This window comes from Kineococcus mangrovi, assembly GCF_041320705.1.
In the GTDB taxonomy this organism is placed as follows: domain Bacteria; phylum Actinomycetota; class Actinomycetes; order Actinomycetales; family Kineococcaceae; genus Kineococcus; species Kineococcus mangrovi.
Genome location: NZ_JBGGTQ010000007.1, coordinates 114,594 through 229,936, shown reverse-complemented (window position 1 = coordinate 229,936; position 115,343 = coordinate 114,594). Strand labels below are relative to the sequence as shown.

Sequence of the window (115,343 nt, the reverse complement as noted above, 5' to 3'; positions counted from 1 at the left end):
CCTCCTGGACCTCGAAGGAGCGGGGGGTCTACCGGGCCCCATCGGCCGGTGCGGTGCCGGTCCTGAGGGGTGCGGGTGTGCCGGACCCGATCGGCTCGAGGCGCCCCGGTCGGGGCGAGGCGCCGGCCCTCGGCCCGGACGCCGTCGCGGGGGCGGGGGTCGCGCCGGTGAGCAGCGGCAACCGCACGGTAGCGGTGGTGCCCCGGCCCTCGACGGAGTCCAGGTCGACGCCGCCGCCGTGCAGGCGCAGCAGGTCGCGGGCGATGGTGAGCCCCAGGCCGGTCCCGGGGACCTGCGCGACGGCGGCGTTGGACCCGCGGGTGAAGCGGGTGAAGACGCCGGCCAGGTCCGCCGCGGGGATGCCCATCCCCTCGTCCTGCACGACGACGCGCACCTCCCGGGGGTCGTGCTCGACGTGGACGCGGACGAGGGAGCCGGCCGGTGAGAACTTCACGGCGTTGTCGAGGACGGCCAGCAGCGCGCGGCGCAGGTGCTCACCCTCGCCCGGCACGCGCAGCCCGGCGAGCTCGTCGGGGTCGGTGGTGCAGCGGACGGTGGCCCGGCCCGGGCCGGGCTGGAGCGCGGCCAGGGCGCCGGTGAGCAGGTCGGCGACGGCGCTGGCCCCGCGGACCTCGGTGGCGGGCGCGGACTCCACCCGGGACAGCAGCAGGAGGTCCTCGATGAGCGAGCGCAGGCGTTCGGTGTTGCGGTCGAGGATGCCCAGGACCGCGGCGACGTCCTCCCCGACCTCGCCGAGGGCCCCGTCGCGCAGGAGTTCCAGGTAGCCGGAGATGCTCGTCAGCGGGGTGCGCAGCTCGTGCGAGACGGTGGCCAGCAGGTCGGACTTGACCGCCTCCACGTCGCGCAGCTCCCCCAGCAGCCGTTCCTGGGCCCGGTAGAGGTCGGCCAGGACGAGGGCGCGGGACAGGTCGCCGGCGACGGAGCGGGCCAGCTCGACCTCCTCCACGGTCCACTCGCGCGGGCCGTCCCCGCACGCCACGGACAGCAGGCCCCGGGGGGCGTCGCCGACGCCGATGGGCACGAGCAGCAGGGCCCGGGCGCCGGTCTCGCGCGCGAACCCCTCCGGCGGGGCCGGGCGCCCGCGCGGGGTGCGGGTGTCGGGGACGGCGTGGACCTCCCCGGAGGCGTGCAGCTCGCGCAGCCAGCCGTCGGCGCCGTCGACGGCACGCAGCACGCCGCCGTCGGGGGCCAGGGGCTGCAGGCCGGGGGCGGCCCACTGCCCGGCGACGGCCCCGAGGCCGGGGCGCTGGCCCGCACCCTCGGGGGCGCGTGCGGGGGTGGACGCGTCGTGCAGCATCCGCACCCACACCCGGCCCACCCGCAGCTCCTGCCCCAGCCGCGTCGCGGCGACCCGCACGGCGTCCTCGGCGCGGAGCTGGTCGCGGACCTGGCGGCCGATGTCGCCGGCGAGGCGGTGCAACCGGGCCGAGCGCTCGGCGGCCGCCAGGAGGCGGGCGTTCTCGCGGGCCAGGTCGTTGACGGCCAGGGCGACGCTGCGCACCTCGGCCGGTCCGGCCGCGGGGTCGGCGTGGGCGCTGCGGTCCCCGCGGCCGTGGGCGTCCAGGACCTCGACGAGGGCGCGCAGGGGGTCCACGAGCGCGCGGCGGGTGCGCGCACCGGTGCCGGCGAGGACGGCGAGCGCCGCGGCCAGGGTGAGGGCGGTGAGGGCCAGGGCGCCGTGGCGGACCCGGGTCTGGGTGCGGGCGGCTGCGTGGCGCTGGTGGCGCACGAGGGTGTCCAGGCGGTCGCTGGCCCCGCGCAGGTCGGTGAAGGCGCGCGCCTGGGTGGTGGCGCCGGTGAGGTCGGCGGCGCCGCGGTCGGGGTCGGTGGCTCGCAGCCAGGTGTCGGTGAGCCGGGACTGCTCGGCGAACAGGCTGCGCTGCAGGGGGTCGGTGAGGGACTGTTCCACGCGGGCGCGTTGGGCGGGCAGGGTCTGCACGGCGCGCCGGTAGGTCTGCAGGGTCTGGGGTTGGTGGGTGTCCTGGTGGTCGCGGACGGCGGTGTCGGCGTCGGTGAGGGTGAGCAGGAGGGCGGCGTTGGCGGCTTCGAGCGTGCGCAGCCGGGTCTCGCGGGCGCCGGAGGAGCCGGTGACGAGCAGGCCGGCGGCGCCGGAGGCGGCGACGAGCAGGAGCAGGGCGACGACGAGGCCGAGGGCGCGGGTGAGGCGGGCCCCGACCGAGGTGCCGGCGGTGGGCGGGTGCTGGCGGGGGCGGCCCGGTCCGGTGCCCGCTGCCTGCCCGTCTCGGCCCACGTCCTGGGCATCGGCCGTCCCGGCGGCGACCTTGACCCCGGGGACCCCGGGGACCGCGGTGGACCCCGGTGGACCCGGGGTCGAGGTCGCCGCGTCAGGCCGGGACGGTGTGGGCTTCGCCGAAGGTCGTCAGGGAGCCGCGGGTGCGCAGGCTCATGACGAAGGCGAGGACCTTGGCGACGGTGGCGAAGAACTCCGGGGGGATCTCCTGGCCGACCTTGACGCTCTTGTACATGGCGCGGGCCAGCTCGATGTCCTTGACGAGGGGGACGTCGTTCTCCTTGGCCTTCTCGCGGATCTTCGTGGCGATGGCGCCGGCGCCCTTGGCGACGACCTTGGGGGCGCCGCTGCCGGGTTCGTAGCGCAGGGCCACGGCGATGTGGGTGGGGTTGACCAGGACGACGTCGGCGTTGGCGACGTCGGCCATCATGCGGTTGCGGGACATGGCCATCTGCTTGGAGCGGATGGCGCCCTTGAGCAGGGGGTCGCCCTCGGCGTTCTTGTGCTCCATCTTGATGTCCTGCTTGCTCATGCGCAGCTTCTTCATGATGCGGCGCCGGCTCATGGCGTAGTCGGCGACGGCGATGAGGAGGCCGACGACGATCGTGACGAGCAGCATGCGGACGACGGCGGAACCGGTGAGGGAGAGCACGGAGGAGGTGGGCATGGCGCCCTGGGCGACGAGGCGGGGGGCCAGGTCCTTGGCCACGAACCAGACGGCGGCGCCGATGACGACGGTCTTCAGCAGGGACTTCGTCCCCTCCCACAGCGCCTGCGGGCCCCAGTGCTGCTTGAGCCCGTTGACGGGGTTGAGGTTGGTGAACTTCGGTTTGAGCTTCTTGGGCGCGAAGTAGAGGGTGCCCTGGACGGCGCCGGCCACGACGACGGACAGGACGGTGGCGATGGCGAGGGGGCCCAGGACGGCGGGGACGCCGGAGAAGGTGTCGGTGAGGACGGACAGGGCGCGGGCGGGTTCGGGGTCGGCGGCGACGTCGGCGACGCGGCCCAGGGTGCGTTCGAGCAGGGTGCGGCCGGCGTCGATGGTGTGCGGGACGGTCGCGGCGCCGGCGCCGGTGGACAGCCAGGCGGCCACGTCGCGGGAGAAGGGGACGTTGCCCTCGTCGCGGGCTTCCTTGAGCTTCTTCGGGGTCGGCTTCTCGGTCTTCTCCCCGCTCACCCGTCCCCACCCCCGTCCGGCGCGGGCGTGACCATGCGCACGACGGTCTCGCGGGCGGTGTCGGCGAGGTCGCCGACGACGCCGGGCAGCAGGGAGAAGGTGAACCCGGCCAGGGTGAGGGTGATGAGGATCTTCACGGGGAAGCTCATGGCGAAGACGTTCAGCGCCGGGGCCACCCGGGACAGCAGGCCCAGGCCGATGTCGGTGAGGAACAGCACGGCGATGAGGGGCGCGGCGATCTGCAGGGCCGACAGCATGAGTTCGGTGATGCCGGAGGTGAAGACGCGCGCGATGGTCCCGGTGTCGATCCCGGCGTTCAGGGGCAGGACGTCGTAGGAGCGCAGGAACCCCTGCAGGATCAGCAGGTGCCCGCCGGAGACGACGAGCAGCGCGGTGGTGGTCCAGGTGTAGAGCTTGCCGAAGATCGCCGTCTGGGACTGCATGAGGGGGTCGTAGGCGGCGGCGAGCTGGAAACCGCCGAACAGGTCGAGCATGTCGCCGGCGGCCTGGACGGCGGCGAACAGCAGCGCGACGAAGGCGCCCATCACGGCGCCGACGAGGGCCTGCTGCAGCGCGGCGGTGATGATCGCGGCCGGTTCGACGGGCGGGACGGACTCGCGCAGGCGGGTCGCCACGGGCAGGGCGATGGCGACCGACAGCATGGCCTTGGTGCGGCCGTTGACGGCCCGGTTGGCGAACGGCGGGGCCAGCAGCAGGAACGTCGCGGCGCGGATGCCGGCCAGCAGCAGCGCCACGAGCAGGTCCAGGCCGACCGCGGGGACCCCCTGCACCCTCAGCCGCCGTGGGTCAGCAGGGTGGGGATCTGCTCGTACAGGGCCGTGGTGAAGCTCGTCATCTCGTGCAGCATCCACTTGCCGCAGAAGACGATGGCGACGCCGACGGCGACGGCCTTGGGGACGAAGGAGATCGTCTGCTCCTGCAGCTGGGTGACGCTCTGGAACAGGGAGATGCCGAAGCCGACCGTCAGGGCCGTCAGGAGCATGGGGGCGCAGAGCTTGGCGGCGAGGACGAGAGCGGTCATCCCGAGGTGGATGACGGTCACGTCGGTCATCTGGTCGCCTTCCTGTTCGCGGAGGTGTTCGGGGGTGTTCCGGTGACTGCATCGGCTGTTCGGGTGAATCCCTTGAGCCGGAGGGGGTCCACGCGCTCAGGGGTGCCCGGGTGCGCGCGTGCCCGGGCACCCGCGAGGGGTGCCCGGGCAGGGGGCTGGAAGGGGCCGGGGGCTGGAGGGGGCCGGGGTCAGCCGGCGTAGGAGGAGACGAGGGACTTGATGATGAGTCCCCAGCCGTCGACCATCACGAACAGCAGCAGCTTGAAGGGCAGCGACACCGTCACCGGCGGCAGCATCATCATCCCCAGGCTCATCAGGGCCCCGGAGACGACGATGTCGATCACCAGGAACGGGATGAAGATGACGAACCCGATGATGAAGGCGCTGCGCAGCTCCGAGAGGGCGAACGCGGGCACCAGCGTCGTCAGCGGGGTCTCCTCGCGGGTGGCGGGCAGGTCGCGCTTGGCGGCCTTGGTCATGAGGGCCAGTTCCTCGGGCCGCGTCTGCTTGAGCATGAACTCCTTCAGCGGCGCGGACCCCGCGTCGAAGGCCTGCGTCGCCGTCATGCCCTGGTTCAGGTAGGGCTGGACGGCGACGTCGTTGATCTGGCTGAAGGTGGGGGCCATGACGAACATCGTCAGGAACAGCGCCAGACCGGCCAGGACCTGGTTGGGCGGGGTGCCCTGCAGGCCCAGGGCGTTGCGGGTCAGGCCCAGCACGATGAGGATCTTGGTGAAGCTGGTGGTGAGCAGCAGCAGCGCGGGCGCCACCGACAGGATCGTCAGGGCGATGATGATGGTGATCGACTGGCTGGGTTTGCCGTCGACGCCGTTGATGTCGACCGAGACCGACCCGGTGCCGGCGGGCGCGTCCGGGGCCTGGGGGGCCTGGGGGGCCTGCACACCGGTCGTGAACGCGGCGGGAGCGGCCGCGACGTAGGTGCTCGCGACGTGGGTGCTCGCGATCGCCGCGGGGGCGGTGGCGGGAGCGAGGGCGGGGGTGGCCGCCTGGGCGCCGAGGGCGCCGCCCACGACCAGGCCGCCGGTGAGCGCCAGGGCCGCGGCCAGGCGGCGGGCCGCCCTGCCGGCGGTGCGGGGGCGGACTCGGGAGTTCCTCACCTGCGGGTCGTCCTCTCACGCAGCACGTCGACTGCCTTGGACCAGGTGGCCGGGGAGAGCGCCGAACCCTGCACACCGGTGGCGGTGTGGCGGGCGGGGGCCTTCACGACGATCGTCTCGCCGGCCTTGCGGAGGTAGCGCTCCCCCGTCACCGGTTCGGTGCGGGTCGGCGCCGCGACGGCGTCCGTGCCGGTGAGCGCGTCCGCCGAGTCCGTGGCGGAGGTGGTGTTGGTGGTGGTGGTGGTGCTGCCCACCTCCTCGACACGTCCGGCCGAGTCCTTGAGGGCGCCCTGGGGGTGCTGGCCCTCACCGTCGGTGACGGGCAGGACGGCGGCGACGTCGGTCTCGCCGAGGAGGTTGACCCCGCCGTCGGAGATCCCGACGACCAGGGCCTTGTCGCCGACCTTGACCAGCGCGACGGCGGCCTTCGCACCCAGGCTCTGCTTGGCCAGGACGGTGAAGTCCGCCCCGGCGGCCACGCCGCCCTGACGGCGGCGCAGCCAGCGGGAGATCAGGTAGAGCAGTCCGAGGACCGCCACGAGCGAGACGCTCGTGCGCGCGATCGCGGCGACGGCGTCCATCAGGCGCCGGCCTCCGGGGTGACGATCTCGGTGATGCGGATGGCGTAGTCCTCGTCGACGACGACGACCTCGCCGCGGGCGATGAGCTGGCCGTTGACGAGGATGTCGGCGGGCGAGCCGGCCGCGCGGTCCAGCTCCACGACCGAACCCGGCGTCAGGGCCAGCAGGTCCTGCACCGTCATGTGGGTGCGGCCGAGCTCGACGGTGACGTCCATCTGCACGTCGCGCAGCAGGTCCATCGTGCGGCGGGGGCCGCCGGCGGAGGCGGCCGGGGCGGTGGCGGTCGCGGTGGGCACGGGCGCGTCCTGCTGGGCGGTGAGCGTCAGGCCGACGAGGGCCAGGGTCTGCCCGCCGGCGCCGACGATCGCGACGGCCCCGCCGTCGAGCTGGGCCAGCGCCTGGGCGGGGTCGCCCTCGACGCCGGCCTCCAGGACGCACTGGCCCAGGGCGTGCACGACGGTCTCCAGCGCCGGGCGCAGCGCGTCGACCGGGTCCAGGGCCCCCTCGGGGCTCATGAGGAGCGTGGTGAGGGTCTCCTCCCCCACCACGACGGTGACGCGGCCGTTGGCGGCGCCGGCGAAGTTCGCCGAGACGGCGGTGCCCTCGTCGCCGAGGTCGGGGGCCGCGGCCACGGGCACGACGTCGGTGATGGTGCCGGGCGCGGACAGCGGGAGGACGGCGAGCGCAGCCTGGGCGGCCTCACGCAGGGTCGCGGTCAGGTCGGTGGTGGTCATGGCGCTCATCGGGCGTTCTCCTCGGGGGTCGGGACGATCAGGCAGGCGAGTCTGGTGCCGCGGCTACCGGCCACGGCGGAGGCGACGCGGGCCCCGGAGGCCACCACCTCCAGGGGCTCCTCGGCGCGGTGCGGCAGGCGCAGCACGTCGCCGGGGATGAGGGAGAGGATCTCGTCGGGGCGCATCTGCGCCGCCTGCATCCGCACCGAGACCTCCACCGGGATGTTCTCCAGGTGGTCGTCGAGGCGGTCGCGCATGAGGCGCCGCAGCCGCAGCTCCTCGGGGCTGGCCACGCGCAGCTCGGCCGCGGTCAGCGCCGCCGAGAGCGGGTCCAGCGGCATGGCCAGGGTCGCGGTGCCCGCGGCGCCCTCGACCTGCAGGTGGAAGGAGGAGACGATCATGACGTCGGTGGCGGCGGCGGCCTGGGCGAAGGCGGGGTTCTGGTCGATGGCCGTCAGCTTCGGCCTCAGGTCGGTGACCGTGACCAGCGAGGAGGCCAGCTCCACCAGGGTCCGCTCGACCATCCCGCGGGCCAGGACGGCCTCGATGTCGGTGAGCTGGCGCGCCGGCTGCTCGTTGGCGCCGGTCCCGCCGAGCATCCGCTCGATGCAGGAGAGCACGAAGGCGATGTCCAGGTGCAGCACCGCCGCCCCGACCATCGGCTCGGGGTCGAAGACGGCCATCACGGTCGGCATCGGCAGCGAGGCGGCGTACTCGTCGTAGCTGTACTGCTGGATGCCGTCGAGCTCGACCTGCACGGTGGTGCGCAGGGTGGAGGACAGCAGGGTGGCCCACTGACGGCAGAAGCCCTCGTAGGTGATCTCGAGCACGCGGGCGTGCTGACGCGACAGCTTGGTGGGCCGTCGGAAGTCGTACGGGACGGGGACACCGCGTCGCCGGGAGCGACGGGCGCCGGTCCGCTCTGCGGTGCTGGGGGTCTCGGCTGCCACGCGCTACCTATCGGCACGAACGGCTCTCACCCTTTAGCGCGAGCCCGAACGGGTGGTCCCGGGCCCGTGCGCTCAAGTCCGCGCGGGGTCGGCCGGGGGGCGCGCGAGGGCTCCCCCGCCGACGAGCGGCGCGGGAGCCGGGGCGCGGGAGCCGGGACGCGCCGGGCGTGGCGGTGCTCAGCCCTTGAGGACCCCGCGCACCCCGCCGCCGACGAGGGTGACGACGTCGACCACGGCGCCGGTCAGCGCCGGCCCGCCCGGGGAGGCGACGTAGCAGGGCTCCCAGCGGGGCGCGAAGCCCTGCTTGAAGGTGCGCAGGCCCTGGAAGTTGTAGAAGCGCTCCCCGTGGGTCCACACGAGGTGCCCGAAGGCGTCCCACACCGAGGCCGGGCCCTCCTGGCCCTGCAACCCCGCCAGCGGGGCCATCCCGAGGTTGAAGGTCGCGCACCCCTGCTCCTTGGCCCACAGGATGCACTCGACGAACAGGTACGTCATGACGGTGCGGGGCCCCTCGGGCAGGCGGCGCATGAGGTCGACCTGCACGTCGCGGCCGTCGGCGCTGGTCCACAGGGTGGCGAAGGCGGTGATGCGCCCGTCCTGGCGGACGAGGGCCAGGGGGAAGCGGCGCACGTAGTCCTCGTCGAAGGCGCCGAGGGAGAAGCGCTTCTCCCGGCCGTTGCGGTGGCTCAGCCACGCCTGGGAGACCTCCCGCAGCTGCGGCAGCAGGGGGTCGACGTCGGCGGCGGGCACGAACTCCACGCTCATGCCCAGGCGCTGGGACTTGTTGCGGCAGTTGCGCAGTCCCACGCGCGCCTTGCCGGCCAGGGTGAAGTCGGGCAGGTCGAGGACGGCCTCCTCCCCCAGCTTGGCCAGCGTCAGTCCGCACGCGCGGTACAGCTGCGCGTGCTCGGGGGTGACGTTGTAGAACACGGGGCGGCCGTCGTGGCGGTCGACGAGGGCGACGAAGTCGGCGACGAGGTCGCGCACCTGCTCGTCCTGCCCGACGGGGTCGCCCATGACGACCCAGCTGCGCCCGCGCACCTGGTACATGAGGAACGCGGCGCCGGTGGGGCTGAAGTGGAAGCGCTTGTCCCCGGTGAAGGCCAGGTGCGACAGGCAGCGCCCGAAGCGGGCGACGAGGTCGTCGACGCGGGCCAGCTCCACGGGGCACTGCCCGCCCGCGGGGTCGTGGTGCGGGCCGGCGGTGGTGGTGCGGGCCAGCCAGCGCCCGCCCAGCAGCATCCCGACCGCGCCGGCGACCAGCAGCAGCCGGCCCCACAGCGGGTCCGGGGCCGCGTCCGCGGCGGGGGTGCCGGCGAGGGCCTCGTGCCAGCCCACCGCGCCGGCGACCAGGGCGGTCGCGGCCAGCGGGGCCCAGAGGGTGCCGCGGCGCCCGGTGGGCAGGAGCCGGCCGCGGTGGAAGGCGGCCCGGGTCCGGGTCAGCAGCACGGTCAGGGCGGCCGCCGCGAGGGCGCAGCCCGCGTCGGCGTGGGCCAGGGCGGAGGCCGCCGCGGCCGCGGACAGGACGAGGGCGGCCGCCCAGGCGCTGCGCAGGCGACGGTGCAGGCCCACGCCCAGCAGGACCGCGGCCAGCCCGCCCAGGGCGGTCGTGGCCCGGGACAGGTCCTGCGGCAGTCCGGCGGGCAGGTCACCGGCTGCGAGGGTGCCCACGCCGACGGCCGCCACGGCCAGCGCCAGCAGGGGCGGGGCCAGGGGGCGGGGCCGGGTGCGCTCGCCGCGGCGCGGGCGCAGCAGGTGCAGCCAACGTCCCCGGCGCGCCTCGTGCACCGCGAGCAGGACCGCCGCCGGCAGCACCGGCAGCAGGAAGTAGCAGACCCGGTAGACGACGAGCGCCGCCGCGACCTGCGCCGGGGAGCCCATCGGGCCGGTCAGCAGCAGCAGGCAGGACTCGAACACCCCCACCCCGCCCGGGGCGCTGCTCAGCAGCCCCGCGACGGTGGCGGTGGCGAAGGCGACCGCGAACGGCCAGAACGCCGGGCGGGCCTCGGCGGGCAGCAGGACGTGCAGGACCGAGGCCATGGCCAACCACTCCAGCGTGGACAGGACGACCTGGCCGGCGGCCACCGGCAGCCTCGGGCGGTGCAGGACGAGGCGGCCCAGGCGGACCTCGCGGGGCCCGGCGAGCGCGAACGCCAGGTGGGCCACGACGAGGCCGGCGAGCACCCCGGCCACGGTCAGGACGGCGGGCACCGGGGCGCCCACGGCGGCGGCCACCGCGTGCGGGGCGACGAGCGCGCCCCCGCCGGCGAGCACCGCGGCACCCAGCACCAGGGTCACGAGGTTGACGCCGACGACGCGCGCGACGTCGGCGGCCGGCACGCCCCAGCGGGTGTAGAGCCGGACCCGCACGGCCGCGCCCACGAGGGCCGAGGCGCCCAGGCCGTTGCCCAGGGCGGTGGCGGTGAAGGCGGCCAGGCCGTACCGCCGGTAGGGCAGGGAGCGGCCCACGTGCCGCAGCGCCAGGGCGTCGTAGCCGGTCATGAGCAGCAGCGACAGGGCCGTCAGCGCCAGGGCCGGCAGCAGCGCCCCGGGCCCCAGGTCGCCCAGCGCGGCACCGAACTCCGCGGCCGAGAGCCGCCCGAAGGTGCGGTGCAGCAGGACGGCGGCCAAGGCGAGCAGGGCCGGCACGGCCACCGCCCCCAGCAGGCGCCGGTGGCGGCGCCGGGCCCGTGCGGGGGCCGGCCCGTCCCCGGGCGCGGGCGGCGCGGGACGGGGGGCGGGCACGGTGGCGGGGGCTGCGTGGGTCGTGGGGGAACTCACCTGCACAAGGTCGGCACCGGGGCGCCCTCGCTTGACCCGGGGCCGGTGGGGCCGGGAACGCGGCAGGACCCCGGACGGGGCGTCCGGGGTCCTGCCGGGCCGTGCTGCGTGCGGGGTCGCGTCACTGCATGACGAAGGAGGTCAGGTAGATGCCCATGACCTGCTTGGTCTTCACCTTCTTCTCGTCCTCGGTCTCGTAGGCCGTGATGATCTTCTCCTGCAGCTCGTCCTTGAGGTGGTTGCGCTGCTCGGCGTTCTCCAGGTCCGTCATCGACAGGTTGGAGTACTCGTCGATGATGAGGTCGTACGCCTTGGAGCCGTCCAGGCCCTCCGCGCCCCCGTGACCGCTGGACTCGGCGGCCACCTGCTGCAGCGCGACGCCGATCTTGAGGTAGTGCCCGTCGGCGAGGTTGACGCTGATCGGGTCCAGGGCCGTGACCTCACCGGGTTCGAGGTGCTCCTCCTGGGTCGTCCCCGCGGCCGCCGCGGAGTCGCCCTTGGTGAGGAAGAACACGCCCGCGCCGGTGCCGCCGGCGAGCAGGACGGCCGCGGCCGCCCCGATGACGATGAGCTTCTTCGCGCCGCCGGGCTTGGCCTCGCCGTCGCCCTTGTCCTTCTTGGCCACGTCGGCCTCCTTCGGGTCTGCAGGTCTGGGTGTGCTGGGGTGGTGGGTCGGTCAGCCCGCGACGGGAGCGGACAGGTTCGGCGCGATGCCGGCGGACAGGTCCCCCACCGCCTGACCGGTGGTGGCCGGGGTGGTGGTGGCGGTGTCGGCGGTGTCGGTCAACTCGGCCGGGCCGTCACCGGTGGGGGTCTGCTGCGCGACCGTCGGCAGCAGGGCCTTCACGGCGTCGCTGCTGGGTGAGGCCACGACCAGGTCGACCCGGCGGTTGCCGGTCACGGCCCGCGGGTCGGCCTCGGGGTACAGCGGGCGGGAGTCGGCGTACCCGGTGCCGGACAGGCGGACCGGGGCCATCCCGCCGGCGGCGAAGCGCTGCACGACGGTCATGGCGCGGGCCGCGGACAGGTCCCAGTTGTCCCGGTAGCGGCTGCTGCCGGTCAGGGGCAGGGAGTTGGTGTGGCCCTGCACCGCGACGGCGTTGGGCAGCTGCCCCAGGATCGGGGCGATGACGTCCAGGACCTCCCGGCCCTTGGCCTCGACGTCCGCGCTGGCGTTGGCGAAGAACACGTTGTCGGCCACCAGGCCCACGACGAGCCCGTCGGAGGTGATCCGGTAGGTGACCTGGTCCTGGTCGTCCTTGGCCGTCAGGGCGTCGTTGAGCTGCTTGGCGATCGCGCGGTAGTCCTGGACCTCCTCGCGGGCGGCGTTGAGGTCCTGCTGCTGCTGGGCCGTCTGCGCCCGCTGCAGGACCTCGCGGTCCTGGCTGGAGATGCTCTGCTGCAGCGGCTGCCCGGTGGAGTTGGGACTGATGTCGATGGGCATGTCGCCGTTGGTGGCCTCCAGGATGCCGGCGCTGCCGGACACGGCCTGGTTGGAGTTCGCGGTGCCCTTGGTGAGGCCGTCCTTGAACTGGGCGAACTTCAGCTGGTCGATCTGGCTGAGGGCGAACAGGACGATGAACAGCGCCATGAGCACCGTCAGCATGTCGGCGTAGGAGACCAGCCACCGTTCGTGGTTGACGTGCTCCTCGTGCTCCTCGTGCTTGTGACGTCGCTTGTGCGCCGCGGACATCAGGCCGCCTTCTTGTCCGGGACCGCGGTGCCCGGGGGCAGCAGGCTCTCCAGCTTCTTCGCGACCGAGCGCGGGTTGGAACCGGCCTGGATGGCGAGGATGCCCTCGACGACGAGCTCCATCTGCGCGGTCTCCATGCCGGACAGGCGCATGAGGCGGCTCTGGACGGGCAGGAAGAAGAAGTTCGCGCTGGCCACGCCCCACAGGGTCGCGACGAACGCACCGGCGATCATCGGGCCCAGGGCGGCGGCGTTGGACAGGTTCGCCAGGACGACGGTGAGGGAGACGACCGTCCCGCAGATGCCGACCGTGGGCGCGTACCCACCCATGTCGCCCCAGATCTTGGCGGACTGCTTGTCCGCGGCTTTCTTGGCCTGGATCTGGGCGGTGAGGATCTCGTACAGCTCGTCGGGGTCGGTCCCGTCGATGGCGGTCTGCAGGCCGTCGCGCAGGAACTCGTCGTCGACCTCCTTGATGGCGTCCTCCAGGGCCAGCAGGCCCTCGCGGCGGGCGCGCTCGGCCATCTTGACGATGACGCCGACGGTCTCACCGGAGTTCTTCGGCTTGCCCAGGAACGCCTTCTTCGCCGTCTGGATCAGCCCCAGGCCGTCCTTGAGCGTCCCGCCCATGAACCCGACGCCGAGGGTCCCGAGGAACACCAGGACGAGCGGACCGGGCAGCAGGATGTCGGTGATGGCACCGCCCTCGTGGTTCTGCATCCACAGAACGGCGGCAACGGCGACGATGAGGCCGCCGAGGGTTGCGAAGTCCATGGCTCACGGCCTCCTGCGGTGCAGCGGGACCGGGGCCGGCAGCTCGCCGTCCGCACCGCTGGGGTGGTCTGTGGTCTGGTCGGCCTGACCCGGGTGGGCCGGCAGCTCGAGGACGGAAGCCGTCCCCGTCTCCTCCAGGGAGTGCGCCGTCGCGACGACCCGCGCGCGGAAGGCCATGACGCGCTCGACGATCTCGGCCAGGGGCTCGGTGACGACGAACTTGGCGCCGTCGACGAGGGTGATGACCGTGTCGGGGGTCGAGTCGACGCGCTGGATCAGATCGGGGTTCACGGCGAACACCGACCCGTTGAGGCGAGTCACGAGGATCACGTGGGGTCCGTCCTTGGCGGTGGAGGCGGGGTGCGCCCGTCCGTGGGCTGGGTGGTTCCACCCTGTCCATCGGCGTGCGCTGTTCGGACCTGAGAGGGGCTTGCACGGTGCACCCGTTCGTGCTAATGCCACTACCGCAGTCACTCTCGGTGGTGACCGGCGGTGGGCGCCGGATAGCCGAACACCCTCCCGGAACGGGTTCCGGGAGGGTGTTCGGGCGGTCAGGGTCAGCGCTTGAGGTTGACCAGGTCTTGCAGCAGCTCGTCGGAGGCCGTGATGACCTTCGAGTTCGCCTGGAACCCGCGCTGGGCGAGGATCAGGTTGGTGAACTCCGCCGAGAGGTCCACGTTGGACATCTCCAGCGAACCGGCGAGCAGCCCGCCGCGGCCGGCCTGGCCGGCGATGCCGTAGACGGGGTTGCCGGAGTTCGTCGACACGCTGTAGAGGGAGTTGCCCTCCTTGCGCAGACCGGCGGAGTTGTTGAAGGAGGCGATCGCCACCTGGCCGAGGGTCTGCTTGTAGCCGTTGGAGTACGAACCGGTGATGACACCGTCGGTGCCGAAGGAGTAGCTGGTGAGGGTACCGATGGGTGCGCCGTCACCGGTCGTCTTCACGCTGCTGCTCTTGGTGGTTCCGACGAAACCGCTGAGACCCTTCAGGTCGATGGTGACGTCGTCACCGGTGGGGCTGCTGGCACCGGGCAGCGTGAGCGTGGCGACGGAGGCCTTCTCACCCTTGGCGGTCGGCGGAGTAGCCGCGTTGTCGGCGTCGAAGTTGAACGTCCCGACGGGCCGCCAGGAGGCTGTCGCGGCAGCGGCGTCGTCGGACGCGGTGACCGTCCAGTTGTCCGTGCCGGTCGCGTTGACGAAGCGCAGGTACATGGTGGTGGCCGTGCCCTGCTCGTCGTACGCGGTGAACGACGTCACGATGCCGACGTCCGGGTCCTGGGCGGTGGGCGTGGTCTTGTCCAGGTTCCCCGACACCTTGGCGCCCTTGGTCTCCACCGCCCCCATGACGGTGTCGGAGGGGATGACGAGCTTCTCGATCGCGCCGTTCGTGTTGACGCTGCCGTCCGGCGCGGGCTTCCACCCCATGACGTAGGCACCGTCGTTGGTGACGATCGAACCGTTGGCGTCCAGGGTGAAGGACCCGTTGCGGGTGTAGAAGACCCCGTCGCCCTGCTGGACGGCGAACATGCCGTCGCCCTGCAGCATGAGGTCGGTGGACTTGCCCGTGGCCTGCGCCGAACCCTGCGTCATGTTCTGCGTGATCGCCTGGACGCGGACGCCGAGGCCGACCTGGGAGGGGTTCGTCCCGCCGTTGGCGTCGGTGGGGGCGCCGGCGGCCTTGGTGAGCTGGGACAGCGTGTCGGCGAACACGACGCCGGAGCTCTTGAAGCCGGCGGTGTTGACGTTGGCGATGTTGTTGCCGACGACGTCCATCATCGTCTGGTGCGAACGGAGACCGCTGACGCCGGAGAACATGGAGCGGAGCATGCTGCAGACCTTTCGAGGGGGCTGACGGGGGACGAGGGGATCAGGCGGACGGGGAGGGACCCGACGACGGCTCCGTGGAGTTCGAGGCCGCGGGCTTGGGGGCCGGAGCGGTGCCGGCGCCGGCGACGCCGACCCCGGCGATCTTGGACAGGACGACGCTGACGCCGTCGACGTTCAGGACGGGCTCGCCGCCGGTGCCGCCGGCCGACCCCTGGACGAAGGAGACCGAGCGGACCTCGCCGGTCTTGGCCGTCCCGTCCTCACCGGTGTAGGACACCGTCTGCCCGACCAGCGTGCTGGCCTGCAGCTTGTTCTGCGCCGCGACCATGGACGTCGACTGCTTGGCGACGTCCTGCATGGCCTCCAGGGCGGAGAACTGCGCGGTCTGGGCCATGAACTGCGTCGTGTCGGCCGGCTTGGACGGGTCCTGGTAGCGCAGCTGGGCGACCAGGAGCTTGAGGAACATGTCCTTGTCGTCCTTGGTCTTCTGCTGCGCGATCGCGGAGGTGTCGGTCTTGCCCGCGTTCTTCGCCGCGTTCGTCTGCGTGAGCAGGTCCGAGTTCGCGATCAGGCCGGCGTACGGGTTGGACCCGCTGGCCGCGTCGATGGTCATGCCTACTCCTTCGGACGAACGGGTGAAGGTCTGTAGCCCGGGCGGGGCGTTGCGCGCACCCGTTCGGGGTGCTCGGCGCCTGGAACGGTTCAGACGCTCAGGTCGACGCGGCCGGCGGCCACCGCGGCGGCCTCGCGCAGGGTGCGGCGTTCCGCGGCGGCGGCCGAGAAGGCCGACCGGGCGCTCGCACCGGCCTCGGCGGCGGCCGAGCGCTGCCCCGCGCCCTGTCCCGAGCCCTGCTGCCCGGAGGAGGACCCGTCCCGGCCGCCGAACTGGGCGTCGGCGGACCGGCCCTGCTGGGAGGAGCCGGAGTCGGCGCGGACGTCGACGGTCGTCTGGGTCCAGGCGCCGCCGGACAGCTCGCGCTGCAGGTCGCCCACGGCGGCCTTGAGCGCGTGCCGGGCGGCCTCGGAGGCCCCGGCCAGGGAGACGTGCAGCGCTCCCCCGCTGACCTCCGCGGTCACCTTCACCGGGCCCAGGCCCTGCGGGTTCACCTCCACCGACATCCGGTGCACGGCGTCGGCCGCGGGCAGGTCCTCCAGGCGGCCGGCGACCCCGTGGGCGAACGCGGCCGGGTTGGCCAGCGGCAGCGGGGCCGGCGGCGTGGAGGCCACCGCGGCGGCGGGCGCGGTGACCGTGCCGGTCCCGGTGACCGATGGTACGGCCGTCGGCAGCAGCCCGGCGGGCACGTCCGTGTCGGCGGTCACCGCACCCGGGACCGGCGGCGCCGCACCGGTCACGGGCGCGGCGATGGGCTGGGTGACGGCGGGGCTGCCGGCCAGGACGACGGGCGGGGCCTGCACGGGCACCTCCCCGGCGGCGGCGCGCGGCGCGGTCGGCACCGCCGTCGCCGCAGCCGGCTGTGCGCCGGGCTGCTGACCGCCCTGGCCCTGCTGCTGCCCGGCACCGTCACCGGCACCGGCACCAGGGCCCTGACCGGCCTGGCCCGCGACCGGTGCGACCGGGACGGTCGCGGTGGGGACGCCCTCGGCGGTCGGGGCCGCGACCTGGGGGGGAGCTGCGGGTGTGCCGACGGCGGCCTGGGCCACCACGGGCGCCGCGGGGGTGGTCGTGGCGGCGGCGGGAAGGCTCGTGGGAGCGGTCCCCGCGGCGGTCTGCACCTGCTCGGCGTCGGCGGGACGGACGTGCTGCGGCAGGCCCGTGGTCACCGTCTGCACCGGTGCGGCGGCACCCGCGCCGGGAGCCGGCACGGAGGTGGAGGTGACGGTGGCCCCCGCGAGCGCCGTGGCGACGGCATCGGCACCTTCGGCCGCGGGGGTCGGGGTGGGCCGACCGGTGGGGGCCGTCGCGGTGCTGGTGCCGGTGCTGGTGCCGGTCACGGCTGCCCCGGCCGCCTCGGTCGTCCCAGCGGTCCCGGTGGCGGTGGTGGTGGGAGCGGCGAGGGGGGCAGCGGTGGTGACCGCGGCGGGGACGGTGGTCCCCCCGGTCGCGGTGGGGGCGGCGTCCACGAGCGGCTGCGTCGTCGGCACCCCCGTCGCACCGGCCGCACCCGTCCCGGGCGTCCCGGGGGTCTGACCGCTCTGGTCGGACAGGCCCGGGGCGGTCTTGGGGGTGAGCACGGCGCGCAGGGCGGCGGGCAGGCCGAGCAGGGCGGGGTCGACGGGGACGGTCGGCACCGCGGCGGCGTCCACGGCGGTCTCGCCCTCGGCATCGGCGTGGTCCTCGACCGCGGTCTCCTCCCGGGAGGCGCGGGTCGTGCCGGGGCGGGCCGGTTCCTGGGCCTTCTCGGTGCGCTCGGCGCTCTTGGTCTGTCGCCCCTGGGGACGGTCGGGGCGCTCGGCGGGACGGTCCTCGCGCCGGTCCACGTTCTTGGCGGCGGCGCGCTCGGTCGCCGCGGCGGCCTCGGGACGGTCCTCGCGGACCGCTCGCCCGTCCCGGCCCGTGTCGCGGGCGGGGGTGCGCAGGTCCTGCACGGCCTGCCCGAGGGAGTCGGCGAAACCGGACCCGTCGGAGCCGGCGGCCGGCCGCGAGCCCTCGCGGGGGGTCGCGGTGAACGGCAGCGTCGTGACGGACAGGTTGGCGCTCACGCGGGGCTCCCGAGGTCGGCGGTGATCTTCTTGACGTAGTTCTGGGTCTCGGCGAAGGGCGGGATGCCGCCGTACTTCTTCACGTTCCCGGCGCCGGCGTTGTAGGCGGCCAGGGCCAGGGAGACCGACCCGAAGGTCTTCAGGTGCCCGGCCAGGTAGCGGCCGGCGGCGTCGATGGAGGCGAACGGGTCGGTGGGGTCGATGCCGAGGCCGCGGGCCGTGGCGGGCATGAACTGCATGAGCCCGGTGGCGCCGGCGCGGCTGCGGGCGGTGGGGTCGAAGCCGGACTCCTGCTTGGCGACGGCGCGCAGCAGACCCGCGGGCAGGCCGTACGTGGTCTCGGCGGCGGTGAAGGCGCTCTCGTAGGGGGCGGACTTCGCGCTGACCCCGGCCGAGAGGGACGCGGGGCGCACGTAGGAGGAGGCGTCGGTGGCCGGGGCGCCACCCAGGCCGGACAGCAGGGTGGCGGCGACGCCGACGCCGGCCGCGGTGGCCGCGGCGCCCGCGCCGAGGCGGCGGATGGTCATCGGGGTCTCCCAGACCTTGGAGATCTTCACGACGTCGCCCGTCTTCGGCGCGTGCAGCATCTGCCCGTCGCCGACGTAGATGCCGATGTGGTGGCCGTTCTCCAGGACGACGAGGTCGCCGGGGCGGGCCTTGTCCAGGGAGGGCACGGCGGTGCCGACGGTGGCCTGCTGGGCCGCGGTGCGGGGCAGGGACAGCCCGAGCTGCTTGCCGGCGTACTGGATGAGCCCGGAGCAGTCGAAGCCGTCGGGGGTGGTGCCGCCCCACCGGTAGGGCACGCCCTTGAACTGCTCGGCGACGGCCAGGAGCCGCCGGCCGGTGCCGGTCTCGCCCAGGACGGACTCGCTGAGGGCCCGCACCCCGCGGCTGAGGACGCCCGAGGCCGCCGGACCGGTGCCGGCCAGGACGTCGGCGAACCCCCCCGACGCCTGCGAGGGGGTGGCGGCGACCCTCGCCGCGGTCGTGGTCAGCGGCCGGGCGGTGGTGCCGGCGAACTGGGCGATGCGGGCCTCGATGTCGGCGATGCGGGCCTGGACCTCGGCGATGCCGCTCACGCGTCGCCTCCTTCGAGCTGGGCCCGGCGGCGGGCGCGGGCGGCGAACTCGGCGACGGTGCGGTCGTCGAGGGCCTTCTGGTCGGCGCGCAGGGCGGCCTCCTCCTGGGCGCGTTCGTGGCGTTCGACGACGCGTTCGAGGGAGCGTTCGGCGCGGCGGGCGCGGGCCCAGGCGGCCTGCTTCTCCCCCAGGTCGACCTCGGCGCGCGCGACGAGGGCGCGGGCGCTGTCGAGGTCGGCGACGAGGGCGGAGCGGCGGGCGACGGCCGCGGTCCAGGCGGCCATCGTCTCGTCGCTCAGGTGGGCCTCGCCGAGTTCGCGGCGCACGCGGGCGGCGCGCTTCTGCTCGTTGCGCAGGACCGCGTTCGCGGCGGCGACGTCGACCTTGATCTGGTCGGCCTGGACCTTGCGCAGCTTCAGCAGCGCCATGATGGCCTTGGTGGCGCTCACCGGTGACCTCCGAAGCTCGTGACCAGCTGCTGCAGCTGGGCCCACGCCTGGGCGGGCGGGGTGATGTCGTGGATGTCCTGGCGCAGGAAGGCGTTGATGGCCGGCAGGTGGGCCACGGCCGCGTCGACCTCGGGGTTGGCGCCGGGCTGGTAGGCGCCGACGTCGATGAGCTCCTTGGCGTCGCGGTGGGCGGCCAGGACGCGGCGCAGGGCGGTGGCGGCGGCCTTCTGGTCCGGGCCGGTGACGCGGCCGGCGACGCGGGAGACGGAGTCGAGGACGTCGATGGTCGGGAAGTGCCCGGCCGTGGCCAGGCGCCGGTCCAGGACGACGTGGCCGTCGAGGATGGAGCGGGCGGCGTCGGCGATGGGCTCGTTGTGGTCGTCGCCGTCGACCAGCACCGTGTAGATGCCGGTGATGGAGCCGGTCACCCCGGGTCCGGCGCGTTCGAGCAGGCGGGGCATGAGGGCGAAGACGCTCGGCGGGTAGCCGCGGGTGGCGGGGGGTTCACCGACGGACAGGCCGATCTCGCGCTGGGCCATGGACACGCGGGTCAGGGAGTCCATCATGAGGACCGCGTCGGCGCCCAGGTCGCGGAAGGACTCGGCGATGGCGGTGGCGGTCAGGGCGGCGCGCAGGCGCAGCACGGGGGCCTCGTCGGAGGTGGCGACGACGACGACGGAACGGGCCAGGCCCTCCGGGCCCAGGTCGTCCTCGAGGAACTCGCGGACCTCGCGGCCACGTTCGCCGATGAGGGCGAGCACGGACACGTCGGCGGCGGTGCCGCGGGCGATCATCGACAGCAGCGAGGACTTCCCGACGCCGGAGCCGGCGAAGATGCCGAAGCGCTGGCCGCGCCCGGCCGGGACGAGGGTGTCCAGGGCGCGCACGCCCAGGCCGAGGGGGGCCTCGACCCGGCCGCGGGACAACGCCGGCGGCGGGGTGGCGTGCAGGGGGGCGCGGGGGGCCGCCGCGAGGGGGGCGCCGCCGTCGAGGGGGTTGCCCATCGCGTCCACGACGCGCCCGAGCAGGGCCGGTCCGACGGGGACGTCGGAGGGGCGGCCGGTGGCCACGGCGGGGGCGCCGGCGGCCAGGCCGGTGAGGTGGCCCAGCGGCAGGCAGCGCAGCCGGGACCCCTCAGCGGCGACGACCTCGGCGGGCAGGGAGGCGGGCGAGCCGGGCTCGCCCAGCAGGACGGTCTCCCCCACCGCGGCCGGCAGGCCGGTGACCTCGACGGACAACCCGACGATGGCGCTGACCCGCCCGCTCAGGCGCGGGCGGGCCGCGACGGTGGCGCGGGCGACCTGGGGGGCCAGGACCTCCCGCACCTGCGCTGCGAGGCGGGTCGAGACCAGCGCGCTCACGCGAGCGCTCCGGTCTCGCCCTCTCCGACGAGGGCAGCCAGGGCCCGGGAGACGCTGGCGCGCAGGCCGGCGTCCACCTCGGTGTCCCCCTGGCGGGCGACGGCGTCACCCGGTTGCACGGCCGGGTCGGGGAGGAAGCTCACGAGTTCTGCATCGGACGACGCGTGCCGACCCTTGAGGGCGTCACCCGTCAGGGCGCTCAAGTCGGCCGGGTTCACGCGCACGGTGACGGGTTTCTCGGCGTCCAGGGGCGCCAGGGCCCGGCGCACGGCCTCCCCCACGGGGGAGTCCATGAGCTGCACCTCGCGGTCCAGGACGGCGCCGGCCAGCTCCAGGGCCAGTTCCAGGACGGTGTCGGCCAGCGCGCCGATGGCCGGTTCGCGTTCGGCGCGCAGCGCGTCGCCGGCGGCCAGCAGCGCCTCCTCGGCCCGTGCGCGGGCGGCGCGGCGCTCGTCGCGGTCGGTGCGGGCCGCGACGAGCGCGGCCTCGCGCTGGGCCTCGGCCTCGGCCTCGGCCCTGACCGCGGCCTGGCGCATGCCGGCGGCCCAGCCGGCGGCGTAGCCCTCGGTGCGGGCCCGCTCGCGCAGCTGCACCAGGTCGGCGGTGTCCTCGCGCCGGGTCAGGTCGAGGCCGACGAACCCCCGCGGCGACGTGCTCGCCGCCGCCGGGACGGCGAGGAACACGCGCGGTTCGCGGGTGGTGCCGGGTCGGGTGTCGGCGGGCTGGAACCGGTCACGAGACGAAGTCATCGTCACCACCGCGGGTCAGCACGATCTGGCCGGACTCCTCCAGCTGGCGGATGATCGCGACGACCTTCTGCTGGGACTCCTCGACCGCGGACGTGCGGACCGGGCCCATGAGCTCGATCTCGTCGAGCAGGTTCTCGCGGGCACGTTCGGAGACGTTCTTGAGGATCTTGTCCCGGACCGTCTCGGTGACGCCCTTGAGGGCCGTGGCCAGGTCGGCCGTCTCGACCCCGCGCAGGACGAGCTGGATCGCGCGGTCGTCGAGGGTGGTGATGTCCTCGAAGACGAACATGAGCCCGCGGATCTCCTCGGCCAGCGCGGCGTTCTTGGCCGCCAGGCCCTCCAGGATGGAGCGTTCGGTGCCGCGGTCGGCGCGGTTGATGATGTCGACCAGGGGCTGGACGCCACCGACGGCGGTGTTCGTCTTGGCCTGCAGCACCGTGGAGGTGCGGCGCTGGACGACGTCCTCGACGAGGCGGACGTACTCGGAGCTGGTGGCCTCCATCGTGGCGATGCGCAGCGCGATGTCGGCCTGCACGTCGGCGCTGAGCCCGCCGAGGATCATCGAGGCCTGGTCCGGGCGCAGGTGCGCCACGACCAGGGCGATGGTCTGGGGGTGCTCACCGGTGAGGAACGTGAGGATCTGCTGCGGGTCGGCCTGGTGCAGGAACTGGAAGGGCTGCACGATCGCGGCCTCGGCCACCCGGCCCAGGACCTCCGCGGCGCCGTCGGCGCCCAGGGCGCCCTCCAGGAGGGACTGGGCGTAGTCCAGGCCACCGAGCCCGCCGCGCAGCGGCGAGGCGATCATCCCGTGGAACTCCTCCAGGACGACGCCGGCCACCTCGGGGCTGACCGCGCGCAGCCGCAGGATCTCCGCGGTCAGCTCCTCGATCTCCGCAGGCCGCAGGTGCCCCAGCACCTTCGCGGCGTTCTCCTGACCGACCTGCAGCAGCAGGACGGCGGCCTTCTGCGCCCCTGTCAGGGGCGCGACCTCGAGCTCGGTGGACGGCACGGCTCAGGACCTCCGATCGGCGAGCCAGCCGCGGAGCAGTTCCGCGACTTCCTCGGGCTGGCGGGAGACGAGTTCGACGACCTCGGTGCGCCGGGCGGCCGCGGCCTCCAGGGCCGGGTCGACCGGTGCTGCTTCGATCGCCACGTGCTTCTCGACCGCCGGGGCGATCTCCTTGAGCCCCTCGGCCGGCGCGGTGATGTCACCGAGCTGGAGGGGGTCGACGTCCAGGACGTCGACGGTCTCCACCTTGCGGCGGCGGAAGGCCACGAGGATCACGATGAGCATGATCAGCACGAGCAGGGCCAGGGCGGCGGTCTTGGCGTAGCCGATGAGGGTGTCCTGCTGCTGGGCCTTGTCGGCCTCGGCGAGCTGGGCGGCCGCGTCGGCTGCGGCGGTGTCGTCGAAGGCGGTCTTGATGACCGAGACGGTGTCGTTGCGGGTGGGGTCGATCCCGGCGGCCTGGTTGACGATCTGGGTGACCTGGTTGACGTCGGCGGCGGACGCGGCCCCCTTGGCGCCGGCGTTCAGCACGACCGAGACGGCCTGCCGGGTGATCTTGCCGGGGGCCTGCTTGGTGACGACGTCGGTCTGGTTGGTCGGGATGTTGTTCTGGACGGTGTCCTTGTCGTACCCGCCCTGACCCGCGGCGCCGTTGGCCGGCACCGCGATGTTGTCCGGGCCGAGCACGCCGGCCGCGGCCCCGCCGCCGGTCCCGTTGTACTTCTCGGTCGTCGTGGCCTGCGCCGAGGGGTTGATGCCCTCGGTCTGGGTGTACGTCCGCGAGGTCTCGGTGCGGTCGTCGAAGTCCAGCGTCGCCTTGACCGTGGCCTTGACGTTGCCCTTGCCGTAGATGCTCTCCAGGTAGTCCTGCAGCTCCGAGGAGGCGGCGGCGTTGTAGTCGCTCGTCTTCTCGTTCTGCGCGCTGGAACCGGACCCGTCGGTGGACAGGGTGTTGCCCTTGTCGTCGACGACGGAGACGTTCTTGGGGTCCATGCCCGGCACGCCGCCGGCGACGAGGTTGACGATCGCGGTGACGTTGTCGTTGGACAGCTTCGCGCCCGGCTTGAGCTTGACCAGCACCGAGGCGGTGACCGGGTCCTGCTCGTCGAGGAAGACGTCCTTCTCGGGGATGGCGAGGTTCACCACCGCCGACTCGACACCGGCCAGGGCCTCGATCGTGGTGGCCAGCTCCTTCTTCAGGTCCTGCTGGTAGGCCTGCTGCTGCACGAACTCCGAGGCGGTGACACCCACGGTGCTCATGAGCGTGCCCGAGCCGCTGCCGGTCTCGGCCGGCAGCCCCGCACCGGCCATCGCCAGGCGCTCGGCGTCGACCTTGTCGGCGGGCACCGAGATGGTGGCGCCGCCGTCGGAGAGCTCGTAGGGCGTCCCGTCGGCCTTCAGCTTCTCGGAGATCGCACTCGCGTCGGTCCCGGAGAGGTTGGAGAACAGCGGCGCGTACGACGGCGTGGACGCCCACTGCGAGAACAGGACCGCCCCGCCCAGCAGCGCCGCGACGACGGCGATGACGACGGCCTTCTGGCCGGTCGAAAACGTCCGGAAACCGGAGACGAAGTTCTTGGCGTTCTCGACGATCGCCGCGCTTCCCTTGGCCTTGGCCATCAGACCTGCATCCTCATGATCTCGTTGAAGGCTTCGACGGCCTTGTTGCGGATGGCGACGGTGAGCTGGGTGGCCAGCTGGGCCTCGTTGCTGGCGATCATGTAGTCGTGGACGTTGGTCAGGTCACCGGTGGCGGCCTTGACCGCCAGGTCGTCGGAGGTGGACTGCAGACCCTGCAGCTTGTCCACCCCCCCGCCCAGGCCCTGGGCCAGCAGGGAGGCGAACTCGGTCCCGGAGGTTCCGTCCACCGAGGTGGAGGGCCCGGTGCCGGCGATCCCGGCCACCGCCGCGGGGTTCACGATCCCGGCGTAGGTGGTGCCGCTGCCCCCGCCGACCCCGCTGGTCATCTGCAGGTTGTCGGTGTCGGCGATGCCCTGCCCGTACCCGGTGGCCAGCGTGCCGAGCGTTCCGGCGACGTCCCCGACGCGGCCGAGGGAACCGATCGATTCGATGCTCACGCCGCTCACGCCTTCCCGAGCTGCAGGGCGGCCTGGTAGGCCTCCTTGGACCGGTCGATGACCGACAGGTTCGCCTGGTAGGCGCGCTGGGCCATGATCAGGCTGGTCATCTGCGTGCTCATGTCGATGTCGGGGTACTTCACGTACCCCTGGGCGTCGGCCAGCGGGTGCGCGGGGTCGTAGACCAGCCGGCCCTCGGGGCCGCCGGTGACGATGCCGGCGACCTGGGTGCCCTTGCCGTCGGCGGCCTCGGCGGCCACGACGTACTTGGCCTCGTAGGCCGGGTCCGCCGTCCGGACGGCCGTGTTGATGTTCGCCAGGTTGTCGCTGACGGCATCCATCCACTTGCGGTTCACGGTGACGCCGGTACCGGCGATGCCGATCGCGTCGAAGATGCTCATGGGTTCGCTCCGGATGTCAGGTCAGGGGACGGGGACCGGTGGACGGGACCAGGTGATCCGTCGTCATTGGCTGCTCATCGCGGTGCGCAGCAACGAGTACTTCGAGTTCAGCGCGCTCAGGACCGTCTGGTAGCTGAGGTTCGTCGAGATGTTCGAGATCGACTCCTCGTCGAGGTTCACGTTGTTGCCGTCCTCGCGGGTCGGCTCCAGCGACTTGCGCGTCGTGATGTCCGCGCTCAGGGCCGCGGCGGGGTCCCCGGCGGCGACCGCGCCGGCCAGCGCGTCCTCGAACCGCACCTTGTTGGCCAGGTAGCCCTTGGTGTTGATGTTGGAGATGTTGTCGGCGATGGCCCGCTGCCGCGCCTGCAGACCGTTCAACGCGGTGTGCAGTGCGACGCTGGTCAGATCGGACACGGGGGCCACCCTCCGGGTTTCGCGGACTGGGGATCGAGCTGGGGATCGAGCTGGGGATCGAGCTGAGCGCTGGGTTCGGGGTTCTGGAGGCTCAGACACTCCTTCGGCCCTGCGGCCGTGCGTCTTGAGCCCGGACGGGGCACCGATCGGTGCCGTCCTCCACACCTGCGCGGCGGGTCCACCCGGCTGCGCCGAGCGGTCCGGCGAAGACCACCCGGACGGCGGTACCACCGCTGCGGGCAGCACCGTCGGTGACGCCCACGGACCTGCAGGGAGCATCGCGACGCCTGCGCACCTGCACCCCACCGGCGCGGCACGTCCGCGCCCGGCCCGGCCCCGGGACGCCACCTCCCCCGCCCGGTGACCACGGTGGGTGCGCGGGCTGAGCCGGACGGGTGACGCACGTCCAGGCGATCCAGCCGCTCAAGTTCCCCGCGGCCCGCGCCGAGGAAGAGGCCAGCCGATCCCCCGACCCCACCCCCTCACCACCCCGGCACCACCTTCGAGGACAGGAACCCCCACGCCATGGACAGCGCAGAACGTCCCACCGACGCGCCCGCCGCGGGTCCGGCGGAACTGGCCCTCCTGGCCGAGGAGGCCGAGCAGCTCACCGCCGCCGAGCCCTCCGAGCACCGCGCGCAGGTGCTGGAGCAGCTCGCGCGCGCCGTGCGCACCGAGGCCGACGGCGGTGACGGCCGGCTGGGCCGCTGGGCCGACGCGGACCTGTTCGACGTCCTGGACGTCGACGCCGCGGTCGCGCCCCTGGAGCTGCGCCGCAGCGTGCTGCGCTCGGGGTCGCTGCGCACGATCCTCGTCTTCGCCCCTGTCATGGTGACGTGGGTCGGTCTGCTGTTCGCGGGGCGCGCCTACGGGCAGATGTCCGCGGCCGGCCAGGCCGGCGACGGGGAGTCGTTCCTGCAGCTGTGGCTCGACGGGTTCGGCGGGCGCACCTTCTTCTCCCTGGACCGCGTGGCGGAGTTCGCCGTCGTCCTCATCGCCGCCGCGATCGCGGTGGCCGTGGCCACCGACCGCCGCCAACGCGCCGACGAGCTGAGCGCCGCGCGCGCCGACGAGTCCCACCGCCGGCTCCTGCGCGGTTTCGCCGCACGCGCCACCCTGGTGCTGGCCCCGCACCGCAGCAACGCCGCCGAGCAGCTCGGTGCGCACTTCGAGCGCGGCCTGACCGAGCTGGGCCGGCTGGTGGCCGAGACCATCCGCCTGCACGCCGACACCAGCGAGCTCGTCGCGACCGTGCGCTCCTCGGCCCAGCACGCGATCACCGCGGCCGAGGCCGCCAACGCCGGTGGCGCCGACGTCGCCCGGGCCGCCACCGAGCTGGGCTCGACGGTCACGCGGGCCGTGGCCACCCACGGTGAGCTCATCGCCGCCGACCGCGACCAGCACACCGCCACCCTGGCCGAGTCGACCCGCACCCTGGCCGAGCACCTCGAGCAGGTCCGCGCCGGCACGGCCGAGGCGCTGCGGGAGGGGCTGCAGGGCCGGGACCGGGTGCTGTCGGCCGTCGAGGGCGTCTCGGCCGCCGTGGCGGCCCTCAGCACCCAGACCCGGGAGTCCATCACCGAGCTGTCGACGTCGGCGCAGGCGATGAGCAGGCACAGCGCCAACTTCGGCGAGGCCGTCACCGGTCACGTCGCGGCGCTGTCGGGCACGGCCCGGGAGTCGGTCGAGACGATGCACGCCACGGTCGTCGAGAGCGTCCAGCAGGTCACCCGCATGACCGGGGAGGCGTTCAGCGAGCACGTCGCCGCCTCCGCCGAGCACGCCGCCACCACGATGGAGACGCTGCGCCGCGACGTCGAGCGCACCTCGGAGGCCGCCGAGGCCGCCCTGGGCACCGCGACGCGGGTCCTGGCCACCGCCGCCGAGGCCGCCGACCGCCGCACCCGCCACGAGGAGCGCCTGGCCGACCTGCTGACCACGCAGAACGAGGTCCTGGACTCCTGGCGGGGCATCGAGAACCGCCTCGTGGAGGCCGCGCACGACATGCGCTCGGTGCCGCGCTGGCTGGAGAAGGTCCAGCACGAGCACGCCGACGCCACCGGCCGCGCGCTGCGCAGCATCGGCTCGACCCTGCGCGAGGACGTCTCGGCGGCCGTGACGCAGACCCTGGCCATGGCCGGGGAGGACCACGTCCGGCAGGTCAACCGCGCCTACCGCGACGCCAGCCGCACCCTGACCCAGGACCTCACCCAGACCCTGAGCCAGTCGCTGAACTCCGACCTGGGCTCGGTCGTGGACTCGGTGATGGACCAGCTGACCCACCAGGTCGAGGCCCTGCCCGAGCGGATCGCCCTCGCCTCGGCCCGCCAGCAGCACCACCAGCAGCAGCAGCACCAGCAGCGGCCGGTCGTGCCGGCCCGCCGGCCGGAGCCACGGCCCGAGCTGCGACCGGAGCTGCGGCCCGAACCCCGGCCCGAACCCCGGCCCGAACCCCGTGCGCCCCAGCCCGAACCGGTCGTGCGCCGCGCGGCGCGCCCCGAACCGGAGGTCGAGGAGCAGTTCGTCGCCGTCGCCCCGCGCACGCTGCAGGACCTCGCCGCCCGGCGCTACGCGCGGGTGGGTCAGTGAGGCGCCCGGGCCCGCGGGTCCCGCTGCGTCCCGCGCTGCGCTCGCAGCGCGGTGAGAACGGCACCGTCGGCCTGGCCGGCTGGGTCTTCGCCGACGCCCTCCTGGCGCTGACGATCATCGGCCTGGCTGCCGGCGGGGCCGTGCACGCCGGTGTCGAGGCCCCCGCGGCCGCCGCCGCGGTCGCCACCGCGGCCCCCACGGCCACGCCCGCCCCGACGGTGACGGTGACCGCCCCGGCCCCCGAGCCCGTGCCGTCGATGCCGGCCGGGGTGGCGCAGGCCCCGGTCGTCCTGGAGGTGCTCGTCGACGGCTCGAACGACGACGAGGTCCGCGCCTCGGTCGCGGCCGCCGTGGGGGACCTGGCCGCCCAGGGCCGGCGCGCCGCCTTCGTCCTGACCTTCGGGACGGCCGGTGACCCCGCCGCCGGCACGGCGCTGGCCCGGCGGGTCAACGCCCAGCTCGACGCCGCCGCGCCCGAGGTGTTCGCCGGGTCCGCCAAGCGCGACTTCTGGCGGGCCGTCAACGCCCAGTCCCCCCGCGCCGGGGTCGTCCAGCTGGAGCTGTACCTGATCCAGTCGTGAGACCCGCACCGGCGCCGACCCGTCACCGACGCGGAGGTGAGCGACGCGGGAGGTGAGTGACGCGGGGGGTGAGTCCCGCCACAGCGGGGCGCGGACGCTCAAGGGGGCGTGCGCGGTGGTCGAGGAGACCCCGTGCGCGCCCCCTGCCCGTCCCCCCGCCCGGCCCCTCACCCGGTCCCCCGTCCCTCCCGCCCGCAGCCGTGAGCGCCGGTCTGGCCCTGCTGGCCAGCGTCCTGTGGGGCAGCTCGGACTTCCTGGGCGGCAGCGTCAGCCGCCGGCTGCGCGCCGTGCAGGTCCTGGCCGTGTCCCAGGTCCTGTCCGCGCTCGTGCTGCTGGCCTTCCTGCTGGCCACCGGCCGGCTCGCGCACGTGGGTGCCGGGGCGTGGCTGGGCTGGTCGGTGCTGGCCGGCCTCACGTGGGCGGGGGCGATGGGTGCCCTCTACACGGCCCTGGCCCGCGGCACGATGGGCGTCGTCGCCCCCGTCGCCTCCTGCGGGATGCTCGTGCCGGTCGCGGCGGCCGTCCTGACCGGTGAGCGCCCCGGGGCCGTGGCCCTGGCCGGGGCCGCGCTGGCCCTCGTCGGCGTCGTGGGCGCCGCGGGCCCGGAGCTGTCCGGCAGCGGGCGCACCCCGGTGGCGGCTGTGGGGCTCGCGGCGCTGGCCGCGCTGCTGTTCGGCGTGGAGGTGTACGCGCTGGCCCGGGCCAGCGAGACCTCCGTGGCCGGTGCGCTGCTGGGGATGCGGCTGTCCTCCCTCGTCGTGGTCGTCGTGGCCGCGGCCGCGACCGCGCGCAGCGCGCCCGCGGTCGCCGGCCGCGACCTGCCGGTGCTGCTGGCCCTGGGCGTCCTGGACCTGGGCGCGACCGCGGCGTTCGCGCTGGCCTCGACCTCCGGGCTGGTCAGCGTCGTGGCGGTGCTGGCCTCCCTGTACCCGGCGGTGACGATCCTGCTGGCCCGGCAGGTCCACGGCGAACGGCTCAGCGGGGTCCAGAAGGGCGCGGTCGTCCTCGTGCTGCTCGGCGCCGTGCTCTGCGCCCTGGGCTGAGCGGGCGACCGGCCGAGACCGGGATCGGGCCCGGGATCGAGCCCGGGGCCGGGTGCCGGATCGGGCACCGACACCCGTTCGGCGGGTCGAGTCGTGCACGGGGGCAACCGAGAACTCCTGTGACCCCAGGAGGATGTCGTGAGCTCTACCGACGGGCACCACCCGGTGCTGCCGCTGCGCTGGCAGCGGGCGCTGCACGTGCTGCTGCTGCTCGTGCCGGCCGCCTTCGTCGTCTCCACGGTCCCCGGGGTGCGCCCCGCGCCGGGCTACTCGCTGCTGCTGGACGGCGTCCTGAACAACCTGGCCTACGAGTCAGCGGCCGCGCTGTGCCTGGTGCGCACGCTGTCGACCCAGGGCCCCCGCCGCGGCGGCTACCTGCTGAGCGCGGCCCTGGCGGCCTACGGCTCGGGCAACGTGTTCTGGACGATCCTCGTGCGGCCCCTGACCGACCCGCCGTACCCCTCCGGTGCCGACGCGGGCTTCCTGCTGTTCTACCCGCTGGTCTTCGTCGCCCTCATCCTGCTGGCCAGGTACCGCGACAGCCGCCACGTCCGCAGCCTGTGGCTGGACGGCGTGGTCGGCGCCCTGGCCGTCGGGTCCGTGGCCGCCGCCGCCGTCATCGGTCCCATCGTCTCGGCCGAGGGCAGCTGGGCCGCCGTGGCCACCACGTCGGCCTACCCCGCCCTGGACCTGGTCCTGCTCGCGGTCCTGGCGGCGGTCCTGTCCCTGTTCGGCTGGCGCCCGCCGCGGGGCCTGTGGCTGCTGGCCGCCGGGCTGGTCGTCTTCGTCGTCGCCGACGTCGTCTACCTGTTCGCCACCGCGCAGGGCACCTACGTCCCCGGCGGCCCCACCGACGGGGTCTGGGTCCTCGGCGTCGTGCTCATGGGCTTCACCCCCGGCTGGACGCCCGCGCCCACCGGGCCCCGGCTGCCGGCGTGGGCGCTGCTGTCCATCCCGGTGCTGGCCACCACCGTCGCCCTCGCCGTCCTCGTCGTGGACCACCGCGTCCCGCTGCACCCCGCCGCCGTCGCCGTGGCCGCGGCCACCGTGGTCACCGCGCTGGCCCGGCTGGTCATCACGCTGCGCGACGTGACCCGGCTCGCCGAGCACCGCGAGCTCGCCCTGACCGACGAGCTGACGGGCCTGGCCAACCGGCGCGCCCTGTACCGGCGCACCCCCGACCTGCTCGCCGGCTGCGCACCGGAGGAGACCGTCGCGCTGCTCCTGCTGGACCTCGACGGGTTCAAGGAGGTCAACGACAGCCTGGGGCACCAGGCCGGGGACTCGCTGCTGGCCGACGTCGCCCGGCGCGTGCAGGGGGTCTGCGCCACCCCCCGCACGGTCGTGGTGCGCCTGGGCGGGGACGAGTTCGCCGTCCTGCGCGCCGGCGCCTCGCGGGCGCAGGCCCTGGCGCTGGCCGACGACGTGCACGAGGCGCTGCACGGGGCCTACGGCCTGGAGGGCGTGCAGGTGCGGGCGCGCGCCAGCATCGGCGTCTCGGTGCTGCCCGCGAGCGCCGCGGAGCTGTCGACGCTGCTGCGGCAGGCGGACGTGGCGATGTACCACGCCAAGACCCGGCACCTGGGCACCTTCGCCTACGTCGCCGACGTCGACGAGTTCGCCTCCGGGGAGCGGCTGGAGACCGCCGAGCTGTTGCGCGCCGACATCGCCGCCCGCCGGATGGTCCTGCACTACCAGCCGAAGGTCGACGTGGCCTCGGGGGCGGTGGACGGTGTCGAGGCGCTCGTGCGCTGGCGGCACCCGCGCCGGGGGCTGTTGTTCCCCGACGCGTTCCTGTCCGTCGTCGAGACGGCCGGGCTCATGGAGGCCATGACGCAGGCGGTGCTGGAGCAGGCGCTGGACCAGGCCGTCGCGTGGGCGGCGGCGGGGCGTCCGCTGGCCGTCGCGGTGAACCTGTCGGCCTCCTCCCTGGGGGACGCGACGCTGCCGGACCGCGTGTGCGCGATGCTCGCCGAGCGCGGGCTGCCGGCGCGGCTGCTGGAGATCGAGATCACCGAGGACTTCCTCATGGCCGACCGCGTGCGCGTGCAGGGGATCTTGGACGGCTTGCGGCGCAGGGGGATCCGTGTCGCCGTCGACGACTACGGCACGGGGTACTCCTCCCTGGCGTACCTGCGGGAACTGCCCATCGACGACCTCAAGCTCGACAAGTCGTTCCTGACCGACCTCACCGGTGACCCGCGGGCGCTGGCCATCGTCCGCTCCACGATCGGGCTGGCCCACTCCCTGGGCCTGCGGCTGGTCGCCGAGGGCGTGGAGGACGAGGAGACCCGCCGCGAGCTCGCCGCCGCCGGGTGCGACGTCGTCCAGGGCTGGCTGTACGCCAAGGCGCTGCCCGCGGCGGACCTGCAGGAGTGGCTGGCCCGGCACGACGCCGCTCTCCCCGAGGTCCCCGACGTCCCCGACGCCCTCGTCCCCGACGCCCTCGTCCCCGACCGCACCCCCGTCACCGTTCCCGCCCAGGCCCCGGCCGGAGAGTTCTCGTGAGCATCCCCCAGCAGTTCCGCCCCGCCCACCTCCCCCTGGTCCCGGCTGAGCCCCCGGCCCGGGGTGAGCTCGTCGAGGGCCGCGACGCGGTCCTGACCCTGCTCGAGTCCCTCCTGGGCGCGCACTCCCCCGTTCCCGCGCAGGCCGCGGCGGGTGACCCCGTCACCGCCTCACCCGCGTGGGTGCGGCGCGCCGCGGCGGCCGCCGCACCGGCCGCCGTGTGGGCCGTGCTGGTCCGCGACGGCGCGGCGTGGGGGCTGGCCGTCCTGGCCGACCGGGTCGACGACGCGGGCGCGCGCAGCGGTCTGCTCAGCGGGGGCGGGGGGTACCGCAGCGGCATGCTGACCACGCCGGGCCTGCGCGCGTCCGGCGACGTCGCCCGCACGGCCCTGTCCCTGGCCGGCCCGCTGGGGACCGCCCTGGCGGCCGGTGCCGACGCGCGCGGGAGCGCCCTGGAGCTGGCCGGCCTGCCGGACACCCCGGCCGTGCGGGCCCTGGCGGCCGCGGCCGGGGCGGACCTCGCCGCCGGGCTGCCCGTCCCGGTGGTCGAGCGTCCCGCCGAGGGGACGCACCTGGTCAGCGCCGGGATGCGCAAGAACCTGCGCAAGACGGCGAACCGGCTCGCCACGGACGGGGTCGGGGTGCAGGTCCGCCTCAGCCGGGACCCGGACGCCTTCGCCGCGGCGCTGCCGGAGATCGAGGCCGCCTACCGCGACCGCGACGCCGCGCACGCGCTGGCCTGCCCCCTGGACACGCCCGCGGGCCGGCGCACCTGGCTGGACCGGCTGGCCGCGCTGGGGGAGGCGGGGCGGCGCGAGCTGGCGACGCTGCACCTGGACGGGGAGCTGGCCGCCTACGTGGTCGGGGTGCCGGAGGGGGGGCGCTACGGCGTCTTCGAGGGCCGCTTCGTGACGCGGTGGGCGCGCTACTCCCCCGGCCGCCTGCTGGAGCACACCGTCCTGCAGCACGCGTTCGCCGACCCGGCCGTGCAGGTCGTGGACTGGATGACGGGGGTGGCACCGGAGACGCTGCTGACCGTCAGCCGCTTCGAACCGCGGGTGGTGGTGCACCGTCCCGCGGCCGCTGCGGCCCTCCTGGGCCCCGCGGTCACCGTCGTGGACCGCGCTCAGCGGGTCAGCGCGCGGTAGCTGGCCTGCAGCCAGGGGACGGCGATGGCCAGCGTGGGCCCGCCCAGGACGACCGCGGCGGCCGCGTAGGTGAGGGCGGACAGCCCCCGGCGCGGCGGGCGCGCGCCCAGGCGCCGCACCCGGGCCAGGGCGGCCGACCCGACGGGCATCTCCTGCCCGGAGTCGGGGGCCCCGGCGAGGGCCACCAGGGCCCGGGCCAGCGGCTGGGAGCCGGCGTGGCGGCGGGCGGCGTCGTCGGCGAGCATCTCCACCAGCAGGCGCACCGAGTCCAGCGCGGCCTGGCTGGACACCACGCGGGGGAAGGCGGCGTGCAGGGCCGTGAACCCCTCCAGGACCAGGTCGTGGCGGGCGCGCAGGTGGGCCCGTTCGTGGGCCAGGACGGCGCGCACCTCCTCGGCGGTCAAGGAGGCGAGCATGGCGTCGGAGACGACGACGCGGGAGCGGACGCCGGGCACGCAGTAGGCGACCCGGCCGGGTCCGGCCAGGACCCGCACGCCGGTGCCGGACAGCAGCGCGGCGTCGACCTCGGAGACGGACTCGTTGCGGTGCAGCAGGTCCACCAGGTCGCGGTGCCGGTTGCGACGGCGCCGGGTCCGGATGCCGACGAGGGTGGCGACGACCCAGAACCGGACGGTGACGACGGCGACGAGGGTCGAGCCCAGGCCGATGAGGGTCGTCTGGACGACGCCGTGGCGTTCCAGGAAGGGGAACCCGGGCTCCTCGGTGAACAGCAGCGACAGCGAGGCCAGACCCGCGCCGAGGGTGGCCAGGACCGCGCCGAGGGCGATGGCCTGCCACAGGACGAGGGCGGCGCGCGGGACCTGCCAGGTCCACCGCGCGCGCGCCAGGAGCGCCGGGACGGGGCCCGCCAGGAGCAGCCCCAGTGCTGCGAACCAGACGGCTGTCACGGGTCCGAACCTACGGCGTCCGGGGCCGGGACGTCGGCACGACTCAGGCCGAGGGGGTCGCGGGCCCCCGGTCGGGGGCCACGGCGTCCAGGGCCTCGCGCAGCGCGGCGGCCTCGGCGGGCGAGACGCCGCCGATGAAGTGGACGAGCGCGGCCTGCCGGTCGTCGACCGTCGGGACCCCGCCGAGGGCGTCGAGCATGAGCTCGGCGACCATCTGCTCGCGGGAGGCGACGGGGGTGTAGCGGAAGGCCCGCCCCTCGCGCTCCTGGCGCACGACGTGCTTCTTGGCGAGCCGGTCCAGGACGGTCATGACGGTCGTGTACGCGATCTTGCGGTGCTCGGCGAGCTGCTCGTGGACCTCGCGCACGGTCAGCGGCTCCCCGGCCGCCCACAGGCGGTCCATGACGTCGCGTTCGAGTTCTCCCAGGGCCACGGGTTGATGTTACGTCAAACACACTGCCGAACGCGAGTCGTCGTACTACCGACACAAGTACTACAGTTGGTCGTATTACGACAGGATGTCGTAGGAAGGCGGAGGACGTGACCATCGAGGACCTCACCCGGCTGCAGTTCGCGGTGACGACGCTCTACCACTACCTCTTCGTGCCGCTGTCCATCAGCCTGGCGCTGTTCACCGCCCTGCTGCAGACGGCGCACCTGCGCCGGACCCGACGCGGGGGCGACGACACCTACGGGCGCCTGTCCCTGCTCGTCGGCAAGCTGCTCATGACGACCTTCGCCGTCGGCGTGGTCACCGGACTGGTCCAGGAGTTCCAGTTCGGCCTGTCCTGGAGCTCCTTCGCCCGCTTCTACGGCGACGTCTTCGGCCCCACCCTCGCCGTGGAGGGCATGCTCGCCTTCTTCCTCGAAGCCACCTTCCTGGGGCTGTGGTGGTTCGGCCGCGACCGGCTGCCGGCCCTGGTCCACCTGGGGACCATCTGGGTCGTCGCGGTCGGCACCGCCATCAGCGCCTTCGTCATCCTCGCCGCGAACTCCTTCATGCAGAACCCCGTCGCGTACACGATCGACGCGCAGACCGGCCGGGCCCGCCTGGGCAGCTTCCGCGAACTGCTGCTCAACGAGGTCAACCTCGCCGCGTTCCCGCACACCTACGCCGGGGCCGTCATGGCCGGCGGCGCCCTCGTCATGGCCGTCGGCGTCTGGCACCTGCTGCGCGGGCAGTACGGCGAGGACACCGCCGAGTTCGCCGCCTTCCGCACCCTGTCGCGCTTCGGCGCCTGGGCCACCCTGGCCGGCGGCGGGCTCGTCGCGGTCAGCGGCGACGTGCTGGGCAAGGTCATCACCCAGGTGCAGCCCATGAAGATGGCCGCCGCCGAGGCGCTCTACCGCACGACGACCGGCGCGCCGTTCTCGATCTTCTCCTACGCCCCCCTGGGCAGCGACCGGCCGACCTTCTCCCTGGAGGTCCCCGGGTTCCTGTCCTTCCTGGCCAAGGGGTCGTTCACGGCGCAGGTGCTCGGGCTGAAGGACCTGCAGGACGCCTACGCCGCGCAGTTCGGCCCCGGCGACTACGTGCCCTGGATCCCCGTGGCGTTCTGGAGCTTCCGGCTCATGATCGGGGTGGGCATGTTCGCCGTGCTCGTCGCCGCCGCCCACCTGTGGGTGAGCCGGAGGTCCCGGGTCCTGCGCCCGGACCACCGCCTGGCCCAGGGCCTGCTGTGGTCGGTCGGCCTGCTGCCGCTGCTGCCCCTGGCCGCGAACTCCTTCGGGTGGATCTTCACCGAGACCGCCCGCCAGCCGTGGCTCGTGTTCGGGTTGTTCAGGACCGCCGACGGCGTCTCCCCCGGCCTGACCTTCGCCGAGGTCGCCGCCTCCCTGGCCGCGTTCACCCTCGTCTACGGCGCCCTGGCCGTCGTCTGGGTCAAGCTCGCGTTCCGCCTCGTGCGCAAGGGGCTGCCGCAGCTGCCGCCGCCGGCCCCGACCGAAGCCGACGCCGGGTCCGACACCGGGTCCGACGCCGGGTTCGCCACCACCTACTGACGTCCGGAGGGGACACGAGATGGACCTGCCCGTCCTGTGGTTCGGGATCGCCGTCCTGGCCTGGGTGCTGTTCTTCGTCCTGGAGGGTTTCGACTTCGGCGTCGGGTTCCTCGGGCCCCTGCTGGGCCGGACCGAGGCCGAGCGCGGCGCCGCCGTCCGCACCGTCGGCCCCGTCTGGGACGGCAACGAGGTGTGGCTGGTGGCCGCGATCGGCGTCACCTTCGCCGCCTTCCCCGACTGGTACGCGGCCCTGCTGTCCGGGCTGTACCTGCCGATGATCGCGCTGCTGCTCCTGCTCGCCGTGCGCGGCGTGGCCATCGAGTTCCGCGGCAAGCACGACACCGCCCGCTGGCGCGACCGGTGCGACGCCGCCCTGGCCCTCAGCTCCCTGCTGCTGGCCGGCACCTGGGGCGCCGTCCTCGGCGTCCTCGTCTCCGGCCTGGCCCTGTCCCCCGGCGGGGAGGTCCAGACCGGCGGCTGGCTCGGCGGCCTGGGACGGTCCCTGGACCCGCTGCTCGCGCCGTGGGCCGTCCTCGGCGGGTTCGCCGGGGTGCTCCTGACCACCGTGCACGGGGCGACGTTCCTCGCCCTGCGCACCACCGGCGTCCTGCGGCAGCGGGCGCGCCGGCTCACCGTGGCCACCGCCCCGGCCCTGCTCGTCATCGCCCTGGCCCTGTTCATCGCCGCCGGGCACGCCGTCGTCGCGGCCGCCGCCGCGCTGCTGGCGCTGGCCGCCGTCGCCGCCTGGCGCCGCGCCGAGGTCGTGGCGTTCGCGGCGACGACGCTGGCCGTGGCCGGTAGCGTCGTCGCGGTGTTCACCGCCCACCTCGACCTCGGCGCGGGGACCGGCGCCTGGGTCCTGCTGCGCAGCACCCTGGGCGCCTCCGGCGACGTGACCCTCGGCGCGGCCGCGGCCTCCCCCGGTGCGCTGCACCTCATCACCGTCGCCGGCGTGGTCGTCCTGCCCGGGGTGATCGCCTACCAGGCCTGGTCGTACTGGGTCTTCCGCCGCCGCGTCACCAGCGGCCCGGTCCGCCCCGCCGCCCGGCGACCGGCCCCGGCGGGCCGCCCCGCCCGGTGAGCACGAGCACCCGGCCCCGCGGACCGGTCGACCCCCGGCTGCTGCGGCACGCCCGGCCCGCCCGGGCCGGGATCGCGGCCACCGGCCTGGTCGAGGCCGCCGGCGCCGGCGCCCTGGTCCTGCAGGCCGTGGCGCTCGCCGACGTCGTGGTGGCCCTGTGGCAGCGCGCCGACCCCGGCACCGGCCTGCGGCTGCTGGTGGCGGCCGTCCTCGCCCGGGTCCTCACCTCGTGGGCGGCCACTCGCCTGGCCCAGCGCACCGCGAGCGCCGTGCGCGACGACCTGCGCCTGCGGGTGCTGGAGGCGACCCTGCGGCTGGGCCCGGCGTGGGCCGAGCGCTTCGGCCGCGGACGGCTGACGGCGCTGCTGGCACAGGGGCTGCCGTCCCTGGACGGCTGGTTCACCCGCTACCTGCCCGCCCTCGTGCCGGGGGTGCTGCTCCCCCCGGTCGTGCTCGTCCTGCTGGCCCTCACCGACCTCCAGTCCGCGGTGACGGTGCTGCTGACCCTGCCGCTGGTGCCGGTGTTCGCGGTGCTGCTGGGCAAGGCGACGCAGGCGCGCGCGGACCGGCAGTGGCGCACGCAGCGGACGCTGGCGGCGCACTTCCTCGACACCGTGCGCGGGCTGCCGACGCTGCGCGCGCACCGCCGGGCGCAGCGGCAGGTGGCCGCCGTCGCGGTGAGCACCGACGCGCACCGGCGCGCGACGCTGTCGGTGCTGCGGGTGGCGTTCCTGTCCTCCACCGCCCTCGACCTCGTCGGGACCCTGTCGGTCGGGCTGGTGGCGGTGACCGCGGGGATGCGGCTGGCCGGCGGGTCGCTGGACCTGCGCACCGCCGTGCTGGTGATCCTGCTGGCCCCGGAGGCGTACCGGCCGCTGCGGGAGGTGGGGGCCCGCTTCCACGACACCGCCGAGGCGACCGCCGTCGTCGACGACGTGGACGCCGTGCTGACCGCGCCGCTGCCGCAGCGCACCCCCGGTCCCGGTACCGCCGGGCTGCGGCTGCGCGGGGTGGGCGTGCGGCGCGAGGACGGCACCGCCGTCGTCGACGGGGTCGACCTCGACGTGGCCCCCGGGGAGCTGCACGCCCTGGCCGGGCCCAGCGGCGCCGGGAAGACCACGGTGGCGCGGGTGGCCGCGGGGGTGCTCGTCCCGGACACCGGTTCCCTCCAGCACGACCCGGCGGTCGTGGCGCACCTGCCGCAGCGGCCGGAGTTCGCCCACGCCGTCACGGTCGCCGACGCCGTGCGCGCCGGGCGCGAGGCCACCGAGGAGGACGTGCGGCGCGCCCTGGCCGCCGCCGCGGCGGGCGACCTGGACCCCGCGACCGCGCTCGGGGAGCACGCGGGCGGGCTCTCGGCCGGGCAGCGCCAGCGCGTGGCGCTGGCCCGCACGGTCCTGTCGGCGCGTCGGGGCGCCCGCGTCCTCGTGCTGGACGAGCCGACCGCCCACCTCGACCCCGCCGCCGAGGACGCCGTCGTGGCGACCCTGCGGGCCCTGGCGCACGAGGACGGCCTGGCCGTCCTCGTCGTGGCGCACCGCCCCGCCCTGCTGGCCGCCGCCGACCGCACGACGACGCTCACCCGGCCCGCCCCGCCCGTCGTCGCGGACCGCGCGGACGAGGCGGCCGCCCCTGCCCCGCAGCGGCCGGCGGGGGCGGACCGCGCGCTTGCGACGCAGCCGGCCCGCCGCGGCCGGTGGGCCGGGGTCCTCGCGGTCGCGACGGGTGTCGCGGCGGTCCTGGCGGGTCTGACGCTGACCGCCGCCGCCACCTGGCTGCTGGTGAGCGCCGCCGACCGGCCCCCGGTGCTGACGCTGTCGGTCGCGGCCGTCGTCGTGCGCGCCAGTGCCACCGCCCGGCCCCTGCTCGCCTACGCCGAACGCCTGCTGAGCCACGACCTGGCCTTCGCCCGGCTCGCCCGGTGGCGTTCCGACGTCGTCGCCGCCCTCGTCCCCCGCCTGCCGGGCCCGTTGTCGCGCAAGCGGGCCGGCCGCTCCGGGGAGCTGCTCGTCCAGCTCGCCGACGACGTCGACGCCCGGGTGGACGGGGTGCTGCGGGCCAGGCACCCCGCGACCGTGACCGTCGTCGCGGTGCTGCTGGCCCTGGCCGCGCTCACCGCCGTGCACCCGCTGCTGGTCCTGGCCGCGGTGCCCGGCCTGCTCGTCGCGGTGCTCGCCGCCCCGGCGCTCGCCGCGGTCGCCGAACGCCGGGGGGAGGCGCACCGCGCCGGCACGGGGGCGCTCAGCGCGGCGACGGTCGAGGTGCTCGACGCCGTCGAGGACCTGCAGACGCTGCCCGCCGCTCACGCGCTGGACACGCTGCGGCAGCGGCAGTCCGCGCTCACCGCGGCCGAGCGGCGCCGGGCCCGGGCGGCCGCCGCGACGGCCGGGCTGACCGCTGCCGGGGCGGGCCTCGTCGCCCTCGGCACCGCGCTCGCGGCGACGCGGCTCGACGGCCCCGAGGCTCCCGCGGCGTGGCTGGCGGCGGCGGTGCTGGCCGGGGTGGTCCTGCTGGACGCGACCCGCGCCCTGCCCGACGCGGCTCGCGCCGCGGTCCGCGCGCGGCGGGCGCGGGAGCGGGAGGCGGCCCTGCTCGCCACCCCCGTCCCCGCCGCCGAACCCGCCGACCCGCGTCCGCTGCCGGCCCCGGTGACGGCTCCGCGGGCCACGGTCCTGCGCGTGCGGGGGCTGCGGGCCGACTGGGACCGCACGAACGCGACCCCGTGCCTGGACGGGGTGGACCTGGACCTGCGCACCGGGGAGGTCGTCGCCGTCCGCGGGCCGTCGGGATCGGGCAAGTCGACCCTCGCCGCGGTCCTGCAACGCTTCCTGGACCCGGTCGCCGGGGACGTGCTGCTGGAGGGCGTCGACGTGCGCGACCTCGCCGGTGACGACGTGCGGTCGGTCGTGGGCCGGGTCGGTGACGACGAGCACGTCTTCGCGACCTCGGTGCGGCAGAACCTGCTGCTGGCCGCCCCCGGGGCCGGCGACGAGGACCTGCTGGCCGTGCTGGCCCGGGTGCGCCTGGGCGAGTGGTTGCGCGCCCTGCCCCGCGGCCTGGACACCCACGTCGGCGACGGCGGAGCGCCCCTGTCCGGCGGGGAGCGGCGGCGCCTGGCCATGGCCCGGGCCCTGCTGGCCGACGTGCGGGTCCTGGTGCTCGACGAACCCTCCGAGGGACTGGACGAGGAGACCGGACGCCGGCTCGTGACCGACCTGCTCGGGGCCCGGTCGGGGTGCGCGGTGCTGCTGCTGGCCCACCGGGAGGAGGGGGTGGACCGGGCCGACCGGGTGCTGGACCTGAGCGGGGGAAACTGGTGCCGAGCCCCGGAGTCACCCGTTCAGCTCAGGAGATCGGGTTCACCACCGGTTCATCCGTGGTTAACCTGTGACCCCGCCCACCGCCCGAGCCCGCGGCACCGGGCTCGACCGGGGGTCCTCGCCATGCTCGAAGTCACCGTCCGACCACGCCAGCTGCTCCTCGTCCTGCTGGGTGTCATCGTCGCCCTGTCCGGGATCAGTTACGCGTTCCTGCTGCTGACGGTGGGGTTCGGCGTGGACGCCGGCGTCGTCGTCTCGGCCCGCAAGTTCTTCGACGTCAACGCCGAGACGAACCTGCCGTCCTGGTTCTCCGCCGTCCTGCTCACCGTCACCGGCCTGGTGACGTTCGAGGTCGGCCGTCGTGCGTACGTCGAGGGCCGCCGGTGGCGGTGGCACTGGATGGTCCTGGGTGCGGGGTTCTGCTACCTGTCGCTGGACGAGCTGGTCGCCCTGCACGAGAAACTGGTCGAGCCCATGACGGCCGTCGTCGGGGACTCGGGGGTGTTCAAGTACGCCTGGGTCGCCGCCGCCCTGCCCGCGGTGCTCCTCGTGGCGCTGTTCTACGTGCGGTTCCTGCTGGCCCTGCCCCGGCGCACCGCCGCCCTCGTCCTGCTGGCCGGCGCCCTGTACGTGGGGGGTTCGGTGGGCCTGGAGATGGTCGCGAACGCGTTGTCGGACATGGGGTTCGACGAGCAGGGCTTGCTGCTGGGGACGATGCAGGCGGTCGAGGAGGCCTGCGAGATGACCGGCCCGGCGCTGTTCCTGGCGGTCGTGGCGGGGATCAGCCGGCAGACCCGCCGGGTGGACGTGCCGGCCCCGGCCGCGCCGCGGGTGCGGTCCGCCTGAATCCCCCGCCGGAGTTGTAACGTGCGGTGATGGGCCGCCTCCGCACCGCTCTCGCCGTCACCGTCGCGTTCGTCCCGCTGCTCAGCGGGTGCGCCGTCCCCCTCACCGCGGGCGCGGCCGAGGTCACCCGGCAGCCGCGCGCGGTGCGGACCCCGCCGGTCCCCGCGTTCACCTCGACCGTCGCGCCCGTGACGGCCGCGGAACTGTCCGCCTCCTGGCGCCCCGGGTGCCCCGTCCCACCCGAGCGGCTGCGCACGGTCACGGTCTCCTTCGTCGACTTCGCCGGAGCACCCTCGACGGGCCGGCTGGTCGTGCACGCCGACGTCGCCGACGCCGTGGTCGCGGTGTTCGACCGGCTGTACGCCCAGCGGTTCCCGATCGCGCGGATGGAACCCGTCGAGGCGTTCGGCGGCTCCGACGACGCCTCGATGGCCGCCGACAACACCTCGGCGTTCAACTGCCGCGCCACGACGGGCGGGGGCGGTTTCTCCGAGCACTCCTACGGCACCGCGATCGACCTGAACCCGATCGAGAACCCCTACGTCAAGGGCACGACCGTCCTGCCCGCCGCGGGCCGCGCGTTCGTCCAGCGCCACCCCGGCCGCGGCGTCGTCCTGGCCGGCGACCCCGTCGTGCAGGCGTTCGCCGACCAGGGGTTCTCCTGGGGCGGGGACTGGTCGAGCCTGAAGGACTACCAGCACTTCTCCGTCTCGGGGGACTGACGTCTCAGCCGAGCAGTTCCGCCACGTCCACGCGGACCGTCGCCACGCCCAGGTCCAGGTCGGCCACGGCGCCGCGGCCGTGGACGGCGGTCGGGGCGTACAACCCCTCGACGATCGCGTACGTCGTCAGCGTCTGCGCGCGCGGGTCGACGATCCAGTAGTGCGGCAGGCCGGCCTCGGCGTACTTGGCCATCTTCCGGATGAGGTCGTCGCCACGATTGGAGGACAGGACTTCGACCGCGAGCGCTGGAGTGCCGGTGAAGCGGGCCTGACCACCGGCGGCGATGGTGGCCTTGTCGCAGACCATGAGGTCCGGGATGAACTCATCCGCACCGGGCTTCCAGCTCCACCCCAGCACGACGCGGTGGGTGGGCGGCGCGACGGAGCGGATGGCCACCCCCAGTTCGAAGGCGATGTACTGGTGCTGCTCGGTGGGACTCGGGGTCACGATGAGCTGACCGTCGATGTACTCGGCACGCGGGTCCTCCGGAAGCTGCTCGAACTGCTCCCAGGTCACCCTCGGTCCCACGCTGACGTGCGGTTCGACGGGCCCCTCCACCACGCGCCCAGCTCCTCAGGCCTCAGATGGGCCCAGCAGGGTGTCCACGTCGACGTGGACCGTCGCCACACCGACGTCGAGGTCGGCGCCCTCGCCGCGACCCAGCACGGCGGTCGGGGTGAGGATCCCGTCGAGGAGGGCGTAGGCGGTGACCCGCTCGTCGCGGGGGTCGACGATCCAGTACCGGGGCAGCCCGGCGGCGGCGTACTTCGCGCTCTTCCAGACGAGGTCGTCGCCGCGGTTGGAGGACAAGATCTCCACCACCAGCTCCGGGGTTCCCGTGAAGCGGGCACCGGTGCCGGCGCTCGCGGTGGCGAGGTCGTAGACCACGACGTCGGGGATGAACTCGTCCCGCCCCGGCTTCCACGCCCATGCGGTGTTCACCCGGTGCGTCACCGGCAGGACTCCCTTCATCAGCCATGCCAGCTCGAGGGCGATGAACTGGTGCTGCTCGCTGGGGCTCGGGCTCACGACGAGACGCCCGTCGATGTACTCCGCACGCGGGTCCTGCGGAAGGCTCTGGTACTCCTCCCAGGTGAGGGACCGCCCCACGGTGGACAGCGTGGTCGGCTGCTCGGTCACGGGACACCTCCTCCGGGTCGGGGCCAGCCTAGCCGTGCGGCCCCGGTACACGAGAGGGTCAGCTGCGCCGTCCCGCGCGGCGGGCGAACTCGTCGAGGGCGCTGATGACCTCCGGCGCCTGCCAGCGACGGCCCCGGCGGCGGCCGGAGAAACTCCACGACGACCCGGCGTCGGTGAGCGTGGCCAGCGCCTTGGCCGCGTCGACGTACCGGTCCGCCTCGCGCAGCAGCCCGGCCGAGACCGGGACGACGGTGTGCCGCACGAGACCGCGCCGGCGGAGCAGGACGTGGACGAGGGCCCGGCCGGTGCGGCCGTTGCCGTCGACGAAGGGGTGCGCGGTCTCGAACTGGGCGTGGACGAGCGCGGCGTGGACCAGGACCGGGACGTCCCGGCGGGCGGCGAAGGCCACCAGGTCCTCGAGCGCGGCCGGGACCGCCTCGTGGTGCGGGGGGACGAACTCGGCCTGGTGCGGTCCGTACCCGCTGCCCCCGATCCAGACCTGCTCCTGACGCCACCGGCCGGCGCGGTCGGGGGCGGACTCGGCGAGCAGGTCGTGGTGCATCGCCCGCTCCGTCGCCCGCACGTTCCCCAGCACCAGGCCCGCGTCGCGCGGCGCCTCCTGGGCGTCGATGGCCGCCACGGCCAGGGCCCGGGCACCGGAGGTGGTGTTCTCGACCTGCGAACTGGACGCGGACTCCGACCGCAGCAGCGCCGAGGACGGCACGGGGGTCCCCTCGCTCTCCGCGTCGAAGCGGGCGATCAGTCCTGCCGCGCGCTCGGCGTGCACCAGCAGCGCCAGCGGCAGCACCGGTTCGAGGTCGGTGATCGGCGGCAGGACGGCGGCGCGGTAGCCCCCCGCGTGGGACTCACGGACCCGGCGCGAGACGAGGTCCGCCGGGACCCGCGACGTCCAGGGGCGGTCCTCGTGGCCGATCGCCACCCAGCCGTCCGTCGCCACGCACCCACGTCAGCGACGGGTACCGGGTTTTCCGTTGCTCCGGTCCCGGACGCAGACCCGAGCGTCGCGGCCCGTGCGCCCGACTGGTTCAGACCCGGTCGAACACCCCGCGCTGGCGCGGCAGGTTCGCCGTCGTGGCGATCGGCTGCCGCACGGTCAGCACCGCGCTCGGCACCTCGGGCACCTCCGCGTGCCGGGAGGCGCCGGGGACGGACTTGCGCAGCAACCGCGCCGAGCGGTGCGTGCCGCGCACGACGTCGTCCACCCGCACCGACAGGGCCGGGACGTCGGTGGCGCGCTCCAGCAGCTCGCGCAGCTGCCCGGTGGCGGCCGTGACGCGCTCCCCGGCCAGGACGCACAGCGCCCAGTCGGCGTCGACGTGGGCGAGCGCGGCCTCCTGGGCACGCTCGCGGTCCTCGGCCCAGAACCCGGAGACCACGGTGACGGCCGGGTGCAGGGTCGCCGCGAAGGCCGCGCTGCCGGGGGCGATGTGGTCGGCCGTGTCGTAGACGACGACCTCGTCGGCCACGTCGACCAGGCCGCGCAGGTCCTGCTCGAGCGCGGGGGCCAGGGCGGCGGTGTCGGCGGTGCCCTGGAGCACGAGGCACGCGGCGAGCGTGGTGCGGGTCGTGGCCATGGGGGTCTCCTGGGTTCTCAGCGGTCTCGTGCGAGCGTTCGTCCACGCTCTCCCCCACCATCGGCCCACACCCCCGCGGTGTTTCGTCCGTCACAATCCTTTTACGCAGCGTTGACATCGCGGCATCGTTCGTCCACGCGGTGGATCAACTCTCAAGCATCGCCACAGGAGACCCGATCTCGATGCACGTGCCCCGTCCCGCTCCCGGCCCCGCGGTCGACTTCTTCGCCGTCGCGCACCGCGCCCTGCGCGACCTGTCCGAGCGCGCCGGGCTCGACAGCTGGTGGATCGGGCGCACCGAAGGTCCCGACCAGGTGCTGCTCGCCGTCGTCGACCCCGTCCTGGGCCTGGCGGCGGGCGACGCGCTGCCGTGGGCGGACACGCACTGCCGCCGCGTCGTGGAACAGGGCGCGCACCCGGTGGCCCCGGGCCTGCCGCGGTGGCCGGACTCCCTGGCCGCCCGCGCCGGCGCGCGAACCGGCGCCCCCGTCGACGGCGTCTCCGTCGTCTCCGTCCCGCTGACCGCCCCCGACGGCCGGGTGCTGGCCACGTTGTGCGGGGTGGGGGCCGGGGACGGGGCGCAGCTGCCGGACCTGCTGGACAGCATCCGCGTCCAGGGCGACCTGCTCGGCGCCCTGCTGGCCGCCGAGCTGGAGCTGGCCGACCGCACCCGCGCGGCCGCCCGCGCGGACCTGGCCGGGCGGGCGGACGAGGTCACCGGCGTGGCGACGGCGCAGTCCTGGCAGGAGGGGCTGGCGCAGGAGGAGGCGCACGCCGCCCGGCACGCCGTGCCCGTCTCCGTGGTCCTGCTGCAGGTGCTGGGACTGGAACGGGCCAACGCCGACCTGGGGACGCCCGCCGGCGACGCCCTGCTGCACCGCGCGGCCACCGCCGTCGGGGCCCGGCTGCGCGAGGGTGACCTGCTGGCCCGCACCGGTCCGGACCGGTTCGGCCTGCTGCTGCCCGGGACGGGCGAGGACGGGGCCGCGGCGCTCACCGACCGGTTGCGCACCGCGCTGGCCGCCGAGGGGGTGGCCGTGCGCACCGGCCGGGCCACCCGGTCGCACACCACGACGCTGTTCGCGGCCTGGTCGGACGCCGAGGACCGCCTGGCCGCCGACGCCCCCACGACCGCCCGGCCCGGCCCGGCCCTGACGACCCGGGCCGTCGGTGGCGGCGTCCTGGACGCCCTGCTCGACCTCGCCCGGCGCCAGCTCGGCGCCGACATCGCCTTCATCACCACGGTCGAGGGCGAGCGCCGCGTCATCCGCAACGTGGCCTGCCCCGAGGTCGTCCCCATCGCCCCGGGCATGCCCGCACCGCTGGGCAACGGCCTGTGCGACCGGGTCCTGGCCACCGGTGCGCCGTACGTCGTGCCCGACCTGTCCGTGGCGCACGCCACGTCCACCGCCCACCGCCAGGGTCTGAACACCTACGTGGGGGTGCCGCTGCGCCGGCGCGACGGATCGCTGTACGGGACGTTGTGCGCCCTGTCGCGCGAGTCCGACCCGGACCTGCGACCCCGGGACGCCGACGTGCTGGACGCCGTGGCCGGTGCCGTCATGGAGCTCATCGAGGAGGAGGACGGCGCGCGGCGGCTGCGGCGGGTGCAGCTGGCCCGGCTCGCCGACCTGACCGCCGCGGGCGGCCCGGACGTCGTCTACCAGCCCGTCGTCGACCTGGTCTCCGGCGCCGCCGTCGGTGCCGAGGCGCTCAGCCGCTTCCCGGCCGGGACGCCGACGCCGGACCGCTGGTTCGCCGACGCCGCGCAGGTCGGCGCCGGGCAGGACCTCGAGCTGGCGGCCCTGGACAACGCGCTGCGGGGCCTGCCGCACCTGCCGGGTTTCCTGGCCCTCAACGTCTCCCCCGCGACCATCACGACCCCGGCGTTCCTGCGCCGGCTGGAGACGGTGCCGCCCGAACGCATCGTGGTCGAGGTCACCGAGCACTCCGCCGTCGCGGACTACGCGACGTTGCTGCGGACGCTGGAACCGCTGCGCCGCGCCGGCCTGCGGGTGGCGGTGGACGACACCGGCGCCGGGTACGCCTCGCTGTCGCACGTGCTGGCGGTGCTGCCGGACTTCATCAAGCTCGACATCTCCCTCGTGCGCGGCATCGACGCCGACCCCTCCCGCCGGGCCCTGGCCGCGGGGCTGGTGACGTTCGCGCAGGCGACCGGCGCCCGGATCGTCGCCGAGGGGATCGAGACCGCGGCCGAGCTCTCGGTGCTGCGCGAGCTCGGGGTGGGGTTGGGGCAGGGGTACCACCTGGCGCGGCCCGCGCCGCTGCGGGTCGCGGCGGCCTGAGGTCGCAGGGCGGAGCGTGCGGACGAGGTGGCCAGGTGATCGGTGGTCTCCGGAGCCCCGGAACGGCCCGGGGTTCGTGCGGAGCAGGACCGCGCCGGGCTCGTGCGCGGGTGCGCCGTCGGCCTCCGCGTCACGGGCGCGGACGACCGGCGCGCGGTCGGGCCCGTGGGACGACGGGGGTGCGCAGTGGCGAGGTCGTCGGCCCCGGCTCCCCGCGACGGACGGCGCCCGCAACCGGGTGGGCACTGCGTACCCCGGCCCGGTCCCGGGCACGACGTCGTCGTCGGCGAAACCCTCGCAGGTGCCGCGGCCAGCGATCACCGGTCAGCGGTCACCGGCCGTCGTGGCCGGTGGGACGGCACCGGGGAGCAGCCCGCGGGAGCACCGGGCGGTGCGCAGCGCGGGTTCAGACCGCGGTGTCCAGGAACACCGGTCGCCGCTCGGCCTGCTCCAGCTTCTCCAGGGCGCTGCGCTGCGAGCGGGCCTGGCCCATCGCCTCGCCGAGCTGGGCGCTGACCTCGATCTGGCGCTGCAGCAGCCGGCGCGCCCGGGCGGCGAACTGCTCGGGGACCGGGCCCTCCAGGTCGGGGCTGACCCACTCGTCGGCTCCAGGGGGTTCTGGGGTGAACCCCGGGTCCCGGTGCATCCGCCGGATGAGCTCCTCGGCGCGGTCGACGTCCAGCTCGACCGTGCGCAAGGCGTCCGACCAGGACGCCACCCACGTCGCCGCGCAGACCGGTTCGACACGGGCCCCGGGGTTCTCGCTCACGCCGAGCCCGGCTGCCCGGCTTGACCGCTCAGGTGGACGAGAGCGGCTTCGCGCCAGGCCTCGGCCAGCGGTTCGACGGTCTCGACACGGCAACGAGCCGTGCGCTCGGCGTCGCAGTCGACGTTGGCGGCGGTGAGTTCGGACAGCACCCAGGTGTAGAGGGCCATGAGTCCGGTACCGCCCTCCCAGGCGTCGACCTTCAAGCTGGCCTGGAGCTCCTGGACGATGGCCTGGGCGTGGACCAGGTTGACGTGGGCGGTTTCGCGGTCCTGCTCGCGCTGGGCCTGCTCGGCGCGCCGCAGGTCCAGCAGCAGACGGTCGTAGAGCATCACGAGCAGCGCGGTGGGGCTCGCGGTGGCCAGGGAGTCACCGAGGTAGCGGTTGGCCTGGCGGCCGTACGTCATCGCGGTCATGCGGAGGTCCTCCGTGGGGTGGACGGCTTGTCGTGCAGTACATCGGCAACGGCGACCCGTTCCTGAGAGTCGGCGCGGACGCGAGAGCAGGTCCTGGCGCGACATCGCGAGGAGGTGACGGCGCACCCGCCGCGTGCGTGCTGCTCCCCGGCGCGAGGCCCCTCAGCGACCGGTGCAGGCGGTCTCGCACGCTCCACCGCTCTGGCGGCACCGTGGACCCGGGCCGGTGGATCCGCTCTCCTCGACGTCCCGGGGGTGGGCCGGACGAGCGCGGCCCGGCGCGTCCGCCGACCGGGCGATGGCGGGTTCCGTTCCTCAACTCGAAGACCGGGCGGGTCGATGTCCCCCCCGTGAACAGCGAGAGGTGGGTGGGTGTCGGGTCGGCCAGGATGGCCGAGCGCTCCCGGCAGGACGAGGACGCCGTCACCGACGCGGTGCGGCGGGCCACGACACAGGCGCTGGCCGGCCGGTCGGCCAGCGCGATCGTCGTGCTGGCGCGTTGGACCCTGGACCTCGCGGTGGTGGCCCGGACCGTCACGGAGCTGGCCGGTGCCGCCGTGGTCGTCGGCTCCAGCTCCCAGACGGTCTACGCCCGTGACGACAGCCTGCCCTCGGACGTCGTCATCACCGCCCTCGGCGGTCAGGGCCTGTCCGCGCGAGGGATGCTCAGCAGCCACCAGGATCCCACCGCGCGCGGCGCGGAGGTGGCCGCGGCTGCCGACGGGCTGTCCGACGCGCACCGGGTCGTGGTGCTCCTGCCGGCGGGGACGACCGGTGACCACCAGGAGGTCGTGCGGGCCGCCTACGAGCACCTCGGCCCCACGGTCCCGCTCGCCGGCGGCGGCTCGACCGGTGATCTGGTGCAGCGTCGCTCCTGGCAGTTCCTGGGCCGGGAAGTCGTGGAGAACGGGCTGGTCGGGTTGGCCCTGGGCAGCGACCGCCCCCTGGGGATCGGTACCGCGCACGGCTACCACCGGACCGGGCAGGGCATGGTGGTCACCGAGTCCGACGGCCTGCTGGTGCGGGGGCTCGACGGCCGGGGGGCGCTGGACGTCTACCGGGAACACCTCGTGGCGGCCGGCGTCGAGGTCGCCGACGGGCTGGACGGCGACGGCTGGGGCCGACTGGCGAGTTCGCACCCGCTGGGCCTGGCCCGACGCCGCCGGGACGAGGCCCGCACGGTGATCGCGGTGCACCCCGACCAGGGCGCCCTGGAGTTCGTCTCGGCCGTCCCGCAGGGCAGCCTGGTGCACCTGCTGAGCGGCACGGAGGACGACATGATCGCCGGTGCCCGCGCGGCCTGCGACGAGGCCGTGGGCGCGTTGGACCTCCCCGCCGGCGGGGTCATCCTGTTCAGCTGCCTGGCACGGGAGGCCCTGCTCGGCGGCACCGGCCACCTGGCGGAGAAGGCCGCCGCGCGCACCGCCAGCGCCTCCCAGAACGTCGTGCTGGCCTACAGCGCGGGCGAGATCGCACGTGTTCGCGGCTCGGCCGGTTGCCACAACCAGACCGTCGTCGCGCTCGCCCTCTAGGCCGCCGCACCGTGGACACCGGCACGCTCAACCTGCAGCTCGTCGAGATGCTGACGGTCCTGGCCGACGCCCCCGACCAGCGCCAGCGCGCCCTGCGGGCGGCCCGGTGGACCGGGGAGGCCCTGGACGCCGAGATCGCCGCCGTGGTCGAGGACGATCGGGTCCTGGCCGGGGTCGGCCTGCGCGAGACGGACACCGACCTGCTCGCGCGTGCCCTGGCCGCGGTGGACCTGCCCGAGGGGACCGAGCTGCCCGCCCTGGGCACGGTCTTCGTCACCGCCGCTGCGGTTCCGCACGACGGTGGTGGACGCACCCGCTTGATCGTGGCCCGGGTCGAGGAACCCTTCGAGGCCACCGAGCGGCTGCTCCTGGTGGGGATGGGGAGGCTGCTGGGCCAGGCCCTGGTCTCGGCGCGCGCCCTGGAGGACGAACGCGCCCAGCGTCGCCGCAGCGACCGCCTCGCCGCCGAGCGCGAAGAGCTGCTCGCCACCCTGCGTGATCGTGAGGTGCTGCTCAACACCGTCCTGGACCTGCAGCGCGCCATCTCCCACCGGTTGCCCCTGGAGGAAGTGCTGGACCTGCTGGGCCAGGGTGCCCTGCAGGTCCTCGGGGGCGACGAGGTCGTGGTGGTCCTGGAGGACCCGCTGCACCCCGACCAGCTGCAGGTCGGCGCCCGCCGCTCACGGGTCGGTGCGCACGACTGCCCCGAGGCCGTCGACCACGGTCGGCAGGCCGTGGTCGCCACCGGCGAGGTGGCCGGTCGTCACCGCACCGGTACCGGGGAGTGCTCCTGGCGGGCGGCGCCGGTGCGGGCCCACGACCGCGTGGTCGGAGCCTTGGTGCTGCTCGACACCGACGACCGGGCGCACGGGCGCGAGCAGCTGTTGACCGCCTTCACCGAGCACGCCAGCACCGCGTTGAACGACTCCTACACCGCGACGTCGCTGCGCGAGGCGTTCTACGACCAGCTGACCCGGCTGCCCAACCGAGCGCTGTTCCTGGACCGGCTGGACGCCGCGGTGGCCGGGGCGGACGACGGCGACCTGGCGCTGCTCTACCTGGACCTGGACGGGTTCAAACCGATCAACGACCGGTACGGGCACGCGGCGGGTGACGCCGTGCTGCAGGCCACCGCCGCCCGGCTGCGTGACGGTCTGCGCGAGCAGGACACCGCCGCCCGCCTCGGCGGTGACGAGTTCGCCGTCGTGCTGCACACCAGCGACGTGGACCAGGCCCGCGCGGTCGCCCGGCGGCTGGCGGAGCGGTTGCGCGAACCCGTCGAGCACCACGGCCACACCCTGCAGGTCGCGGCCAGCATCGGGGTGGCCGTGCTGGGGCGGGAGGGTACGAGCGCTCAGACCCTCGTCCGCGACGCCGACACCGCGATGTACGCCGTCAAGGCCGTCCCGGTGGGCTCGCGCGGTACCGGGGTCGCCGTCTTCGAGGCCGCCATGCAGTCGCGCCGGGCGCAACGGCTGGAGCTGGAGGGCGACCTGGCCCAGGGGATCGACTCCGGCCAGCTCGTCGTGCACTACCAGCCCACCGTCGCCCTGCACGACGGTGCCGCGATCGGCTGCGAGGCGCTGGTGCGTTGGCAGCACCCGCGGCACGGGCTGCTGTCCCCGGCCGAGTTCATCCCCGTCGCCGAGGACAGCGGTCTGGTCTGCGCGCTGGGCGAACGGGTCCTGCGCGACGTGTGCGACCAGCTCGGCCAGTGGCGGCGGGAGGGTCTGCACGTGCGAGCTGCGGTGAACCTGTCGGCCGCCCAGCTGCGCCCCCAGCTCGTCACCGAGGTGCTCGAGGCGCTGGACGCGGCCGGTCTGCACGGGACGGCGCTGACGGTCGAGGTCACCGAGACGGTGCTGGTCAGCGAGGGGGCGACGGCGGTGGAGGTGCTGCAGGCGTTGCGCGGGCTCGGGGTCGAGGTGGCCGTCGACGACTTCGGGACCGGGTACTCCTCGCTGTCCTACCTGCGCCGGCTCCCCGTCGACGTGCTCAAGATCGACCGGTCGTTCGTCTCCGCGCTGGGGCAGGGGCAGGACACCTCCCTGGTGCGCACCATCGTCGACCTGGCGGCAGCGCTGAACCTGCGGGCCGTCGCCGAGGGCGTCGAGACGGCCGCCGAGGCCGATGCGCTGCGCGAGATGGGCTGTCCGGTGGGCCAGGGGTACCTGTTCGCACGACCCCTGCCCGCCGCGGCGTTCGCCGCGTGGTGGGCCGAGCACGCCCACCACCCCGTCCCCACAGCCTGAGCACCGCGTCCGCGACGGGGCGGGCGGGGTGGGCGGGGTGAGGGCGACCTCGCAGCCCGGCGGGCCCGCCCGGTGGTGCGGACCCGGTGACGGGCCCCGGGGGCGCACCCGCACCGGGCACTCCTGCCGGCGGGGACGTGCACGAGGTCGGCAGGGAGCACGACCTCGACGTCGAGGAACGTGGTCGCCGTGGCCGTCCTGGCCTGCCTGGCCGTCCTGGTTCTCCTGGCCGGCCCGCGCCTGGAGCAGGGTCGACACGACACGACCCGTCTCGGTCGTCCGGCCGCGGTCGCGAGGAACCGGTCCCGCGACGCGGGTCCGATCCGCGCACCGCGGGGCCACGTCACCCGGTCCCGGAGGACGCGGGTGTACCCGGCACCGCCGCGGGCCCGGGGCACCGCGGAGCGCACGCCCACGACCGGGGAACGACGAGGAGCCGGGTGTGCGCACCGCGCACACCCGGCTCCACCGGTCACCGGCCCTCTCGCGTCAGCTGAGCGACGACAGCTGCCCGGCCAGCCAGGAGGACTGGCTCTTCAACTTGCCCAGGGACGACTCCAGCGCGGAGTAGTACTTCTGGTACCGCTCCTTCTTGCCCGCGAGCCGGTCGTCCCAGTCGGCGATCCGCTTGGTCAAGTCGCTGATGGTGGAGTTCTGGCCCGTGATCGCCGTCGTGAGCGAACCGGTGTACTGGTCCGTCGCACCCTTGGCGATCCCGGCCAGGCGGTCGACGAGGCCGGCTGCCGTGCTGTCGGGATCCACGCTCCGGGGAGCGAGGAGCTTCTGCGCCGCCACCGGGTCGGCCTTGTACCCCTCGAGGAACTTCGCCTTGTCGAAGGTCAGTTCCCCGTCCTTGGTGGACTGGATGCCGTAGGCGGCCGGAGACACGTTCGTCCCGAGCGCCGACGTCATGTTCGCCAGGATCGACGTCTTGAGCTGACGCAGGGTCGCGTCACCTCGCAAGGTGCCACCACCGACGACCTTGCCGTCGGAGCCGACGGCGCCGGCACGGGACTGGATGCCGATCGTGTCGACCGCGGCGTTCGCGGCCTTCACGAACGCCTCCACGGCGGAGGCGACCGCGTCGGGGTCGCCGGCCACCGTGATGGTGGCCTGCCCGGTCTTGGCCGCCGTGACGTCCACGCCGTTGAGCACGTCCTTGAACGTGTTCGTCGACGACTTCAGGACGGCGTTGGCGGGGCTGGCGAGCCCCGCCTCGGTCACGAGCGTGGCCAGTGCGTCCTTGGCGGTGGCGATGTCGTCGTAGTTCGTGCTCTCCGCCCCGGGGGGGACGACCACCTTGCCGTGGGGATCGAGCGTGGTGGCGGTCGCACCGTCGGGGGTGCCGTCAGGGGTGCGAGGAACGAGCTGGAAGTGCCCCTCCCTCTCGCCGGTCCTGGTGGAGGTGATCTGGAGGCGGTACTGGTCTTCCCCCACCCGCACCGCGACGGCCGTGATCCCGAGGTTCGTCGCCTTGTTGATGGCGGCGACGACATCGGACAGCGTGCCCTTGCTGGGGCTGACCGTGCCGACGATCTTCCCGTCGGCGACGACGTCCAGCGGGTACCCCATGTCCGCCTTGGCGCCGGTGTCCGTCGCGCTGTAGGTGCCCTTGCTGAGCACGCTGCGGCCGGTGGCGAGCTGCGTGACGTCCAGGGACACGGTGCCCGGCTGGGCTGTGCTGCTCGTGGTGGCGGTGGCGACGTCGCTGGACGACGTGGCTTTCGCCGAGGACCAGGTCGCCGCCTTGGACACGTTCTCCGCGGCGGTCTGGAGTGCCGACATCTTGGTGTTGACGGACTGGTACGCCGTCACCTTCAGCTGGGCCGTGCTGACGTTCGTCTTCATCTGCTTCTGCGGAGCGGCGTCCGCGGACAGCAGCTGGGAGATGATCGTGCTGGTGTCGAGCCCGCTGATCAATCCGTCGACAGTGGACGATGAGACGGAAGTCATCCCGGTCTCCCTTCCTGTCTGTTCGAGGTTGATGTGGAGACGGGCGGGGGCACCGGCAGCACCGGCACCCCCGCCTCAAGGAGTGGCTCGACCGAGGTCGGACCGCCTCGTGTCAGACTCAGCCGCGCAGCAGCGTCAGGACGTTCTGCGAGGCGGAGTTCGCCTGCGCGAGCATGCTCGTACCCGCCTGCGACAGGATCTGGCTGCGGGTGAACTTCGTCATCTCCTTGGCCATGTCGGTGTCGCGGATGGCCGACTCCGACGCGGTCAGGTTCTCGACCGCGACGTTGACGGAGTTGATGACGTGCTCGAAGCGGTTCTGGAGAGCACCGATCGAGGCGCGCGAGGCGGAGACCGTCTTGAGCGCGCTGTCGATCGTGGCGATCGCCGCGGCCGCACCGCTCTGGGTGGACAGGTCGATCGAGGCCAGCCCGAGGCCACCGGAGCCGAAGGAGTCGGCCTTGATCGCGGCCGCCGCCTTGGCACCGTCGGTCGTGGTGCCGCCGAAGGCCGCACCACCGAGCGAGACGGCGGCGTCGGTCACGTTGCCGGCGACCTTGGAGGTCAGGACGAGCGAGCTGCCCGAGATCGACGCGGTCCAGTTGGCGGAGATCGTGGCGTTCGCGTTGATCAGCGAGACCGCCGCCGCCGCGGTGCCACCGGTGGCGAACGAGACCGTGGTGCCGTTGACCGTGACGGAGCTGACGGCGCTGACGGCCGCGTCGTCGAAGGCACCGGTGGACACGAAGGTCTCGGTCGCGGCGGCGACGGCCGAGGCGGCGGCGGCACCGGACTTCACGTCGAAGGTGATCGTGTCGCCGTTGTACGCACCGACCTGGAAGATCTTGCCCGCGAAGGTGCCGTCGAGCAGGTTCACACCGTTGAAGGAGGACTTGTCGGAGATGCGGTCGAGCTCGGCCGAGAGGGAGGTGATCTCCTTCTGGATGGCCGTGCGGGACGCGGTGTCGTTGGTGTCGTTGGACGACTGCACGGCCAGGTCGCGCATGCGCTGCAGGATGGTGGTGGAGGTGCTCAGCGCACCGTCCGCGGTCTGGGCGACGTTGACGCCGTCCTGGGCGTTGCGGGCCGCGACGGTGAGGCCACCGATCTGCGAGCGCAGACCCTCGGAGATCACCAGGCCGGCCGCGTCGTCGGCAGCCTTGTTGATGCGCAGCCCGGAGGACAGCTTCTCGAGGGAGCCGTTGAGCTGCTTGTCCGTCGCCTGCAGGTTCCGGTAGCTGTTCAGAGCCGCGATGTTGTTGTTGACGCGAAGACCCATGACGTTCATTCCTCCGTGAGTGGGGTCGATGTGGGGGAACCGGTCCATCCGTGGTCCGGTCGTCCTCGGTCCGCCTGAGCGGGCCGGACAGTCATTCCATCGGCCGGAGCCCGAGAGACCTGAAGGTTTCCCCCTGGCCCGTTCGGGTGATGCTCCGAGCCGGCTCGGACCGCCCCGCCTGTGTGCACCTGCTGCCCGTCGACGGCGCGACGGACGGGTGGGCGTCCTGACCCACACGGGTGCACGAACTGCCCCTCAATAGTGCCCTAAGTAGCCGTTTAGTGACTACCGGTGACGACATCTCCTCGGACGCACTACCCTTGCCAGCGTCGGCACGAGAGCACCGGCGCAACCGGAGCCCGTTCGGCGTTCATCGAGAGGGGATGCAGATGCCCGAAGCCACCACCTTCGTCACCGCGAGCTACATCGTGAAGGACGAGGAAGAGCTCCTCGGGGCATCCCTGGCCGCGGTGGCTCCGTTCGTCGACGAGATCGTGGTCTACGACACCGGGAGCCGGGACCGGACGGTGGCGATCGCCCGGGAGCACGGTGCCACGGTCGTCGAGGGGTTCTGGGACGACGACTTCGGCGCGGCCCGCAACCGCGCGCTCGAGCACTGCACCGGCGAGTGGGTCCTGAGCGTCGACGCCGACGAGGTCGTGCACGGCGACCCGCGCGCCTGGCGCCGGTCGCTGCGCCTGGCGACGACGGACAGCTTCGCGCTCGAGGTGGTGTCCAGCTCCTACGCGGACGGCGGGGCCGAGCACCGGGCGATGGTGGCCCGTGTGCTGCGGCGGTCGCACTGCCGCTTCGAGGGCATGCTGCACGAGGTCATCGTCGGCCGCTGGGGGGCGGTCAGCCAGGTCCAGAACTCGACGATCTTCCTGCGCCACTACGGCTACACCGCCGTCTACATGCGGGAGCGCAACAAGGGCGCACGCAACCTGGCCCTCGCCGAGGCAGCTCTGGAGAAGGCTCGCGGAGGAGGCAGGACGGTGGAACCGGACCTGGTCATCAACGTGGCGCGCTCGGCGACGCTCGCCGGTGACCACGCCAAGGCCCTGCGAACCTTCGCAACCCTCGACCTCGACTCCCTCCCGGACGGGTCGGGCTTGATCGCCGGGCCGACGGTCCTGGTCAGCGCCCTGGCCCTCAGCGACCTGACGACGGCGCGCCGGTGGATCGACCGCATGGAGGCGTGGGGGGAGAGCAAGCACGTGTGCTCGGCCATGCGCGCGCAGGTCAGCATGGCTGAGGGCGACTGGAACCGAGCCGAGGACCTGCTGCGCGGGCTGGAGGACGACGTGCACCGGACGTCGGCGCAGTTCCGGGCGGACGCCCACACCGATCAACTGATCACGTGCGTCGCTCGCCAGGGGCGCGGTGCGGAGGCAGCGGAGCTGTTGCTGTCGCACGTCACGACCGGCAGGTCCGGCATCTCCCCCGTCAGCGCTCTGCTGCTGGTCGAGGAGACGGCCGACGGGGCAGCCCGGCTGGCCGCCGCCCTGCCGGACGCCCTGGTCAAGCCGTTCCTGGCGCAGCTGCAGACGTGCCTCGCCGAGGTGACGGCCGGCTTCTTCGAGGCGCTGTGGACCAGGACCGGGCACCGGCCCTCCCTGCTCGCCGCCGTGGCCAGGCAGTGGCCGTCCATGACGGTGGACGAGGCGCTGAGGTGGTCCCTTCGTCTGCGGGAAGCGGGTCTGGAGGATCTCTGTCCCCTGCGTCGGATCGCGGCTGCCGCGGGTCAGCGGGACACCACGACCCGCATCGTCTGCGCCGGCGTCCTCCACGAGATCGGCGAGACCTGGATCACCCCGGCACTGGAGGCGATGCTCGCGGTGGTGCCGGACGACCAGGTGGACAACGTCGTCGCGAGCTTGACCCGGTACGCACCAGCTCTGGCAGCTTCCCTGGTGCCCGCCTGAACGGAGTCCGGTACGTGGCACCGGACCCTCCCCCGTCAGGCAGGCAGCCAGGACTCGAATCCCCGTCGGGCGAGGTCCATCTGGCACTCTCCCACCCACCGCGTGAAGACCCCCAGGTCGGCCTCTGAAGACAACGAGCCGACCAGCCGCCGTTCCGTGTCGGGCAGAACGTTGGCCTGGTCCTCCTGCGGGGGGAGCATCGACAGGTCCTCCACCTCTTCGATCGTGATGTCCGCTGCGTCGTCGAGGGACAGTCCCGCCGCGAGCGAGACCAAGTCGGCGAACGCGTCCTGAGCCTGCCCGGGGCGTGCGGGCAGGATCCAGCGCAACGGGTTCGTGCTGTGCGTCCGGGTGGACCAGATCTGCAGGGCCGCCCGGGCGAGATCCTCGCGACCGGGAGCGAAGGCGAGGTAGGCGCGTCGAGTCTGCAGCGTCGTACCGTCCCACCGCCGTGCCGAGCCACCCAGCAGTCGGCGTGCCTCCTGCACGGCCGGTAGCAGGTGACCGCGCGGTTGCCGCAGCGCCACCTGGGACTCCCCGCGCCCCGACCACGCCTCCTGCAGCGCCGCGCACGTGGGGTCCAGGGAGGCGGCGGTGCGGGCACAGGCCAGGGCTTGATCGGCCTGCCCGGCGAAGACGTGGGCGATGGCAGCGTTGTGGAACGCGTCGGCCGAACCGTGCCCGAGGGCGGTGTCGTAAGCCTGCAGCGCCAGCTGCGCATCGAGCTGCAGGAGCGCGTTGCCGAGGGCGATGGACGCCTCGGCCTCGGCCCGGACGTGCTGGCCACCGCGCAGTTCGGGGAAGAAGTCGACCAGCGGCCGAGCGGCGAGCACGAGCGAGCGGAGCCTCATCGAGTCGCGCACCGTCCGCTCGACACCGGAGGCGCTGGTCGACAGGCTCTGGCTGTGCCGTCGGTAGTGCACGAGGACGTGCGGGAGGTACCGGTAGCGGAGGATCCCGGCCGTCTTCAACCAGAAGTGGTAGTCGGACGCCAGTCCCTGCTCGAACAACCCGTGGCGTTCGAGGGCGGACCGACGGATCATCACCGACGGTGCCCCCACCAGGTTGGTGTGGATGATCTGGCGGAGCATGCTCAGGTCGTCGTAGGGCACCGGGGGCCGGAACCCTCGACCGGTGACGCGACCCAGCTCGTCGATGAAGTGAGCACCCGCGTGGCACACGTCCAGGCCCGGGTCGTCGTCGAACGCCTGCACCTGCACCTCGAGGCGGCGCGGTGTGTTGACGTCGTCGCCCCCCACCCAGGCCACGAACTCACCCCGGGATTCGCGGATCAGCCGGTTCTGCACCAGGTCCATCCGCCCCGTACCGCCGATGTTCGGCTGCGTCACCACCCGCACCTTGGGGTTGGTGGCGTAGGAACGCAGGATCTCAGCCGTGCGGTCCGTCGACCCGTCGTCCACCACGACGACCTCGTAGTCGTCGAACGTCTGGTCCAGCGACGACCGCATCACCTCGTGCGCGTAGGAGTCGAGGTTGTGGCAGGCGATCACGATGCTCGCCCTCGGGGTGTGCTCGACGACCTGGAGCCCGCCGGCCCGCAGGCCGAGCAGCTTCTGCTGCAGCCCCCGGACAGAGTCGTCGTCAGGCTCGGTGATCTGGTCGGCGCCCACCTCCTGGCCTGTTCGCCAAGTCGTCGGAGGCACGCCCAGCACCCGCGCGAGCGCGTGCACCAGCTGCATCGAGGTCACCGCCAGGACGTCCGTCCCGGCGGGCAGCTCGCCACCGGGGTCCACGTCGTCGGTGACGAGGACGAGCTGCGGGACGAAAGCGCTCAGCATCCAGGTGACCACGTCCCCCGGGCTCCCCTTCAGGCGCGCGGCCGCAGCGACCGAGGGGTCGACTCCCAGGAAGTCCCAGCCCGCGGCACGAGCGTTCGCCAGCGCACGCCCCAGAGGTTCGTGCACCCCCTCCGCACCCGCGCCGATGACCAGCACCGTCGCCTCAGGCGGAACCGTTGTTCCCGTCACGACATCCTCCTGACTCCGGCAACCCGTCGGCAGGAACATCGGCCGGTCGGTGACCGTCCTGAACCCCTGGGCTCACCCGATCGGTCGTACGCGGACGGCGATGTTCGCGCACAGCGACGCCGGCAACTCCTCAGCCAGCGCGTTCAGCCCCCGGATGTGCTCCGGCCCCAGGTCGAGCATGAGGGCGTTGGGGAGGGCCTTGGCGAAGAACCCGCGCCTCTCGACCGTCGCGAACCCCGCCTGGGCCAGGTCCCGTTCCAGACCGGGAAGGTCGTACACCCGCTGGTGGCCGACCAGGACGTCCCTGGGGCTGAGGGTGTCCAGAGTGGGCTGGAGCCCCATGGCGACCCCGAGACGGCGGTGCAGCGAGTCGCGGTTGGGGACGATCACGACCATCTCGCCGCCGGGAGCGACCCACGACCGCAGGTGACGGGCGAGGGAGACGGGGTCGTCGACGTGTTCGAAGACGTGCAGGGCGAGGAGCAGATCGCAGGGCTGTGCCGGGGCCCAGTCCTCGAAGAGCGCTTCGGCGACCTCCAGCCCGGGGTGCTCCTCCCGGACGCGTTGCGCCAGGGTGGGGGCTCCCTCGACGACGGTGTACCGCCGGGCCAGCCGCCCCAGGCGGGAGACGGTCACTCCCTCCCCGTACCCCAGCTCGACGACGTCGTGGGTCGGGTCGACGAGAGTGGCCAGCCAGTCGCAGCAGTACTCCTGACACAGGTCCTCGATGAACTTGTCGACGACGTCGTCGTTGAGGTGGTACTGGGCGGCGATGCGCTCCAGCTCTTGGACACGGGTGTTCACGACAGCTCCTCGGCGATCTCGAGTCCTTGGACGATCTGGTCGTTCATCGAGGTGACGTGCAGGCCGAGCAGCGAGCCGCTGAGCGGCGCGTCCCGGGCCCACGCCACCGTCGCGGCAGCCCGAGCGGCGTCGGCCTCGACGACGGGCGCCGACAGGAGCGGGATCCCCCGCTCTGCCCGCCGTGCTCCCAGGACCCGGACGTCCTCGGCGTCCACACCCAGCAGGGCGCAGAGCTCACCGACGAGCCCTGGAACCGCACCGGTCACCGACGCACCCCGCGTCCGGGCCTCGAGGACCACGCGGTGCCAGGGCCGGTCCGTACCGGCCAGCACGTCCTGGTCGGTGAGGCGGTACACGTCGAGGTGGGATTCGGTGACCAGGAGACAACTCACGGGGGTTCGAGCCCCGGTTGCCCGGACGAGGCAGTAGACGAGGTCCACCCCGTTCGCCGCAGGTGGGTCGACGGGTGCGGCACACGCACCGCCCGACACCTCGTGCAGACGGGCCGGAGTCAGTCCGACGGCCAGCCTGGAGGCTCTGCCTCTCCCCGCCGCGGCCGTTCGCACCTGCCAGCCGCGGGCGTCGCGGCCCACGGCGACGACCGGTGAGGTGTCGACCTCGCACGCGTTGGAGTCAGCGAGTTCCCCGACCAGTCCAGCGACGACATCGCTCACCGTCCCCCCGGCCACGGACCAGAAGGGGTACTCGGGCATGCCCACGGGAAGCCCGGCTCGGGCGCTCGCGACCGACTCGGGCCAGTAGAGCGGCAGCCAGCCGCTGCGGTGGTGCCGCGCCAGCACGTGCTCGTGGGACGGTCCGAGCACCTTGCGGGCGAAGGGGGTGATCAGGTGGGCGTGGTTGCGCGCACCGTGGACGAGGGGCGCGAGCTCGCCGTAGGTAACCTCGTCGAAGGTCGGCGACGTGGACTTCACCGCAGGGTGTCGGGCGTCCCCGACCTGGAACGGCGCGGGGTCGTCCGTCCCCAGGTGGCCGAACACGTCCAAACGGTTGCTCAACAGGTGGTCCGGCCACCGCCGACCATCCACCGACACCTCCAGGGACGGTGCGCGACGGAGCTCGACCCGGCCGGTGAGCCAGTCGTCCACACGTTGGCCGAACCGCGTCCAATCGTGCAGGGCGGAGGGGGCGTACGGTGTCGGCTCGTCAGCCGCCGACCCGCCGGCCTCGGTCCTGCGCTCGATCAGGACCATGCCGTTGTCGAACGTCTCGCCCTCGACCACGGATCCGCGGAAGTACCCACCGGGCGCGGCGCCGTCGGTCAGGAGGCGGACGCCGTGGCCTCGGGCGACGAGGTCAGCCGCGGCGACGAGCATGGCGAGATTACCGCCCACCAGCAGATGCTCAGACATCCGCGACCTCGGCGTCGACCCACAGCTCCGAACCGATCTCGGGCAACGCCTCCGCGAGCGAATCCAGGCCGTCGATCAGTCGTGGCGTCAGGAACCCCGAGTCGACGAGTTCCTGCATCTGGGCGTGCGGGAACGGTTTGACGAGCACCGTTCCCCACCGCGCGACCACGAACCCCGCTGCTGCCAGCTCCGCGCGGAGGCCGTCGAGGTCGTAGGTGCCACGCTGCTGCATCTGCCGCTGGACCGGCGACAACGCGTAGACGTCCTCGACGAGTCCCATGGCGACGGCGAGGAGGCGGTGCAGGGAACGGGCGTTCGGGACGTTGACGTGCACCACGGTGGATCGGCCGCAGAACCTCCTGACTGCGAGCAGGAGGGCCGAAGGGTCGGGGACCTCGTGCAGCAGGCTGCTCAGCACCACCGCGTCGAACGGCGCGCCGAGATCAGCCGGGGCGACGTCCTCGGCGCGCGCCTCCACGACCGTGACCCCACGGCATCCCGAGGCCGCAGCGCGCGCCGCCGACGCGAAGGCCGCCGCGGGTTCCAGGACGACGATCTCCTGCACGTCGGGCAGGTCCGTGAACAACGGGTCGAGCCCGCACCCGATCTCGAGGAGTCGCCGCGGGGCGATGCTCCGGACCTGTTGCAGCACACGACGACGGCGAACCGCCGCCTGGAGGGGCTCGAAGGGCAGGCGGCCGTACTGGACCACGTAGTCGTCGAGGTTCCGCGGCTCGTCGCCCGCCACCGCGGGGCCGTCCGGCGCCGGTGCGCTCACGTCAGGTCCTTGGCCATGGTGACCTTCAAGGACCCGGAGGCCCCCAGTCCGCGCTTGAACCGGACGAGACCCGGCTGATCCGACGGGCAGGTTCCGAGGTCCAGGTGCTGCACCCCTGCTGCCCGACAGTGGTCGTGGATCGCCTCGGCGAGAGCGACCACGGGGCTCCACGCGTGGAACACCGGAAGGTGCCCCCAGGCGAAGACGTACAGGACCCGTTCGCTGAGACGCAGGCAGAAGGCGCTGGCCGCGAGCTGGTCGCCGGCGCGCACACCGAAGAGGACCACCCGGTCCGGGTAGAGGCGTTGCATGTCGTGCATCCGAGGCAGGTCCATGGACAACCGCCACCCGCGCGCGACACGACTGGCCACCAGGGTGGAGTAGACGGACGGGAGCTCGTCGGGCTCGAGGACCGCGGCGTGGAAGCCGTCGCGCCGGCACTTCCTCAAGCGTTTGGCGTTCCCCCGTTCCATCCTCGTCTCGAGCGGCACCTCGTCAACAGGGATGATCTCGTCCACCTCGGTGCGAGCGACCCCCCAGCCGAGCTCCGACAGGACCTGCACCTGGTCGCTGACACGTTGCAGGTCGTGCCCCAGCGGTGGGAGCACGACCTCGAGGCGACGAGCCCCACGGTCCCGCAGTCGCGTCTCCACGACCCGGACGAACTCGGAGGCCTCGTGCAGGGGTCTGTCCGCTCGCCAGGCGAGCCCTGCGAAGGTGCCGCGCGCCGGGCTCCGCCAGACCCCCGCACCGACCTCCCCGAAGTGGATCGCACCGACGTCGAGCCCGCCGGCGTCCCACCGGCAGTAGAGCGAGGGTCGGTCTGCGGCGTGGAGGTCGTGGTAGTCGCCGCGGTAGAAGAGGTCCTCCGGCCACCGGTCGCGGGGAGTGCCCTCCTGCGGGCGGGCCGGGGTCGCAGCGGACGTCGCAGTGGCTGAGGACGTCGACACGCGTTCCGGACACGCGGCGGCCCCTCTTCTGGCTATGGTTTGCCCACTCCCCGTCACGGGAGCGCACTTTACGTGATGAGATGTGATCTCCGCTGCCACTGTGGTCACTCGAGTCACGGACTCGGAGCAGGAGGAAGAGATGCGCATCGGCGTCGTGGGACTCGGCTACTGGGGCTCGAAGCACGCCAGGGTCCTCAGCACCGTGCACGAGGTCGACGAGCTGGTCGTCCACGATGCGAACGCCGATCGCATCGAGGCCGTCGCCACGGCGTTCCCCAGCGTCCGGCGGGCCAGTTCGCTCGACTCCCTCCTGGAAGCCGTCGACGGTCTCGTGGTGGCCACGCAACCGTCGAGCCACTCGGCCATCGCTCGGGCCGCGCTCGAGCGCGGCGTCCACGTCCTCGTGGAGAAGCCCCTGGCGCTCGATTCGCTGGATGCGCGCCATCTCGTGACCCTCGCGGCAGCCACGAGGACGACCCTGATGGTGGGACACACCTTCGCGTACAACCCCGCTGTCCGCGCACTCCGCGATCTCATCGGGCGAGGTGAACTCGGGGACGTGCTGCACATGGACAGCGAGCGGCTCAACCTGGGTCTCTACCAGTCCGACTGCGACGTGCTGTGGGACCTCGCCCCGCACGACATCAGCATCGTCAACTCCATCACCGGTACTTCCCCCAGCTCCGTTCGGTGCTGGGGACGGGGCCACATCGACCGCGCGGTGACGGACAACGCTTACCTGATGCTCGACTACGAGGAGTCGGGCACCCAAGCCGTCGTCCACGTCAGTTGGTTGAGCCCGCACCGCGTCCGCCGGCTCACCGTCGTAGGGTCACAGCGCATGGCGGTCTTCGACGACCTCGCGAACGACGAACGGTTGCGCGTCTTCGACAAGGGCGTCACCCCGGTCGACGTGCCGCACACGCATGACCAGCCCATGACCTACCGGTACGGCGACATCCACGTCCCCTACATCCCGTTCCAAGAACCACTCCTCCTGGAGGACCAGCACTTCGTCGAGTGCATCCGCACCGGGAACGCCCCGCTGACCGGGGGCGGGGCAGGACTCGACGTGGTGCGCACCCTCGAAGCTGCATCCGTCTCGCTCGAGAAGGGCGTCGAGGTGCGCCTCGACCAGATCGACCTCGCCGAGCCCTCTCGCAGGGACCACCCGGCCCTGGTGCTGCGGTGACCCCGCCTCCCGTCCCCTTCCTGGACCTGGAGAGGAGTCAGCGAGACCTCTACGAGGAGTTCGACGCCGCGTGGCGATCCATCACCCGCAGCGCCAGGTACGTCGGCGGGCCCGTGGTGGAAGCTTTCGAGGGGGCCTGGGCCGCCGAGCACGGACTCGACCACGCGGTGGGTGTGGCCAACGGGACCGACGCCCTCGAACTCGTGCTCCGCGGTCTCGGCATCGGCCCTGGTGACGAAGTGGTGGTCCCCGCCAACACCTTCATCGCCACGGCGGAGGCGGTGCTGGCGGTAGGCGCCCTCCCCCACTTCGTGGACGTCGACCCCGACACTCTGCTCGTGACGGCGTCCACGGTGGCGAGCGGCATCACCGATCGGACGGCCGCCGTCATCGTGGTCCACCTCTACGGCCAGGCCGCCGACATGACGGCCATCACGGCGCTGGCGAGTCGTCGAGGCATCGCCGTCGTCGAGGACTGCGCCCAGGCACAGGGGGCCCAGTGGGACGGCCGGGCCGTGGGAACGTTCGGAGTCGCCGGTTGCACGAGCTTCTACCCCGGCAAGAACCTGGGTGCTTTCGGTGATGGTGGGGCTGTCGTGACGCGTGATGCAGCGCTCGCTCGTGCGGTTCGCAGTTTCGGGGACCATGGGCGGTCGGAGATCTTCAAGTACGAACACCCCGTCGTCGGCAGGAACAGTCGCCTGGACGCTCTCCAGGCCGCCGTCCTCCTCGTCAAGCTCCCTCACCTGCAGGCGTGGAACACCCACCGCCGGAACGCTGCGGACCAGTACTCGCAGCGACTCGGCGAAGAACCCGGCATCACCCTCACTCGACAAGCACCGGCGAGCACGTCGGTGCACCACCTGCAGGTGGTCAGGGTCGACGACCGGGACCGGGCGCAGGCTGACCTGGCCGCCGAGGGCATCGGTACGGCCGTGCACTACCCGTTCCCCTGCCACCAGCAGAAGGGTTACGCCGTCATGCCGCGGGCCGGTGTCCTCGAGACCGAGGCAACGAGCCCCCGACTGCTCAGTCTGCCGATGTTCCCCGGCATCGACCGGGAAGAGGTCGACCGGGTCTGCGACGTCCTGATCGCCTCGGTCCGCGGCAGCTCTGCCTGAACCCTCAGGCCGTGCGCGCCACCGGCACCGAGAACTGCGCGAAGCTGCTGAGCGCCAGCCGGCTGCGGAAGTCGCTCTGCGTCCCGACGGCGGCGTAGTACGCCTCCTTGCGCTTCACGGCCGCGCCGGAGCCGGCGGCCTTGAGGACCATCTCGGGCGAGAGGTGGGTGTTCATGCCGTCGCGCAGCAGCACGAGCGCCTCGGCGCGCATCTGCGAGATCCGGGACTCGGAGACCCCCAGCTCCTCGGCCAGCTCGGCCATGGGGCGCTCGTGCAGGAAGTAGCCCTCCACGACGTGCCGCAGCCGCTCGGGCAGGACGCTGACGGCCGAGCGCAGGTAGCCCAGGCGTTCGCGGTGCAGCAGCTCCTGCTCCGGGCCCGGGGTGTGGGTGGGCAGGTGGTCGTCGAGGGAGGCACCCTCGGCGGTGAAGCCCTGCATCGACAGCACCATCGAGCGCTGCGCCTCGTCGCGCGTCTCGGCGAGCTCCTTCTCCGAGACGCCGAGGGCGGCGGCGAGCTCGGTGGAGGTCGGGGTGCGGCCCAGCTGGGTGGTCAGCTGGTCCTCGGTCTGCGACAGCCTGCGCTGGCGGCTGCGGACGCCGCGCGAGGCCCAGTCCGCGCCGCGCAGGTCGTCGAGGATGGCGCCGCGGATGCGGGTGTTGGCGTACCGGTTGAAGGGGACGCCGGTGTTCGGGTCGTAGGCGCGCGAGGCCTGGAACAGCGCCATGAGACCGGCCGAGGTGAGATCGTCCCGGCTCACGTGCGAGGGCAGGCGGCCGATGAACTCGGAGGTGATGTAGCCGACGAGCGGCAGGTGCTGCTCGACGAGCGCACTGCGCTCGGCTGCGCTGAGCTCGACCATGGGGAGCTCCCGGGTGGCGGTGGCAACGTCTGCGGTCACACACCCCTTCTCGGCACGCGCCCCCTCGCGACTTGAGCGCCGGACGGGTGAGTCCTCTCCCGGCTGCGCTGCTCCGAACGGGGGGAGCCGCGGGTACGGAGCGTGCCGGGCTCACCAGGCGGGGTGAGGTGCGACCCGATCGGCGCAGCGCGGTTCAGCGGACGACCGCCGCGCGCCGAGAGTTGTCGTGGAACACCACCGCCCGCACCCTGAGGCGCGTGGGACCGGTGAGGCTGGAGGTCGTTCGTGAAACCGTTGTGGCAGGTCGTGCAGGACCTGGAGTTCGCTGCCAAGAAGGGCTGGTTGACGCCGACCTTCCTGGACAACTACGCGGTGAAGAACGGCGAGCGCGTCAGCGCCCTCTACGCGCTGTGCGCGAAGAACTTCCTCGACGTCGAGCACGAGATCGGCCGCAACGACCACATCGCCACCGAGCGCTCGCGCGGCCTGGACCAGCGGGCGGTGGAACGGGCCATGGAGGAGGAGGCGCGCGTCCTGAACCAGGAGATGCGCCGGGCCCGCGAGGACGGCCGCCCCTACGCCCTGCGCAAGCCGACCAAGCACGCGCAGTTCATCAAGAAGACGGGCGCCTGAGTCAGCGCGCCCAGACCCCGCCGACGTCGACGCTCGACAACCAGCTCCCGTCGGGGTCACCGACCTCGTAGCGTCGCTCTTCACCGAGCCGCAGCCGGGTCACGGTGCACGCCTGCGTGTCGACGATCCAGTAGCTCGGGATGCGCCACTGACCGTAGAGCTCCCGCTTGAGCAGGCGGTCGGTGGACTTCGTCGAGGGGGACTCGACCTCGACCGCCAGGAGGACGTCCGACGGGTCGACGTAGGGGCTGTCCTCGGACAGCACCGCGGTCTCGACGACGAGCACGTCGGGGATGAGCAGCCGGTCCTGAGCACCACGGCGGACGACGTTGGCCCCCGGGAGGACGGTCCACCCCGCGGGAGCGACAGCTCGAAGGGCGTTGTGCAGCTCACCCACGACGTACTGGTGGCCGGGTCCGGCCAGCGGAGTCACGAGCAGACCTCCGTCCACGAGCTCGATGCGGGGACCACCCTCGTCCTGCGGCAGGTCCTCCAGGTGCAAGGGCAGCGACGTGCCGATCGACACCGTCACGAGACCGCCTCCTCCCCCGTCGTCCTGGGCCGATCTTAGCCAGCCGGCCGCCCCGATCCACCCTCGTCCGGCCTCAGCTCGTGGTAGCGCCCGCCGATGGACGCCTCGAGCACCACCCACGACAGGCAACGGGGAAGGACACGCATGGGACTCGCCGAGGTCTCCGGCATCCTCTGGAAGGAGCGGGAGCTGCTCGAGCTGCTCCTGTTCAAGCTGGAGGAGGAGCAGCTCGTGCTGGCCAGCGGCCGCACGCGCTGGCTGGCGCACGCGACCCGCGAGGTCGAGTTCGTCATGGAGCAGATCCGGACGACCGAGCTCCTGCGCGCGACCGAGGTCGACGCCGTGGCCACCGAGCTCGGCCTCGGGCCCGGCCCGAGCCTGAACGCGATCGCCGAGGCGGCGCCGGACCCGTGGGGGGAGATCTTCCGCGGCCACCGCGACTCCTTCCTCACCCTCACCGCCGAGATCCAGGACCTGGCCGACGCCAACCGCGACCTCCTGCACGCCGGCTCCCGCGCCCTGCGCGAGACCCTCCTCGGGCTGGACAAGCCCCTCGACACCTACACCGCCCAGGGCAAGAACACGGCCGCGTCGACCGGTGGCTCGCGCGCCCACTTCGTCGACGAAGCACTCTGACCGGCCCGCTGAAAGGACCCCGAGACGATGAGCACCTTCTCCGGCATCAACACCGCCTCCCGCGCCCTGTCCGCCGCCCAGCGCGGCATGGAGGTCACGGGCCAGAACATCGCCAACGTCGGCACCGAGGGCTACTCGCGCCAGCGCGTCGAGCAGTCGGCGAGCGTCCTGAACCAGACGGGGCAGTTCAGCCAGAAGTTCGTCCCCGGTGACGGTGTGGTGGTCACGGGACTGTCGCGCGTCTCCGACGCGCTGGCGACCGCCACCGCCCGCCAGGACTCCGCGGCCGCCCGGGAGCAGGCCGCCGCCAGCACCGTCTGGTCGGGCATCGAGTCGGCGATCGGGGACACCGGCGCCACGGGCCTGAGCAAGAGCCTGGCGGACCTGTCCTCGTCCTGGAGCGACCTGGCCGCCAAGAGCGGCAACGACGGTCTGGCGGGTGCGCAGGCCCTGGTGATCACGCGCAGCCAGGGTGTGGCGGCCGAGCTCGCCGGGATGGACGGCCAGCTCGAGGCCCAGTACGCCCAGCTCGGCCTGCAGGCGCAGACGCTGGCGAGCCAGGCGAACACCATCGCGGCGAACGTCGCCACGCTGAACACCTCGATCCGCGAGACCCTTGTCAACGGTGCCTCGGCCAACGAGCTCCTCGACCAGCGCGACCAGTACCTCAACCAGCTCGCCGACCTCACCGGCGCACGGGTGGTCGACCGCCAGGACGGGACGGTCGACGTCCTCGTCGGCAACGCGTCCCTGGTCAGCGGTGACCTCTCCCACGGGCTGCGGGTCAGCACGGTCGCGAGCACCACGGACCGCACCCCGGTCGGTGCCGGGGCCGAGAGGATCGGCAACCAGCTCGTCGTCACCATCGGCGGCCAGGACGCCGGACCGGTCACCGGCTCGCTGAAGGCCACGCTGGACGGCGCGAACAAGACCCTCGTCGACCAGCAGAAGGGCCTGGACGACTTCGCCACCAAGCTCGCCTCGACGGTCAACACCGCCTACGACGGCACCTTCTTCAGCAGCGTCGCCGCGGGCTGGACCAGCGGTGACCCCGTGAAGGCCTCGCAGCTGCAGGTGTCCGTGACGACGGCGACGTTCCGGGACAGCACGGGCACGGGGACGGGCACGGGCTCGGCCGACCGCGTCTACGCGACGGCCGTCAAGAACGCGTTCGGCGACGTCAAGAGCGCCTGGCGCACCAACGTGACGAACCTCGCCGCCTCGACGCAGTCCGCGTCCAACCGCGCCGACCTCGCCGCCCAGGTGTCGCTGAAGTCCGGTGCGGTGCGCGACGGCGTCTCGGGTGTCAACCTCGACGAGGAGATGACGAACCTGGTGGCCTACCAGCACGCGTACTCCGCCGCCGCTCGCGTCCTGACGAGCATCGACGAGGCGCTCGACACCCTCATCAACCGCACCGGCCTCGTCGGCCGCTGACGCTCGACCTGACCCGAGGAGAGACCCATGCTCGGCCGCATCACCCAGCGCAGCATCGCCGCGAACGCCCTGACCAACCTGCAGAACACGCAGGCCCGGGCGGCGAAGTTCCAGGAGCAGATCACGAGCGGCACCTCCCTGTCGAAGGGTTCGGACGACTCCGTCCGCGCAGCCGCCGCTCTGCGCCTGAACGACCAGATCGCCGTCAACACCGAGAACGCCCGGAGCCTGAACGAGGCCCGTGGCTGGATGACGACGCAGGAACCGGCGCTGGACAGCACCACGTCGGCGCTGCAGAAGGTGCGCGACCTCACGGTCCAGGCCGGCAACAGCGCGCTGGACGCGAACGGCCGGGCGGCGATCGCGCGGCAGATCCGGGAGATCAAGAACACGGTCCTGGGTGACGCGAACACCCAGTACCAGGGCCGGGCCGTCTTCGCCGGCACCTCGGCGACGACCACGGCGTTCGGCACGACGACGCCCTACGCCTCGGCCGACGACGGCGGTTCGGTCACGCGCACCGTCTCCCCCGGCGTGACGATGACCGTGAACGTCTCCGGCAACGACGTCTACGGTGCCCAGGCACCCGGGACCACGACGGTCTTCCAAGAGCTGGACACCCTCGCCGACGACATCGCGGCCGGCAACGTCAGCAGCAGCACCGTGTCGCTGAGCACGATCGACAGCCGCATCAACCTGGCCACGAACGCTCGTGCCGTCATCGGCGCGAAGACCAACCAGCTCGACCACGCCGACGACGTCAACACGACGCAGCTGCAGTACCTGCAGTCGCAGCTGGACGACGTCCAGGGCGTGGACCCGATGAAGGCGTACCTGGAGTTCAACCAGCAGAACATCGCCTACCAGGCCGCCCTGCAGGCGACCGCGAAGACCGTCCAGGTCTCCCTGCTCGACTTCCTCCGCTGACCCCGTCCACCTCCGGAGTTCCTAGAGTGACCCTCATGACCGACGCGCCCGTGTCCGCCCCCGTCATCGAGTTCGTCTCGCCCATCATGGGCCTTCCGCACCACACGGCGTTCCACCTCCTGCCGTTGGACGAGGAGGGGAACCTGTGGTCGTTGCGCGAGGCGGGCGGGGCTCGGACGCGGCTCGTGGTGGTGACGCCCGGGCGGTTCTTCCCGGGCTACGCGCCGGAGATCGACGACGAGACGGCAGCCGCGCTGGACCTGCGCGAGGCGAGCGAGGCGGCCGTCCTGAACGTCGTGAACATCGGGGACGACCCCGCGACGGCGACCGTCAACCTGCTGGCGCCGATCGTCGTCAACCACCGGAACCTGCGGGCCGCGCAGGCCGTCCTCGTGGGTACCGACCATCCTCTGCGGGCACCGCTCCTGGCCCGCTGATCCAGCACTGCACCGGACGCCCCGCCGAGCTCTCGGCGGGGCGTCCGCGCGTTCCCGGGGGAGACACGAGTGGCGCGACGGATCGCTGATTCTTCGCTACTGTCGGTAGTGGCCGAGCAGCCGGCGACACACCCCGGGAGGAGTCCCCCGGGGTCTTGCAGACGAAGGGATCGTCGTTGTGAGCATCGCTTCCGAAACCACCTCCAAGATCGAGTTCATCTCACCCCTCGTGGGCTTCGAGGACCACCGCAGCTTCGAGCTCGAGCCCCTCGACGAGGACGGCCTGTTCTTCACGATGCGGTCGATGTCGGACCCCGGCCTCCAGCTGGTGGTGGCGGACCCGATGCCGTTCTACCCCGACTACGAACCCGTGATCGACGGGGACACCGCCCGCTCCCTCGAGATCGCGGACGAGAAGGACGGGGCCGTCCTGGCCGTGGTCAACATGCTGGGCGGTGCCGAGAAGGCGACGATGAACCTGCTCGCCCCCATCGTCCTGAACCCCAGGGCCCACCGTGCGACCCAGGCCGTCCTCTACGGCAAGGACCAGCCGTTGGACGCCCCGCTCGTCCGCGAGGTCTGACGCCGCGCAGCCGGGCCGGCCGAGGGGCCGGTCCGGCGCGCACCGGTTAGCGTCGGGGCATGGACCTCGAACGCCCCATCGCCCCGGACCCCTACTCGCTCCTGCCCGCGGTGCCGGGCTTCTCCCTGCACTCGGCCGACGTCACGTCGGGTCACCAGATGGACGAGAAGCACGCGAGCGGCAACGTGTCCCCGCAGCTGAGCTGGGACGGGTTCCCCGAGGGCACGAGGAGCTTCCTCGTGAACTGCTTCGACCCCGATGCCCCGACCCCGGCCGGGTTCTGGCACTGGACGATCGTCGACGTCCCGGTAGGCGTGACGAGCCTGGAGCAGGGCGCCGCCGTCCCCGAGGGCGCGACGGTCCTGCGCAACGACATGGGCACGGCGGACTTCACCGGTGCCGCCCCGCCGCCCGGGGACCGCGAGCACCGCTACGTCTTCGCCGTGCACGCCCTCGACGTGGAGTCCCTGGGCCTACCCGACGGCGCTTCGCCCACCGTCGCGGCGTTCTCCACCCTCGGCCACGTGCTGGCGCGCGCGACGCTGAGCCCCGTCTACGCGCGGTGAGCGGACCGCAGCACGCGGCGGGCTCCCTCACCCTGCACCCCGCCGCCGAGCACCCCGAGCTCCTTCCCGAGGCGGTCCGGTCGGCGCTGCCCGAGGGTGCCTGGGTGGCGGACATCGACCCCGACCTCGCCGACACGGCCGCGCTCGTCGAGGCGGCCGGCGTCCCGCTGGACGGGTCGGCGAACTGCGTCGTCGTGGCGGGCAAGCGGGAGGGCCAGGAGCGGGTCGCCGCGTGCGTCGTCCTCGCCAGCACCCGCGCGGACGTCAACGGGGCCGTCAAGCGGCTCCTGGAGGTCCGCAAGGCGTCGTTCCTGGCGATGGACCGCGCCGTCGAGGAGTCCGGCATGGAGCACGGCGGGATCACCCCCGTCGGTCTCCCGGCGGGTTGGCGTCTCCTCGTCGACCGTCGGGTGGCGCAGACGGACTGGCTGCTCATCGGGTCCGGGGTGCGCCGTTCCAAGCTCGTCGTGCGGGGCAGCGACCTCGCCGGGCGCCCCGGCGCGGAGGTGGTGGACATCTGCCTGGACACCGCCCCGGCGTCCTGACCGTGCGCCTGACGGTGCGGGGCCCGCGGTCGGCGGCGGACGTGTGGGCGGACTACGCCCGGATCGCCCGCTGGCCGGCCTGGGCCCCGCACGTGACGTCCGTCGAGACGGGTGCGGAACGCATCGCCGTCGGCGTCACCGGCCGCGTCCGCGGCGGTCCGGTACGCCTGCCGTTCCGCATCACCGCCGTCGACGAGGACGCCATGACGTGGACGTGGCGGGTGCTGGGGATCGACCTCGCCCACGCGGTCCGCGCCGTCCCCGGCGGGTGCGTCACGACGTTCGACGGACCGGCCCCGTACCTCCCCGTGGCGTGGCTCGCCCTGCGCCAGCTGGTGTCCGTCCCCGTCTCACGTCGCCGACAGCAGCCGGGACACCGCGGCGACGGGTGAACGCTCCCCCGCCAGCACGGCGACGACGTCGCGGACGAACGGCAGGTCCGGGTCGCGGCGCAGGAGGGCCGGCGCGGTCGCGACGCCCTCGGCGGTACCGCCGGCCCGCCCGACCGCGTCCGCCAGCGCCAGCCCCTCCCCCAGCGCCACCCCGACCCGGTGGTTGCGCGACAACCGCGACGTGCTCGTGGCGACGAGGTCGCCCGCACCGGCCAGGCCGAGGAACGTCCCCGGCCGCGCCCCCAGCCGCCCACCCAGGGCGGCCATCTCGCTCAGACCCAGGGTGAGCACGGCGGCCCGCGCGTTGGCCCCCAGCCCGGCGCCCTCCACCATCCCGACGGCCAGGGCCACCACGTTCTTGAACGCCCCGGCCACGTCGACGCCGACGACGTCGGTGACGGCGTGGGCGTGGAACTGCGCCGTCGCGAACGCCGACGCCACCTCCCGGGCCACGTGGTCGTCCGGGCCCGCCACGACCGTGGCCGCGGGCTGGCCCCGGGCGATCTCCGCGGCGAGGTTCGGCCCGGACAGGGCCAGCACCTCCGCGTCCGGCAGGACGTCCTGGACGACCTCGGTCCCGAACCGCCCGGTCGCCGTCTCCACCCCCTTGGCGAGGTTCACGACCGGGACCCCGGGCACTACCGGACGCCACCCGGTGAGCCGGGACCGCAACTGCTGCAACGGGACCGCGAGCACCACGAGCGACGCCCCGGCCAGGACGACCTCGACGTCGGGGTTCGCCGCGATGCGCGGCGGCAACCCCACCCCGGGCAGGTACCGGGAGTTCTCCCGGGTCAGCGTGATCTCCTCGGCCAGCTCCGGACGGCGGCACCACAACCCGACGTCGGCGTTCTGCGCGAGGACGGCGGCCACCGTCGTCCCCCACGCCCCGGCGCCCAGGACCGCGACGCGGCGGCCCGTGTCAGGCACGCCGCGTCTCCCACAGGGCGACCGCGCTGGCGGCCGCGACGTTGAGGCTGTCGACCCGCGGGTCCATCGGGATCCGCACCACGACGTCGGCGGCGGTGATCGCGCGGCGGCTCAACCCGTCGCCCTCGGCGCCGAGCAGGAACGCGAGGCGTTCGGGGGCCGCGAACTCCCCCAGGGCCACGGAGTCGTCCGACAGCGCGAGCGCGGCGACGGTGAACCCCGCGTCCCGCAGCAGGTCCAGGTCACCCGGCCACGACGTGGCCCGCGCCCACGGCAGGTGCAGCACCGTCCCCATCGACACCCGCACGCTGCGCCGGTACAGCGGGTCCGCGCACCGCGGGCTGACGACGAACCCGTCGACGCCGAACGCCGCGACCGACCGCACGATGGCGCCGACGTTGGTGGCGTCGGCGATGTCCTCCAGCACCACGAGCCGCGCCGGTCCCGGCGCCAGCGCGGTGAGCAGGTCGGGGACCGACCGCGGTGCGGGCCGGGCGAAGGACCCCAGCGCACCGCGGTGCAGGTCGACCCCGGTGAGGGCCTCCACCAGTTCCGGTGGCGCGACGAACGCGGGGACGTCGCCGGGCAGGTCACCGGCGAGTTCGGCGTACCGGTGCGGGGACAGGAGGAAGGACCGCGGGACGTACCCGTTCTCCAGCGCCCGGCGGATCACCTCGACGCTCTCGGCGAGGAACAACCCCTCGGCCGGTTCCCGGCGGGTGCGCAGCTGCACGTCGCGCAGCGCGGTGAAGTCGCGCAGGAAACCCGTGTACCGGGGGTCGGTGAGGTCGTCGAGGTCGATCCGCGGCACCGGGGCACGCTACCCGAGCCGGTCCTGCGCCCAGGGGTCTAGGCAGGCGACGTCCAGGGGTGCGAAGTGCTTCACGTTCCGGGTCACCACCGTCATGCCGCGGGCCTGGGCGACAGCGGCGATCAGCGCATCGTCCAGGGGCGCGTGCTCGGGGACGCGGTACCCGGCCAGGAGCCGGGCGGCAGACAGGTCGAACGGCAGGACGCGGTCGACGAAAGCGGGCAGGACGTTCCGCTCGAACCAGCGGCGCAGGACCTCACCCTGTGCCGGGTCGGACCGTTCCTTCCCCACGACCCCCCGCTCGATCTCAGCGATGGTGGTGGCGGCGACGTACTGGTCGCCCACGGTGACCGACCGGGACCAGTCCTCGACGGCTGGGTTGCGTCCACGGACCCGCAAAGCCGACACCACGTTGGTGTCCAGCAGGTACTTCACAGCTCGGGGGTCCGTGGCAGGAGCCGTAGCCGCTCGGGCTCGAACTCCACGTCGACCCCCTCGTCGACGCCGAGCAAGTCCACGAGGGTAGCCGGTTCGTGGGCGATGCTGCGGGCCAGGATCTCACGCACCTCGGCTTCGAGGGACCGACCGTGTCGCTGGGCCTGCGCCTTGAGCGCGCCCTTCGTCCCGGTCGGGAGGTTGCGCACCACGATCTGCTCCACGTCGACCACACCCTCCGACTAATGATATCGCTTTGATGATATCAGTCGGGACGCCTGTCGGCACCCGCCCGTCGCGGCACCGCCCGCTCAGCGCACGACGACCGAGCGCGGCGGCTCGGGCAGGGTGCGGGACTCCAGCGCGGGCAGGTCGACGACGTCCCGCACGTCGGCGCTGGGCCGGCCCAGCAGGAACCCCTGCGCCGAGTCGCAGCCGAGCCGCTTGAGCGCCTCCAGCTGGTCGGAGGACTCGACCCCCTCGGCCACGACCCCGACGCCCATGTTCTTGGCCATGCCGATGATCCCGGCCACGACCGCCTCGTCCTGGCGGTGCCGGCCGAGCCCGGCGACGAAGTGCCGGTCCACCTTGACGTGGTCGATCGGCATGGTCTGCAGGTGCGCCAGGGAGGAGACCCCGGCGCCGAAGTCGTCGACGGCCACGCGCACCCCCATCATCCGCAGGGCGTGCAGGGTGGAGAAACCGGCGTTCGCGTCCGCGACGAGGAGTTCCTCGCTGACCTCCACGAGCAGTGCGCTGCCGGCCGGGCCCGTCGGCTGGGAGGAGGCGACGGCGTCCAGGAGTTCGGCGTTGGCCAGTTGCCGGCGCGAGACGTTGACCGCGATCGTCAGGTGGCAGTCCTCGATGGTGGCGTACCAGTGCTCCAGCGTCCGCCACGCCTCGTCGATGACCCACTTGCCGATCTCCACGATCAACCCGCTGCGCTCGGCCAGCGGCACGAAGTCGGCCGGCTGCAGGAGCCCGCGACGCGGGTGCTCCCAGCGCAGCAACGCCTCCACCCCGGTCACGTGCCCGTCGCGCAGGTCGATGATCGGCTGGTAGTGCAGCCGCAGCTGCCCCTGGGCGACGGCCACGGCCAGGTCGTCCTCGGTCTGCAGCGAGTCGACGGCCTGCGCCTGCATCCGCTCGTCGAACAGTTCCGAGCGGGCCTTGCCGCCCTCCTTCGCCCGGTACAGGGCGGCGTCGGCGCGGCGCAGCAGCTTGGAGGCGTCGGCCTCGTCGCGGGCCAGCGCGATGCCGACGCTCGGGGTGATGACCAGGCGCCGGCCGCCGCCGAACTCGATGGGCCGGTCGGCGATGGAGTTCACGACGCGCTCGGCGATGCGGGAGGCGTTCAGCTCGTCGGCGAGGTCCTCGCACAGGACGGCGAACTCGTCCCCGCCGAACCGGGCGACGGTGTCCTCCGGCCGGACCGCGGCGCGCAGCCGGTGCGCCACCTCCACCAGGACGACGTCGCCGACGGCGTGCCCGTGGGTGTCGTTGACGCCCTTGAACCCGTCGAGGTCGAGGTAGAGGACGGCGCAGGCGCTGGAGCTGCGGCGCGCGAGCGCGTGCTGGAGGCGGTCGGTGAACAGCTGCCGGTTGCCGAGGTCGGTCAGCGGGTCGTGCAGCGCCTGGCGCAGCGCCGCGTCGAGGGCCTCCTGGCGGTGCCGGCCCTCCGCGTCCAGGCGCACGGCCGACTGCAGGGCCAGCACGAGCAGCAGCAGGGCGGCGACGAGACCGCCCGCGAGCGCGGACAGCAGGACCCGCAGCGACGGCTCCCCGGTGGCCACGACCTCGACGAGGGCCACGACCCCGACGACGACGAGGGGCGAGACGATCGCCCAGGGCACGACCCGGGTGCGGACGTCGTCGCCCGCCGAGTGCCGCGCCGACCACGGCCAGCGGCTCATCCCCGGACCCCTCCTCGCCGGACCTCGTGCCCCGCTCCGGGCGCTGGTGTCACCCGAGCAGCTCGTTGACTGCTCATCGTCATCGACCGCACACGTTCTGTCTACTTCACCCGGTCGGCCGCGTCACGACGACCCACCCCGATCGGCCCCCACGTCACCCGATCGGCGCAGACCGACCCGCACGTCGAGCCTCACGTCAGCGGCGCGCACCGCTGCTCGGGGCGCAGCCGCAGCGCGAGCCGACCCTGCCTGCCGAACGCGGCGAGGTGCCGCTGAGCCGGGTGGTGGCGACGGGGGTCGTCCCGCTCGGCTGATCTCCAGCCGCGTCGCCCAGGGCCGCGAACTCGGCCCCGGGACGGTGGGAACACCCCCTCGTCCCGGGGTCAGCCGGTCCAGCACACGCTCCCCGCGGGCCCCCGTGCAGCTCGGGACGTTCCCCGGCCGGGCAGCCGAGGTCGTCCGCCAGGAGCACCTGCCCCGGTTCCCGCCGCAGCCCCGCGAGCAGCACGGGGTTGCGGACCCCGCCCCCGGACGCGACGACGACGTCGACGCCGGTGAGGGCGTCGGCCACGGTCCGGACCGTGAGCTCGGTGAGGGTGGCCAGGAGGTCGGGCCGGGGGACCGTCCGCCCGCGCGGGAACGGGGTGACGTACCCGGGGTGGAACAGTTCCTCGCCCGTCGTCTCCGGCGGCGAGCGCGAGGAGAACTCCTCGGCCAGCAGCGCGGTGAGCAGTCCACCCTCGACGGCACCGGCAGCAGCGAGCCTCCCGTCCCGGTCGATGCCGCCGAGGTTCAGCGCCGCCGACGTGAGCCCCCGGGCGAGGAACGGGGCGAGCAGCAGCCGGTCCAGCAGCGGCACGAGCGGCGCCCCCTGGCCGCCGGCGACGACGTCGGCGGTCCGCAGGTCGCTCACCACGGGAACGCCCGTCGCCTCGGCGGTCCACGCGGGTTGCCCGAGCTGGAGGGTCCCCCGCACGGCACCGTCGTCGACCCGGTGGAACACCGTCTGGCCGTGGGAGCAGACGAGGTCGAACCGCTCCCCCACCGCGGCCGCCGCGGCCGCGAACTCCTGCCCGATCCGGACGTCGAGCGCGCAGACCTGCGCGAACCCGGGCCGTCCCGGGGGCAGGGCCGCGACGAGGTCGGCCCGCAGCGCGGGCGAGTACGGCACCGAGCGGTGCTCCCCCAGCCGGGCCCGGACCACGTCGCCGTCCTCGCCGGGGGTCTCGGTGAACTCGACGACGGCGACGTCGACGCCGTCGTGCGACGTCCCCGACACCATCCCCAGCACCTTCACCGGGGAACCCTCACCGCAGGACCCTCACCGCAGGACCCTCACCGCAGCCGCCGCCGGTCGTCGGGGTCCCGCACGGTGGCGCCCGCGGCGTCGAGCGCCTCCAGCAGCGGCACCGCGACGCGCCGGGACGTGCCGAGCGCCTTGCGCGCCTCGCTGAGGGAGAAGGGTTGCGGCACGGCCCGCAGCGCCGCGACGGCGCGTTCCCGGTACCCCGGGGCCAGCACCAGCCCGTCGGCGACGCGTTCCAGCCGGCCCGCCCGCACCGCCGCCGCGAGCTCGGACCGGCCCAGGTGCAGGTCCCGCAACCGCTCGACGTCCGGGGCGGCGAAGGGGCTGGCGGCCAGGTCGGCGAGCACCGCGGCCACGGCGCGCTCGACGGCCGGCGGCAGGTCGTCGATGCGCTCCACGACGCGCCCGTCCCGCACCTGCAGCGGGTCGGTCACGAGCGCGGTGACGACGTCGAGGTCCGGCAGCCGCAGCGTGCGCCGCACGTGCTCCAGCGTCGGACCGGGGTGCAGGGGGTTCGCGGCGCGGTGGGCCCGCACCACCTCGGGCACCCGGGCGCGCTGCGCCGCCCACCACGCGGGGTCCGCGTACCAGTCCCCCACGACCGGTGTCCCCGAGACCGGGACGCCCATGGCCCGCAGCGCCGCCCCGGGCACGAGGTGACGCCGCCGCAGCTCGGAGGCGAGGTCGGGACCGGTGACGTCGGCGAGGTCGGCGGCGCGGGCCGCGGCGGCCCCCCGGCGGCGCAGCGCGGGCGGGGTGACGTCGAGCACGGCGGCCGAGCCGAGGACCTCGTGCCGGGCGGGGTCGCGCAGCAGCAGCCGGTCCCCCACCACCAGGGGCAGCTCCGTGCGCAGCTGCAGACGGGCCAGCGCACCCCCCAGCGGCCGCACGCGAGCGGGCACCGCGGCCGAGCCGAGGTGCACGACGAGCTCGGCCGGCAGCTCGCCGGCGCCCGCTCCGACGTCGCCGCGGACGTCCACCACGTCGGTGCGCACGTGCGTGCCGGGGGTCAGCAGGGCGTCTCCGCGGCGCACGTCCCGCCGGTCCACCCCACGCAGGTTCACGGCCACCCGGGCGACGCCCGCGACCCGCTCGACGGGACGTTCCAGCGACTGCACCCCCCGCACGTGCACGGTGCGCCCACCCACCACCAGCTCGTCGCCCACCGCGAGCGTCCCGGCCGCCAGGGTCCCCGTGACGACGGTCCCGGCGCCCGTCACCGAGAAGCTGCGGTCGACCCAGAAGCGCACGGGCGCCGTCGGGTCCGGGGCGGGCACGGTGGACAGCACCGACGCCAGCGCGGTCCGCACGGCGTCCAGCCCCTCACCCGTGAGGACGCTGCACGCCACCGCGGGGACGTCGCCGAGGCTGGTGCGGCGCAGTTCCGCCAGCGCCGCCCGCCGGGTCGGCGCCGGGTCGGCGAGGTCGGCGCGCGTCACGACGAGCAGCCCGTGCCGGACGTCGAGGGCGTCCAGGGCCGCGAGGTGCTCGGCGGACTGCGGCATCCAGCCGCCGTCGGCGGCGACGACGAACACCACCACGGGGACCGGTCCGACCCCGGCCAGCATCGTCGGGACGAACCGCTCGTGCCCGGGCACGTCGACGAACGCGACGGTCCCCGCACCCGGCACGTCGGTCCACGCGTAGCCCAGGTCGATCGTCAGCCCCCGGCGCTTCTCCTCCTCGTACCGGTCGGGGTCGCGGCCGGTGAGGGCACGCACGAGCGAGGACTTGCCGTGGTCGACGTGCCCCGCCGTCGCCACGACGCTCGTGCGGACGTCGACCCGGCTCACCGGCCCGCTCCGCGCACCGCCGCGACGAGGAGGCCGTCGGCGTCGGCGGGCACGGTCCGCAGGTCCAGCAGCAAGCGGCCGCCCTCGACGCGCCCGGCGACCGAGGGGTCCCCGGTCCGCAGCGGGACGGCGAGGTCGGGAGGCAGCGAGACCACCCAGGAGTCCAGTTCCACCCCGGGCGCACCGCCACCGCCGACGACCGCTGCGGACGGTTCCACACCGACGTCGATCCCGCTGCCCCGCAACGCCTCCGCCACCGCGGTGCACCGCTCGCGCAACACCGCCGGGTCGGCGTGGACGGCGTCGCGGGTGGGGTTGGGCGCCGCGCGCAGGGTCGCCTCGAGGGCGGCGAGGGTGAGCTTGTCCACCCGCAGCGCGCGGGCCAGCGGGTGGCGCCGCAACCGCTCCACGAGCCCGGCCTGCCCCAGCAGCAGCCCCGCCTGGGGTCCGCCGAGCAGCTTGTCGCCCGACGCGGTCACGAGGTCGGCGCCGGCCGCCAGGACCGTCGCGGCGTCCGGTTCGGCCGGCAGCGCCGGGTCCGGGGCGAGCAGCCCCGAGCCGATGTCGACCACGACGGGCACGCCCAGCCCCGCCAACTCCCCGGCCAGCTCCCCGGCCTGCACCCCGGCGGTGAAACCGGTGACGACGAAGTTCGAGGGGTGGACCTTGAGGACGAACCCGGTCCGCTCCGACAGGGCCGCGCGGTAGTCCGCGAGCGAGGTGCGGTTGGTGGTGCCGACCTCCCGCAGCCGCGCGCCGGTGGACTCCAGCAGGTCCGGCAACCGGAACCCGTCGCCGATCTCGACGAGCTCACCGCGGCTGACGACGATCTCCTTCCCGGCCGCCAGGGCGGTGGCGACGAGGACGAGGGCCGCGGCGCCGTTGTTGACGACGTGCACGTCACCCGCGGCCGGGACGGCCGCCCGCAGCGCCGCCACCGTCCCTCGCCCGCGGCGGGCCCGGCGACCGGTCACCAGGTCCATCTCGACGTCCGTGGCCCCCGCGGCGGTGACGACGGCCTCCACGGCGGCGACCGACAGCTGCGCCCGGCCGAGGTTGGTGTGCAGGACCGCGCCGGTGGCGTTGAGGACCCGCCGCAGCGTGGTGCCCGCGGGCGGCAGGGCGGTCAGCACCGCCTCGACGAGGTCCCCGGCGGCCAGTTCCCCGGCGCGCACCCGGGCCTGAGCCCGGCGGACGGCGTCCTTGACGACGTCGCGCCCGCGCTCGGCGACGGCGGCCGCCACCCGCGGGTCGGTCAGCACCGCGTCCGTGCGCGGCACGCTGCGTCGGGGGTCCTGCGGCTCCGCGGGGTGCACACGCGCAACCTACGCGACGGGTGCGCGAGGGGCGTGCGTGGCGGAGGCGGATGGGAATCGAACCCACCTGACCGAGGTGCTCGGTCACGTCGGTGTTGAAGACCGCGGGGGCCACCAGGCACCCGTACGCCTCCACGCACGCGGGACCACCCTACGGTGGGGCCCATGAGCTCGCCGCAGAGACTGACGCAGTACGCCCACGGCGGAGGGTGCGCGTGCAAGATCCCGCCCGGGGAGCTCGAGGAGATGGTGGCCGGTCTGGCCCCGCCCCCCTCCGCGGACCTCCTGATCGGCGTGGGCGACGACGCGGCCGTGGTGCGCATCGAGGGTGGACGTGCCGTCATCGTCACCGCGGACTTCTTCACCCCCGTCGTCGACGACGCGTACACCTTCGGCCGGATCGCGGCGACGAACGCGCTGTCGGACGTCTACGCCATGGGCGGGACGCCGCTGGTGGCGGTGAACCTGCTGGGCTGGCCCCGCGACGTCCTGCCCGCCGAGCTGGCCCGGGAGGTGCTGCGCGGGGGCGCCGACGCGGCCGCGGCGGCGGGCTGCCACCTGGGCGGCGGGCACAGCATCGACGACCCCGAACCCAAGTACGGGATGGCGGTCACCGGGATCGGCGACCCGGACCGGTTGCTGCGCGGGGACGCGGCGCGGGCGGGGTCGCCGCTGACGTTGACCAAACCCCTGGGTCTCGGTGTCCTCAACAACCGGCACAAGGCGACCGGCGAGGTGTTCCAGGAGGCGATCGCCGTCATGACGACGCTCAACCGGGACGCCGCCGCCGCGGCGCTGGCCGCCGGGGTCCGCTGCGCGACGGACGTCACGGGGTTCGGCCTGCTGGGCCACCTGCACGAGGTGGCCCGCGCCAGCGGCGTCACGGCCGTCGTCGACGCGGCTGCGGTGCCCTACGTCGAGGGGGCGCGCCGGTCGCTGGCCGACGGGTTCGTGCCCGGCGGCAGCCGCCGGAACCTCGACTGGGTGCGACCCCACCTGGACGCCGGGTCCGCCGGTGAGGACGAACTCGTCCTGCTCGCCGACGCGCAGACCTCCGGCGGGCTGCTCGTCGCCGGTGAGGTCCCGGGCTACCCCGTCGTCGGGGAACTCGTCCCCCGGCGCGGGGACACGACGCTGGTGGTCCGCTGAGGTCTCAGTCGGCCGACCGGCCGCGCAGGTGGAGGAACCAGTAGAGGACCCCGACGAAGAACCCGCCGCCCACGACGTTGCCCAGACCGGCGAACACCCAGTTGTTCACGACGTGGCCCCAGCCGATGCCGGGCACCCCGGCCCAGTGGGCGGCGGGCAGGAAGAACATGTTGGCGACGACGTGGTCGAAACCCAGTGCGACGAACGCGGTGATGGGGAAGAAGATGGCCAGGATCTTCCCCGCGACGTCCTCGGCGGCCATCGCCATCCAGACGCCCAGGCAGACGAGCCAGTTGCACCCGATGGCCCGCAGGAAGATCGTCAGGTCCGTCTCGGTGACGGCCTTGCCGGTGGCGATGGCGGCGATGCGCGCGTACGAGGCCGTTCCCTCCGCGCCGATGACGCCCGTCTGCACGGCGAGGACGTAGGCGACGAACAGGGCCCCCAGCAGGTTCGCGACGAGGACGACGCCCCAGTTCAGCGCGAGCCGCCCGATCGTGACCTTGCGGCCCAGGACGGCCATGGGGACCAGCGCCATGTTCCCCGTGAGCAGTTCCGAACCCGCGATGATGACGAGCACCAGGCCCAGGCTGAACACCGCCCCGGTCAGCAGGGTGACGACCCCGCCCCACAGCTGCGGGTTCAACCCGGCCGTCACGTCGACGGCCAGCAGGCCCGCGAACGCGATGTAGGCGCCGGCCAGGAAACCCCCGACGACCATCTTGGCGATCGGCAGGTGCGCCTTCTTCTCACCGCTCGCGAGCGCGGCGACGGCGATCTGCTCCGGTGTCTTGAACGCCATGCGGTTGACTCCTCGTGGTTCAGGAGGCGCGCTGGCGTGCCTCCAGACGTTCCCGTTGCGGGACGACGACGTACTTCGGGTCCTTCGTCGAGACGACTCCCGCCTCGAACACGGCCATGCGGGTGAGGAACGAACCGGTGAGCAGGCTCGCCCCCGACAGGGCCGAGACCACCCGGGCCGCGCGCCGGGGCAGGAACCGGGCGGCGATGCCGCCGGCGGCTCCGGCTACGGTGAGCGTGCGGGCGGCTGTGAGGAACCGGCCCGGCCGACCGAGGTGGAAGGGTTCGCTGACGAGCCCGTGCGCGGTCTCCATCCGGTGCGCGGCAGCGAGTTCCACGGTGGCACCGATCGCCGCGAGCCGCGCGGCGGAACCGGTCTGCGACACCGGCGCGAGCAGCAGGGCCGCCCCGGAGCCGGCGGCCAGAGCGCTGCCGCCGAAGACGAACGGCAGTTCCCGGTAGGGCTCGTGCCAGCTCGGGACGGCCGTGTCGGCGAACAGGACGGCCGTGTAGGTGGCCAGCAGCGGACCGGTGACGGCCGCTCCCACCCCCGCGAGGGACCCCGCCGGACCGGCGACGCGGCGGAGCAGGCCCAGGGCGCCGCGCTCGGGCAGCAGCGCACCGAGTTCGGCGACCGCGGCCGCCCCGGACAACGGGCCGAACACGGACAGGATGTACGTGCCGACCGACATCGGTGACGTCACCTTGGCGACGCGGAGCATGTTGTAGAAGCGCTCGGGCCGGCCGAGGTCGGCGATGAGGAAGTACGCGCTCGCCCCGACCGCCGTCAGGGAGGTGGTGCGCAGGGCCCGGCGCGCGAAGACGTCCCCGTGCGCGTCGGCGACGGCCGCGAGCAGGGAGCTACCGGCCGCCAACCCTCCCGAGAACAGGTAGTAGGCGATCTCGTGCGTCCACACCGGCGGTTTGAGGACGGCGCGGCCGTAGTACGAGCGGAACTCCGCGTCCGGGACGACGGCGTTCACGTCACCGCGCCGGCGCCTCCTGCCGTCCTTGTTCCCCCCCGTGCGCGAACCCATGCCCGCGTCCCACATGCGGGCGGCCTGCCCCCCGATCGGGTCGGTGCCGGGAACGTGCTCGAACCCCGGTTGCCCGGGCTGGTGCGGGGTCTGCTGGGACGGTTCCGGACTCACGAGCGCCGTCCCAGCGCCGCGGCGACGGTGCCGAGCAGCATGAACCCGGCGGCCGCCGCCATGTGCTTGTACATCGAGGGCAGGTCGCGCGTGGTGACGACCGGGTCCGGGGGCAGGCCGTAGACCTCCGGCTCGTCCAGGAGCAGGAAGAACGCCCCGTCCCCGCCGACGCCGTCCTCGGGGTCCTCCCCGTAGAGGCGGGCCTCGGTGACGCCGACGTCGTGCAGCTGCTGCCGGCGGCGTTCGGCGCGTTCGCGCAGCTCGTCGAGGTCCCCGAACTGGATGGACTCCGTGGGGCACGCCTTGGCGCAGGCGGGGGTCTCGTCCTGCCCGAGCCGGTCGTAGCACAGCGTGCACTTCCAGGCCCGGCCGTCGTCCTCGCGCTTGTCGATGACCCCGTAGGGGCAGGCCGAGACGCAGTACCCGCAGCCGTTGCAGACGTCCTGCTGCACGACGACGGTGCCGAACTCGGTGCGGAACAGCGCACCGGTGGGGCAGACGTCGAGGCAGGCGGCGTGCGTGCAGTGCTTGCAGACGTTGGACATCATCAGCCAGCGCACGTCCTGCCGGCCCTCGCGGTCCGGCAGCGGGGCCGGGGCCAGCATCCCGGGCATGCCGAGGAACTGCCCCCCGGTCTGCCCCTCGGTCTGCTCCCCGGACCGTGCCGAGGGAGCAGCGGGCGATCCACCCCCGCAGCCCCCGCCGCACCCGCCGCCGGTGTTCTCGTGGGCCCGCTCGGCCACCGGGTGCCCCCCGGGGACCCCGGTGCCGAGGCGGGCGGCCTCGGCGAAGGCGTCGAAACCGGCCGCCGGGGCGTCCTGCTGCAGGTGCTGCGAGGTGCCGCCGGTGGCCGCACCCGCGAACGGGGCGGTCTTGTTCCCCACGGGCCGGGACTGCTCGACGAACGCGACCGCCCGCCAGGAGTCGGCCCCCAGACCGCCGGTGTTGTCGTACGACATCCCCAGCAGGTCGATGCCGTCCTCGGGCACCGCGTTCCACTCCTTGCAGGCCACCTCGCACGCCTTGCAGCCGATGCACACGGAGGTGTCGGTGAAGAACCCCTTGCGCGGCGGGGGGTCGGCGTAGCCGGCGTCGCGGGCGGGGTCGTCCAGCCGTCCGTACAGGCTGGCGGTCAGGTCGGGCAGCGCCGCCATCACTCGTCTCCGGTGTCGTGGGGGGCGGGGGGCCGCCGCAGGTCGGGGTGGGGGTCCAGGACGTCCGGGTCCACGCCGTGCTGCTGGGCGTCACCGGGCCGGGACCGGGTGTCGTGCCGCACCCCGAGGACCTTCGGGATCTGCTCGGGGTCGTGCCCGGCGCCGACGTCGGTCGCCCCGTCCTGGGCGAGTTCGGCCCGGTCGCGACCGCCGGCGTGCAGGAGGTCGCTGGTGACGGCCACCGATCCCGACGCCATCGTGACCCCGCCGCGGACCCGGTACTCGTCGATGAGGTCGAGCACCTCGCGACCGCGCGGGCGGCGACCGGGCAGCACGTCGCACGTGCCGGCCTTGAACTCCTGGATGTGCACGTTGGGGTCCAGGGTCAGGTGCGCCAGGTCGTTGACCACGTCACCCGTCGTCAGCCCACCGGAACCCCAGTGGTAGGGGAGCCACACCTGGTGCACCTCGGTGCCCTGCACCTTCAGCGGCGCCAGCCGGTCGGTGACCAGGACCCTGGCCTCGACCACCGCGCGAGCGGTGACGACGTGGGCCCAGCCGAGGTGCTCCAGACCGCGCACCCGCGCCAGTTCCGGCGAGACCTCCATGAACAGCGCGGGCTGCAGCTCCGCCAGGTAGGGCAGGAACCGGCTCATCCCACCGGCCGTGTGGTGCTCGGTCAGCCGCGAGGTGAACCACACGAACGGGAACACCTCGCTGCCGTTCTCCGGCGGCGAGGGGTGCACCTCGTTGAGGTGGTTGGTGTAGATCTCCCGCGCCGGGTTCGCCTGCTGGGTGTAGACGGCGTTGCGGAACGGGGACTCGGCCGGTTCGTAGTGCGACGGCATCGGACCGTCCACGACCCCCTTGGGCGCGTAGAGCCAGCCCTTGCCGTCGCTCTGCATGACGAACGGGTCGTCACCGGCGATGGCCTCCACCCCGGTCGCCCCCTCGGGCGGCCGGTACGACGGCGGTTTGGTGGCCTCGAAGTCGGCGATGTCGTCACCGACCCAGCGCTGGGCGTCCTCGTCCCACCACACCAGCGCCTTGCGCTCGCTCCACGGCTTGCCGTCCGGGTCGGCCGAGGCGCGGTTGTAGAGCACCCGCCGGTTCATCGGCCACGCCCAGCCCCACTCGGGGGCGTGCAGGGACTGCTCGCGGCCGGGTTTGCGCCGCGCGGCCTGGTTGACCCCGTCGGCGTACACGCCCGAGTAGATCCAGCACCCGCTGGAGGTGGACCCGTCGGGCTTCAGCCCGGTGTACCCGGACAGCAGCTCCCCGGACCCGTCGTACCCGTTGATCTCGCGCAGGACCGCGTCGGAGTCCGGTTCCTGCTCTTGCCCGTGGACCGGGTAGTCCCAGGCGAGCTGGAGCAGGAGCTGGTCGCGCGGGTCGGTGGACTCGGCCAGCTTCTCGCGCATGCGCCGGCCCAGGTGGTAGAAGAACCACAGCTCGCTCGTGGCGTCGCCCGGCGGGTTGACCGCCTTCTCGCGCCACTGCAGCAACCGCTGGGTCTGGGTGAACGTGCCCTCCTTCTCCACGTGGGAGGCGGCGGGCAGGAAGAACACCTCGGTGCGGCACTCCTCCGGCACGATCTCGCCGGTCTCGACCTCGGGGGCGTCCTTCCAGAACGTGGCGCTCTCGATCATCACGAGGTCGCGCACGACCATCCAGTCCAGGTTCGCCATGCCGAGGCGCTGGGCGCGCCCGTTCGCGGACCCGACGGCGGGGTTCTGCCCGAGCAGGAAGTACCCGAAGATCTTCCCGCCCTCGATCATGTCCATGACCTGGCTGTAGGTGCCGTGGTCGCCGTTGATGCGGGGCAGCTCGTCGAACAGGTAGTCGTTCTCGGCCGTCGCGTTCTCGCCGAAGTAGGCCTTGAGCAGGCTGACGGTGTAGGCGTCGGCGTTGGCCCAGAACCCCTTCTGGTTCTGGCCCTTGATGGCGTCGACGTAACCCCGCAAGTCGGCGTGCCGCTCGGCGTGCGGCATCTGCAGGTACCCGGGCAACAGGTTGTACAGCGTGGGGATGTCCGTGGACCCCTGGATCGAGGCGTGCCCGCGCAGGGCCATGACCCCGCCTCCGGGACGGCCCATGTTGCCCAGGAGCAGCTGCAGGATCGCCCCGGTGCGGATGTACTGCACCCCGGTGCCGCGCTGGGTCCAGCCCACGCTGTAGACCAGCGCACCGGTCTTGTCCCGGCCGGAGTTGGAGATCCACGCCTCGGCGAGCTCGTCGAACAGGTCCTCCGGGATGCCGCAGACGTCGGCGACCATCTCGGGGGTGTACCGGGCGAAGTGCCGCTTGAGGACCTGGTACACGCACCGCGGGTCCTGCAGCGTCTCGTCGCGCTGGATCCTGCGGTGCTCCACCGGGGCACCACCGGACCCCATCGACTGCCCGGTCTCGACGTCGGAGGACTCGGCGGACTCCTCCTCCTCGTCACCGCCGCTCTCGCCGCCCGCGTACTGCCAGGACTTCGTGTCGTACGAGCGCGTCTCGTGGTCGAAGCCGGAGAACAGGCCGTCGAGCTCCTCGGTGTCCTGGAAGTCCTCGCTGACCAGGTGCGAGGCGTTGGTGTAGGCCACCACGTACTCGCGGAAGTCCCGCTCCTGGGTCAGGACGCGGTTGATGATCGCCCCGAGCAGGACGATGTCCGTCCCGGTGCGGATCGGGACGTAGGTGTCCGCGAGCGCACTGGTGCGCGTGAAGCGGGGGTCGACGTGGAAGACCTTGGCGCCGCGCGCCTTGGCCTCCATCACCCACTGGAACCCGACGGGATGGCACTCGGCCATGTTCGAGCCCTCGATGACGATGACGTCGGCGTTGCTCAGGTCCTGCAGGTCACCGGTGGCTCCACCACGACCGAACGAGGCACCCAGACCGGGCACCGTGGCGGAGTGTCAAATGCGGGCCTGGTTCTCGACCTGGATCGCGCCCATGGCCGTGAACAGCTTCTTGATGAGGTAGTTCTCCTCGTTGTCCAGCGTCGCGCCGCCGAGGCTGGCGATCCCCATCGTGCGGTTGAGGCGCCGGCCGTGCTCGTCCTCGTCCTGCCAGCCGCGCCGGCGGGCCTCGATGACCCGGTCGGTGATCATGTCCATCGCGGTGTCGAGGTCGAGGTCGGTCCACTCCGTCGCGTAGGGCGCGCGGTAGCGGATCGTCGTGGCGCGCGAGTCGCCGTTGACCAGCTGCTCGCTGGCCGAGCCCTTCGGGCACAGCCGCCCGCGCGAGTGCGGCGAGTCCGGGTCGCCCTCGATCTGGACGACCTTCTCGTCCTTGACGTAGACGCGCTGGCCGCAGCCGACCGCGCAGTAGGGGCAGACCGACCTGGCGACGCGGTCGGCCGTGGCGGTGCGCGGCGTCAGGGACTTCGAGCGCGCCGACTGGGTCGCGGCACCGCGGCCCAGCGGGTCGTCGCCCGTCAGCTGCCGGTAGACCGGCCACCCCTCCAGGAACGTCTTGATGCCCACGTCCCGGAACATACCCCCGGACCGGCTCCGCGTGCGCCCCCGACCCGCCCGTACCAGGATCGTTCCCGTGACTGTTCCCACGATCATGCTCAACGACGGCCGCGAGATCCCCCAGCTCGGCTTCGGGGTCTTCCAGATCCCGCCGGAGGAGACGGCCGCCGCCGTGCGGACCGCCCTGGAGGTCGGCTACCGGCACCTGGACACGGCCCAGATGTACGGCAACGAGGCCGAGACGCTGCAGGGCGTCCTGGACTCCGGTGTGCCCCGCGAGGACGTCTGGATCACCAGCAAGCTGAACAACGGCGCCCACGAGCCGGACGCCGCCCGCGCCGCGATCGACTCCTCCGTCGACAAGCTCGGCGGGCCCGTCGACCTGTACCTCATCCACTGGCCGCTGCCGACCCTGTACGGCGGCGACTTCGTCTCGACGTGGAAGGTGCTGGAGGAGGCGCACGCCGACGGCCGGCTGCGCTCCATCGGCGTCTCGAACTTCCAGGTCCACCACCTCAACCGGCTGCTGCAGGAGACGACCGTGGTGCCGGCGGTGAACCAGATCGAGGTGCACCCCTACTTCGGCAACGAGGCGGTGCGCACCTTCTGCGGCGAGCACCAGATCGGCGTCGAGGCCTGGTCGCCGATCGCCCAGGGCAAGGTGCTGGACGACCCCACCATCACGGACGTGGCGAAGCGGCTGGGGAAGTCCCCGGCCCAGGTCGTCCTGCGCTGGCACGTCGAGCGCGGCGACATCGTCTTCCCAAAGTCGGTGACGCGCTCGCGCGTGGAGGAGAACTTCGACCTCTTCGACGTGGAGCTCACCGAGGAGGACCTCGCCCTCATCACCGCCCTGGACCAGGGGGACTCCGGCCGCATCGGGGGCCACCCCGACACCTTGGACTTCGTCCCCTCCTGAGCCCCTCGTAGGGTCGGGGCCGTGACCTCCCCCGCCCTGCCCGGACGCCGCCGCACTCCCTCGAGCGCGGCGGCGTTCGCCGTCTGCGCCCTGCTGCTGACCGTCGGTCTGCTCCTGTGGTCGAAGTGGCTGCCCTACACCGCGAAGGTGGACCAGCTGTCGGGCACGCGCGCCTGGTCCGGGACGTCGGTGCTGTCGGGCGCCGGCATCGAGGCGGGGTCCGGGCCGAGTCTGGCGGCCGGCTGGGAGTTCACGAAGGTGTACGCCCTGGCGGTCTGGAAGGCCCTCGTGGCCGGGCTGCTCATCGCCGCCGCCGTGCAGACCCTCGTGCCGCGCCGGTGGCTGACCGCGGTGCTGCGTCGGCGCTCGGGCCCCTCCAGCGCGCTCGTCGGCGGTCTGCTGTCGACACCGTCGATGATGTGCACCTGCTGCACCGCGCCCGTGGCCACGGCGCTGCGGCGCAGCGGGGCCCCCACGGCCGGGGTCGTGGCGTACTGGCTGGGCAACCCGCTGCTCAACCCGGCCGTCCTCGTCTTCCTCGTGCTCGTGGCGCCCTGGCAGTGGGCCGCCACGCGCCTGGTCGTCGGGCTGCTGCTCGTCGTCGGCGGCAGCGCGCTGGTGGCCCGGCTCGCCGGGGAGCGGGTGCCCGCCGCCGCCGTCGAGGAGGTCGCCGGCCAGCACGAGGGGGGACCGCGCCGGTTCCTGCCCGTCCTGGCCCGGATGAGCGCCTACCTGGTGCCGGAGTACCTGGTCGTCGTGTTCACCGTCGGCACCTTCGCGGGGTGGCTGTTCCCCCTGGGGGAGTCGGCGCGGTCGTGGGGCGTGCTGGGCGTGCTCGTCGCCGTGGGCCTGGGGGCGCTGCTCGTCGTCCCGACCGCCGGGGAGGTCCCGCTGGCCCAGGGGCTGGCGGCGGCGGGGTTCGGACCCGCGGTCGTGGGCGCGCTGCTCATCGCCCTGCCGGCCGTCAGCCTGCCGTCGGCCGTCATGGTCGTGGGCGCCCTGGGCCGGCGCGTCGTGGGCTGGACGCTGCTCGTCGTGGGCGCGGGCAGCCTCCTGAGCGCGGCGGTGCTCCCCCTGCTGTGACCCCCGGGGCCGGCCGGCGGGCGCCGGCAGCGCACCCGTGCGCCCTCGACCCCGCCCGACCCGCTACTGCGCCAGCAGGTCCTCGTGCGGGACGACGGCGCTGGACACCGGCTGCGGCACGACCCCGGCGGCCGTGAACCAGCCCCGCGCCCACGCGGCGAGCAGCGGTGAGGGGCCCAGGCGCCACGGCGTCGCCGCGCGCTGCACCGACCAGCCGGCGGCCGTGAACGCCTCGGCGACGACACCGGCCGCGTCGGGGCCGAGACCGTGGGCGCGCTGGTCGGCGTCGAACCCCTCGGCCGCGCCCGGCACCGCCGGTTCGGTCGTGGCCCCACCGCGGACGGTGAGGACGAACAGGACCGCCGGCCGCGGGTCGAGCGCCGAGAGCACCTCGACGAGTCCCGCCGCCACGGGTGCGGGCAGCACGTCGAGCAGGGCCGAGCCGACGACGACGTCCGCGCCGGACAGCACGTCCCGCAGCGCGTCCCGGTCGGCGAGGTCGGCGCGCGCGGTCCGCACCGACGCCGCGGCGGGCACGGGGCTCGCCAGGGCCCGCGCGAGCAGGTCCTCGTCGTGGTCGACGAGCACCCAGTCCTGCACCGCCCCCACGCCCAGCTCGCGCAACCGTGGTGCGAGGTGGCGCAGCGTGGAGCCCGACCCCGCCCCGAGGTCGACGACGCGCACCCGGTCGCGCCCGGTCAGCCGGGCCGCGAGCAGCTCCTCCAGCCGCCGGGAGCGGGTGGCGTGGTCCACCGGTTCGCGCAGGGCCAGCCAGTCGGGGTCGAAGTTCTCCAGCTCGCTCACGACGTCTCCCTCACGATCCGCGCGGTCTCCTCCCACGTCGGCAGTTCCCGGTCCGCGGCCGCCCGGCGCGCGCTGCGCCGCAGGTCGGCGGAGGCGGCCCACCGCACCAGCGCCGCGCACACCGCGTCCACGTCCGGTTCGACGACGATCCCGGCCCCGCCGAGGAGGTCGGGCAGCTCACCGCGGTCGGCGACGAGGGAGGGCACCGCGCGGGCCAGCCCCTCCGCGACCGCCATGCCGTACGGCTCGGCCTGCGAGAGCAGGACGTGCAGGTCGGCCCGGTCCCACTCGGCTTGCAGCGCAGCCGGGTCCAGGGGGCCCAGGAGCGAGGTGCCCGGCAGCGCGAACCCCTCGGCGACGGTCCCGGCGCACCGCAGGGTCCACGGGCCGCCGAGCCGGGCGACGGCCTCGGCGGCGATCCGCTGCCCCTTGCGGGGACCGACCGTCCCGACCGACAGCAACCGGTGCGCACCGCGCGCGGTGGAGGGCCGGGCCGGGGCGGTGCCGGGTTCGGCGACGACGGCCTGCACGCCGGAGACCTCCTGCACCCGCCGGGCGGCGCTGCGGCTGGGCACCACGACGGCGTCGACGAGGCGCAGGGACCGCACCTCCTGCTCCAGCACGGGTTCGACGGGCACGTCGTCCGCCCGCAGCAGGTGGACGAGCAGCACGAGCCGGACCCGGCCCGCGTGCGCGGCCAGGACGTCCGGGCGCGCGGAGGCCACCAGGCCGTCGAGCAGGACGGTGGCCCCGTCGGGGACCTGCGCGAGCGAACGCTCCAGCGACCCCGCCGAGGACCCCACGACCAGGTGCCGCGCCACGGCGCGCGCGAGGAGTTCGGCGTCGTAGCGGTTGCCGCCCGTGGGCGCCGACAGGTCCGGCGCCAGGAGGAACCTCACACCACCTTCTCGTAGGCCGCCCACGCCACGTCGGACTCCCGCAGCAGCACCGAGATGCCGGCGAGCCCGGCGGCGGCCGGGCCGAGGACGAGCGCGAGCCGGTCGGCGATCCAGCGGCAGAGGAACTCCGTCGTGGTGTTGTGCCCGGAGAACTCCTCGACGTCGTCGAGGTTGCGGTACTCCAGCTGCGAGAGCACCCCGCGCAGCACCTGCGAGGCGACTCCGATGTCGACGACGAGGCCGTCGGGGTCGAGCTCGGCGCGGCGGAACGTCGCCTCCACGACGAAGGTCGCCCCGTGCAGCTGCTGGGCGGGGCCGAAGACCTCGCCGGTGAAGCTGTGGGCCACCATGAACCGGTCGCGGACCGTCAACGAGAACACGCAGGACTCCTCAGTGGCTGGACTCGGTGGCTGGACTCGGTGGCCGGGCTCGGTGGCCGGGCTCAGTAGCTGAACCGGTGGCACAGGGCGTCCCCGCCCACGGCGGCGATCCCGGGCAGGACCTCGGCGGCGCGCCCGAACGGGGTGACCCCGTCGAGCAGGGCGTCGAACCGCTCGTCGCACAGCAGGTCCAGCGCGAGGGCGAGCCGGCGCCGGGTCGTCCACCGCGGCGCCCGCGCGGGGGGCACGCGCCCGACCTGCGAGGCGCGGATCGTCAGCCGCCGGGAGTGGAAACCCTCCCCCAGGCCGACCTCGACGCTGCGGTCGCCGTACCAGCTCAGCTCGGCGAGCAACCCCTCGTCGCCGAGCAGCTGCAGACCGGTCGTGAGCCCGGGGCCGGTGCCGCTGGTGTGCAGGACGACGTCGCGCTCGCGGCGGGCGTCGTCGGGGGCGACGAGCCGGAACCCCAGCCGCTCGGCGGTCCCGGCGCGGTCGGTGCGGACGTCGACGGCCTCGACGTCGGTGCCGGGGACCCGCACCGCGAGCGCCGCCACCAGCAGCCCGAGAACCCCGGCACCCACGACGCTGACGCGGTCGCCGATGCCGAGACCGGCGTCCCAGACCCCGTTGACGGCGGTCTCGAGCATCCCGGCCAGCACGGCCCGGCCGGGCGGGACGGCGGCGGGCACCGGCAGCACGGCCGAGGCCGGCACGACGTACCGGTCCTGGTGCGGGTGCAGGCAGAACACCCTGCGCCCCACCAGGTCCAGCGCGCGTGGACCGGCCTGCTCGACGGTGCCGACCGACAGGTAGCCGTACTTGACGGGGAAGGGGAACTCCCCGGACTGGAACGGGGCGCGCATCGTGTCGTGCTGGCTGGGCGGGACCGCTCCGGCCAGCACGAGCGCCTCGGTGCCGCGGCTGACGGCGGAGAACTCCGTGCGGATCTCCACGTCGGCCGTGCCGATGACGGGCAGGAGCTCGTCGCGGAGCTCGGCCCGCCCCGGGCCGGTGGCCCACAGCGCCGTCGCCACGCTCACGCCGCGTCCCCCGGTCGCGGGGCGAGGAACTCCCGGACGGCCGACTCCCACCCCTGCGGGTCCACGTTCCACTCCTTCGTGTGCCGCGCGGTGCTGCTGGCGACGTAGGTGATGAGGTCCGGGCGCGCCTGCGCCAGCCGCTGGGAGGGTCCGGAGGGGACGTAGTCGTCGGCGTCGGAGTGCAGCAGCAGCACGGGCAGCGCCAGCTCCTCGGCCCGGCGCACCCAGTCCATGGCCCGCAGGTCCACCGGCCCGGCGAGACCGACCAGCCGGCGTCCGACCGGGTGCCCCAGGAGCTGCAGGCCCAAGCGCCCCAGCCGCACGGGGACCCCCGCCTGCCGGGCCTGGTGGTCCAGGACGTCGAACCAGTCGACGACGGGTCCGTCCAGGACGAGGGCGGCCACGTGCCCGGCCAGGGCCGAGCGGGCCACGAGCTGCAGGACGATCGCCCCGCCCATCGACCAGCCGACGAGCAGCAGCCGGCGCGCACCCCGGTCCAGGGCGTACCGGGCGACCGCCTCCACGTCGCGCCACTCGGTGTCCCCCAGCCCGTACAGGCCGGGTTCGGCCTCCGGCGCGTCGGCGTCGTTGCGGTAGGCCGGCACGAGGCACGGCAGGCCCAGGTCGTGCAGGACGGGCACCGCGCGCAACGCCTCCTCGCGCGTCGCGCCGCGACCGTGGACGAGCACGGCCCACGTGTGCGAGGCCCCCTCGGCCGGGCCGGGCACCGACCAGCAGGGCAGCGCACCGACCTCGCTGGGGACGAGGACGTCCTCGTGCGCCAGCCCGAGCGCCGCCGTCGGGTCGCCCGCGAAGTAGTACTGGTTCCAGCGGCCGGCGCCGGGGGCGGGCACCCCGGAGTCGACGGCCAGCAGCTCGCGCGTGACGCGGTCCTCGTCCGCTCCCAGGACGTCGCCCACGCGGAAGTGCCCGCGGCCGCCGTCGGTCCACACCCCGTACCGGCCGGGCACGACCGTGTCGGCGGTGGCCGACAGCACGACGCGGCGCGGGCCGACCTGCAGCACGTCCAAGTCGTCCGGCTTGTGCCGGCGCGGGGTCACGACGGCCCGCGCGAAGGTCACCGCGGTCGCGGTGAGGGCGGCCCCCGTCACGGTCGCGGCCGCCGCCGTCGCCACGGCCCCGACCGCGGCGGTCCGGCGCCCGTTCACCGGCCCGCCCGCAGGACCAGGCCGATCAACGGCACCTGCAGCGGGAGGCGGACGGTCGTCACGACGCGGGCCCGGCGAGAACCGGAGCGCCACGCGTCCACGGCCATCGTCACGTTGGCTGGCCACACCGCGACGAGGAAGGCGGCGGCCGCCCGGGACGTCGCGCACCGGGTGGCGGGGACCGCGAACCCCACCGCGAGCGCCAGCTCGGCCACGCCAGAACCGTGCGTCCAGGCCCGCGCGGGGCCCGGCAGCACCCGCGGGACGATCGCGTCGAAACCCCGGGGGCGCGCGAAGTGCGCGACCCCGGCGACGGTGAAGAGCGCCGCGGGGGCCACCCAGCGCGGCACCGCACGACTGCTCCGCCCGGCGATCACGCTCCGATCCTGCCGGACACCGGGCTGCCGGGCGCACCCGCCCCCGTTAGGGTCGCGGACGTGCCTGCGCAGAACGTCTCCCCGAACGCCTCGCCGTGGACCGTCGTCGTGCTCACCGAGGAGGCGTTCGGCGACGTCGACGCGCGCAACGTCGCCCAGCTGCACGCCGCCGAGCGCGCCGAGGGGCAGGACGTGCGCCACCTCGTGCTCGTCCCGGCCGACACCCGGCGCAGCCTGCTCGCCGACGTCGTCGACAAGGTCAGCCTCGGGGAGCTCAAGGAGGCCCTGGCCGACCTGCGCGGGGACCGGCCGGGCGCGCACGAGCTCCGCGCCGACGCCGAGACCGCGCTGCGGGCCACGGTCGAGGCGTTGCGCGCCGAGGGGCTCACCGTCGAGGGCCGCACCACCGGGGACGACCCGCTGCCGGAGGTCCGGACCGCGCTGGCGCAGGAGCCGGACGCGCGCGAGCTGGTCGTCGTCACCCGCCCGCGGGCGGTCGAGGACACGTTCCGCACCGACTGGGCCTCCCAGGCCCGCGACACCCTCGGCGTCCCCGTGCTGCACGTGTACGCGGGCACCACCCGGCTGGGCTGACGGAACAGCCGACCCGCCGCGGGGGTTGAGGGGGACATGACTGCGCACACCCCCGAGACCAGCGGCAAGACCTACAGCGTGACCAGGACGGACGAGCAGTGGCGCGCGCAGCTGGACCCGCAGGAGTACCACGTGCTGCGCCAGGCCGGGACGGAGCGCCCGTTCACCGGCGAGTACGAGGACACCACGACCGAGGGCGTCTACGCCTGCCGCGCCTGCGGGGCCGAACTGTTCACCAGCTCCGAGAAGTTCTCCTCGCACTGCGGGTGGCCGTCGTTCTTCGACCCGAAGGACTCCGACGCCGTGGAGCTGCTGGAGGACCGCTCCCTCGGCATGCGCCGCGTCGAGGTCCGGTGCGCCACCTGCGGTTCGCACCTGGGTCACGTGTTCGAGGGCGAGGGGTACCCCACGCCCACCGACCAGCGGTACTGCATCAACTCGATCAGCCTCACCCTGCGCCCGACGCAGGCCTGAGGCAGGGTGGGTTGCATGAGCGAGCAGCCCTACGAACCCCGCGATCCCGACGTCGACCCGCTGGCGGACCCCGACCTCCAGCAGGTCGACCCGGACGCCGCCCCCTCGGCCGACGACCCCGAGGTGCTCTCCAGCGACACGCTCATGCGCGACGACCAGGACGACCAGGGCTGGGAGCCGGAGAACCGCCTGAGCGGCTTCACGGCCGAGCTCGTCACCGACGGCGACCGCGCCGGGGAGACCCTCGACGAGCGGCTGGCCCAGGAGGTGCCGGACGTCGACGCCGCCGGGGCGGGCGACGCCGACTCCGAGGCGGACTACCGCCAGGTCTGAGCCCCGGGGCCGGGCTCAGGGCAGCGCGTTGACGAGCTCGGGCAGCTCCACGCGCGGCCCGGTGAAGAACGGGACCTCCTCGCGGACGTGACGGCGGGCCTCGGTGGCCCGCAGGTCGCGCATGAGGTCGACGATGCGGTGCAGCTCGTCGGCCTCGAACGCGAGGACCCACTCGTAGTCGCCCAGCGCGAACGCGGACACGGTGTTGGCGCGCACGTCCTCGTAGGGGCGGGCCGCCAGGCCGTGGTCGCGCAGCATCGTCCGGCGCTCGGCGTCCGGCAGCAGGTACCAGTCGTAGGAGCGCACGAACGGGTAGACGCACACGTAGTCGCGCGCCCGCTCCCCCGACATGAACGCCGGCACGTGGCCGCGGTTGAACTCCGCCGGGCGGTGCAGGCCCACGACCGACCACACGGGTGCGAGGTGGCGCCCCAGGCGGGTGCGGCGCAGGCGACGGTAGGCCTCCTGGACGAGCTCGACCGTCGGGGCGTACCACCAGACCATGACGTCGGCGTCGGCGCGCAGGCCGGCGACGTCGTAGAGGCCGCGGACGACGAGCCCCTTGCCGGTCAGCTCCTCGAGCAGACCCGAGACCTCCTCGGTCAGCTCGGCCCGGTCGGTCTCGCCGAGGGTGGTCTCGACGGCGAACACCGACCACATCGCGTAGGCGATGGTCTGGTTGATCTCGTCGGAGGTGGGGGCGCTGGGAGTCGCGGTGGGGGTGGTCTCGGACATGCCCCCAGTGTCCCCCAGCGCCGCTCAGCCCACCTCGGCGGCCGCCCGCCGGGCCGCCGCGACGCACGCGGGCACCCCGACGCCGTCGAGCACCGAGCCGCACACGGCCAGCCCGCCGGCGGCGGCGACGGCGGCGCGCAGCCGGGCGACCCGGTCCAGGTGCCCGACGGCGTACTGCGGCAACCCGTCCACCCAGCGCACGACGGCGTGGTCGACGGGGTGCAGCTGCCGGCCGAGGAGGGCGGAGGCGTCCTGCGTCGCCCAGCCGAGGACGTCGGCGTCGTCGGCGCGCAGGGCCTCGGTGTCGCGGGCCCGCCCGAGGGAGACGCGCAGGACGGCCAGCTCCCCGCTCTGGGCCCCCACCCAGTCCCACTTGCGCCCCGACAGCGTCAGGGCCTTCACGCGCAGCCCCCGGCCGGCCCCCACCACCGGCGGCACGAGCACCCCGGAGCCCGTCAGCCCGTCGAGGTCGGCGGCCGGGACGGCGAGCGCCGCGATGACCATGCTCGCGGTCTCGACGTCGGCCAGCTCGGCCGCGGCGGCGGGGACCTCGGCGGCCAGCAGCCGGGCCGCGGCCGGGGCGGGGACGGCGAGCACGACGGCGTCGGCCTCCAGCACCTCCCGCCCCGACGATCCCGCCGGCTCCACGCGCCAGCCCGTCGCCGTGCGGTGCAGGGCCCGGACGGGGGTGGCGGTGCGGACGACGGCACCGCGGGCGCGCAGGTCGTCGGCGAGGGCGAGCGGGAGGCGGGCCAGGCCACCGTCGACACCGGCGAAGACGGGGGCCGTGGTGGCGGCCGGCGCGGGGCCCAGGCCGGTCAGCAGCGAGCCGCCGCGGCGGGCGAGCTCCCACAGGGCGGGGACGGTCGCCTGCAACGACAACCGGTGGGCGTGCCCGGCGTAGACGCCCCCCAGGAGGGGTTCGACGAGGCGGTCGACGACCTCCTGCCCGACCCGGTCGGCGACGTAGTCGGCGACGCTGACGTCGTGCTCGAGCGGGGCCGCGGGACGCTCGGGTTCGGTGCGGACGCGTTCGAGGGCGACGGGGTCGAGCAGGTCGTGGACGGACTCCGCGGTGCGCGGGACGCCCATGAGCGTGCCCGCGGGCAGGGGGTGCAGCCCGGTGGCGGTGGCGAGCGAGGCCGTGGTGGTGGCGGGGTGGACCAGGGGCAGGCCCAGCTCGCGGGCCAGGGTCGTGCCCTCGGGGCGGCGGGCGAGCATCGACTCGGCGCCGAGGTCGACCGTCAGACCACCGACGTCGGCGCGCCGCAGGACACCGCCGAGGCTGCCCGCGGCCTCCAGGACGGTGACGTCGCAGCGGCCCGCGAGATCGCGGGCGGCGACGAGCCCGGAGATCCCGCCGCCGACGACGACGACCCGGCGGCGACCACGCGGACGGGCGGTCACCCCCGCCACGAGTGGACCTCCTGCACGACCCGGTGCAGGACGTCGGGGTCGGCGGTCGGCGGGACGCCGTGGCCGAGGTTGACGACGTGACCGGCGCCGGCGCGCTCGCCCTCGCGCAGGACGCGGTGCAGGTCCGCGCGCAGGACCTCCCAGGGCGCGAACAGCAGCGCGGGGTCGAGGTTGCCCTGGACGGCGACGGGACGACCGGCCCCGGCGGCACCGCGGCGGGCGCCCTCGTCGAGGGGCACGCGGAAGTCGACGCCGAGGACGTCGACCCCGCCGTCGACGGCGGCCATGGCCCCGAGCAGTTCCCCGGTGCCGGTCCCGAAGTGGGTGCGCGGGACGCCGAGGTCGCCGACGGCGCCGAGGGCGGCGGCGGAGTGGGGGGCGACGAACCGCTCGTAGACGGCCAGCGGCAGCGAGCCGACCCAGGAGTCGAACAGCTGCACGGCCGAGGCGCCGGCGAGGACCTGGGCGCGCAGGAACGTGCCGGTGATCTGAGCCAGGCGGGCGGCGAGGTCGTGCCACAGCTGGGGGTCGGCGTGCATCAACGCCTTGGTGCGCAGCAGGTCCCGCGACGGGCCGCCCTCGACGAGGTAGCTGGCGAGGGTGAACGGGGCGCCCGCGAACCCGATGAGGGGGACGTCGCCGAGCTGATCGGTGGTCAGCCGCACGGCGTCGGTGACGTGCTGCAGGGCGTCCAGGGACAGCTCGGGGACGCGGTCGAGGTCGGCGCGCGTGCGGAACGGCTCGGCGATGACCGGGCCGGTGCCGGGGACGATCTCGACCCCCACGCCGGCCGCCTCGAGGGGGACGACGATGTCGGAGTAGAAGACGGCCGCGTCGACGTCGTAGCGCCGCACGGGCTGCAGCGTGATCTCCGCGACGAGCTCGGGGCGGCGGCAGGACTCCAGCATCGTCGTCCCGGCCCGCACCGCGCGGTACTCCGGCAGCGAGCGACCGGCCTGGCGCATGAACCACACCGGGGTGCGCGAGGGGCTGGTCCCGCCGCCGGCGGCGTGCAGGTAGGGCGAGGCCGGGGTGGGCCCGATCTGGGTGGGCACGGTCGGGTCGGGCGCGGTCGGGTCGGGCACGGTCGCGATGCTCCCACGGCGTGGCTGCACCGCCGCCGGGGGCGTGGGTGCCTACGCTCCCTGCCGTGACCGCTCACCGAGGACGCTCAGGACCTGGTGCGCCCGGCGGGCCCGTCGCCTTCGAGGCGGCGGTGGCGGCGGTGCGCGAGGTGCGGCTGCGCCCGGAGCTGGTGCTGGCGGAGGTGCCGGCGCCCGCGCGGATCGCGCCGTTCTCCTGGGCCGTCGCCGGGGACGTCGTCGTCGGCGGGGACGAGCTGGCCACGGGACGCTTCATCCTGCTGCACGACCCCTCGGCCCCGCAGGAGTGGGGCGGGGAGTTCCGCGTCGTCACGTACGCGCGCGCCGACCTCGAGGCCGAGCTGGGCGCGGACCCGCTGCTGGGTCAGGTGGGCTGGTCGTGGCTGGAGGACGGGCTCGCGAACGCCGGCGCGGGGGCCACGGGCGTGGGCGGGACGGTGACGCGGGTGCTGTCGGAGGGGTACGGGGCGCTCGCGGACCGGCCCGCGTCGGTGGACGTGGAGCTGCGGGCGTCGTGGACGCCGCTGGACCCGGACGGGGTGGCCGCCCACCTGCGGGCCTGGGGGGAACTGGTGTGCACCGTGGCGGGGCTGCCCCCGTTGCCGGAGGGCGTCGCGTCCCTGGGCCTGCGCACCCGCTGACCGACGAGTCGTACCAGAACGTTCAAGGACCGCCCCCGGGCGGCCGATCACCTCCTCAGAACCAGAGGCGCACCCGCCAGGGGTGCGTCCATCGCCTGCAGGAGGACGACGGTGACTGCGCTCGTCGAACGCCCCGGGATGGCCGTTCCTTCCCGTCTCGGCCGCTTCGCGGCCCTCGTCGCCGTCGCGGACCCCGCGGTGCGCGAATCGGTGACGCGCACGCTGCGCATGCTCGGCGCCGTGAACGTCGAGCACGCCACGAGCGTGGCCCAGGCCCGCGCGATGGCCCGCACGGGCCCGCGCGCGCTGTTCATCGCCGACGCCGGGCTGCCGGACGGTTCCGGCGCCCAGCTCGTCTCCGAGCTGCGCGCGGCCGGCTGGAACCGCTGCGTCGTGCTGTCCTCGAACGCCGACCCGTTCGCCGTGCGCGGCGCGGTCGCGGCCGGGGTGCGCTGCTACCTCGTCACCACCCGCCCCGAGGGTGTCGGCTTCGAGGGCCGCGGCGGGGAGTCCGGGGTGGACTCGTTGTCCGAGCGCGAGGTCGAGGTGCTGCAGCACGTCGCGGACGGCCGCTCGAACAAGGACACCGGCGCCCTGCTCGGCCTGTCCGCGCTGACGGTCAAGAGCCACCTGGCCCGCATCGCCCGCAAGCTGGGCACCGGCGACCGGGCCGAGATGGTCGCGATCACCCTCCGGGCCGGTGTGATCCAGTGACGTGAGCGCACCGCCGGTCACGTACGGTGGTGCGGTGACGAACACGCCGACGGAGCAGCAGGAGCAGGTCGCCGAGCCTGAGCTGCCGCTGCTGTCGGTCCCCGCCGACGGCCTGCCGCCCGTCGTGGCCGACGAGGCCGCGCTGGCGCAGGTCGTCGCCGCGTTCGCGGCCGGGACCGGGCCGGTGGCGGTCGACGCCGAGCGGGCGTCGGGCTACCGGTACGGGCAGCGCGCGTTCCTCGTCCAGCTGCGCCGCGAGGGTGCGGGCACCGCGCTGGTCGACCCGGCCGCCCTGCCGGACCTGTCCTGCCTGGGCGAGGCGCTGCGGGGGGCCGAGTGGGTCCTGCACGCGGCCAACCAGGACCTGCCGTGCCTGGCCGAGCTGGGCATGCGGCCCACGACCCTGTTCGACACCGAGCTCGGCTCGCGCCTGGCGGGCCTGCCGCGGGTGGGGTTGGGCGCGGTCGTGGAGGAGCTGCTGGGGCTGCGGCTGGCCAAGGAGCACTCCGCCGTGGACTGGTCGACCCGTCCCCTGCCGGAGCCGTGGCTGACGTACGCGGCGCTGGACGTCGAGGTCCTCGTGCGGCTGCGCGACGTCCTCGCCGAACGCCTGCAGGCCCAGGGGAAGCTGGCGTGGGCGCGCCAGGAGTTCGAGCACGTCGCGACCACTCCCCCGCCCCCGCCGCCGGCCGAGCCGTGGCGCCGCACGTCCGGCCTGCACGCGGTCCGCTCGCGCCGCCAGCTCGCCGTGGTGCGCGAGCTGTGGCTGGCCCGCGACGGCGAGGCGCGCCGCAAGGACACCTCCCCGGGGCGGTTGCTCCCGGACTCCGCGATCGTCGCCGCGGCCCGCGCGGTGCCCCGCACCCCGCAGGCGCTCGCCGCGACGTCGGGGTTCACCGGCCGCGCCTCCCGGTCCCGGCTGCCGCTGTGGGCGGACGCCGTCGCGGCCGCCCTGGCGTTGCCGGACACCGACCTGCCGGCGCACCAGCCGCGCGGGGACGGTCCCCCGCCGCCGCGGACGTGGGCGGCGAAGGACCCCGCGGCCGCAGCCCGGCTGAACGCCGCGCGCGCCGCGGTGAGCGCCGTGGCCGACGAGCACGGCCTGCCGGTGGAGAACGTGCTGCAGCCGGACGCGCTGCGCCGCCTGGCCTGGGCGCCGCCGACCCCGCTGGAGGAGTCCTCGGTCCGCGCGGCGCTGGCCGGGCGCGGGGCCCGCCCCTGGCAGCTCGACCTCGTGGTCCCCGTTCTCGTGCAGGCGATGACGCAGGCCCCCACGAGGGACGAGGGGATCGTCGAACCCGCGGGGTCCTGAGCCCCGACACCGTTCGCCTTGCCGCGTGCGCCCGAGTGGGGGATGGTCGTCCCGGTCACGCAGCGGTGACGGTGTCGTGGTGTCGGTCGACGGTGACGGAGCTGGACGTGGAACGTCTCACCCTGGACGAGCAGTTGTCCGCCGCCGCGATGGCGCGCCACTGGGTCTGCGACCACTGCCCCGACGAGCACCTGCCCGTCGCCCGGCGGTGGATCGCCGAGCTCCTGACCAGCGAGCTGGTCCAGAACGCCCTGGACCACGGCCGCGGGCCGGTCGTGCTGTCCTTGACCCACGACGCGGAGGGCATCCTCGTCGGCATCACCGACGGTGAGGACCGGGTCCCGACGTTGCGGGCGCAGTCGCCGCAGGCCACCGACGGGCGGGGCATCGCCCTCGTGGACGCGCTCGCCACCGCGTGGGGCGTCTACCGCAGCGACGAGGTCGGCGCGGAGGCCGGCGGCGACGGTGCCGGCTGGTGGCCCCAGCCCCGCGACGAGGGGTCCCCGGCGAAGACGGTGTGGTTCCACCTCGCGACACGCTGACCCGTCCGGGCGACGGCGGCGGGGTACCGGGGCCCGTTTCGCCTACCGTCGGGCAGGTGAGCACCGAACAGCCGCCCCCCGTCCGGGCCATCCTGCGACGCAGCGTGCTGGCGACGAGCGTCCTGGACGACCTGGACGTCGACCTGGACGACGACGGCGTCCGCCTGCCGGGCTGCTCACCGCTGGAGTGGGCCGACCTGGCCCGGGCCGCCGGGACCGCCGCGACCGACGGTGAGGAGGACGTGACCCGCCTGCGGGTCGGGGACGTCCTGCACGCCCACCGCGAGCTGCACTCGGGCACGGCGCGGGTGGTGCCCCTGGCCGTGCCGGCGGGCGCCGACCGGCACCCGGGGTTCGGCTGGACGCACCGGACCGTCCTCGGGGGTGCGCTGAACCTGGGCCTGGGGGTCGTCGTCCCGCACGGCCGCTCCGAGCGGACGCTGCCGCTGCCCGTCGCCTCGGCGCGCGCCACCGGCCGTTCGACGCTGACCGGCCAGGAGGACCTGGCGCGGCTGGAGGAGTTCGGGGACCTCGTCGTGCAGCGGCTGCTGCGCGACACCGGGACGCCCACGGCGGGTGTGCTGCGACCCGTCGGCGGCTGCGACGTGCCGACGCTGCTCGCCTCGCGGACGCTGCGCGAGCACCTCGTCGCCGGCCCGGACCGGACGCCGGGCAACGTCCTGCGGGCCGTCGCGGTGCCGGACCGGACCCGCGGGTGGTTCGACCTGGCCCGCATCGACCCCGCCTACGTGGGCGCGGCCTGGGCGGCGACGGACCCGGCGGACCGGGGTCTGCGCAGGCCGGTCATCGTCACGCGCGAGGAGGTCGCGCTGGCCTCGACGAGCCCGCGGTTGGTCGAGAACGTGCTCACCGAGGGTCAGTAGGAGCCGACCCGCACGGGGATCGGCGGGGCGGATCGGCGGGGAGATTCGGTAACGAACGAGACACGGGGCCGTCCGTCGGGTCAAATGAGGGTGTGCAGCTCGGGGCCACAGCCGCTGAATCCCTCACCATCCGCGGGAACGACGTCTTCTTCCGCGCCGAAGGCCGGACGGAGGTCTACGACCTCGCGTACGCCCGCATGCTCGTGCCCTACCTCAAGGGTGAGCGCCACGTCCCTCCGCTGCGGATGGCGCACTTCCGGCCGGGGATGAAGCCGTGGATCTGCCTGTCCGTCATCGAGGACGACGGCCACGAGCCGAACCTGTCGGGCATCGCGATCTACTCCGGCCTGGGGACCCACCGCGAGCTGGGGTTCCACCTGTCCCCGTCCGAGGCGTGGCGGATGGCGGAGATGCTCGAGCACGCCCTGCAGGCCCGCGAAGCGGCCTGAGTGGGGGCGGCCGAGCACCTGGCGCGGGTGCGGGCGGGGCTGGACCGGCTGACCCCGGCGGCCCTGGTCGCCGAGCAGGCCGCGGGGGCGCTCGTCGTCGACACCCGCACCCCCTCCCACCGCGCCGCGCAGGGCGAGTTCCCCGGGGCGCTCGTCATCGACCGCACGGTGCTGGAGTGGCGGCTGGACCCCACCTGCCCGTACCGCGTCCCCGAGGCGAGCGGTCCGGACCTGCGCGTCGTCGTGGTGTGCCGGCACGGGTACAGCTCCTCGCTGGCGGCGGCGTCCCTGCGGGCCGTCGGGCTGCGCCGGGCCACGGACCTGGTCGGCGGGGTGGAGCGCTGGATCGCCGAGGGGTACCCCGTCCACCGCGGCGAGGTCGACCTGCGGGAGTGAGCCCCTCGTAGAGTCAAGCCATGTTCACCAAGCGTCACTTCGCCGGCCCGGTCGGAGCGCTCGTGGCGGTGGCCGCGCTGTCCACCGGCCCGGCCGCCCACGCGGTCAGCACCCCGTTCGTCTACAGCGGCACGGTCCGCGCCGACGGGGTGGACCGCTACGCGACGGCGGCGCTGGTCTCGCAGGGCTCGTTCGCGCCCTCGCCCGGGTCGACGGTGTTCCTGGCCAGCGGGGAGTCCTTCGCCGACGCCCTCGCCGCCGGGCCGGCGGCCGCCCACCTCGACGGCCCGCTGCTGCTGACCGCGGCCGGCGGGTTGCCGGCGGCCACCCGCGCCGAGCTGACGCGCCTGTCCCCCGCCTCGGTCCACGTCGTCGGCGGGACCGACCGCGTGCCCGACGCCGTGCTCACCGCCGTGCGGGCGTTGCTGCCCTCGGCGAGCGTGGACCGCACGGCCGGCCCCGACCGGTACGCCACGGCGGTCGCGGTGGCGCAGCGGTTCTTCCCCACCCGGCAGGCGTCCTTCGTGCTCGCCCGGGGGGACGCGTTCCCCGACGCGGTCTCGGGGGCGGCCCTGGCGGGGTGGCGGGGCGAGCCGCTGCTGCTCACCGCCCCGGACCGGTTGCCGGAGGCGGTGGCCACGTGGCTGAGCGCGGCCGACCGGTCCAGGGCGACCGTCATCGGCAGCACCGAGTCGGTCTCGGCGGCCGTCGCCGACCGCACGGACCTCTTCCTCACCTCCGCCGACGCGCTGACCCGGCTGGCCGGCCAGGACCGGTACGCGACGTCGGCGGCCGTGGCGCAGGCTGTGCACGCGCAGTCGCCGGTCGCGGTGGTCGCGACGGGCCGGACGTTCCCCGACGCCCTGGCCGCCGTGCCGGCCGCGGCCGTCAACTCCGCTCCGCTGCTGCTGGTCCCCGGGGACTGCGCGCCGGACCCGACGGGCGCCTACCTCGAGGGGAACGGGGCGTTGCGCGGCGTGCTCGTCGTCGGGGACTCCTCGGCCGTGGCCGACGACGCGCTCGAACGGGCCTGCTGAGCGAGCGCCTCGACGATCGAACGGGCCACGTCCCGCGGGGCCAGACCCGCCTCGTCCAGCAGGCTCTCGCGGTCACCGACGTCCAGGAACCGTTGCGGCAGGGCGAAGACCTGCACCGGCGTGGCGTCCCGCCGGGTCCGCAGGGCGGCCCCCAGGGCCCAGCCGACGCCGCCGACCTCGCAGCCGTCCTCGAGCACCGCGACGTGGGAGTGCACCGCCGCGAGGTCGACGAGCGCGTCGTCCACCGGGACGACCCAGCGCGGGTCGACGACGGTGACCCCGACGCCGTGCTCGCGCAGCCGGCGGGCGGTGTCGAGGGCGCGCGGCACGAGGGCCCCGACCGCCACGAGCAGCACGTCGTCCCCCGTCGCCCAGGCCCGCCCCTGCAGGACGTCGGCGTGGCCGGCGCGGGCGATCGCCGGGATGACCGCGGGGACCTTGCCCTTGCCGAACCGGACGACGGTGGGCGCGTCCTCGACGGCCACGGCCTCGCGCAGCTCCTCGCGCAAGGTCTCGGCGTCGCGCGGGGCGGCCAGCCGCAACCCGGGCACCAGCCGGCACAACCCCAGGTCCCAGACCCCGTGGTGGCTGGGGCCGTCCGGGCCGGTGACCCCGGCGCGGTCCAGGACGAACGTGACACCCGCGCGGTGCAGGGCGACGTCGAGGAGCAGCTGGTCGAACGCGCGGTTCAGGAACGTCGCGTAGACCGCCACGACGGGGTGCAACCCACCGGCCGCCATCCCCGCCGCCGAGGTCGCGGCGTGCTGCTCGGCGATGCCGACGTCGAAGACGCGGTCGGGGAAGGCGTCGGCGAACTCCTGCAGGCCGACGGGGATCCGCATGGCCGCCGTCACGCCGACCACGTCGCGGCGGGTGGTGGCGATCTCGGTGACCTCCCGGCTGAACACGCTCGTCCACGAGGTCCCCGAACTGGCCTGGGCCTCCCCCGTCTCGGGGTCGATGACGCCGACGGCGTGGAAGTGGTCGGCGTCGTCGGCCAGGGCCGGCCGGTACCCGCGCCCCTTCTGCGTGATGGCGTGGACGATGACCGGGCCGCGGAACGACTTCGCCTGCCGCAGAGCGTGTTCCACGGCCTCGGTGTCGTGTCCGTCGACGGGCCCGACGTACTTCAGCCCGAGGTCCTCGAACAACCCCTGCGGGGCGACGATGTCCTTCAGGCCCTTCTTGACGCCGTGCAGCGTCTCGTAGGCCAGGCGCCCCGGGGCACCGCCCCTGCGCAGGGACTGCCTGCCCCAGTCCAGGAGGCGTTCGTACTCCCGCGTCGTGCGCAGCGTCGCCAGGTGCGAGGCCATGCCACCGATCGTCGGGGCGTAGGAACGCTCGTTGTCGTTGACGACGACCACGACCGGCCGGTCGGCCGCGGCGATGGTGTTGAGCGCCTCCCAGGCCATCCCCCCGGTGAGGGCGCCGTCACCGATGACGGCCACGACCGTGCGGTCGTGCTCGCCGCGCAGCTCGAACGCCTTGGCCAGGCCGTCGGCCCACGACAGCGACGTCGAGGCGTGGGAGTTCTCCACGACGTCGTGCTCGCTCTCCGCCCGCGAGGGGTAGCCGGACAACCCGCCGGCCTCCCGCAGCCGGGCGAAGTCCTGCCGGCCCGTCAGCAGCTTGTGGACGTAGCTCTGGTGGCCGGTGTCGAAGACGAGGCGGTCGCGCGGGGAGTCGAAGACGCGGTGCAACCCGATCGTCAGCTCGACGACCCCCAGGTTGGGTCCGAGGTGGCCGCCCGTGCGGCTGACGGCGGCGACGAGGAAGTCACGCACCTCCCCGGCCAGCTGCGGCAGCTGCTCCGGGGCCAGGGCCTTGAGGTCGGACGGACCCTGGATGGACTCGAGCAGCCCCATGCGGGGTGGCCTCCTGTGGCTGGGCGGACGGACCCGGCGAGTCTAGGAGCCGTCTGCGACGCCGCGGTCGCGAACCCGCCCGACCGGGGGAACCGTTCACCACCGGCTCACAGACGGGGCACGAAGCGCCTCCTCCCCAGCGCCTGGTCGAGCAGGTCGACGGCCCGGGCCACCCGCCGCAGCCGCAGGTCCTCGCGCTCCAGGACGTCGAAGACCCCGGCCGCCGCCTCCGGGGGCAGGCGGTGCGCGAGGTCCCGGCGGGCCGTGCTCGTGGCGCGCCGGACCGCGTCGCGCTGCGCGGCGACGTGGTGCTGCACGAGCCAGGCGAGCAGGACCGGGCGGTGCCGCACCGCGGGGTAGGTCCGGTACTCCGGCGGCGCCTGGTCCAGCAGCCAGGCGACCGCGTCCACGCGCCAGTCCTCGACGTCCTGCGCGTCCGGCGGCGGCACCTCCTGCGGCCAGCCCGGGGGGCCGTGACGCACCGCGCGCGGTTCATCGAACACGCGTTCGAGGATAGGTCAGGACCGGGCCCCGCCGCCGCGTTATGTCTCAGGACATCGGTGGCACTTCCAGCCCTCGTGGTGGTGACACTCCTCGGTCTTCGGAGCCCGCCGGGCTTGCCTCAGCTGGCCACCGCGCGGCGCGGCCCCCCCTGCGTCCGGCGACCCACACGCGGTGCGCGCGTCGATGGGCGGACCCGGCCACTCGAGCAGCACCGCTGGAGCCAGGCTGCGGCCCACCCGGGCCGGCCCCGACTTCACGGTCACGGACGTCACGGTCATGCCGATGAGCGAGGTCAAGCTGAGCCGACAATCACCCGCATATCGCCGCGTTGCGCGCGATCTTCAGCGGGCGGCGACGTCACGCATATGCCGAGTTGCGGACGGTCGACGGAGTGCCGGTCGGTCGAGAGGACAACGTCATGCGCGATGGTGATCTCGTGCGTGACGACGCTAATGAAGCTCCACGAACGGTCCGCGACTGGGTCATCTCGGGTGTCCTTGACGCCCTTGGCTTCGTGGTGATCGCGCTGGTTCTACGCATCTGGTGGTCATGGGCTGATGCCCTGACCTGGTCGCTGGTCGGCATCGTCGGTTGGATCGGCGTTGACGTCTACAGCGACGTTCGACGTCGGCAACGGCGGCGGACAAGGGACATGTGACGTCCGCTCATGGCGCGTTGCGGCGACGTCGCGGTCATCCCGCGTTGTGCGCGCGATCACGCTCGCGGGCGAAAGCTGATCTTGATGTCATCGATGACGTTGGTCGACGAGACCCACCACCGGCGCGCCGGCCGCGCCTGCACGATCACCCGCTGGACTTCGTCCGGCACGACGAAAGACAGCCGCGCCGTCACCGTGTACCCATCCCGCGTCCCCGTCTGACGCACCTCCATCAGGTGCTTCCCGGCAGCGATGGGCAAGCGGATCGGGCGGTAGACGGTCACGTTGTGGGACCCGACTGGCTGACCATCGAGGTAGTAGTCCAAGCCTCCCCCGCGCCAGGAGGTCATGCCCATGCGCCAGCGCGTGAGGCCAGTCTTGATCGTCAGCGTGGGCACTGCGTCAGGATGCCCTCTCGTGCGGCGAGGTTTGGGCAACTTCACGGTCATCCCGCGTGGTGCGCGGTCTCGAGCTGTCGGCGACATCGCGGTCATCCCGCGGTGCGCGCGGGCGCACGGTCATCCCGCGGTGAGAGCGTTTCGTAGGGCGGTGGCTAAGGCGTCGGGGGCGTCTTCGGACAGGTGGTGCCCGGAGTCGATGACGTGCCCGCTCAAGCGCCCCGGGCCGGGCTCGACCCATGGTTGCCACACCCGCACCGGGTCCCCGTACAAGGTGCCCATGTCATCGCCGCTGGCCCACAGCACCAACAACGGGCACCGCAGCCGCCGCCCCGCGGCCCGGTCCGCGTCATCGGCAGCGCGGTCCACCCCGAGACCGGCGCGGTAGTCCTCACACATCGCGTGCACCACCGCCGGGTCGCTGATGGCGGCGACGAGGTCGTCGTGGTTGCCCTGCCCCATCGCCGCCGCATCAGGGCGGTACCAGCCCAGCGGGTCGGCGTTGATCAGCGGCTCGGCGGGCTTGACGGTCTGGCCCAGGAAGAACCAGTGCCACCACAGCTGCGCGAATCCGGCATCAGCCCGCTCCAGCGCATCGCCGATGGCCACGCTGTCCAGAATCGTCAGGTGGCTCACGGCCTGGGGGTGGTCCATGGCCAGGCGGTGGGCGACGTAGGCGCCGCGGTCGTGACCGACCACCGCGAAGCGTTCGTGCCCCAAGGCGCGCATCAAGGCCAGCACGTCGCCGGCCACGGCCCGCTTGGAGGCCTGAGCGTGGTCGTCGCGGGTGGGCTCGGTGGTGGAGGCGCCGTAGCCGCGCAAGTCCGGGCACACGACGGTGAAGTCGCGGGCGAGCAGCGGGGCCACCTGCCACCAGGTGGTGTGGGTGCGGGGGTGTCCGTGCAGCAGCAGCACCGCGGGCCCGCTGCCGCCGTGGCGTACCCGCAGGCGCACCGCGCCCACCTGCACGTACTCCAGTTGGAAGTCGGCGAAGAAGTCGCTGCTCACGGTGCCGATGGTGCCGCAGGTCGCGCCTCACGGCCCGAACCATCAAGGCCTGCTCGTGTCTGGTCAGGCATACCGCCGGCCGAGCCACTTCACGGTCATCCCGCGGTGCGCGCAGCGCACGGTCATCCCGCGTTGTGCGCGGTCCTGAGCGGGCAGCAACGTCGCGGTCGTGCCGATGACCGCGTCAGTCGATGCGACCTTCAGGTGCCCTGGATGTGCTCATGTAAGTCGTCAAACCAGGCCGACCAGCCGCTGTAGAAGCGGCGGACCATCGCCAAGACGGGTGGGGTCAGGTCGTCAGACCCAGAGATCATGTGTGCCCAACCGGGACTGCTCAACGTTCCCAGGTCACCCACGATGCGGTGAAGGCGCAGCAGCGGCGCGGACACCGGCAGCCCGTAGCCGTCGAAGAACGCTGGCGGCAGCTCGGGGAAGCCGTAGAGGTAGGCGTGCCCCTCCAGACCGGCCAGCTCCTCCAACGGGTACCGCACCGCGGGGAAGTCCCAGTCGATCAACGTGACACCGTCGTCGCCCACGATGATGTTGTGGAAGTTGGCGTCGTTCTGCGACAGGCAGGGCACCTCACGGCGAAGGGCCTCAGCTCGTTCCTCGATCCGAACCCGCAGGACGTCCAGGAGAGGGGCGAGGGCCGGGCGTTCCCTCTCGACCACGCTGCGGCCTCGTCCACTCCGTGTTGCAGGGTCCGCACCGGGTCGGCCGGCGCCAGGCGCAGCCCGTCCGGTTCGTAGGATCCACACAACGGTGCGGGGAAGCGGACGGCGTGGACGCGGGCGTAGGCGCGGCCGACCTCACGCCAGGTGGCGTCGTCGAGGGCTCCGCTCTCGGCGACCGCGACCAGGGTCTGTCCGGGGACGTAGTCGACCAGGCTTGCGCCGTTGTCGTCGGCGGCCCACATCCGGGGATCTCCGACGTCGTGGTGCGCCAGGAATCGGGCGCGTGGCAGCGGTGATGGCGAGGTGGCGCCCTGGCGCAGGAGGATCTGGTGGCCGTCGGTGAGCGTGGCGCGCAGCAGTGCGTTGTCCGTGCCCAGGCCGCTGATGCGGTCGGTGGAGGCGGGGGCGGGAAGGGGTGTGTCCTGCAGGAGTCTCGTCAGCGTGGCGTGAAGATCCATGCGCTCGACCGTAGGCACGGTGGGGGCTTCTCTCACCTGCTTTCCCCTTGAGTCCCACCGCGTGGCCACATCAGTCAGCCAGAGCTGTGACGTCAGCGGCGGGGCCGCCAGGGGGCTGACCTGAACACCGCAGGTCATTCGCCGATCTTGACGCCCGCTCCCCAACCCTCCTAGGTTCGGCTCAGAGCCCCGGCAATCGCCAGCTGAGCCCCTGGTGGAGCGGTCTCGCGGCTACGGCTGCGAGTGGGTCGATGACACATCGATCCCTCGCGCCCGCAGGAGACCACCCGTGCTGCACCACTTCCACCACCACCGCCCGTTGCTGTCCCTGGTCATGGCGGTGGGTGTCGCCACCGTCGGCACCGGCCTGTTCATCCCCGTGTCCCTGCTCTTCTTCACCCGGGTCAGCGACGTCCCCCTCACCACCATCGGCGCCCTGACCTCCGCGGGTGCCGTGCTCTCCCTGCCGGTTCCCGTGCTGGCCGGGTGGTGGGCGGACCGCCACGGCGCCCGCGCGGTCGTCGTCGCCGGCCAGCTCGTGCAGGCGGTCGGGTTCGCCGGCTACCTCGTCGCCCGCGACCCGGTGCCCGTCTTCGCGGCCATCGCCGCTGTCGCCGTCGGACAGCGGCTCTTCTGGTCTTCGTTCTTCACCCTGGTCGCCGACCTGCCGGTGCCCCGCGAGGCGGGCCGCACCCGCGACCGGCGCTACGCCGTCATCGGCATGGTGCAGGCCGGTGGTCTCGGCGCCGGCGCACTGCTCGCCGGACTGCTGCTGGCGTCCTCCTCCACCACGGTGTACCTCGGGCTCGCCGCCGCCAACACCGCGATCTACGTCTTCTCGGCCCTCCTGCTGCTGAGCGTGCCGCGGGTCCGGCGCAGCGACACGACGGCAGGGCGGGACCAGCCGACGAGACGTGCCGTCGACGGCTACCGACGCCTGCTCACCGACCGCCCGTACCTGGCCCTGATCGCGGCGAACACCGCCTTCGCCGTCGCGAGCGTCTTCCTGGCCACCGCGTTGCCGGTCTACGTCGTCGACGGCCTGCACGCTCCCGGGTGGATCGTCGGGCCGGTCCTGGCCGCCAACACCGTCGTGCTGGCCACGGGACAGCTGGCCGCGGCCCGCCTGGTGCGTGGTCTGCGCCGCACCACCGCCCTGGCGGTCGCCGGTGGGCTGTGGACGGCGTGGTCGTTGCTGAGTGCCGCCGCGACGGGGGTTCCCACCGATCTGGTCCTGGTCTACCTGGCCGGGGTCACCCTGCTCTACGCGGCGGCGGAACTCATCCACGCACCACTGTCCAACGCGCTGGCGGCCGAGGCCGCCCCCGAGCCGGTCCGCGGTACGTACCTGGCGATGTTCCAGTACGGGTTCACCGTGGCCACCATCGTCGTCCCGGTGACCTTCACGGCCTTGTTCAGCCGCGACGTCCGTCTGCCCTGGCTCGCGCTGGCCGCCGCGACCACTGTTGCCTCGTTCACCGTCGCAGCCCTCGGTCGGCACCTACCACCCGAGGCCGTTCGGGCATCCAGCCCGCCACCGTCATGAGCCTTGCCTAGCGAACACGAGATGCATGCGTCGTCCACCGCTTTGACTTGCCTGGCGGCAGCGCACGGTCATCCCGCGATCCGAGCGGTCCTGGCTTCCGATGATCTTGCGGTCATGTCGATGTCCAAGCGCTCCCCCTCACCTCAGCAAGCCGGCCTCCCGCACCACCTGCACCGCCTGCACCGCCGACCCTCGGGTCAGCATTGTCACGTTCCACACCCGCGCCGTGCCGCCAGAAGACCGCCCGATCGACCAGCCCACGCAGACCGCCCCGCTGCGGTCGATCTGCACCCCCACGCTGCACCCGTCCACGTCCACGACCGTGAAGTCATCGCCGCTCACGGGCCGCAGACCCCCGTCAGCGTCGAAGCGGTGCCGGCGGTGGGCCACCGACTGCGGCCATGGCCGCTCATCCGGCGGCAGCTGCACGTACAGGCACGTGACCTCCTGCTCCAGCACGGAGGAGACCGCCGCGCGGCGCCAGTCCAGATCATGGGGCAGGTGGAAGACGGCGAACGCCGAGGTCGACGGACTCCCTTGCTCGTCCACCTCGAAGGACGGCTCGCCGTTGCGCCCCGGCACGGCCAGTACCTCCTGTCGCCCCGCGACTCCTCGCGGCGACAGCCGCGGGACCGGGAAGCCGGTCAGCAAACGCAGCCGCACCTCGGTGACCGGGGCCCACGAGTAGGCCAGGGACCCCGGAGCGCGGCTGCTCGGACGCAGCGTGTCGGTGAGCTCCTCCCCGGCGACCAACGCCTGCAGCCCGTCGACCACCTCTCGCGGCAGGGGCGACTGCGCTTCCTCGGACACGAGCACCTCCCTGCCTCCCGGACGGCTCTCGCCCCATCAGAGCGAGCGACCCGCACGCTTGCACCTCGCCGTGCAGGACTTCACGGTCATCCCGCGGTGCGCGGGCGCACGGTCATCCCGCGGTGCGCGTGGTCGGCGACGTCGCGGCAGGACCGGCTACTCGCCAGCTAGATCATCGGGCCAGGTGCCGCCCGCAGCCTGCCCCCTACCCTGCTCCGCGCACGGTGCCCACGGACAGACCTCCGCCCTCTCCAGCCACCGCTGCTCCACCGGCCGCACCAGCTGCGGATCGGCACCGGGGAAGTACCTCTGCACGTACTCCCGCGACAACCGCATCAGCCCCGGATCCCGCAGCCCATCCATCTCCCGGGCCCTGCCAGGCAAGAACGCCGACGTACGGGCCACCTGCAGCAGGGCCCCCCACCGCTGCACGTGCGGCTGCACCGACTCACCCCACAGCGCACCCAGCTGCTCCTGCAACCGGTCCACGTCCGAAGCGTCCTCGACCAGCCAGGCGTGATCGTGCGGGCGGGGCAGCAGCCGCCCCACATCGCTGGACAACCCGAACGGCCAGAAGCGGTCGTCCTCGCCGGGACTGCTCACCGGCTCACCCAGGCGCCGGGCCGCCTCCAGACGGTCTGCGGTGCGGTGCACCGAGACGCCGATGCTGACCCCGCGGGCCCACCCAGTGCTGCGGCCCTCCACGGTGACCAGCGACACCAGGCCGTCGCCGAGATCGCGCACCGCTGCCTTCTTGCCTCGCTGATAGCCTACTGGCTCCAGCACGCGAGTGCAGGCACGACGGACTGACTCCAGCGTCGGCTTACCCACTCGCTCACTCCTCACCGCGCGGGACCGTTGGCGTGTGATCTTGCCAAGGACCGCACGGTCATCCCGCGGTGCGCGGGCAGTCGTGGGCGTCGGCCCCTGCTCTGCCCCACGACTGCCACCGATGTCTTGACACATCGAGTGTCACCGATGTCCTGATGCAGAACTGTCACCGATGTCCGGATACATCACACGGGCCCCGCCGCCGCGTCGTGTCTGAGGACATC

At 74.0% G+C, this 115,343-nt stretch carries 109 protein-coding genes, 1 tRNA gene and 1 pseudogene; 40 read left to right on the top strand and 71 right to left on the bottom strand.

All coding sequences use genetic code 11. From position 1 onward, the window contains the following. Positions 1-28: 28 nt before the first annotated feature. From AB2L28_RS16060 to flgB, 25 genes are all read right to left on the bottom strand, one after another. Positions 29-2,272 carry an ATP-binding protein gene (locus AB2L28_RS16060; protein WP_370719989.1) on the bottom strand — a complete coding sequence of 748 codons (2,244 nt, stop codon included), beginning with the start codon at positions 2,270-2,272 and terminating at the stop codon, positions 29-31. Positions 2,273-2,366: 94 nt separating this feature from the next. Next, a complete protein-coding gene (locus tag AB2L28_RS16055; protein ID WP_370719988.1) occupies positions 2,367-3,449 on the bottom strand; it encodes an EscU/YscU/HrcU family type III secretion system export apparatus switch protein in 1,083 nt (360 codons plus the stop codon). Next, entirely contained in the window at positions 3,446-4,240 is a 795-nt protein-coding gene (locus AB2L28_RS16050) for a flagellar biosynthetic protein FliR (protein ID WP_370719987.1), read from the bottom strand. Before AB2L28_RS16050 ends, AB2L28_RS16055 begins: the two co-directional genes overlap by 4 nt. A 2-nt stretch (positions 4,241-4,242) precedes the next feature. Then, a complete protein-coding gene (locus AB2L28_RS16045) occupies positions 4,243-4,521 on the bottom strand; it encodes a flagellar biosynthetic protein FliQ (RefSeq protein WP_370719986.1) in 279 nt (92 codons plus the stop codon). A 188-nt stretch (positions 4,522-4,709) separates the two neighbouring features. Continuing rightward, positions 4,710-5,639, bottom strand: a complete 930-nt coding sequence (gene fliP / locus AB2L28_RS16040; RefSeq protein WP_370719985.1) for a flagellar type III secretion system pore protein FliP — start codon at positions 5,637-5,639, stop codon at positions 4,710-4,712. Beyond that, complete coding sequence (locus AB2L28_RS16035) at positions 5,636-6,220, bottom strand: FliO/MopB family protein (RefSeq protein WP_370719984.1); 585 nt, start codon at positions 6,218-6,220, stop codon at positions 5,636-5,638. The genes fliP and AB2L28_RS16035 overlap by 4 nt, the downstream gene beginning before the upstream one ends. Further along, positions 6,220-6,963: a flagellar motor switch protein FliN gene (gene fliN / locus AB2L28_RS16030; RefSeq protein ID WP_370719983.1), complete on the bottom strand. Its 744-nt coding sequence runs from the start codon at positions 6,961-6,963 to the stop codon at positions 6,220-6,222. Before fliN ends, AB2L28_RS16035 begins: the two co-directional genes overlap by 1 nt. Then, on the bottom strand, positions 6,960-7,904 hold the full coding sequence (locus AB2L28_RS16025; RefSeq protein ID WP_370719982.1) for a flagellar motor switch protein FliM: 945 nt from the start codon (positions 7,902-7,904) through the stop codon (positions 6,960-6,962). The genes fliN and AB2L28_RS16025 overlap by 4 nt, the downstream gene beginning before the upstream one ends. Positions 7,905-8,081: 177 nt before the next feature. Next, on the bottom strand, positions 8,082-10,685 hold the full coding sequence (gene mprF, locus AB2L28_RS16020) for a bifunctional lysylphosphatidylglycerol flippase/synthetase MprF (protein ID WP_370719981.1): 2,604 nt from the start codon (positions 10,683-10,685) through the stop codon (positions 8,082-8,084). A 121-nt stretch (positions 10,686-10,806) separates the two neighbouring features. Then, positions 10,807-11,310: a flagellar basal body-associated FliL family protein gene (locus AB2L28_RS16015; RefSeq protein ID WP_370719980.1), complete on the bottom strand. Its 504-nt coding sequence runs from the start codon at positions 11,308-11,310 to the stop codon at positions 10,807-10,809. A 51-nt stretch (positions 11,311-11,361) separates the two neighbouring features. Then, entirely contained in the window at positions 11,362-12,378 is a 1,017-nt protein-coding gene (locus tag AB2L28_RS16010; protein WP_370719979.1) for an OmpA/MotB family protein, read from the bottom strand. After that, the gene (locus tag AB2L28_RS16005) at positions 12,378-13,151 is read right to left on the bottom strand and encodes a motility protein A (protein WP_370719978.1); all 774 of its coding nucleotides are present in this window, start codon (positions 13,149-13,151) and stop codon (positions 12,378-12,380) included. The genes AB2L28_RS16010 and AB2L28_RS16005 overlap by 1 nt, the downstream gene beginning before the upstream one ends. Before the next feature lie 3 nt (positions 13,152-13,154). Beyond that, a complete protein-coding gene (locus AB2L28_RS16000) occupies positions 13,155-13,481 on the bottom strand; it encodes a flagellar FlbD family protein (RefSeq protein WP_370719977.1) in 327 nt (108 codons plus the stop codon). A gap of 227 nt (positions 13,482-13,708) precedes the next feature. Next, positions 13,709-14,977 carry a flagellar basal-body rod protein FlgF gene (gene flgF, locus AB2L28_RS15995; protein ID WP_370719976.1) on the bottom strand — a complete coding sequence of 423 codons (1,269 nt, stop codon included), beginning with the start codon at positions 14,975-14,977 and terminating at the stop codon, positions 13,709-13,711. A 40-nt stretch (positions 14,978-15,017) separates the two neighbouring features. Beyond that, complete coding sequence (locus AB2L28_RS15990; protein WP_370719975.1) at positions 15,018-15,590, bottom strand: flagellar hook capping FlgD N-terminal domain-containing protein; 573 nt, start codon at positions 15,588-15,590, stop codon at positions 15,018-15,020. Positions 15,591-15,679: 89 nt separating this feature from the next. After that, entirely contained in the window at positions 15,680-17,638 is a 1,959-nt protein-coding gene (locus AB2L28_RS15985; RefSeq protein WP_370719974.1) for a flagellar hook-length control protein FliK, read from the bottom strand. Continuing rightward, on the bottom strand, positions 17,635-18,717 hold the full coding sequence (locus AB2L28_RS15980; RefSeq protein ID WP_370719973.1) for an NlpC/P60 family protein: 1,083 nt from the start codon (positions 18,715-18,717) through the stop codon (positions 17,635-17,637). Before AB2L28_RS15980 ends, AB2L28_RS15985 begins: the two co-directional genes overlap by 4 nt. After that, positions 18,714-19,166 carry a flagellar FliJ family protein gene (locus AB2L28_RS15975; protein ID WP_370719972.1) on the bottom strand — a complete coding sequence of 151 codons (453 nt, stop codon included), beginning with the start codon at positions 19,164-19,166 and terminating at the stop codon, positions 18,714-18,716. Before AB2L28_RS15975 ends, AB2L28_RS15980 begins: the two co-directional genes overlap by 4 nt. Continuing rightward, entirely contained in the window at positions 19,163-20,527 is a 1,365-nt protein-coding gene (locus AB2L28_RS15970) for a FliI/YscN family ATPase (protein WP_370719971.1), read from the bottom strand. The genes AB2L28_RS15975 and AB2L28_RS15970 overlap by 4 nt, the downstream gene beginning before the upstream one ends. Beyond that, the gene (locus tag AB2L28_RS15965; RefSeq protein WP_370719970.1) at positions 20,524-21,276 is read right to left on the bottom strand and encodes a FliH/SctL family protein; all 753 of its coding nucleotides are present in this window, start codon (positions 21,274-21,276) and stop codon (positions 20,524-20,526) included. The genes AB2L28_RS15970 and AB2L28_RS15965 overlap by 4 nt, the downstream gene beginning before the upstream one ends. Beyond that, the gene (gene fliG / locus AB2L28_RS15960; protein ID WP_370719969.1) at positions 21,260-22,285 is read right to left on the bottom strand and encodes a flagellar motor switch protein FliG; all 1,026 of its coding nucleotides are present in this window, start codon (positions 22,283-22,285) and stop codon (positions 21,260-21,262) included. Before fliG ends, AB2L28_RS15965 begins: the two co-directional genes overlap by 17 nt. Before the next feature lie 3 nt (positions 22,286-22,288). Continuing rightward, positions 22,289-23,905: a flagellar basal-body MS-ring/collar protein FliF gene (gene fliF / locus AB2L28_RS15955; RefSeq protein WP_370719968.1), complete on the bottom strand. Its 1,617-nt coding sequence runs from the start codon at positions 23,903-23,905 to the stop codon at positions 22,289-22,291. Further along, positions 23,905-24,252: a flagellar hook-basal body complex protein FliE gene (gene fliE / locus AB2L28_RS15950; protein WP_490054863.1), complete on the bottom strand. Its 348-nt coding sequence runs from the start codon at positions 24,250-24,252 to the stop codon at positions 23,905-23,907. Before fliE ends, fliF begins: the two co-directional genes overlap by 1 nt. Positions 24,253-24,368: 116 nt before the next feature. Continuing rightward, positions 24,369-24,764 (bottom strand): flagellar basal body rod protein FlgC, encoded by a 396-nt coding sequence (gene flgC, locus AB2L28_RS15945; protein ID WP_370719966.1) that lies wholly within the window; start codon positions 24,762-24,764, stop codon positions 24,369-24,371. A gap of 63 nt (positions 24,765-24,827) precedes the next feature. Then, positions 24,828-25,178, bottom strand: coding sequence for a flagellar basal body rod protein FlgB (gene flgB, locus AB2L28_RS15940; RefSeq protein ID WP_370719965.1), 351 nt, complete (start codon positions 25,176-25,178; stop codon positions 24,828-24,830). Between the two features lie 525 nt (positions 25,179-25,703). Between flgB and AB2L28_RS15935 the strand changes: the two genes are divergently transcribed. The 5 genes from AB2L28_RS15935 (at position 25,704) to AB2L28_RS15915 (ending at position 33,047) form a co-directional block, all read left to right on the top strand. After that, complete coding sequence (locus AB2L28_RS15935; protein ID WP_370719964.1) at positions 25,704-27,767, top strand: hypothetical protein; 2,064 nt, start codon at positions 25,704-25,706, stop codon at positions 27,765-27,767. Beyond that, a complete protein-coding gene (locus AB2L28_RS15930; protein WP_370719963.1) occupies positions 27,764-28,348 on the top strand; it encodes a hypothetical protein in 585 nt (194 codons plus the stop codon). Before AB2L28_RS15935 ends, AB2L28_RS15930 begins: the two co-directional genes overlap by 4 nt. A gap of 200 nt (positions 28,349-28,548) precedes the next feature. Next, positions 28,549-29,391: an EamA family transporter gene (locus AB2L28_RS15925; protein ID WP_370719962.1), complete on the top strand. Its 843-nt coding sequence runs from the start codon at positions 28,549-28,551 to the stop codon at positions 29,389-29,391. Positions 29,392-29,529: 138 nt separating this feature from the next. Next, entirely contained in the window at positions 29,530-31,899 is a 2,370-nt protein-coding gene (locus AB2L28_RS15920) for a putative bifunctional diguanylate cyclase/phosphodiesterase (protein WP_370719961.1), read from the top strand. Then, entirely contained in the window at positions 31,896-33,047 is a 1,152-nt protein-coding gene (locus AB2L28_RS15915; RefSeq protein ID WP_370719960.1) for a GNAT family N-acetyltransferase, read from the top strand. Before AB2L28_RS15920 ends, AB2L28_RS15915 begins: the two co-directional genes overlap by 4 nt. Here AB2L28_RS15915 and AB2L28_RS15910 read toward each other — a convergent pair. Next, positions 33,026-33,955 carry a M56 family metallopeptidase gene (locus tag AB2L28_RS15910; protein ID WP_370719959.1) on the bottom strand — a complete coding sequence of 310 codons (930 nt, stop codon included), beginning with the start codon at positions 33,953-33,955 and terminating at the stop codon, positions 33,026-33,028. The genes AB2L28_RS15915 and AB2L28_RS15910 overlap by 22 nt on opposite strands. A 43-nt stretch (positions 33,956-33,998) precedes the next feature. Further along, positions 33,999-34,388, bottom strand: coding sequence for a BlaI/MecI/CopY family transcriptional regulator (locus AB2L28_RS15905; protein ID WP_370719958.1), 390 nt, complete (start codon positions 34,386-34,388; stop codon positions 33,999-34,001). A 107-nt stretch (positions 34,389-34,495) separates the two neighbouring features. On the opposite strand from AB2L28_RS15905, the gene AB2L28_RS15900 reads away from it, so the two are divergent. Genes AB2L28_RS15900 through AB2L28_RS15885 form a run of 4 tightly spaced genes read left to right on the top strand, consistent with a single transcriptional unit; the run spans position 34,496 to position 41,925 of the window. Next, entirely contained in the window at positions 34,496-35,956 is a 1,461-nt protein-coding gene (locus AB2L28_RS15900; protein ID WP_370719957.1) for a cytochrome ubiquinol oxidase subunit I, read from the top strand. Between the two features lie 19 nt (positions 35,957-35,975). Beyond that, on the top strand, positions 35,976-37,037 hold the full coding sequence (gene cydB, locus AB2L28_RS15895) for a cytochrome d ubiquinol oxidase subunit II (RefSeq protein WP_370719956.1): 1,062 nt from the start codon (positions 35,976-35,978) through the stop codon (positions 37,035-37,037). Then, positions 37,034-41,203 carry a thiol reductant ABC exporter subunit CydD gene (gene cydD / locus AB2L28_RS15890; RefSeq protein WP_370719955.1) on the top strand — a complete coding sequence of 1,390 codons (4,170 nt, stop codon included), beginning with the start codon at positions 37,034-37,036 and terminating at the stop codon, positions 41,201-41,203. Before cydB ends, cydD begins: the two co-directional genes overlap by 4 nt. Before the next feature lie 29 nt (positions 41,204-41,232). Next, positions 41,233-41,925, top strand: a complete 693-nt coding sequence (locus AB2L28_RS15885) for a M15 family metallopeptidase (RefSeq protein ID WP_370719954.1) — start codon at positions 41,233-41,235, stop codon at positions 41,923-41,925. 4 nt (positions 41,926-41,929) lie between these two features. Here the strand turns inward: AB2L28_RS15885 and AB2L28_RS15880 are convergent, their stop codons facing one another. From AB2L28_RS15880 to AB2L28_RS15865, 4 genes are all read right to left on the bottom strand, one after another. Then, complete coding sequence (locus tag AB2L28_RS15880; protein ID WP_370719953.1) at positions 41,930-42,487, bottom strand: Uma2 family endonuclease; 558 nt, start codon at positions 42,485-42,487, stop codon at positions 41,930-41,932. A 12-nt stretch (positions 42,488-42,499) separates the two neighbouring features. After that, complete coding sequence (locus AB2L28_RS15875) at positions 42,500-43,066, bottom strand: Uma2 family endonuclease (RefSeq protein WP_370719952.1); 567 nt, start codon at positions 43,064-43,066, stop codon at positions 42,500-42,502. Between the two features lie 58 nt (positions 43,067-43,124). Further along, positions 43,125-44,024, bottom strand: coding sequence for a Fic family protein (locus tag AB2L28_RS15870; RefSeq protein WP_370719951.1), 900 nt, complete (start codon positions 44,022-44,024; stop codon positions 43,125-43,127). 88 nt (positions 44,025-44,112) lie between these two features. Next, positions 44,113-44,661 carry a glycosyltransferase family protein gene (locus AB2L28_RS15865; RefSeq protein WP_370719950.1) on the bottom strand — a complete coding sequence of 183 codons (549 nt, stop codon included), beginning with the start codon at positions 44,659-44,661 and terminating at the stop codon, positions 44,113-44,115. Between the two features lie 182 nt (positions 44,662-44,843). Here AB2L28_RS15865 and AB2L28_RS15860 point away from each other — a divergent pair, with 182 nt between their 5' ends. Then, positions 44,844-46,967: an EAL domain-containing protein gene (locus AB2L28_RS15860; RefSeq protein WP_370719949.1), complete on the top strand. Its 2,124-nt coding sequence runs from the start codon at positions 44,844-44,846 to the stop codon at positions 46,965-46,967. Positions 46,968-47,373: 406 nt separating this feature from the next. Here AB2L28_RS15860 and AB2L28_RS15855 read toward each other — a convergent pair whose 3' ends face one another. Together AB2L28_RS15855 and fliS are read right to left on the bottom strand one after the other, a co-directional pair. Then, positions 47,374-47,736: a hypothetical protein gene (locus AB2L28_RS15855; RefSeq protein WP_370719948.1), complete on the bottom strand. Its 363-nt coding sequence runs from the start codon at positions 47,734-47,736 to the stop codon at positions 47,374-47,376. Then, positions 47,733-48,149, bottom strand: a complete 417-nt coding sequence (fliS, locus tag AB2L28_RS15850) for a flagellar export chaperone FliS (protein ID WP_370719947.1) — start codon at positions 48,147-48,149, stop codon at positions 47,733-47,735. The genes AB2L28_RS15855 and fliS overlap by 4 nt, the downstream gene beginning before the upstream one ends. A gap of 350 nt (positions 48,150-48,499) precedes the next feature. Between fliS and AB2L28_RS15845 the strand changes: the two genes are divergently transcribed. Both AB2L28_RS15845 and AB2L28_RS15840 read left to right on the top strand, forming a co-directional pair. Next, complete coding sequence (locus AB2L28_RS15845) at positions 48,500-49,681, top strand: FIST signal transduction protein (RefSeq protein WP_370719946.1); 1,182 nt, start codon at positions 48,500-48,502, stop codon at positions 49,679-49,681. 11 nt (positions 49,682-49,692) lie between these two features. Next, positions 49,693-51,933, top strand: a complete 2,241-nt coding sequence (locus tag AB2L28_RS15840; protein WP_370719945.1) for a putative bifunctional diguanylate cyclase/phosphodiesterase — start codon at positions 49,693-49,695, stop codon at positions 51,931-51,933. Between the two features lie 489 nt (positions 51,934-52,422). On the opposite strand, the gene fliD is transcribed toward AB2L28_RS15840, so the two are convergent. Together fliD and AB2L28_RS15830 are read right to left on the bottom strand one after the other, a co-directional pair. Next, positions 52,423-53,886 carry a flagellar filament capping protein FliD gene (gene fliD / locus AB2L28_RS15835; protein WP_370719944.1) on the bottom strand — a complete coding sequence of 488 codons (1,464 nt, stop codon included), beginning with the start codon at positions 53,884-53,886 and terminating at the stop codon, positions 52,423-52,425. 118 nt (positions 53,887-54,004) lie between these two features. Continuing rightward, complete coding sequence (locus AB2L28_RS15830; RefSeq protein WP_370719943.1) at positions 54,005-55,165, bottom strand: flagellin N-terminal helical domain-containing protein; 1,161 nt, start codon at positions 55,163-55,165, stop codon at positions 54,005-54,007. Between the two features lie 389 nt (positions 55,166-55,554). On the opposite strand from AB2L28_RS15830, the gene AB2L28_RS15825 reads away from it, so the two are divergent. Beyond that, a complete protein-coding gene (locus tag AB2L28_RS15825; RefSeq protein WP_370719942.1) occupies positions 55,555-57,090 on the top strand; it encodes a glycosyltransferase family 2 protein in 1,536 nt (511 codons plus the stop codon). A 35-nt stretch (positions 57,091-57,125) separates the two neighbouring features. On the opposite strand, the gene AB2L28_RS15820 is transcribed toward AB2L28_RS15825, so the two are convergent. The 5 genes from AB2L28_RS15820 to AB2L28_RS15800 form a co-directional block, all read right to left on the bottom strand. Next, entirely contained in the window at positions 57,126-59,078 is a 1,953-nt protein-coding gene (locus AB2L28_RS15820; protein ID WP_370719941.1) for a glycosyltransferase, read from the bottom strand. 72 nt (positions 59,079-59,150) lie between these two features. After that, the gene (locus AB2L28_RS15815) at positions 59,151-59,882 is read right to left on the bottom strand and encodes a class I SAM-dependent methyltransferase (protein WP_370719940.1); all 732 of its coding nucleotides are present in this window, start codon (positions 59,880-59,882) and stop codon (positions 59,151-59,153) included. Further along, positions 59,879-61,252 (bottom strand): hypothetical protein, encoded by a 1,374-nt coding sequence (locus tag AB2L28_RS15810; protein ID WP_370719939.1) that lies wholly within the window; start codon positions 61,250-61,252, stop codon positions 59,879-59,881. Before AB2L28_RS15810 ends, AB2L28_RS15815 begins: the two co-directional genes overlap by 4 nt. Continuing rightward, positions 61,245-62,030 (bottom strand): methyltransferase domain-containing protein, encoded by a 786-nt coding sequence (locus AB2L28_RS15805; RefSeq protein WP_370719938.1) that lies wholly within the window; start codon positions 62,028-62,030, stop codon positions 61,245-61,247. The genes AB2L28_RS15810 and AB2L28_RS15805 overlap by 8 nt, the downstream gene beginning before the upstream one ends. Next, positions 62,027-62,980 (bottom strand): GNAT family N-acetyltransferase, encoded by a 954-nt coding sequence (locus AB2L28_RS15800; protein ID WP_370719937.1) that lies wholly within the window; start codon positions 62,978-62,980, stop codon positions 62,027-62,029. The genes AB2L28_RS15805 and AB2L28_RS15800 overlap by 4 nt, the downstream gene beginning before the upstream one ends. 82 nt (positions 62,981-63,062) lie before the next feature. Here AB2L28_RS15800 and AB2L28_RS15795 point away from each other — a divergent pair, with 82 nt between their 5' ends. Together AB2L28_RS15795 and AB2L28_RS15790 are read left to right on the top strand one after the other, a co-directional pair. Further along, positions 63,063-64,172, top strand: a complete 1,110-nt coding sequence (locus tag AB2L28_RS15795) for a Gfo/Idh/MocA family protein (RefSeq protein WP_370719936.1) — start codon at positions 63,063-63,065, stop codon at positions 64,170-64,172. After that, a complete protein-coding gene (locus AB2L28_RS15790; protein WP_370719935.1) occupies positions 64,169-65,293 on the top strand; it encodes a DegT/DnrJ/EryC1/StrS family aminotransferase in 1,125 nt (374 codons plus the stop codon). Before AB2L28_RS15795 ends, AB2L28_RS15790 begins: the two co-directional genes overlap by 4 nt. A gap of 4 nt (positions 65,294-65,297) precedes the next feature. On the opposite strand, the gene AB2L28_RS15785 is transcribed toward AB2L28_RS15790, so the two are convergent. Further along, positions 65,298-66,194 carry a sigma-70 family RNA polymerase sigma factor gene (locus AB2L28_RS15785; RefSeq protein WP_370719934.1) on the bottom strand — a complete coding sequence of 299 codons (897 nt, stop codon included), beginning with the start codon at positions 66,192-66,194 and terminating at the stop codon, positions 65,298-65,300. A 246-nt stretch (positions 66,195-66,440) separates the two neighbouring features. On the opposite strand from AB2L28_RS15785, the gene AB2L28_RS15780 reads away from it, so the two are divergent. After that, positions 66,441-66,788, top strand: a complete 348-nt coding sequence (locus tag AB2L28_RS15780) for a hypothetical protein (protein WP_370719933.1) — start codon at positions 66,441-66,443, stop codon at positions 66,786-66,788. A 1-nt stretch (position 66,789) separates the two neighbouring features. On the opposite strand, the gene AB2L28_RS15775 is transcribed toward AB2L28_RS15780, so the two are convergent. Further along, positions 66,790-67,320: a Uma2 family endonuclease gene (locus AB2L28_RS15775; protein WP_370719932.1), complete on the bottom strand. Its 531-nt coding sequence runs from the start codon at positions 67,318-67,320 to the stop codon at positions 66,790-66,792. 144 nt (positions 67,321-67,464) lie between these two features. Between AB2L28_RS15775 and flgN the strand changes: the two genes are divergently transcribed. From flgN to AB2L28_RS15735, 8 genes are all read left to right on the top strand, one after another. Beyond that, complete coding sequence (flgN, locus tag AB2L28_RS15770) at positions 67,465-67,956, top strand: flagellar export chaperone FlgN (protein WP_370719931.1); 492 nt, start codon at positions 67,465-67,467, stop codon at positions 67,954-67,956. Between the two features lie 27 nt (positions 67,957-67,983). Further along, entirely contained in the window at positions 67,984-69,393 is a 1,410-nt protein-coding gene (gene flgK, locus AB2L28_RS15765) for a flagellar hook-associated protein FlgK (protein ID WP_370719930.1), read from the top strand. A 27-nt stretch (positions 69,394-69,420) separates the two neighbouring features. Further along, the gene (gene flgL, locus AB2L28_RS15760; protein WP_370719929.1) at positions 69,421-70,320 is read left to right on the top strand and encodes a flagellar hook-associated protein FlgL; all 900 of its coding nucleotides are present in this window, start codon (positions 69,421-69,423) and stop codon (positions 70,318-70,320) included. Between the two features lie 35 nt (positions 70,321-70,355). Next, positions 70,356-70,757, top strand: coding sequence for a flagellar assembly protein FliW (gene fliW / locus AB2L28_RS15755; protein ID WP_370719928.1), 402 nt, complete (start codon positions 70,356-70,358; stop codon positions 70,755-70,757). A 178-nt stretch (positions 70,758-70,935) separates the two neighbouring features. Then, a complete protein-coding gene (locus tag AB2L28_RS15750) occupies positions 70,936-71,340 on the top strand; it encodes a flagellar assembly protein FliW (protein WP_370719927.1) in 405 nt (134 codons plus the stop codon). Between the two features lie 59 nt (positions 71,341-71,399). Continuing rightward, positions 71,400-71,906, top strand: a complete 507-nt coding sequence (locus AB2L28_RS15745) for a YbhB/YbcL family Raf kinase inhibitor-like protein (RefSeq protein ID WP_370719926.1) — start codon at positions 71,400-71,402, stop codon at positions 71,904-71,906. Beyond that, positions 71,903-72,451, top strand: coding sequence for a YbaK/EbsC family protein (locus tag AB2L28_RS15740; RefSeq protein ID WP_370719925.1), 549 nt, complete (start codon positions 71,903-71,905; stop codon positions 72,449-72,451). Before AB2L28_RS15745 ends, AB2L28_RS15740 begins: the two co-directional genes overlap by 4 nt. A 2-nt stretch (positions 72,452-72,453) precedes the next feature. Continuing rightward, positions 72,454-72,843: an SRPBCC family protein gene (locus AB2L28_RS15735; protein ID WP_370719924.1), complete on the top strand. Its 390-nt coding sequence runs from the start codon at positions 72,454-72,456 to the stop codon at positions 72,841-72,843. Here the strand turns inward: AB2L28_RS15735 and AB2L28_RS15730 are convergent. The 9 genes from AB2L28_RS15730 to AB2L28_RS15690 all read right to left on the bottom strand — a co-directional run bounded on the left by AB2L28_RS15730 (position 72,802) and on the right by AB2L28_RS15690 (position 81,481). Further along, positions 72,802-73,773, bottom strand: coding sequence for an NAD(P)H-dependent glycerol-3-phosphate dehydrogenase (locus AB2L28_RS15730; RefSeq protein WP_370719923.1), 972 nt, complete (start codon positions 73,771-73,773; stop codon positions 72,802-72,804). The genes AB2L28_RS15735 and AB2L28_RS15730 overlap by 42 nt on opposite strands. Continuing rightward, the gene (locus AB2L28_RS15725) at positions 73,766-74,584 is read right to left on the bottom strand and encodes a TrmH family RNA methyltransferase (RefSeq protein WP_370719922.1); all 819 of its coding nucleotides are present in this window, start codon (positions 74,582-74,584) and stop codon (positions 73,766-73,768) included. The genes AB2L28_RS15730 and AB2L28_RS15725 overlap by 8 nt, the downstream gene beginning before the upstream one ends. Positions 74,585-74,593: 9 nt before the next feature. After that, positions 74,594-75,019 carry a type II toxin-antitoxin system VapC family toxin gene (locus AB2L28_RS15720; protein WP_370719921.1) on the bottom strand — a complete coding sequence of 142 codons (426 nt, stop codon included), beginning with the start codon at positions 75,017-75,019 and terminating at the stop codon, positions 74,594-74,596. Further along, positions 75,016-75,243, bottom strand: coding sequence for a FitA-like ribbon-helix-helix domain-containing protein (locus AB2L28_RS15715; protein ID WP_370719920.1), 228 nt, complete (start codon positions 75,241-75,243; stop codon positions 75,016-75,018). Before AB2L28_RS15715 ends, AB2L28_RS15720 begins: the two co-directional genes overlap by 4 nt. A gap of 87 nt (positions 75,244-75,330) precedes the next feature. Further along, the gene (locus tag AB2L28_RS15710) at positions 75,331-76,932 is read right to left on the bottom strand and encodes a putative bifunctional diguanylate cyclase/phosphodiesterase (protein ID WP_370719919.1); all 1,602 of its coding nucleotides are present in this window, start codon (positions 76,930-76,932) and stop codon (positions 75,331-75,333) included. A gap of 196 nt (positions 76,933-77,128) precedes the next feature. After that, a complete protein-coding gene (locus AB2L28_RS15705; protein WP_370719918.1) occupies positions 77,129-78,229 on the bottom strand; it encodes an anhydro-N-acetylmuramic acid kinase in 1,101 nt (366 codons plus the stop codon). 38 nt (positions 78,230-78,267) lie between these two features. Continuing rightward, positions 78,268-80,031, bottom strand: a complete 1,764-nt coding sequence (gene selB, locus AB2L28_RS15700) for a selenocysteine-specific translation elongation factor (protein WP_370719917.1) — start codon at positions 80,029-80,031, stop codon at positions 78,268-78,270. After that, positions 80,028-81,347 carry an L-seryl-tRNA(Sec) selenium transferase gene (gene selA / locus AB2L28_RS15695; protein ID WP_370719916.1) on the bottom strand — a complete coding sequence of 440 codons (1,320 nt, stop codon included), beginning with the start codon at positions 81,345-81,347 and terminating at the stop codon, positions 80,028-80,030. Before selA ends, selB begins: the two co-directional genes overlap by 4 nt. A 38-nt stretch (positions 81,348-81,385) precedes the next feature. Beyond that, positions 81,386-81,481, bottom strand: a tRNA-Sec gene (locus AB2L28_RS15690). A gap of 22 nt (positions 81,482-81,503) precedes the next feature. Here AB2L28_RS15690 and selD point away from each other — a divergent pair. Further along, positions 81,504-82,496 carry a selenide, water dikinase SelD gene (gene selD, locus AB2L28_RS15685; RefSeq protein WP_370719915.1) on the top strand — a complete coding sequence of 331 codons (993 nt, stop codon included), beginning with the start codon at positions 81,504-81,506 and terminating at the stop codon, positions 82,494-82,496. A 4-nt stretch (positions 82,497-82,500) separates the two neighbouring features. Here the strand turns inward: selD and AB2L28_RS15680 are convergent, their stop codons facing one another. The 4 genes and pseudogenes from AB2L28_RS15680 to fdh all read right to left on the bottom strand — a co-directional run. After that, positions 82,501-83,298, bottom strand: a complete 798-nt coding sequence (locus tag AB2L28_RS15680; RefSeq protein WP_370719914.1) for a formate/nitrite transporter family protein — start codon at positions 83,296-83,298, stop codon at positions 82,501-82,503. Between the two features lie 19 nt (positions 83,299-83,317). Beyond that, positions 83,318-84,448, bottom strand: coding sequence for an NrfD/PsrC family molybdoenzyme membrane anchor subunit (gene nrfD / locus AB2L28_RS15675; RefSeq protein ID WP_370719913.1), 1,131 nt, complete (start codon positions 84,446-84,448; stop codon positions 83,318-83,320). Then, a complete protein-coding gene (locus tag AB2L28_RS15670; RefSeq protein ID WP_370719912.1) occupies positions 84,445-85,602 on the bottom strand; it encodes a 4Fe-4S dicluster domain-containing protein in 1,158 nt (385 codons plus the stop codon). The genes nrfD and AB2L28_RS15670 overlap by 4 nt, the downstream gene beginning before the upstream one ends. A 227-nt stretch (positions 85,603-85,829) precedes the next feature. Beyond that, positions 85,830-89,087, bottom strand: a pseudogene (fdh, locus tag AB2L28_RS15665) (formate dehydrogenase); the annotation flags it as partial. A 73-nt stretch (positions 89,088-89,160) separates the two neighbouring features. Here fdh and AB2L28_RS15660 point away from each other — a divergent pair. Both AB2L28_RS15660 and AB2L28_RS15655 read left to right on the top strand, forming a co-directional pair. Continuing rightward, positions 89,161-89,985 (top strand): aldo/keto reductase, encoded by an 825-nt coding sequence (locus AB2L28_RS15660; protein ID WP_370720011.1) that lies wholly within the window; start codon positions 89,161-89,163, stop codon positions 89,983-89,985. A gap of 21 nt (positions 89,986-90,006) precedes the next feature. Then, on the top strand, positions 90,007-91,068 hold the full coding sequence (locus AB2L28_RS15655) for a permease (protein WP_370719911.1): 1,062 nt from the start codon (positions 90,007-90,009) through the stop codon (positions 91,066-91,068). 63 nt (positions 91,069-91,131) lie between these two features. Here AB2L28_RS15655 and AB2L28_RS15650 read toward each other — a convergent pair whose 3' ends face one another. The 6 genes from AB2L28_RS15650 to AB2L28_RS15625 form a co-directional block, all read right to left on the bottom strand. Continuing rightward, positions 91,132-91,872: a class I SAM-dependent methyltransferase gene (locus AB2L28_RS15650; RefSeq protein ID WP_370719910.1), complete on the bottom strand. Its 741-nt coding sequence runs from the start codon at positions 91,870-91,872 to the stop codon at positions 91,132-91,134. After that, positions 91,869-92,771, bottom strand: coding sequence for a glycosyltransferase (locus AB2L28_RS15645; RefSeq protein WP_370719909.1), 903 nt, complete (start codon positions 92,769-92,771; stop codon positions 91,869-91,871). Before AB2L28_RS15645 ends, AB2L28_RS15650 begins: the two co-directional genes overlap by 4 nt. Beyond that, positions 92,768-93,151: a 6-pyruvoyl trahydropterin synthase family protein gene (locus tag AB2L28_RS15640; RefSeq protein WP_370719908.1), complete on the bottom strand. Its 384-nt coding sequence runs from the start codon at positions 93,149-93,151 to the stop codon at positions 92,768-92,770. The genes AB2L28_RS15645 and AB2L28_RS15640 overlap by 4 nt, the downstream gene beginning before the upstream one ends. 62 nt (positions 93,152-93,213) lie before the next feature. Then, entirely contained in the window at positions 93,214-94,191 is a 978-nt protein-coding gene (locus AB2L28_RS15635; protein ID WP_370719907.1) for a zinc-dependent alcohol dehydrogenase, read from the bottom strand. Then, positions 94,188-95,360, bottom strand: a complete 1,173-nt coding sequence (locus tag AB2L28_RS15630) for an alpha/beta hydrolase family protein (RefSeq protein WP_370719906.1) — start codon at positions 95,358-95,360, stop codon at positions 94,188-94,190. The genes AB2L28_RS15635 and AB2L28_RS15630 overlap by 4 nt, the downstream gene beginning before the upstream one ends. Continuing rightward, positions 95,357-95,737, bottom strand: a complete 381-nt coding sequence (locus AB2L28_RS15625; RefSeq protein WP_370719905.1) for a DoxX family protein — start codon at positions 95,735-95,737, stop codon at positions 95,357-95,359. Before AB2L28_RS15625 ends, AB2L28_RS15630 begins: the two co-directional genes overlap by 4 nt. A gap of 60 nt (positions 95,738-95,797) precedes the next feature. Here AB2L28_RS15625 and AB2L28_RS15620 point away from each other — a divergent pair, with 60 nt between their 5' ends. The 3 genes from AB2L28_RS15620 to AB2L28_RS15610 are packed head-to-tail and all read left to right on the top strand — an operon-like array spanning position 95,798 to position 97,138. After that, positions 95,798-96,331: a hypothetical protein gene (locus AB2L28_RS15620; protein ID WP_370719904.1), complete on the top strand. Its 534-nt coding sequence runs from the start codon at positions 95,798-95,800 to the stop codon at positions 96,329-96,331. Positions 96,332-96,367: 36 nt separating this feature from the next. Further along, entirely contained in the window at positions 96,368-96,805 is a 438-nt protein-coding gene (msrB, locus tag AB2L28_RS15615) for a peptide-methionine (R)-S-oxide reductase MsrB (RefSeq protein WP_370719903.1), read from the top strand. Positions 96,806-96,820: 15 nt separating this feature from the next. Beyond that, a complete protein-coding gene (locus tag AB2L28_RS15610; protein ID WP_370719902.1) occupies positions 96,821-97,138 on the top strand; it encodes a hypothetical protein in 318 nt (105 codons plus the stop codon). A gap of 15 nt (positions 97,139-97,153) precedes the next feature. On the opposite strand, the gene hemQ is transcribed toward AB2L28_RS15610, so the two are convergent. The 3 genes from hemQ to hemE are packed head-to-tail and all read right to left on the bottom strand — an operon-like array spanning position 97,154 to position 100,254. Continuing rightward, on the bottom strand, positions 97,154-97,873 hold the full coding sequence (hemQ, locus tag AB2L28_RS15605) for a hydrogen peroxide-dependent heme synthase (RefSeq protein ID WP_370719901.1): 720 nt from the start codon (positions 97,871-97,873) through the stop codon (positions 97,154-97,156). Between the two features lie 24 nt (positions 97,874-97,897). After that, positions 97,898-99,289, bottom strand: a complete 1,392-nt coding sequence (hemG, locus tag AB2L28_RS15600; RefSeq protein WP_370719900.1) for a protoporphyrinogen oxidase — start codon at positions 99,287-99,289, stop codon at positions 97,898-97,900. Beyond that, positions 99,277-100,254 (bottom strand): uroporphyrinogen decarboxylase, encoded by a 978-nt coding sequence (gene hemE, locus AB2L28_RS15595; protein WP_370720010.1) that lies wholly within the window; start codon positions 100,252-100,254, stop codon positions 99,277-99,279. The genes hemG and hemE overlap by 13 nt, the downstream gene beginning before the upstream one ends. Before the next feature lie 185 nt (positions 100,255-100,439). Between hemE and AB2L28_RS15590 the strand changes: the two genes are divergently transcribed. The 8 genes from AB2L28_RS15590 to AB2L28_RS15555 all read left to right on the top strand — a co-directional run bounded on the left by AB2L28_RS15590 (position 100,440) and on the right by AB2L28_RS15555 (position 106,367). Then, entirely contained in the window at positions 100,440-101,033 is a 594-nt protein-coding gene (locus tag AB2L28_RS15590; protein ID WP_370719899.1) for a DUF3000 domain-containing protein, read from the top strand. Positions 101,034-101,144: 111 nt separating this feature from the next. Continuing rightward, a complete protein-coding gene (locus tag AB2L28_RS15585; RefSeq protein ID WP_179754984.1) occupies positions 101,145-101,747 on the top strand; it encodes a LuxR C-terminal-related transcriptional regulator in 603 nt (200 codons plus the stop codon). 34 nt (positions 101,748-101,781) lie between these two features. Further along, entirely contained in the window at positions 101,782-103,059 is a 1,278-nt protein-coding gene (locus AB2L28_RS15580; RefSeq protein ID WP_370719898.1) for an HRDC domain-containing protein, read from the top strand. 107 nt (positions 103,060-103,166) lie between these two features. After that, positions 103,167-103,601, top strand: coding sequence for an ATP-binding protein (locus AB2L28_RS15575; protein WP_370719897.1), 435 nt, complete (start codon positions 103,167-103,169; stop codon positions 103,599-103,601). A gap of 56 nt (positions 103,602-103,657) precedes the next feature. Then, positions 103,658-104,485 (top strand): hypothetical protein, encoded by an 828-nt coding sequence (locus tag AB2L28_RS15570; RefSeq protein ID WP_370719896.1) that lies wholly within the window; start codon positions 103,658-103,660, stop codon positions 104,483-104,485. A 92-nt stretch (positions 104,486-104,577) separates the two neighbouring features. Beyond that, a complete protein-coding gene (locus tag AB2L28_RS15565; protein WP_370719895.1) occupies positions 104,578-104,934 on the top strand; it encodes a hypothetical protein in 357 nt (118 codons plus the stop codon). Beyond that, positions 104,935-105,330, top strand: a complete 396-nt coding sequence (locus AB2L28_RS15560; RefSeq protein WP_370719894.1) for a rhodanese-like domain-containing protein — start codon at positions 104,935-104,937, stop codon at positions 105,328-105,330. 20 nt (positions 105,331-105,350) lie between these two features. Beyond that, the gene (locus AB2L28_RS15555) at positions 105,351-106,367 is read left to right on the top strand and encodes a cell wall-binding repeat-containing protein (protein ID WP_370719893.1); all 1,017 of its coding nucleotides are present in this window, start codon (positions 105,351-105,353) and stop codon (positions 106,365-106,367) included. Here AB2L28_RS15555 and dxs read toward each other — a convergent pair. Then, entirely contained in the window at positions 106,277-108,232 is a 1,956-nt protein-coding gene (gene dxs / locus AB2L28_RS15550) for a 1-deoxy-D-xylulose-5-phosphate synthase (protein WP_370719892.1), read from the bottom strand. The genes AB2L28_RS15555 and dxs overlap by 91 nt on opposite strands. A gap of 107 nt (positions 108,233-108,339) precedes the next feature. Then, on the bottom strand, positions 108,340-108,735 hold the full coding sequence (locus AB2L28_RS15545) for a hypothetical protein (RefSeq protein ID WP_370719891.1): 396 nt from the start codon (positions 108,733-108,735) through the stop codon (positions 108,340-108,342). 329 nt (positions 108,736-109,064) lie between these two features. Here AB2L28_RS15545 and AB2L28_RS15540 point away from each other — a divergent pair, with 329 nt between their 5' ends. Next, on the top strand, positions 109,065-109,394 hold the full coding sequence (locus AB2L28_RS15540; RefSeq protein ID WP_370719890.1) for a hypothetical protein: 330 nt from the start codon (positions 109,065-109,067) through the stop codon (positions 109,392-109,394). A gap of 56 nt (positions 109,395-109,450) precedes the next feature. Here the strand turns inward: AB2L28_RS15540 and AB2L28_RS15535 are convergent, their stop codons facing one another. The 3 genes from AB2L28_RS15535 to AB2L28_RS15525 form a co-directional block, all read right to left on the bottom strand. Further along, positions 109,451-109,792, bottom strand: coding sequence for a hypothetical protein (locus tag AB2L28_RS15535; protein WP_370719889.1), 342 nt, complete (start codon positions 109,790-109,792; stop codon positions 109,451-109,453). 120 nt (positions 109,793-109,912) lie between these two features. Beyond that, positions 109,913-110,800 carry an alpha/beta fold hydrolase gene (locus AB2L28_RS15530; protein ID WP_370719888.1) on the bottom strand — a complete coding sequence of 296 codons (888 nt, stop codon included), beginning with the start codon at positions 110,798-110,800 and terminating at the stop codon, positions 109,913-109,915. Between the two features lie 200 nt (positions 110,801-111,000). Continuing rightward, complete coding sequence (locus tag AB2L28_RS15525; protein WP_370719887.1) at positions 111,001-111,471, bottom strand: phosphotransferase family protein; 471 nt, start codon at positions 111,469-111,471, stop codon at positions 111,001-111,003. A gap of 750 nt (positions 111,472-112,221) precedes the next feature. Here AB2L28_RS15525 and AB2L28_RS15520 point away from each other — a divergent pair. Beyond that, positions 112,222-113,478 (top strand): MFS transporter, encoded by a 1,257-nt coding sequence (locus tag AB2L28_RS15520; protein WP_370719886.1) that lies wholly within the window; start codon positions 112,222-112,224, stop codon positions 113,476-113,478. Between the two features lie 138 nt (positions 113,479-113,616). Here the strand turns inward: AB2L28_RS15520 and AB2L28_RS15515 are convergent, their stop codons facing one another. Both AB2L28_RS15515 and AB2L28_RS15510 read right to left on the bottom strand, forming a co-directional pair. Further along, positions 113,617-114,288, bottom strand: a complete 672-nt coding sequence (locus AB2L28_RS15515) for a hypothetical protein (protein ID WP_370719885.1) — start codon at positions 114,286-114,288, stop codon at positions 113,617-113,619. A 156-nt stretch (positions 114,289-114,444) separates the two neighbouring features. Then, positions 114,445-115,119, bottom strand: a complete 675-nt coding sequence (locus AB2L28_RS15510; protein ID WP_370719884.1) for a hypothetical protein — start codon at positions 115,117-115,119, stop codon at positions 114,445-114,447. Positions 115,120-115,343 lie beyond the last annotated feature (224 nt).

Bases quoted from the DNA above. Each gene is read 5' to 3' on its own strand.
- AB2L28_RS16045 (WP_370719986.1), bottom strand. From the start codon at position 4,521: ATGACCGACGTGACCGTCATCCACCTCGGGATGACCGCTCTCGTCCTC.
- AB2L28_RS16035 (WP_370719984.1), bottom strand. From the start codon at position 6,220: ATGGACGCCGTCGCCGCGATCGCGCGCACGAGCGTCTCGCTCGTGGCG.
- fliN (WP_370719983.1), bottom strand. From the start codon at position 6,963: ATGAGCGCCATGACCACCACCGACCTGACCGCGACCCTGCGTGAGGCC.
- AB2L28_RS16010 (WP_370719979.1), bottom strand. From the start codon at position 12,378: ATGTCCGCGGCGCACAAGCGACGTCACAAGCACGAGGAGCACGAGGAG.
- AB2L28_RS16005 (WP_370719978.1), bottom strand. From the start codon at position 13,151: ATGGACTTCGCAACCCTCGGCGGCCTCATCGTCGCCGTTGCCGCCGTT.
- flgF (WP_370719976.1), bottom strand. From the start codon at position 14,977: ATGCTCCGCTCCATGTTCTCCGGCGTCAGCGGTCTCCGTTCGCACCAG.
- AB2L28_RS15990 (WP_370719975.1), bottom strand. From the start codon at position 15,590: ATGACCATCGACGCGGCCAGCGGGTCCAACCCGTACGCCGGCCTGATC.
- AB2L28_RS15965 (WP_370719970.1), bottom strand. From the start codon at position 21,276: ATGACTTCGTCTCGTGACCGGTTCCAGCCCGCCGACACCCGACCCGGC.
- fliF (WP_370719968.1), bottom strand. From the start codon at position 23,905: ATGGCCAAGGCCAAGGGAAGCGCGGCGATCGTCGAGAACGCCAAGAAC.
- fliE (WP_490054863.1), bottom strand. From the start codon at position 24,252: ATGACCAGCGGGGTCGGCGGGGGCAGCGGCACCACCTACGCCGGGATC.
- flgC (WP_370719966.1), bottom strand. From the start codon at position 24,764: ATGAGCATCTTCGACGCGATCGGCATCGCCGGTACCGGCGTCACCGTG.
- AB2L28_RS15935 (WP_370719964.1), top strand. From the start codon at position 25,704: ATGGACAGCGCAGAACGTCCCACCGACGCGCCCGCCGCGGGTCCGGCG.
- cydB (WP_370719956.1), top strand. From the start codon at position 35,976: ATGGACCTGCCCGTCCTGTGGTTCGGGATCGCCGTCCTGGCCTGGGTG.
- AB2L28_RS15885 (WP_370719954.1), top strand. From the start codon at position 41,233: ATGGGCCGCCTCCGCACCGCTCTCGCCGTCACCGTCGCGTTCGTCCCG.
- AB2L28_RS15865 (WP_370719950.1), bottom strand. From the start codon at position 44,661: ATGGCCACGACCCGCACCACGCTCGCCGCGTGCCTCGTGCTCCAGGGC.
- AB2L28_RS15860 (WP_370719949.1), top strand. From the start codon at position 44,844: ATGCACGTGCCCCGTCCCGCTCCCGGCCCCGCGGTCGACTTCTTCGCC.
- fliS (WP_370719947.1), bottom strand. From the start codon at position 48,149: ATGACCGCGATGACGTACGGCCGCCAGGCCAACCGCTACCTCGGTGAC.
- fliD (WP_370719944.1), bottom strand. From the start codon at position 53,886: ATGACTTCCGTCTCATCGTCCACTGTCGACGGATTGATCAGCGGGCTC.
- AB2L28_RS15830 (WP_370719943.1), bottom strand. From the start codon at position 55,165: ATGGGTCTTCGCGTCAACAACAACATCGCGGCTCTGAACAGCTACCGG.
- AB2L28_RS15825 (WP_370719942.1), top strand. From the start codon at position 55,555: ATGCCCGAAGCCACCACCTTCGTCACCGCGAGCTACATCGTGAAGGAC.
- AB2L28_RS15810 (WP_370719939.1), bottom strand. From the start codon at position 61,252: ATGTCTGAGCATCTGCTGGTGGGCGGTAATCTCGCCATGCTCGTCGCC.
- flgN (WP_370719931.1), top strand. From the start codon at position 67,465: ATGGGACTCGCCGAGGTCTCCGGCATCCTCTGGAAGGAGCGGGAGCTG.
- flgK (WP_370719930.1), top strand. From the start codon at position 67,984: ATGAGCACCTTCTCCGGCATCAACACCGCCTCCCGCGCCCTGTCCGCC.
- flgL (WP_370719929.1), top strand. From the start codon at position 69,421: ATGCTCGGCCGCATCACCCAGCGCAGCATCGCCGCGAACGCCCTGACC.
- fliW (WP_370719928.1), top strand. From the start codon at position 70,356: ATGACCGACGCGCCCGTGTCCGCCCCCGTCATCGAGTTCGTCTCGCCC.
- AB2L28_RS15745 (WP_370719926.1), top strand. From the start codon at position 71,400: ATGGACCTCGAACGCCCCATCGCCCCGGACCCCTACTCGCTCCTGCCC.
- AB2L28_RS15710 (WP_370719919.1), bottom strand. From the start codon at position 76,932: ATGAGCCGCTGGCCGTGGTCGGCGCGGCACTCGGCGGGCGACGACGTC.
- AB2L28_RS15680 (WP_370719914.1), bottom strand. From the start codon at position 83,298: ATGGCGTTCAAGACACCGGAGCAGATCGCCGTCGCCGCGCTCGCGAGC.
- AB2L28_RS15670 (WP_370719912.1), bottom strand. From the start codon at position 85,602: ATGGCGGCGCTGCCCGACCTGACCGCCAGCCTGTACGGACGGCTGGAC.
- AB2L28_RS15660 (WP_370720011.1), top strand. From the start codon at position 89,161: ATGCTCAACGACGGCCGCGAGATCCCCCAGCTCGGCTTCGGGGTCTTC.
- msrB (WP_370719903.1), top strand. From the start codon at position 96,368: ATGACTGCGCACACCCCCGAGACCAGCGGCAAGACCTACAGCGTGACC.
- AB2L28_RS15610 (WP_370719902.1), top strand. From the start codon at position 96,821: ATGAGCGAGCAGCCCTACGAACCCCGCGATCCCGACGTCGACCCGCTG.
- hemQ (WP_370719901.1), bottom strand. From the start codon at position 97,873: ATGTCCGAGACCACCCCCACCGCGACTCCCAGCGCCCCCACCTCCGAC.
- hemE (WP_370720010.1), bottom strand. From the start codon at position 100,254: ATGCGCCAGGCCGGTCGCTCGCTGCCGGAGTACCGCGCGGTGCGGGCC.
- AB2L28_RS15555 (WP_370719893.1), top strand. From the start codon at position 105,351: ATGTTCACCAAGCGTCACTTCGCCGGCCCGGTCGGAGCGCTCGTGGCG.
- dxs (WP_370719892.1), bottom strand. From the start codon at position 108,232: ATGGGGCTGCTCGAGTCCATCCAGGGTCCGTCCGACCTCAAGGCCCTG.